This window comes from Microbacterium sp. bgisy189, from assembly GCF_057707225.1.
On the sequence record NZ_JBYIPT010000006.1, the window covers coordinates 1 to 113,279 of the forward strand.

Genomic DNA, 113,279 nt, shown 5'->3' on the forward strand with positions numbered 1-113,279 from the left:
ACCCAAACCCCACGACGCGCCGGACGCGCCCGCTACACGCTGACACTCCCGGACGCCGCCTGATGCCTCGTCTCACGGCTGCGCTCAGTGCTCACGAGTGGGTCGGGACGACCTGACGTTTCGTCACGTCGCTGCGCTCCTCGCTCAACGACCGAGAGACCGTCAGCGCAGAAGCATCGCCCGCCCTGGCTGCTCGAGCACATCGGAAACGTCGCGCAGGAACTTTGCGCCCTGCTCGCCGTCGACCAGGCGGTGGTCGAACGACAGGCTGAGGGTCATCACCTGGCGCAGGGCCAGCTCGCCGCGGTACTCCCAGGGCCTACGGTTCACGCCGCCGAGGCCGAGAATGCCGGCCTCCCCCGGGTTCAGGATCGGCGTGCCCGAGTCGATGCCGAAGACACCGAAGTTCGTGATCGAGAACGTGCCGCCGGTGAGGTCCGCCATCGACGCCTTGCCCGCGCGAGCGGTGGCGGCGAGGGCTCCGAGGGCGTCGGCGAGTTCGACGAGCGTCATCGCGTCGGCATCCTTCACGTTCGGCACGACGAGGCCACGATCGGTGGCCGCAGCGATGCCGAGGTTCACGAAGCGGTGCTGCACGATCTCGCCGGCCGCGTCATCCCAGCGAGAATTGAGCTCGGGATGCCGCAGCAGCGCGCCGCAGACCGCCTTCGCGACGACGGCCATCACGCCGATCCGGTGGCCTTCGAGCCGTCGATCCGCACGCAGCTCCTCGACGAGCTCCATCGTCGCGGTGACGTCGACCGTGTGGAACGTCGTCACGTGCGGCGCGGTGAAGGCACTGCGCACCATCGCGTCCGCGGTGTGCTTGCGGACCCCGCGGATCGGAATGCGGGTCTCGCGCTCCCCGGCGACAGGCACCGTGGTCGGCGCGGCAGGGCGGTCCGTTGCGGGCGCTTCGGGGCGGGGCGCCGCCCCCACCCGCTGCGCGTACGACTCGACGTCGTCGCGCGTGACGAGCCCGGTCGGGCCGGTCGGCTCGACGAGCGAAATGTCGACGCCGAGGTCTTTCGCGAGCTTTCGGACCGGCGGCGTCGAACGCGGACGCTCGAACCTCCCATCGTCTGCGACTGCGGGCGCGACCGCGTCGTGCGGTGCCGCTTCGAGGACGGCCGTGTCGGATACGGGCGCACGCGCACCTTGCCGCGCGCGACGCTGCGGCCGGCCGGCAGCACGGGGCGCCGCCCCGTAGCCGACGAGGTTCGGCTGCGCCTTCTCTTCGTCCTCAGTCTCCTCGGGGGCCACCGCGCCGGCGGCGTCGACTGCCGGCGCATCCTCGGGCCCCGCCTCACCTGCGACGTCGAAAGCGATCAGCACGTCGCCGACCTCGACGACATCACCGGCCGCGTGACGCAGCTTCGACACGGTTCCCGCGTGCGGAGAAGGCAGCTCGACGATGGCCTTGGCGGTCTCGACCTCGGCGATGGTCTGGTTCAGGGTGACGGTGTCGCCCTCGGCGACCATCCATTGCACGATCTCTGCCTCGGGAAGACCCTCACCAAGGTCGGGCAGGCGGAACTCGACGATCACAGGTCCACCCCCGACAGGCTGTGCGGGCGATCCATGACCCGGTCGACGGCATCCAGGATGCGGTCGAGGTCGGGCAGGTGGTGCTTTTCGAGCTTCGCCGGCGGATACGGGATGTCGTGCCCGGTGACGCGCTCGGGAGGCGACTCGAGGTGGTAGAAGCACTTCTCGGTGATGCTCGAGACGAGTTCAGCGCCGACACCGGCCTCGCGGGCGGCCTCGTGGGTCACGACGACGCGCCCGGTCTTGCGGACCGACGCGGTGACGGTGTCGTAGTCGACCGGCGACAGCGAGCGGAGGTCGACGACCTCGATCGAGATGCCGTCGTCCTCGGCTGCCGTCGCGGCATCCAGCGCGACCCCGACCTGTGCGCCGTAGGTCAGCAGCGTCACATCGGTGCCCTCGCGGGCGACGCGGGCAAGGCCCATCGGCGGCGCGTCGGCGATGTCGACGTCGAGGTCCACCTCACCCTTCGAGTGGTACAGCCGCTTGGGTTCGAAGAAGACCACCGGGTCGTCGCACGCGATCGCCTGGCGCAGCATCGTGTAGGCGTCCTGCGGGTTGGAGACCGCCACGACCCGCAGCCCGGCGGTGTGCACGAAGTAGGCCTCGGGCGATTCGGAGTGGTGCTCAGCCGCGCCGACGCCACCTGCCCACGGGATGCGGATCGTGATCGGCATCTTCACGTTGCCGCGGGTGCGGTAATGCAGCTTCGCGACCTGGCAGACGATCTGGTCGAAAGCCGGGTACACGAACCCGTCGAACTGGATCTCGACGACCGGCCGGAACCCGCGGTACGCGAGTCCGACTGCCGTGCCCACGATGCCTGATTCGGCCAGCGGCGTGTCGATGACCCGCTGCGCGCCGTACGTGTCGAGCAGGCCGTCGGTGATGCGGAAGACGCCGCCGAGCTTGCCGATGTCCTCCCCCATGACGAGCACCTTGTCGTCATCGGCCATCGCCCGGTGCAGTCCCGCGCCGAGCGCCTTACCCATCGTCATCGTGCTCATGACGCCGCCTCGAACCCGTCGAGGTACGCCGCGAACCGGGTGCGCTGCTCGTCCAGCCCGCGGTGCGGCTCGGCGTAGACGTTGTCGAGCACGGTGAGCGGCGCGCGTGTCACCGCGCCGAGCGCCGCCTCGCGCATGCCCGCGGTGTAGCGGTCGGCATCGGCCTGCACCTGCGCGACGAAGTCGTCGTCGAGCAGCTCCTGCGCGCGCAGGTAGGCCTCGAGGCGCGTGATGGGGTCGCGGCGCTTCCACGACTCGACCTCGTCCTTGGAGCGGTAGCGGGTGGGGTCATCCGACGTGGTGTGGGGTCCCATGCGGTAGGTGACGGCTTCGATGAAGACCGGTCCGCGCCCACGGCGTGCGTTGTCGAGGGCCCAGCGCATCGCCGCCAGGCACGCCAGCACGTCGTTGCCGTCGACGCGCAGACTCGGGATGCCGAAGCCGGGCGCCCGGCCGGCGATCGGGAACTTGGCCTGCACGGTGACCGGCTCCGAGATCGCCCACTGGTTGTTCGAGCAGACGAACACGACGGGGCTGCGGAACGACGATGAGAACACCATCGCCTCGTTGACATCGCCCTGGCTGGTCGCGCCGTCGCCGAAGTAGGCGACCGCGACCTGGTCGCCGCCGTCACGCTGGATGCCCATGGCGTAGCCGGTCGCGTGCAGCGACTGCGCGCCGATGATGATCTGCATCCCGGCCATGTTGAGGTCGTACGGGTCGTAGGTCGACAGTTCTTCGCCGCGCCACGCCATCACGGTGTCGGCGGGTTTCGCGCCGCGCGTGATGACGACCCCCACCTCTCGGTAGCTGGGGAAGAGGAAGTCGTCGTCGCGGCAGGCGCGGGCGGTGCCGATCTGCACGGCTTCCTGCCCCTGTGCCGGCGCCCAGAGGCCGAGCTGGCCCTGGCGCTGCAGCGCGATGCCCTCCGCGTCGGCACGCCGGGCGATCGCCATGTCGCGGTACAGGCCGCGCAGCGTGTCGGCATCGATCCCCTCGATCCAGCGGTCGAGGTCGGGGTCTGAAATCCGCTCGCCGTCCGGCGTCAGCAGCCGGGCGAGGTCATCGATGTCGGTCGCCTGATCGGCGGCCGGGGTCAGGGTGTGCGTCATCGTCGTCCCTCCAGATCGCGGCCCGTCGTCTTGTGGATGATCGGGGCCGGCTCCGTGCACCCGGCATCGTCGCCGGGATGCCACGAGGCTACGCGCGTGTCGCACCTCGCTCAAGCATTCGAGGTCGTCTTGAGCATGTTGCGCAGATCAGCCCGAATCACCGTGCTAATGTTTCGCACTATGGGCCCCCTTGATCACGTCGATCTCGAACTGCTGAACGCGCTCGCCGATGACCCACGCGCGACCGTCGTCGCACTCGCCGAACGCCTCGGCATGTCGCGCAACACGGTGCAGGCACGCATGGGCAAGCTCGAGCGCTCCGGAGTCTTCCTGTCGTTCGAGCGGGCGATGGCGCCGCAGGCGCTGGGCTACCCGATCGAGGCGATGATCGCCGTCCTCGTGCGCCAGGCCGACCTCCCCCGCATCACCGAAGAGCTCTCCCGGGTTCCCGAAGTCGTCCAGGCGCACGGACTCAGCGGTCAGGTCGACCTGATGGTGCGCGTCGCGGCGCGCGACACGAAGCACCTGTTCGACATCGACGCCCGCATCCTCTCGATCGACGGCGTCGAGCGCACCGAGACGTCGCTCGTGATGGGCGAAGTCATCGGATATCGGGTGCGACCGCTCCTGGAAGAGGCTCGACGGGAGCGGTGATCGGCCGGTCCGCATCACGACGGATCAGCAGCACACCCGCGAGGATGAGCGCACCACCGACCGCCTGAATCGGCGCCGGCGTCTCAGCCAGCAGCAGCCAGCCGAACAGCAGCGCGAACAGCACTTCGCTCAGGCCGATGAACGACGCGAGGCGTGAGCCGATCCGGGGCACCGCCATGACCCCCAGCGCGTAGCCGAGCGTCGTGCCGACGGCGCCGACCCATACCAGCGGCAGCCATGCCGGGACGGTCGCGCCCTGGAACGTGACCGTCGTGTCGAGGACGACGAACGGGATGATGCCGGTAGCGCCGAGCAGTGCCATCGTCGCGGCGCCGACCAGCAGGCCGCCGGCGGCGAGGGCGAGCGGCGGCAGCGTGTCACCTGTCCGCTCCGACATGACGAAGTAGACGCACACGCACAACGCCGCAGCCAGGGCCAGCAGCGTCCCCAACAGGTCGAACCGCGCACCGCCGATGTCGACGACGAGGACGAGACCGGCGACAGCGATGCCCGAGCCACCGAGCACGAGCCGCGACGGCACGCGTCTGGTGCGCATCCACACGAACGCGACGAGGAACACCGGCGCGAGGTACTGGATGAGCAGCGCGACAGCCACCGGCATCCGCTGCATCGCCGAGAAGAAGAAGAGCTGGCAACCGGCCACCGGGATGAGCCCGAACGCGAGGAGGGCGAGCCAGTGACGGCGCAGGAACCCGCGCTGCCGGATCGCGGCTCGCACGAGCGCCGGTGAAAGGATGAGCCCCGACAGGCCCATGCGTACCGTGAGCACGGCCGACAGTGACCACCCGGCTTCCAGCAGCGGCTTCACGAGCGGGCCGCTCGATGCGAACGCGAACGCGGAGACGACCGCCATCACGATTCCCGCCGTCGCGACGCGGGAGACGGGCGCGGCGATGGTCGGGATGGCGGCGGTGTGCGACATCGGCGGTCCTCGTGCTCGAGTGCTGCTCAGGGGATGATCTGTCAGGAGTCAAGTATGCATACACTCGTGACAGCTAAGCTGAGAGTACTGCCCGCCACCGTCAGGAGTCAATATGGTTTTCGGTCGTGACACGGAGCTCTCGCTGCGTGCCGCCGCCTCGCTCGTGAACACCCTCCCCGGCATCGACTTCGACGGGGCCGACGGCATGGCCTCTCCCGCCGATCTCCAGGCCTGGCTGCAGGAGTTCCCGTACACCGGTCGCATGCGCCGGGACGACGCCGAAGTCGCCGCCGTCCGCGAGATTCGGGTGCGCCTGCGGCAGCTGTGGGACGTCGAGCGCGACGATGCGGTCCCGCTCGTCAACACGATGCTGCGCGACGGCGAAGCACTCCCCCAGCTGGTCATCCACGACGACTACGACTGGCACATCCACGCGACCGACAGCGAGGCCGACCTGTCGATGCGCATCCTCGTGGAGGCCGCGATGGCGTTCGTCGACGTCATCCGCGCAGACGCGTGGGACCGCGTGCGTCGCTGTGAGGCAGACGACTGCGGAGCCGTCTACGTCGACTTCTCCAAGAACGGATCGAAGCGCTACTGCGACACCGGCAACTGCGGCAATCGCATGAACGTCATCGCCTATCGGAAGCGGAAGTCCGAAGAAACCGCCTGATCGCGGTCGCCGCCGGCTGTGGCGTCTCGTAGTGGATCAGGTGACCGACGCCTGCGATCTCGACGAGCTCGGCGTCGGGAAAGAGCGTCTGCAGGTGACGCTCGGCCTCGATGGGGGTGATGTCGTCCTTCTCGGCGGCCACGAGCAGCGTCGGCTGCGCGATCTGCGGAGCGAAGGCGCGCACGTCGTTCGACACCGACGCCACGAACGCGTCGTGCAGCACGTCGCGGTCGGCGAAGCGCGAGAAGTAGGTGTCGTGCTGGTCGTGGATGAACGCACGAAGATCGCGGTCACGCGTCTTCGCCATCGACACGCTCATGACGCGCACGATGAGTCGGCTGCGCAGCAGCGCGTCGCCGAGTCGACGCGGCAGCCGCGCACCAGCCCAGTAGTAGAAGACGGCGAGGCGCGTGAGGATGCCGCGCGGTCCCTCGAGCGCCGGCGCGCCGATGGGATTGACGAGCACGACGCGAGGAGCGGGCAGCCCTGCGGCGACCGCGGCCGAAACGACGATCGAGCCGAACGAGTGCCCGAGTATGTCGGCGCCGGGGGCGACCGCTGCGGCGAACGCGGTGAGCCAGTCGGCGTACGCCTGCACAGTGTGGCGCGTGCCAGGCAGCGGCGGGGTCTCACCGAATCCGGGAAGATCGGGCGAGATGATGCGGATGCCGTCGAGGTGCGCGACGACCGGCTCGAGGCCGTGGTGCTCACCGCGGAAGCCGTGCACCGCCAGCACGGTCTGCTCGGCGTCGTCGTCGCCGTAGACCCAGTACGCCGTCGTCGATCCGAACACCTCGACCTCACGACGGACGACGGGGATCGCCTCGAGCAGTCCTGCATACGGGTTCGGCGCGGTCACCCTTCGAGTGTACGAGCACGGCGTGGCCTCGGCCGTGATGTCGGCGGCCCCGCATAACGTCGAAGGCATGGACACGTGGGTCGCCGAGACGCTGCCGCTCTGGCACCCCGAGGCACCGGCGTGGTCGCGCGTCGTCGGCGTCTTCGACCTCGAGACCACCGGCATCGACGTGACGACGGATCGCATCGTGACGGCGCACGTCGGACTGCTCGGCACTGGTGGCGTCATCCACCGCACGGGCGACTGGCTCGCCGACCCCGGCGTCGAGATCCCCGAGGGCGCCACCGCCGTGCACGGCATCACCACCGCGCACGCCCGCGAGCATGGCCGTCCCGCGGCGGACGTCGTCGCCGAAGTCGTCCAGGCGCTCGAGCAGCTGTTCGACGCCGGCATCCCGGTCGTGGCATACAACGCCCCGTACGACTTCTCGTTGCTCAAGTACGAGGCGTTGCGGCACGGTGTGACCCCGATCGCGGATCCGTCGCCGGTGATCGACCCGCTCGTCATGGACAAGGCATTCGATCGCTACCGGCGCGGCAAGCGCACCCTCGAGGTGGTCGCGGCGCATTACGCGGTCGCGCTGGACGGCGCGCACGACGCGTCTGCCGACGCGATCGCCGCCGGTCGGGTGGCGCAGGCGATCGCCGCGCGCTTTCCGGTGCCGCCCACCGCGCACGAGCTGCACACCCGCCAGATCGGCTGGGCACGCGCGCAGGCCGCAAGCCTCACCGAGTACTTCATCAGCGTCGGTCGGCTCGATCCCGATGACACCGTGGACGGCAGCTGGCCGATCCGCTGACACCCGTCATTGCAGAGGTTCGTCGGCGTCCTCGACGGAGATCGACATGACGCCCGTGTATGGATTCGCGAAGACCGAGACCGCGGCCCACGGACCGTCAGCCTCATCGACGATGTACTCCGTCTCAGCCCCCTCCGTCTCCGATTCCACTTCGTCCGACACGACGACGACCGGGGCTATGCTGAACTCCGCGCTCAGCCCGTTCTCCTCGACCTCGTCGGTCGCGCCGCACACGATCATCGGACCAGCCTCACGGACATCGATCGCGAGGCACGTCTGCGCACCACGAGCCTTCGTCCCCGCCCACACGACGGTTTCACCGGTCGCGGCGAGGAGTCGCGGCGCGTCATCCCATCCCGGCTGCGCATCGAGGAGACGGTCCTCGCTGGCCGCCGTCGCGGCGCCCGAACTGCCGGACGTCTGCAGCAGCGCGCCCTCGCTGTTCGACGTCGACGTGTCGTACGTGATCGTCGGCGTAGGTGCGGCATCCGAGGCCTGTGGCTGGACGAACGCGCCGAGGAAGTAGCCGCCGAGGGCCGCGGCCGGCACGAGCGCCGCGAGCGTGATGAGCGCGACGCGTGTCACCGTGCGGTTTCGCGCGGCCGACTCGCCCGCCGGGGTCGGCGCAGTGGGCTCGCGCGACCCATCGTCACGTGAGGTCGCGTCATTCGCCGTCGCCGGCAGCGGACGAGGCCCCTCGCCTCCGCGCGAACGCTCGAGTCGGGCGAGGCGTTCGACGTCGGCATCCGTCAGTGGCGCACCGCCAGGACCGTACGCACGGGCCCGGAGCGCCTGCAGTTCGTTCTCACCCACGCGCCCAGCATCGCACGTCGCACGCGTGGGGACGACGAAGGCCCCGCCGGAGCGGGGCCTTCGAGGACGGCTGCTTACTTGCTGCCGAAGTTCTTGAAGCGCTGGTTGAACTTCTCGACGCGACCGGCCGAGTCCATGATGCGCTGCTTGCCCGTGTAGAACGGGTGCGAAGCCGATGAGATCTCGACGTCGATGACGGGGTAGGTGACGCCGTCGAGCTCGATCGTCTTCTCGCTGGTGACCGTCGACCGGGTCAGGAAGGTCTCGCCGGAGCCGAGGTCGCGGAAGACGACCGCGTTGTACTCGGGGTGGATGTCAGTTCGCATGATGGTCCTTCGCCTGATGCCCTGGTTTTTGCCAGGAGGGATTGAAGTCTGCGGTGCGGAGCGCACCAAAGAGCGATTCTATCAGGCTCGCGGGGCAGTCGGAAACCTCGTCAGGAGGCGGCACGCGCGGCGAAGCGGCCGCCGTCTTCGCTGAGTGCGATCGGCACCCCGAAGGTCTCGGTGAGCGCCTCTGCCGTCAGGGTCTCGGCGATCGGCCCCTGCGCGACGACCTTGCCGTCGCGCAGCAGCAGCACGTGGGTGAAGCCGACGGGGATCTCTTCGACGTGGTGGGTGACCATGATCATCGCCGGCGTCGTCGGCTCCTGTGCGTAGCCGCCGAGGAGCGAGAGCAGCTGCTCGCGGGCACCGAGGTCGAGGCTCGCGGTGGGCTCGTCGAGCAGCAGCACTTCGGGGTCGGTCATGACGGCGCGCGCGATCTGCACACGCTTCTGCTCACCGTCCGACAGGGTCCCGAACGTGCGATCTGCAAGATCGTCGAGGTGCCATTCGGCCAGCACGCGACGCGCGCGGCGCTCGTCGATGGACTCGTAGTCCTCGTTCCAACGGCCGAGCACCGAGTACGCGGCCGTCAGCACGACATCGAGCACGGTCTCGTCCTGCGGCACGCGTTTGGCCATCGCGGACGAGGCGAAGCCGATGCGCGGGCGCAGCTCGAACACGTCGGTGTGCCCCATGACCTCATCGAGGATGCCGACGATCCCCGAGGTCGGGTGCATCAGCGTGGCCGCGAGCTGCAGCACGGTGGTCTTTCCCGCTCCGTTGGGCCCCAGGATGACCCAGCGCTGATCGTCGCTGACGGTCCACGAGACCTCATCGACGATGTTGCGGGCGTTGCGGCGGACGACGACGTCGGCGAACTCGAGGACCTGCGGCATGTCGTCCAGCCTATCTGCAGGGCGAGGTCAGTTGCCGGTCACCTCGCGGTAGAGCTGCACCGTGGCGTCGGCGATCGCCGCCCAACTGAACGCCTGTGCCGCCCGCTCGCGCCCGGCCTCGCCGTAGGCGCGGGCACGGTCCGGATCGGCGACGACCTCGGTGAGCGTCGCGGCGAGATCGGCGACGAATCGGTCAGGGTCGGTGGGGGTGCCGGTGCCGTCCTGCACTTGCTCGATGGGCACGAGGCGCCCCGTGACGCCGTCGACGACGACTTCGGGAATGCCACCCGTGGCGGTGCCCACGACGGCCGCACCGCACGCCATGGCCTCGAGGTTCACGATGCCGAGCGGCTCGTAGATCGAGGGGCACACGAACGTCGTCGCAGCCGTGAGGATCGCGCACAGCTGATCGCGCTGCAAGAACTCCTCGATCCACACGACGCCCTCGCGCTGGCGCTGCAGCCCGCGCACGAGCTCTTGCACCTCGGCCATGATCTGCGGAGTGTCGGGCGCGCCCGCGCACAGCACGATCTGCACCTCAGGCGGCAGCAGTTCGGCAGCACGCAAGAAGTACGGCAGCCCCTTCTGCCGCGTGATGCGACCCACGAACACGACCGAGGGCCGGGTGGGGTCGATGCCGTGGGCGGCGAGCAGGGCAGGGTCGTCGACGGGGCGCCACGAGTCGATGTCGATGCCGTTGTAGATGACCCGCACCTTGTCGGGGTCGAGGGAGGGATAGCTGCGCAGGATGTCCTTCCGCATCCCCTCGCTGACGGCGACGACCGCTGCGGCGCCTTCATACGCGGTCTTCTCGATGTAGCTCGAGACGGCGTAGCCGCCGCCGAGCTGCTCGGCCTTCCACGGCCGCAACGGCTCGAGCGAATGGGCTGTCACGACGTGCGGGATGCCGTGGAGGAGCCCCGCAAGGTGCCCTGCGAAGTTGGCGTACCAGGTGTGCGAATGCACAACGTCGGCGCCGGCGACGTCACCGACGATCTCGAGGTCTGTGCCGAGGGTCTGGATGGCGGCATTCGCCGTCGACAGCTCGGCGGGCACGCCGTACGACGCTGTATCGGCCTCGTCACGCCCAGCGCCGAAAGCGCGGACCTGCACCTCGATGCGCTCCCGGAGCGCCTTCACGAGCTCGGTGGCGTGCACGCCCGCTCCCCCGTAGATCTCCGGCGGATATTCCTTGGTGACGATGTCCACTCGCATGGTTCGAAACCTAGTACAGACGACGGATCGGGGCCTAGTGTGGGGAACATGCCAGCCCCGAAGGTCTTCGGAATCATCCTCGCCGGCGGCGAGGGCAAGCGACTCATGCCCCTCACGGTCGATCGGGCCAAACCTGCAGTGCCGTTCGGCGGGCAGTATCGGCTGATCGACTTCGCGATATCGAACCTGATCAATTCGGGTCTTCGCCAGATCGTCGTGCTCACGCAGTACAAGTCGCACAGCCTCGACCGTCACGTCTCGCAGACCTGGCGTATGTCGGCGCTGCTGAACTCGTACGTCGCGTCGGTACCGGCGCAGCAGCGACTGGGAAAGCGATGGTTCTCGGGTTCGGCCGATGCGATCCTGCAGTCCCTCAACCTGATCCACGACGAGAAGCCCGACATCGTGATGGTGATCGGCGCCGATCACGTCTACCGCATGGACTTCGACCAGATGCTGCAGGCCCACATCGAATCGGGCGCACGTGCGACCGTCGCCGGCATCCGTCAGCCGATCGGACTCGCGAACCAGTTCGGCGTCATCGACGTCGACCCCGAAGACGGCACGTCGATCCGCGAGTTCCTTGAGAAGCCGCAGAACCCGACAGGACTGCCCGACAACCCGAACGAAGTGCTCGCGTCGATGGGCAACTACATCTTCAACACCGATGCCCTCATCGAAGCGGTGGAATCCGACGGCGAACTGCCAGCGAGCAACCACGACATGGGCGGCGACATCATTCCCTATTTCGTGAACCGCGGCGAAGCGGCCGTCTACGACTTCAAGGCGAACGACGTGCCGGGATCGACCGCGCGCGACAAGGACTACTGGCGCGACGTGGGCACGATCGAGTCGTTCTTCGACGCCCACATGGACCTCATCTCGACGCTGCCCATCTTCAACCTGTACAACATGGACTGGCCGATCCACTCGCAGGCCGTCAACTCGCCGCCCGCGAAGTTCGTGCGCGACGGCGTGGGCCGCATGGGCAACGCGATCGACTCGATCGTCTCGCTCGGCTCTGTGCTGTCGGGCACGCACCTGGAACGCAGCGTGGTCGGGCCGTGGACGCTGTCGGGCGGCGGATCGACGATCACCGACTCCGTACTGTTCGACTACGTCAACGTCGGCGCGGGTGCCCGAGTGCATCGGGCCATCCTCGACAAGAACGTCACGCTCGAACCGGGCGCGACGGTCGGTGTCGACCGTGAGCGCGACCTCGCACGGGGGTTCACGGTGACCGACACCGGCATCACGGTGGTGGCGAAGGGCGTGCACGTCACCGCCTGAGCGGCACGCTAGCGTGGTGGGGTGCCTGACGCCCGCTTTCTCGTCGTGTTCGACGCCGATTCCACGCTCATCCGCAACGAGGTCATCGAACTGATCGCCGACGAGGCGGGCCGCGGCGCCGAGGTGGCTGCGGCCACCGAAGCCGCGATGCGCGGCGAGGTCGATTTCGCGACGAGTCTGCGTTCGCGTGTCGAGGCGCTCGCCGGGGTGCCGGTCTCAGCGTTCGAGCGGGTCCGTTCCCGGATCGAACCGACCCCGGGCGTGCGCGAGCTCATCGAGGCGATCCATGCGCGCGGCGGCGTCGCAGCAGTCGTTTCCGGCGGCTTCCACGAGATCCTCGACACCGTCGCCCCCGATCTCGGCATCGACGTGTGGCGCGCGAACCGACTTGCGGTCGCCGGCGGCATCCTGACGGGCGTCGTCGACGGACCGATCGTGGATGCCGAGGGCAAAGCAGCGGCGCTCCGCGAGTGGGCGGGCGCGAACGGTGTGCCGATCGCGCGCACGATCGCGATCGGCGACGGCGCGAACGACCTTCGCATGATGGCTGCGGCCGGCCTCGGCATCGCGTTCAACGCGAAGCCGGCGGTGCGTGCGCAGGCAGACGTGGTGATCGGCCCGATCGACTTGGCAGAAGTGATCCCGCTCCTCCCCTGATCCGACGCCTCTCAACGACGCGGTGGCGCGCACCGGTCGATGACCGAGCGTTCCCCGGTCGTTGAGCGAGCGTAGCGAGACGAAACGCGCGCTCAGTGCCCCATGCCGAGGCCGCCGTCGACCGGGATGACGGCGCCGGAGATGTACGCGGCATCCTCACCCGCGAGCCAGGTCACGACTCCGGCGACCTCGTCTGCCGTCGCGAAACGGCCCGCCGGAATGTTCTTCTTGTAGTCGGCCTGCGTCGCTTCGGGAAGCTCAGCGGTCATGTCGGTCTCGATGAAACCGGGCGCCACCACATTCGCCGTGATGCCGCGGCCGCCGAGTTCACGCGTGAGCGAGCGTGCGAACCCGACGAGCGCCGCCTTCGAGGACGAGTAATTGATCTGCCCCGCAGAGCCGTAGAGGCCGACGACGCTCGAGATGAGGATGACGCGACCCCACTTGGCCTTGAGCATGCCCTTCGAGGCACGCTTGACGACGCGGAACGTGCCGCCGAGGTTCGTCGAGACGACCGAGTCGAAGTCCTCCTCCGTCATGCGCAGCAGCAGGGTGTCTTTCGTGATGCCTGCGTTGGCCACGACGATCGTTGGCGCACCGAGTTGCTGCTCGACTTCGGTGAAGGCCACGTCGAGCGATGCCGCGTCGGTCACGTCGGCTCGAACCGTCAGGGTGCCCTCGGGGCCCTCACCGGAGCGGGCGGTCACGGCGACGCGGTACCCGGCTGCGACGAAGCGCTCCGCGATGGCACGGCCGATGCCGCGGTTGCCGCCGGTGACGAGGACGACGCGATCACTGGACATGGTGGAACTCCTCGAATGACGTGCTGAGAACCCGTTCAGCCTAGTCGGGTCGCCGAGCGCACCGACGATAGGCTGGCGTCATACGAGTTTGGAAAGGGGGACGCTCATGAGCGATCCGAACACCACCCCGTCGGGAACGCCCGACTCTCAGCCCGCCGCGGATTCCGGCGTGATGCCGCCCGCACCGCCGGCAGCACCCGCCGCCCCGGGGTACGCCGCTCCGGCATACCCCGGCTCGGCCGCACCCGCAGCGACCCCGCCGTCGTACCAGGCGCCCGGGTACCCGCAGGCGGCACCCGCCTACGGCGCCGCGCCCGCCTACGGTGCAGCACCCGGCGCGTACGGCGCGTACCAGAGCGGCCCGAAGACGAACGTGCTCGCCATCGTCTCGATGATCGCATCGATCGTCGGGTTCGTCCTGATCCTGCCCGTCATCGGCCCGATCGCCGGCGCCATCATGGGGCACATCTCCCTCGGTCAGATCAAGCGCACGGGTGAGAACGGCCGCGGCATGGCCCTCGCCGGTGTCATCGTCGGCTGGGTCGGCATCGGGCTGCAGGTCATCGGCATCATCGCCTGGTTCTCGCTCATGGCATGGGCCGTGTCGCAGGGCTCGGGCTCGTACAGCTACTGACGCCGACGTGAGCCGCCTGCGAGCGTAGGCTGGAGTGACCGTGAAGCACTCCTCCTCGCCGCAGTCGGCGACCTCGATTCCCCGCGCACCGCGGGACGACGCGCACGCGCGCATGACGAAGTACTTCATCATGATGAGCGTGCGCGTCGGCTGTTTCGTGCTCATGGTCGTCATCACCCCGTATGGCTGGCACACCGGCATCCTCGCGGTCGGCGCCATCCTGCTCCCCTACATCGCCGTCGTCGTCGCCAACGTCGGGTCCGATTCGCGCCCGGTGCGGGCAGTCCCCCCAGGGCGTGAGATCGAGGCATCCGCGCCCCCCGCCGACGCACCCGAGCCAGAATCCGTCATCCGCATCACCGAGACGAAGCCGGAATCGCAGTCGCGTCCCGCGCCCGAAACACCCGACGCACCGCGGCAGGGCGACGCATGACCGGTGTCGTCTGCTCGCGCGCCGGATGCCGTGACATCGCGACGTGGCAGGTGGTGTGGCGCAACCCTCGCATCCACAGCGCCGATCGCCGCAAGATCTGGACGGCCTGCGATGCGCACGTCGACTATCTGCGCGACTACCTGGCCGCACGGGACTTTCCCGTCACGGTCGAACCGTTCGATCCGGCGGCCGCCTCGTGAGCGGCAATCGCATCGCCCGGTGGGCCGGGTACGTCGCATTCGCGATCGTGTTCGCGGTCGCGTGCGGGTTCTTGTCGAATTGGCAGTTCTCACGGTCAGCCGAACGCAATGCCGAACTTGCGCTCATCGCCGCGAACTACGACGCCGATGCCGCCCCGCTCGATGAGCTCGTGACGGCAGACGGGGCGCTCAGCCCCGAAGACGAATGGCGCCAGGTCGAGCTCGTCGGCACCTACCTCCACGCCGACCAACTGCTCGTGCGCAACCGCCCGCACGGTGGCACGAGCGCCTTCGAGGTGCTCGTGCCGTTCCGTCTCGAAGACGGCCGCGTCGTGATCGTCGACCGGGGTTGGGTGGCTCCCGGCAAGGAGCAGCCTGAACCGGATGTGATCCCGGCAGCCCCCGAGGGCACCACGACGGTCGTCGTGCGGCTGCGTGAGACGGAGCCGTTGCCGTCCTCGGGCCGATCGGCGCCCGACGGACAGGTTCCGACGATCCACGTGCCGACCATCGCCGAGACCATCGAGGAGCCGACGACCCTGACGGGGCTGTACGGGTTGATGGTCGCGGAACAGCCGGCACCTGCCGAGCGCCCGCAGGCGCTGGACCGCCCGTCGGATGACCCCGGTTCACACTTGTCGTATGCGATCCAGTGGATCCTGTTCGCCGTCATGGGATTCGGGTTCGTCTGGTACATGATCCGCACCGAACGTCGGCACCGCCGCGAAGAGGCCGAGGGCCGCGCTCCGAGCGAACCCAAGCGCCGCCGAGATCGCGACATGCAGGAAGAGGATGAGCTGCTCGACAGCGTCCGGTGACGGTTCAGGCCAGCGTGCCTGACCGCGTCACGCGAGAGTGATCAGGTCGATGTAGTCGCGCCCCCAGATGTCTTCGACACCGTCGGGCAGGATGAGCACCCGCTCGGGGTTGAGCGCCTCGACGGCGCCCTCGTCGTGCGAGACGAGCACGACGGCGCCTTCGTAGTGCGCGAGGGCACCGAGGATCTCTTCGCGGGATGCCGGGTCGAGGTTGTTGGTCGGCTCGTCGAGCAGCAGCATGTTGGCCGACGACACGACGAGGGTTGCGAGTGACAAGCGCGTCTTCTCGCCGCCCGACAACACGCCCGCGGGCTTGAGGACGTCGTCGCCCGTGAACAGGAACGAGCCGAGCACCTTTCGCGCCTCGGTCGCGTTGATGTCGGGCGCGGCCGACATCATGTTGTCGAGCACGGACCGGCTGACGTCGAGGTTCTCGTGCTCCTGCGCGTAGTACCCGATCTTCAGGCCGTGACCGGGCTCGATGATCCCGGTGTCGGCCTTGTCGACGCCCGCGAGGATGCGCAGGAGCGTCGTCTTTCCGGCGCCGTTGAGGCCGAGGACGACGACCTTCGAGCCGCGGTCGATCGCAAGGTCGACGTCGGTGAAGATCTCCAGCGACCCGTACGACTTCGACAGGCCGGAGGCCATGAGCGGCGTCTTGCCGCACGCCGCGGGCTTGGGGAAGCGGAGTTTGGCGACGCGGTCCTCCTGACGCACGTCCTCCAGCCCGGAGAGCATCTTCTCGGCGCGGGCGACCATCTGGTGCGCGGCGGCGGCCTTCGAGGCCTTCGCACCGAAGCGGGCGGCCTGCAGCTGCAGGGCCGTCGCCTTCTTCTCGATGTTGGCGCGCTCCTTCTTGCGGCGCTCCTCATCGGCCACCCGCTGACGCAGGTAGTTCTTCCAGTTCATGTTGTAGACGTCGATGACCTGGCGGTTCGCGTCGAGGTAGAAGACGCGGTTGACCGTTTCGCCCACGAGCTCGACATCGTGGCTGATGACGATGAGCCCGCCCTTGTAGCCCTTGAGGAACTCGCGCAGCCACACGACGCTGTCGGCGTCGAGGTGGTTGGTGGGCTCGTCGAGGATCATCGTCTGCGCGTCCGAGAACAGGATGCGGGCCAGTTCGATGCGGCGGCGCTGACCGCCGGAGAGGGTTTTCAGCGGCTGGTCGAGGATGCGGTCGGGCAGCGAGAGGTTGTGCGCGATCGAGGCGGCTTCGGCTTCGGCCGCGTACCCGCCGAGTGCTTCGAACCGCTCGGTCAGGTTGCCGTAGCGGCGCATGGCCTTCGCCGCGACATCGGCGTCATCGTCACCCATCTGGTGCGACGCCTCGTGCATCTGTAGGGCGAGCGTGCCCAGGCCCCTGGCATCCAGGATGCGGGTGCGTGCGAGCATCTCGGGGTCGCCCGAACGAGGATCCTGCGGGAGGTAGCCGAGTTCTCCAGAACGGTCGACGCCGCCCTCGCTGGGCAGCAGGTCACCGGCGAGCACCTTGGTGAGGGTGGTCTTGCCGGCGCCGTTGCGTCCGACGAGCCCGATCTTGTCGCCTGGTGAGACGCGGAACGATACCTCCGACATGAGCACGCGTGCGCCCACGCGGATCTCGAGGTCGTGCACGGCGAGCACAGCAGACGTCCGTTCGTTCAGAGTTGGGATGCGGCCGACCGGCCAGCATCCGAGTCTACCGGCCCGCAGCCCGCCCGGCCTGCGTGACCTTCCAGACGCCGGCGAGCGCCTACCCGCGCTTGCGCTCGCGGTGCGGCACCTCGTCGGTCATGTCCTCCAACTCGACGCCCTTCGTCTCGGGCACCTTCCACAGCACGAAGAAGAACGACAGGGCCGCGAAGAACGCGTAGAAGCCGTATGCGAAGGTGAGGCTGATGTCGCTGAAGACCGGGAACGTCGTCGAGATGGCGAAGTTCGCGATCCATTGCGCCGCGGCCGCGACGGCGAGCGCGCTGGCACGGATGCGGTTGGGGAACATCTCCCCCAGCAGCACCCAGACCAGCGGCCCCCAGGTGGCACCGAATCCGACGACGAACAGGTTCGCGGCGATGAGCGCGATGACCGACCACGGGGCCTCGAGCGTTGCGGAGGTCACACCGTCCTCGGTGACGAGTTCGGCGAACGAGAACGCGAGCGCCATCGTGCCGAGGGAGACCGCCATGACGACCGACCCGACCAGCAGCATGATGCGCCGCCCGATCCGATCGACGAGCAGAATCGCAACGATCGTCACGACGATGTTGGTGATCGAGGTGATGACGCTCGTCAGCAGCGCGGCGGACTCGTCGAAGCCCACCGAACGCCACAGCGTCGTCGAGTAGTAGAAGATCACGTTGATGCCGACGAACTGTTGGAACACCGACAGCAGGATGCCGACCCACACGATGGGCTTGAGTCCGAGCACGTGCCCCCGCAGGTCTTTCAGCGACTCGCGGTCCTCGCGCTCCAGCGAGACGCGGATCTGCTCGATCCGCAGATTCACGTCGGGTTCGCCGCTGAAATCGAGCAGCACCTGCGAGGCCTTGTCGACATCGCCGCGCGCGACGAGGAATCGCGGTGACTCCGGCAGCCGCAGCGCCATCAACCCGTACACGAGCGCGGGGATCGCCTCGAGCATGAACATCCACCGCCATGCCGGCAGCCCCCACCACAGGACTTCTGCGGCACCGCCGGAGATCCCTGCCAGGAGCGCGTTCGACAACAGCGCCGCGAAGATGCCCGTCACGATCGCGAGCTGCTGCATCGACCCGAGCATGCCCCGCACCCGGGCCGGCGACACCTCGGCGATATAGGCGGGGACGATGACGGATGCCGCACCGACACCCAAGCCGCCGACCACACGCCACACGATCAGGTCGACGACGCCGATCGCGAGTCCGGAACCGATCGCCGAGATGAGGAAGAGCGCCGCCGCCACGAGCATCACGGGGATGCGCCCCCACCGGTTGGCGAGCTGTCCGGCGAACCACGCGCCGACGGCGCAGCCCAGCAGTGCGGAGGAGACCGAGAAGCCCTTCAGTGCGGCATCCAACGCGAACTCACCGGCGAGCGCGTCGACGGCACCGTTGATGACCGCCGTGTCGAACCCGAACAAGAATCCGCCGAGCGCCGCGGCTGCGGCGATCCCGATCACTCTCGGATTGACCCTCGATGTCGTATCCCGTGCCATGGCGCGCTCCTCTGCGGTGTTCCGGTTCTGCTGTCCGTGCGACGATACTCCCGGCCGGGAGGGCGCGCGCCAGGCAATTTGCGACGCGCTGCGGCACCCCGCCGAAATGTGACGCGAGAATTTGCACGCACGACCCCGAGAGGTAAGGTTAGGCGACCCTTAGCAAATCCCCTTTGGAGAACCCGTGCCCCGCACTCGCCTCGCCGCTGGCCTCGCCGCGGCCTCGCTCCTGCTGCTCCTGGCCGGCTGCGCCACCTCGACGCCCGCCGCCACCGACGACACCACCGACGCGCCCGCCTCGGACGCGACCTTCCCGATCACGATCGAGCACGCCTATGGCGAGACCGAGATCACCAGCCAGCCCGGACGCGTCGCCACCGTCGCATGGGGCAACCACGAAGTCCCGCTCGCGCTCGGCGTGGTCCCGGTCGGCATGAGCAAGGCGACCTGGGGTGACGACGACGGCGACGGCGTCCTGCCCTGGGTCGAGGACAAGCTCGAGGAGCTGGGTGCCGAGACGCCCGTGCTCTTCGACGAGACCGACGGCCTGCCGTTCGACCAGATCGCCGACACGCAGCCCGACGTCATCCTCGCCGCCTACTCGGGGCTCACGCAGGAGGACTACGACACCCTGTCGAAGATCGCGCCGGTCGTCGCGTACCCCGATGTCGCGTGGGGCACGTCCTACCAGGACATGATCCGCATCAACGCCACCGCGATGGGGCTGGCCGATGAAGGCGAAGAGCTCGTCACCCACCTGGAAGAGGTCGTGGACACCGCGCTGGCCGCACAGCCAGAACTCGCAGAATCGACCGCGATGTTCTCGTGGATCGACGAGACCGATCTCAGCAAGATCGATTTCTACACGAGCCACGACACCCGTCCCGGTTTCCTCGCAGACCTCGGCATGCCGCTCCCCGCGATCGTGGAAGAGGAATCCGCCGCCACGGAGGCGTTCTACGTCAGCGTGAGCACTGAGCAGGCCGACCGTTTCGACGATGTCGACATCTTCGTCACCTACGGCGACCCCGAGGGCACACTCATCGCAACGATGCAGGCCGACCCGCTGCTCTCGAAGATCCCCGCGGTCGCCGAGGGACGCATCGCCATCCTCGAGAACAGCACGCCGCTCGCCGCTTCCGCCAACCCGTCGCCGCTGTCCATCGAGTGGGCGATCGACGACTACTTTGCGCTGCTGGCCGGTGCGCTCGACGGCACCGATTGAGCGAGACCACGCTCCGCGCACCGCTGCCGGATGCCGATGCCGCACGTGCGGCATTGAAGCGTCCGGCAGCGGTGCGTCTCGCGTGGCTCGCGGCGGCCCTGGTGGTCGTCGCGGCCGCGTGTCTCGCGTCGTTCGCGTTCGGCGTGCGCGACGTCACCTTCGAGGAGATCCTCCGCGGGCTCTCCGGAGACACGAGCGGCATCTCTGAAGCCGCCGTCGCCGCCCGCATCCCGCGTACAGCGCTCGGACTGCTCGTCGGAGCGGCGCTGGGGCTTGCTGGCACCACCTTCCAGGCGGTCACGCGGAACCCGCTCGCCGACCCCGGCATCTTCGGCATCACCAGTGGCGCCTCCCTGGCTGTGGTCGGCAGCTTGGCCTTCTTCGGGCTGAGCGGCGCGTACCCGACGATGGTCGTCGCAATCGCGGGCGCGGCCGTCACCGCGGTCTTCGTCTACAGTGTCGGTTCGCTCGGCAGCGGCGGGGCCACACCCCTCAAACTCGCATTGGCGGGGGCCGCGACCACCGCCGCGCTGCAATCCCTTATCAGCGCCGTCCTCCTCCCCCGCGTCGACCTGCTCGAGCAGTTCCGCTTCTGGCAGATCGGCGGCGTCGGCGGAGCCACGTGGGATCGCATCAGCCTGCTCACTCCGGTTCTCGTGGTCGGAGCGCTCGTCGTGTTCGCGATGGCCCGCGGGATGAACTCCCTCGCGCTCGGCGACGACCTCGCCGCGAGCCTCGGCGAGCACGTCGGGCGCACCCGTGTCGTCGCCACGATCGGCGCCGTGATCCTGTGCGGCGCGGCGACCGCAATCGCCGGACCCATCGCTTTCATCGGGCTTATCGTGCCGCACGTGTGCCGCCTCACGATCGGCACCGACCACCGCTGGCTGCTGCCGGCATCGGCCATCGCCGGTGCCGGACTGCTCGTGATCGCCGACGTGATCGGCCGCCTCGTGCTGCCCTCTGCCGACGTCGAGGTCGGGATCGTCGCGGCGCTCATCGGCGCGCCGTTCTTCATCTGGATCGTCCGACGCCAGCGGGTGCGTGAACTGTGACCGCCGTCAGCTCCACTGCTCCCGACGTCCAGGCCGTCATCGCCGGTCGCCGTCGCCGCGCGCGCCGCCGGACGGTCGTGGTCATCGTCCTGGCCGCAGTCGTCGCCGCGCTGTTCGCCACGAGCATCATGGTCGGATCGACCTTCTACGGGCCCGATGTCATCATCAGAGTGCTGCTGGGCGAGCAGGTGCCTGGCGCGTCGTTCTCCATCGCGGACCGCCGCCTGCCGCGAGCAGCGATGGCGGTCCTGGTCGGTGTCGCATTCGGAATGGCAGGGGCGACCTTCCAGACGCTGCTGCGCAACCCGCTCGCCTCCCCCGACATCATCGGAGTCAGCTTCGGCGCGAGTGCTGCGGCCGTCATCGGCATCGTGTTCTTCTCCGTCAGCGGGCTCGCACTGTCCGCACTGGCGCTGGGCGGTGCCCTGGCCACAGCGCTTGCGATCTACCTCCTGTCGATCCGAGGGGGATTCGCGGGAACCCGACTCATCCTGATCGGCATCGGCCTGGCCGCGATGCTGCAGTCGATCGTCACCTATGCGCTCTCCCGCGCCGCCGCGTGGGATCTGCAGTCCGCGATGCGCTGGCTCACCGGCAGCCTCAACAGCGCATCCGCGGAATCACTCACGCCGCTCGCCCTCGCCGCCGTCGTGCTGGTGCCGCTGCTCGCACTGCAGTCCCGCAGTCTGCACGCGCTGCGCATCGGCGACGACGTTGCGGCAGCGCTCGGCGTGAAGGTCGACCGCACCCGACTCGCGCTCATTCTCGGCGCAGTGGCGCTCCTCGCCTTCGCCACCGCGGCTGCCGGCCCGATCGCCTTCGTCGCGTTCATGGCCGGCCCCATCGCCGCGCGCCTGGTCGGTGCCGGCAGCTCCCCGCTCGTGCCCGCAGGTCTGGTCGGGGCCGTCCTGGTCCTCGCCGCGGATCTCGTCGGGCAGTACGCCTTGCCCACCGTCTACCCCGTGGGTGTCATCACCGGCATCCTCGGCGCCCCCTACCTGATCGCGCTGTTGATCAGAACGAACCGCACCGGAGGATCGCTATGACCGACTCCCGCTCGCTGCTCGCAGAACAGCTGACCCTTGCGTACGGTGACCGCACCGTCGTCGACACCCTCGATCTCGCTGTCGCTCCCGGTGCCGTCACAGCGATCATCGGCGCCAATGGCTGCGGAAAATCCACACTGCTGCGTGCGCTGGCCCGTCTGATCCCCGCCCAGGGAGGGCGGATCATCCTTGACGGCAAAGACCTGCACAGTCGCCCGTCGAAGGAGGTGGCGCGGATGCTGGGGCTGCTTCCGCAGTCTCCGGTCGCCCCGGAAGGGATTGCGGTGGCAGATCTCGTCGGTCGCGGCCGCCACCCGCATCAGAAGCTGCTGGCCCGGTGGAGCGAACACGACTACGAGGTCGTCACGCAGTCGCTGGCAGCGACCGGCACGACCGAACTCGCAGACCGTCCCGTCGACGAACTGTCCGGCGGCCAGCGCCAGCGGGTCTGGATAGCGATGGCACTCGCGCAGGAGACCGACATCCTGTTATTGGACGAGCCGACGACGTTCCTCGACGTGTCGCACCAAGTGGAGGTGCTCGACCTCATCCGCGACCTCAACCAAGACCGCGGCACGACCGTCGTGATGGTGCTGCACGACATGAATCTCGCCGCCCGCTACGCCGACCACATCGTCGCGCTCCGCCAGGGCCGCATCGTCGCGCAGGGCGCCCCGGCCGACGTCATGGATGCCGCACTGATCCGCGATGTGTTCGCCCTCGAGTGCCATGTGATCACCGACCCCGTCTCGGGCACGCCACTGGTGCTGCCGCGAGGCCGCCACCGGGTGCTCCCGACCCCCGAACCGAGCGACCCGGCCGACTCCACCGACGCCCTCCAGGAGGACCCGCGATGACCGAAACCGCCGTCCGCACGAGCGGATTCTTCCGTGCCCGCGTGAGCGCCATCACCGACCTCACCCCGAGCTTCCGCCGCTTCACATTCACCGGTGATGACCTGCACGAGTTCGGCGACCCCGGATTCGATCAGCGCATCAAGGTCGTCTTCCCGACCTCATCGGTCGGCGTCGACGCGATGCCCACCGACGACGACTGGTACACCGCGTGGCGTGAGCTGCCGGACGCCGCGCGCCCGCCGTTCCGCACCTACACAACCCGCGCCGTGCGCCACGACGTGGGCGAAGTCGACATCGACATGGTCTCGCATGATGTGCTCGGCCCGGCGTCGGCATGGATCGAGCGTGCCGCGATCGGTGACGAGTTGCTGATCTGGGCGCCCACGACGGCGCACACCGGCGTGAGCTACGGCATCGATTTCGTGCCGCCGGCGCGCTCCGAGCAGATCCTGTTGGCCGGTGACGAGACCGCGGCGCCGGCGATCGCGGTCATCCTCGAGCAGCTGCCCGCCGACGCGCGCGGCGTGGTCGTGCTCGAAGTGCCGCACATCGATGACGCCGGCTATCTGCCGCGCCATCCCGGATTCGAGTTCCGTGTCGCCGCGCGCGTCGACGACGCCGACCGCCACCGGCACCTCGTGTCGGCCGTGCAGGATGCCGCGGCATCCCTCGCGCCGGCCGGTCGCGGCGCGGACGTCGAAGAAGTCGACATCGACGAGGGCATCCTGTGGGAGGTGCCGCGCACCGCGAAGGGCGGCGCCGCACTCAAGAGCGCACCGCTGTATTCGTGGCTCGCCGGCGAGGCGGGGGCGATCAAGGCGCTGCGCCGCCACCTGGTGTCCGAGCTCGGCGTCGACCGACGCGCCGTCGCGTTCATGGGCTACTGGCGACTGGGCCGCGCCGAGAACGCCTGAGCGTCAGCCGCTCACCCGGCTGAGGCGGAGCCCCGGCACGAGCGCGAGCAGCGCGAGCGCCGCGGCGAGCAGGAAGACGGCCGGGAACGCCGCCCCAGAACCGGTGAGGGCGACGAAGGCGACACCCATCGCGGCGATCGCGGCGGCGGCGCCCGCCGCGTCGCTGATCGACAGCGCTGCGGAGTTGAACCCCTGATTCTGCGGTGTCGAGTACGCGAGGGTCAGCACCGTCAGCCGCGGGTACATGAGGCCCATTCCCGCGCCGGCGAGCGACCAGCCGCCGATCACGACGGCCGGGGGCAGACCCAGCGCTGCGGTGATGAACGCCAGCACCGTGGCCGCAGTCAACAACGACACGCCTATGACGGCGATCCGAGTGCTGCCGAGATGATCGCCGAACCGCCCCTGCACCTCAGCGCCTGCCGCCCACAGCAGCGCCGCGGCCGTGAGCCCGAAACCGGCGAAGGTCGTACTGAACCCGTATCGGTCCACCAGCAGGTACGGCACGTAGATCTCGGCACCGAACAGGGCGCCGGCGATGAGCGCGCGCATCAGGACGACACTCGGCAGGCCCCGTCGCACCGTCAGCGTTCCCGGTGGCAGCAGCGGCCGGACGGCGATGACCACGATCACCAGCGAGGCTCCGGCGACGAGCGGCGCGAGCGCACCGAACTCGCCTGCGAGGCTCAGCCCGACAGCACCGACCGCGACCACCACCGAGCACAACACCCGCACGGCGTACGGGCCGGTGTCGACCTCGGAGGCCCGCAGCGGGGTGCCGTGCAGCCGCAGATACACGATCGTGAACGCGATGACCGCGAGCGCGGCGACGCCGAAGAACACCCAGCGCCAGTGCAGATACTCGGTGACCGCTCCCGCCACCGCAGGGCCGACGAGCGAGGGCACGACCCAGGCTGCTGAGAACGCCGCCATCACCCTGCCGTGCAGTTCGGACGGGTACACCCGTGCGACGACGACATACAGGGCGACGGTCTGCCCACCGGTTCCGAGCCCCTGGATGAGCCGGCCCACCACGAGCGTGGTCATGTCTGGAGCGGCCCCGGCGACGACGAGCCCCAAGACGAAGAGGGCGACCGAGAGCGTCAGGGCATGTGCCGGCTCTGCGCGGTCGCACCACACGCCGACCACGACCATGCCGACCACGCTCGCCGCGAGCACACCCGAGAAGGCAACGGCGTACAGCCCGGCACCGTCGAGCTCTTCGCTCACGGCCGGCATGACGGTCGTGACCGCGAGGGCTTGCGTCGCTGCGAGGAACACCATGGCGACCGCGCCGGCGGTCACCCAACCGAAGGGCGGGCGCCAGACTCCGGTCGGTGCGATGGTCACGAGCGGGCGAGCGAGCCGATCCGCTGCACGGCCTCCCTCACGAGGTCGCTGTCGCATCCGAAGTTCAGGCGCACGTACCCTCGCCCCTCATCACCGAAGTGCGGGCCGTGGTGCAGCGCGACGTCCGCGCCACGCAGGATCGACTCCGCGGGGTCATCTCCCCATCCGTACGCCGACAGATCGATCCACGCGAGGAAGCCGGCGTCGGGCATGCGGTAGCGCGCGAGCGGCAGGTGCTCGGCGAGCAGGTCCGCGAGCAGTCGGCGGTTGCCGTCGAGGGTCGCGAGCAGCGCGTCGAGCCACGCGTCGGAGGCCTCGTCGAACGCGGCCACACCGGCCAACGCCCCGAACAGCCCGGTTCGCCACTCCACCTCCGGGTCGAGCCCCTCCACGACCGCCGTGGTGCGGTCATCCGCCGTCACCATCAGGGCGCACTTGAGCCCGGCCAGGTTGAACGCCTTCGAAGCGCTCGTCACCGCATACCCGACAGCCGCGGCATCCGGCGACGCCGTGAGGAACGGCGTGAACACCGTGCCGGGGTGCACGAGCGGCGCGTGGATCTCGTCGCTGACGATGACCGCGTCGTGCGCCTTCGCAATCGCCGCGAGTCGAGCGAGCGACTCGCGGGAGTGCGCGGTGCCGGTGGGGTTGTGCGGATTGCACAGCAGCACAGCGCGCGCCCCTGCCGCCAGTGCCGCTTCGATGCCGTCGAGGTCGAGCTGCCACGACTCGCCGGTGTCGACGAGCGGCACCGACTCCACGACGCCGCCGGCCTCGGGAATGCACATCGAGAACGGCGGATACACGGGCGGCGTGATGATGACCCGGTCACCCGGCGCGATCGTCGCCCGCAGTAGTTCGACGACGCCCATCATGACGTCACCCGTGCTGCGCACGCGACGGGGCTCGAGCTCCCAGCCGAAGCGCCGCTTCGCGAACTCGACGAATCCGGCGCGCAGCCCCGGCTCGGGCGGCGTGTACCCCGTATCGCCGATCTCGACGGCCTCACGCAACGCGGCCGTGATCGGCGGTGCGAGCGGAAAGTCCGTCTCAGCGACGAACATCGGGATGACGTGCTCGGGGTAGGTGCGCCACTTCGTGCTCGAACGGCGCCGAAGCGTCTCCAGCGGAAGGGCGTCGAGTGGTGCGATGCTCACCGTTCGAGCCTACCGACGGCAGCGCACGCACGGCGTGAAGCCGACACGCGCCGTCACGGCGGCGGGGTTTCGACTCGCTGCGCTCGCTCAACCTTGACTCGACCCGCATCAACGCCGCCGTGCGGCATTGCTCCGGGTCGCGTCAAATGGCGAAGCCGAGCGCGCGCATCATGTCGCGCCCGTCGTCGGTGATCCGCTCGGGGCCCCACGGCGGCATCCACACCCAGTTGATGCGGAACCGGTCGACGACCTCGTCCAGGGACTGCGCCGTCTGCTCCTCGAGCACGTCGGTCAGCGGGCAGCCGGCCGACGTCAGGGTCATGTGGATGACGAGCGCGTCGTTCTCCTCATCCCAGCTGAGGTCATAGATGAGACCGAGATCGACCACGTTGATCCCGAGCTCGGGATCCATGACGTCCTTGAGGGCCTCGGTGACCTCGTCGTACTTCTCGGGTGTGAGGGTCGCGGTCATGCGTCGATCCTAGACCTCGGCGTCGGCAGCCGGCTCGGCCGCCACGAGGTAGCGGTCGTAGCCCTCGTTCTCGAGGCGATCCGCCAACTCGGGGCCGCCCTCTTCCGCGATGCGCCCCGCGACCATGACGTGCACGAAGTCGGGCTTGATGTAGCGAAGGATGCGCGTGTAGTGCGTGATGAGCAGCACGCCAAGGTCGGTCTCGGCCTTCGCGCGGTTCACGCCCTCCGAGACGATCTTCAGCGCGTCGACGTCAAGACCGGAGTCGGTCTCGTCGAGGACTGCAATGGCCGGCTTGAGCAGCTCGAGTTGCAGGATCTCGTGACGCTTCTTCTCGCCGCCCGAGAAGCCCTCGTTGACGTTGCGCTGGGCGAACTTGCCGTCCATGCGCAGGTTCGCCATCGCGCCCTTGACATCCTTGGTCCAGGTGCGGATGCCGGGGGCCTCGCCGTCGATGGCGGTCTTCGCGGTGCGCAGGAAGTTGGTCACTGTGACGCCCGGGATCTCGACCGGATACTGCATCGCGAGGAACAGGCCCGCGCGGGCACGCTCGTCGACCGACATCTCGAGCACGTCTTCACCATCGAGCGTGATAGAACCGCTCGTGACCGTGTACTTCGGGTGACCGGCGATCGTGTAGGCGAGCGTCGACTTGCCCGAGCCGTTGGGGCCCATGATCGCGTGCGTCTGCCCGGTACTGATGGTGAGGGTCACACCGTTGAGGATGGGGGTCTCCCCCGCCTCGGTCTCGACCGTGACGTGCAGGTCGCGGATCTCCAGAACAGCCATGTGTGCGTCTTTCCTTCGTCAGTTCACTTCTTTGGTCACGGTCGGGTCGATGAGCACATCGTCCCCGTCGATCGTGACGACATAAACGGGCACCGGCTCGTAGGCCGGCAGGTTGAGTGGGCGTCCGGTGCGCAGCGAGAAGGCAGAGCCGTGCGCCCAGCATTCCAACGTCTCACCCTCGACGAACCCGTCGGAGAGTGAGATGTCGCCGTGGGTGCACAGGTCACCGATGGCGTGCACCTCGCCGTTGCCGTCGAGCACGACGGCCATCGGCACACCGTCAACCTCGACACGCACCGCAGTGTCCTGCGTCAGCTCGCTGAGGCTGAGCACCTTTTGCGCGCTCACGCGGAGGCCCCTTCGGCCAGTTCGGCGATGATCGCCGTGGTCAGCTCTTCCTCGAGGTCGGGGATGCCGATCTTCTGCACGATCTCGCTGAGGAAGCCGAGGACGACCATGCGGCGGGCCTCGTCTTCGGCGATGCCGCGGGCCTGCAGATAGAAGAGCTGTTCGTCGTCGAAGCGGCCGGTCGCGCTGGCGTGCCCGGCACCCTGGATGTCACCGGTCTGGATCTCGAGGTTCGGGATCGAGTCCGCGCGAGCGCCGTCGGTCAGCACCAGGTTGCGGTTGGCCTCGTACGAGTCGGTCGCGACGGCATCGGGGCCGATGAGCACGTCGCCGATCCACACGCTGCGAGCGCTCTCCCCCTGCAGCGCCCCCTTGTAGAGCACGTCACCGGTGGTGTGCGGGCCCTTGTGGTGGAGGTACACCTGGCTCTCGAAGTGCTGCCCGGCGTCGGCGAACGACAGACCGAAGAGCTTCCCCTCGGAGCCGGCGCCGGCGAGTTCGACCGACGGGTTCACCCGCACGACGCCGCCGCCGAGGGTGACGACGATGTGGGTGAGCGACGCGTCGCGGTCGACGCGCGCCTGGTGCGACGCGAGGTGCACCGCGTCGTCGTCCCAGCGCTGCAGCGAGATGACGGTGAGGGCCGAGCCGTCGCGGGCGATGATCTCGACGTTCTGCGCCTGCTGGGCGGTGCCCTCGTGGCGGAGGACGACCGTCCCGCGGGCGTGCGCCTGCGCCTCGATGACGACGTGCGCGTGGGCGACGCCGCCGGTTCCGGTCAGGCGGACGACGATCGGCTTATCGAGCTCGACGCCCGCCGGGATGCGGATGAGAGGCGCGTCGGCCTCCTGCGTCCACGCGATCGCGGCCGCGACGTCCTCGGGGCGGAACACCTCGCCGCGGGGCGCCTCGCCGACGGCGAGCCGGCGCTGCTCGACGCCCGCGGGGGCGCTGACCTCGACGGCGACGACGCCGTGGGCGCCGGGCTCGTCGACCAGCAGCGGCCGGACGCGGTCGATCGGCGTGTGCTTCCAGTTCACCTCGCGCCCGGTCGGGACGCCGAAGTCGGCGACGTCGAACGACGTCGGCCGCTCGGAGCGGGTCTGGACCGGCACGAACGCGGCGGCAGGGTCGATGTGGCCCTTCGCGGATGCGGGGGCCTGGGTCGCTGTCGTCATCAGCCGACGGATCCTTCCATGCCCATCTCGATGAGCTTGTTGAGTTCGAGGGCGTACTCCATGGGCAGTTCGCGCGCGATCGGCTCGATGAAGCCGCGGACGATCATCGCCATCGCCTCGTCCTCGGGAAGTCCGCGGCTCATGAGGTAGAACAGCTGCTCTTCGCTGACCTTCGAGACCGTGGCCTCGTGGCCGAGCTGTACGTCGTCGACGCGGATGTCGATCGCGGGATAGGTGTCGGATCGCGAGATCGTGTCGACCAGCAGCGCATCACAGCGCACGGTGTTCGCGGAGTGGTGCGCATTGGCATCCACCCGCACTTCACCGCGGTAGCCGGCACGGCCGCCGCCGCGTGCGATCGACTTGGAGACGATCGAGGACTGCGTGTACGGCGCCATGTGGATCATCTTCGCGCCGGCGTCCTGGTGCTGGCCGGGGCCCGCGAAGGCGACCGAAAGCGTCTCACCCTTGGCGTGCTCGCCCATGAGGAAGATCGACGGGTACTTCATCGTCACCTTGGAGCCGATGTTGCCGTCGACCCATTCCATCGTCGCGCCCTCGTGGGCGACGGCGCGCTTGGTGACGAGGTTGTAGACGTTGTTCGACCAGTTCTGGATCGTCGTGTAGCGAACGCGGGCGTTCTTCTTCACGATGATCTCGACGACGGCCGAGTGCAGCGAGTCGCTCTTGTAGATCGGCGCCGTGCAGCCCTCGATGTAGTGCACGTAGCTGTCTTCGTCGGCGATGATCAGGGTCCGCTCGAACTGGCCCATGTTCTCCGTGTTGATGCGGAAGTAAGCCTGCAGCGGGATCTCGACGTGCACGCCCTTCGGCACGTACACGAACGAGCCACCCGACCAGACGGCGGTGTTCAGCGCCGCGAACTTGTTGTCGCCGGCCGGAATGACGGTGCCGAAGTACTCCTCGAAGAACTCGGGGTGCTCGCGCAGCGCCGTGTCGGTGTCCATGAAGATGACACCCTGCTCCTCCAGGTCCTCGCGGATCTGGTGGTAGACGACCTCCGACTCGTACTGCGCGGCAACGCCGGCGACGAGCCGCTGGCGCTCCGCCTCGGGGATGCCGAGCTTCTCGTACGTGTTGCGGATGTCTTCGGGGAGGTCCTCCCACGACTGCGCCTGCTTCTCGGTCGAGCGCACGAAGTACTTGATGTTGTCGAAGTCGATGTCCGACAGATCGGCGCCCCACGTGGGCATCGGCTTGCGGCCGAACAGCTGGAGTCCCTTGAGACGGGTCTTCAGCATCCACTCGGGCTCGGCCTTCAGTGCGGAGATGTCGCGCACGACGGCTTCACTGAGCCCTCGCTTCGCGCTCGCACCGGCGGCATCGGGGTCGTGCCAACCGAACTCGTACACCCCCAGACCGTCGAGTTCCGGTCGGTCGATGAGCACATCCGACATGGCTTTCCTCCTTCAAGGCCGCAACGGTGTCATCCGTCCCGGCATTCCCTTCCCCTCGGGAGTATGCGGGGGGTGGGATGCCGCTTCCAGGGCCGTTCCTGTGCCGTCGCCTACGGACTGCGGCGACGCTTAGACTTTTGGGGGGACGTTGGACTGACGCCCTGCGTCTCCACCCCGCAAGTCTACAGGCACCGGCCCCACCGGGCGCGCCTGTGACCGACCCACACCCCGCGCTGTCCGCTGGAGGCGACATCCCCATGCCCGAAGACCCGGCCGCCCATCCCGTGCGCGCATTCCTCATGCCGACGACGATCACCCGCTGGGTGCGCGCCATGGCATGGCTGTCGCTCGTGGTCAACATCGGCATCGTGGGCACGGGCGGTCTCGTGCGACTCACCGGCTCCGGGATGGGGTGCGAGACCTGGCCGTACTGCACCGCCGACTCACTCGTCCCCACGAAAGAGCTCGGCATCCACGGCCTGATCGAATTCGGCAACCGCACCCTCACGGGTGTCCTCATCGTCGTCGCACTGCTCATGTACCTCTCCGTGCTGCGCGTGCGTCCGCGTCGGGTCGACCTCGCGCGCATCTCGTTCGCAATCGGTCTGGGCATCATCCTGCAGGCCGTCGTCGGCGGCATCACCGTCTGGGTGCACCTGCACCCGAGCGTGGTCGGCGTGCACTTCCTCATCTCGGCGGGCCTCGTCGCGCTCGCCGCCGTGCTCGTGGCGCGCGTGTATGCGGAGCCGGGTCCCCGGCGACGTGCAGTGGCGAAGCCGTTCGCGATCCTCACCCACATCACGAGCGCGGCGGTCTTCGTGACGGTTGTCGTCGGTATCCTGCTCACCGGCGCCGGCCCCCATGCCGGCGATGAAGCCGCAGCCCGCAACGGACTCGACCCCGTCTTCTGGCAGCACGTGCACAGTTGGCCCGCGTACGTCACCGTCGCGTTGACCATCGCGCTCGTCGTGGGCGCATGGCGCACACCGGCGCACCTCGGGCTTCGCCGCTGGACGCTGCTGCTACTCGGTGTCGAGCTCGTGCAGATCGCCGTCGGCCTGTGGCAGGCCCGCACCGGACTGCCGATCGCGCTCGTCAACATCCACATGGTGCTCGCGGTCACCCTCGTCGCCGCGATGACCGCCGTCGTCATGCATCTCAAGGCGCCCGTCGCGACCTTCGCAACCGCCGAAGCAACCGAACCGCTGGTCGTCGGGTCGCGCACAGGCGACGCATAGGGTCCGCATCGCTCCCGCACGGGTTGCCGCGCGACAGTGGGGCCGTGCCGCCATTGCGGCATGCCACCCCGGAAGGAGCACCATGCGCAAACGACTCACTACGAGCATCCCCTACTGGCTGCTGATCGTCGCCTCGCTCGCGAGCGCAGCCGGCGGCGCGTCGCTGCTGATCGACAAGCTCGGCACGATGACGGTGGGACTCACCGACGGCACGGCGACCACTGTCGACGTGTACGTGGGGCAGATGTGGGCAGTCCTCGGCACCGTGCTGATCGGTGCCGGCGCCATCGGCCTGCTGCTGGCGCTGACCCTCGGCGCCGCACGCGCGCTCGTGCCCGCCGCAGCACCGGCCGTCGTCGAACCGCCCGCGTGGGCCGACGACGTCGACGAGGAGCCGACTGCCGAGGAGGCGACGAGCGACGACAACGGCTACCGTTCGGACCTGGGCTACCAGGCGAACGCCGAAGCTGCCGCCGAGGCGGATGCGAGCGCTGACGCCGACGAGCGCACCGCCGAGCCGGCAGCCGCCCGCTGACCTGCGAACTGCGGAGATCTGCACAACTTCGGAGCCCCTCGCCCGGTTCGTTCCGCAGACGTGCAGATCTCCGCAGTTGTGCCGCATCACGCGGCGAGATGGAGACGCTGCGCAACCGCTCGCATGATGGTGTCCTGCACGGCCGGCCAATCACCGATGATCTGCGCGTACGTGAAGCGCATCACGTGATAGCCCAGCAGCTTCAGCTGCGCGTCGTGCGCGATGTCGCCCGCGCGCTGCGCATCGACATGGTGACCGCCGTCGAGTTGCACCACGAGTCGCTCGCCGATCAAGAAGTCCACGGGACGGCCGGCGATCCAGATCTGCGTGAGGATGCGCACCCGCATCCATCGCAATCGCACGCGGAAGATCGTCTCGAGTCCCGAGTCCGCGAAGGACGAGACGGATGCCAGGACGTCTCGCGCAGCGGGCGGCAACGGCAGACGCGCGAATTGATCGGGGACCGCAATCCCTTTGCGCACCGCCGAGTCCCACGCCGCGAGCGCCGCCTCGAACGGCTGGCACCTGGCCAGGAGGACGAGCGCATTGGGCGCAGCGTCGACGAGGGCATCAGGATGCCGGAGCGCGAGCGGCTTGGACCAGTGGACCTTCGCCGCGGGCGGCTTGCCTCCCGCAGCCCCCGGATCCGCGGCGACGTGGCAGCGATCTTCGGCCAACACTCAGAGCCCCGCCCGTCGCGCCCACGTGATGCAGGACAGCACCACCCCCGCGCGGGCCGCGGCGATCAGTTCGGCATCCGCATCCGGTGCCGCCACCCAGTCGCGGCGAACCCGGACGAGATCCCCTGCCTCGATTGCCTGCGCGATGCGATGCCGGGAGTGGCCGGCGCGAGACAGCGACGACGCCCGCGCGACCCCGTCTCGGGCAGCGACGGCGGCCAGCAGGTCGATGCGGCGAACCTCAGTCATGTGCCCAGCCTGGCCGGGAGGCGTCAGCCCGGAGAAGGGATCGTCGCGATCTGTGGAAGGTGTGGCATCCAGCCTGCCCTGTGGAGGAGGCAACGAGGGCGGGCGCAATTACGGAGATCACGACAACTTCGGACGCGCGGACGTCAAAGTGTCCGAGGAACTGCAGAACTCCGAAGGTGTGCCGGGCGTCGCGGCGGCCGGGCCTGCCGCGCGCTGCGCGCGGGGCCGCGAGATCAGATCGGCAGCAGCGGATCGACCGCGATCGCCACGAACAGCAGCGTCAGGTAGGTGATGGATGCGTGGAACACGCGCATCGGCTTCATCTGCTCACCGCGCACGGCGCGGGTGTAGAGCACGTGCGACTCGTAGATGAACCAGCCCCCGAACACGACCGCCGACACCGTGTAGACGAGCCCCATCGGCGCGACCGGGATGAGCAGCAGCGACGACGCGACGGTCGCCCACGCGTACAAGATGACCTGCAGGCCCACCTGTGAGCCGTTGCGGGTCGCGCCCAGCATCGGCACGTCGGCCTCGTCGTAGTCGGCCTTGTACTTCATCGACAGCGGCCAGTAGTGCGGTGGCGTCCACAGGAACACGAGCAAGAACAGGATGAACGGCGTCCACGAGAGCGACCCCGTGACGGCGGTCCAGCCGATGAGCACCGGGAAGCAGCCCGCGATGCCGCCCCACACGATGTTCTGCTCGGTGCGGCGCTTGAGGATGATCGTGTAGATCACGACGTAGAAGAAGATCGCGGTGACGCTGAGGGCCGCGGCCAACCAGTTCGTGGTGGCAGCCAGCCACACCGTGGAGGCGACGGCGAGGACCCACGCGAACACGAGCGCGCCGCGCGGCGACACCTCACCCGTCACGAGCGGGCGGTTCTCGGTGCGCTGCATGTGCGCGTCGATATCACGGTCGATGTACATGTTGAACGTCGCCGCAGACCCCGCGCTCAACGAACCACCGATGACGGTCGCCAGCACGAGCCACAGCGACGGCATCCCGCCCTCGGCGAGCAGCATGACCGGGACGGTGGTCACCAGCAGCAGCTCGAGCACGCGGGGCTTGGTCAACGTCACATACGCACGAATCGTGCGGCCGATCGAGCCGCGGTTCACGGGTGCCGCGGTACCGCGCGTCATCGTGATGTCCATCGCCCCCACTATCGCCGCCGAGATTCCTCCGCCAGTCTATGCCACCGCCCGCGCCCTTCCGGCGCCTCACACCCGCCGAAAGGCAGCGGTGAGCGAATAGACTCCCACGCGTCACGATGGCGACACATCGGCGACCGGGCATTCAGCAAGACTGCGTCACACAACAGCTTCCGGCCGTCTGGCCCGCACCCCCCTTCGATATGCTGAACCCACACGCGCGCCCAGCGCCGCACACCGTGGGTCTCGGTCCCGATGGCCGCGGTTCGGCTCGACTGTGAGGCGCTCCCCCGACGAAAGGCGACCAGGTGTCAGAGCTGGCATGGGAAGAGATCGATCGGCGCGCGGTGGACACCGCGCGGGTGTTGGCGGCGGATGCCGTCGAGAAGGTCGGCAACGGCCACCCCGGCACTGCAATGAGCCTCGCGCCCGCTGCGTATCTGCTGTACCAGAAGGTCATGCGCCACGACCCGGCCGACACCGACTGGCTCGGCCGTGACCGCTTCATCCTCTCGGCCGGGCACTCGTCGCTCACGCAGTACGTCCAGCTGTACCTCGGCGGATTCGGCCTCGAGCTCGACGACCTCAAGGCGCTTCGCACCTGGGGCTCGCTGACGCCCGGCCACCCCGAGTACGGCCACACCAAGGGCGTCGAGATCACCACGGGCCCGCTCGGGCAGGGCCTGGCGTCCTCGGTGGGCTTCGCGTACGCGGCACGCTACGAGCGCGGCCTGTTCGATCCCGAGGCGGCGCCCGGGCAGAGCCCGTTCGACCACCACGTCTTCGTGATCGCCTCGGACGGCGACCTGCAGGAGGGCGTCACGAGCGAGGCCTCGAGCCTCGCCGGGCACCAGCAGCTCGGCAACCTCATCGCGATCTACGACGCGAACCAGATCTCGATCGAGGACGACACCGACGTCGCGTTCACGGAAGACGTCGCGGCGCGCTACGAGGCCTACGGCTGGCACGTGCAGACCGTCGACTGGAAGCGCACCGGCGAGTACAGCGAAGACGCACTCGAGCTCTTCGCGGCCCTCGAAGCGGCCAAGGCGGAGACCTCGAAGCCGTCGCTCATCGTCTTGAAGACGATCATCGGCTGGCCCGCGCCCAGCAAGCAGAACACCGGCAAGATCCACGGCTCCGCGCTCGGCGCGGAAGAGCTCGCGGCGACGAAGTCGGTGCTGGGCTGGGACCCCGAGCAGACCTTCCAGGTGCCCGACGACGTCCTCGCGCACACCCGCGGACTCGCCGAGCGCGCCGCATCGCAGCGCGCCGCATGGCAGGAGTCGTTCGACGCGTGGGCGGCGGCGAACCCCGAGCGCAAGCAGCTGCTCGACCGCCTCGAGTCCGGCGCGCTGCCGGACGGCATCGAAGACGCGCTGCCGGTGTTCCAGTCCGGCAAGGACGTCTCGACACGCGCCGCATCGGGCCAGGTCATCAACGCCATCGCCGAGGTCATGCCCGAGCTGTGGGGCGGCTCGGCCGACCTCGCCGAATCGAACCTCACGACCATCAAGAGCGCGAAGAGCTTCATCCCCGCCGACTGGTCGACCGAGGAATGGTCGGGTGACCCCTACGGCCGCGTCCTGCACTTCGGCATCCGCGAGCACGCGATGGGTGCGATCGTCAACGGCATCGTGCTGCACGGCAAGACGCGCGCGTTCGGCGGCACCTTCCTGATCTTCAGCGACTACATGCGCCCCGCGGTCCGTCTGGCCGCCCTCATGAACATCCCGAGCATCTACGTCTGGACGCACGACTCGGTGGCCCTCGGCGAGGACGGGCCGACCCACCAGCCGATCGAGCAGCTCGCGTCGCTGCGCCTCATTCCGAACTTCACGGTCGTGCGGCCCGCGGACGCGAACGAGACCGCGCACGCGTGGCTCGAGATCCTCCGCCGCCAGGCGGGCCCCGCCGGCATCGCGCTCACCCGCCAGAACATCCCCGTGTTCGAGCGCGGCGACGGCGCAGCGTCGGGCGACGTGTTCGCCTCGGCCGACGGCACCGCGAAGGGCGCCTACGTGCTCGCCGAAGCCCCCGGCGGCACGCCCGACGTGATCATCGTGGCGACCGGCTCCGAGGTGCAGCTGGCCGTCGCCGCCCGCGAGACGCTCGCCGCCGAGGGCGTCAACGCGCGCGTCGTGTCGGCGCCGTCGCTCGAGTGGTTCGCCGAGCAGGACGCCGACTACCGCGAAGCAGTCCTGCCGTCCGCCGTGAAGGCGCGCGTCTCGGTCGAGGCCGCCGCGACACCGCTGTGGCGCACGATCGTGGGCGACACCGGCCGCAGCGTCGGCATCGACCACTTCGGCGCCTCGGCCGATTACAAGACCCTGTTCGAGAAGTTCGGCGTCACCGCCGACGCGGTCGTGGAAGCGGCTCGCGCAACCGTCAAGGAGAACGCATGACCACCCCGACCCACGCCCTCTCCGAAGCGGGCGTCAGCATCTGGCTCGACGACCTCTCGCGCTCGCGGATCACGACCGGCAACCTCGCCGACCTCATCGCGACCCGCAACGTCACCGGTGTGACAACGAACCCGTCGATCTTCCAGGCCGCCATCGGCGGTGGCAGCGCCGACTACGCGGGCGAGATCGCCAAGCTCGCCGCAACCGGCGCCGACGCGGATGCCGCGATCTTCGCCCTCACCACCGAAGACGTCGCCGCAGCGGCCGACGTGTTCCGCCCGGTGTTCGACGCCACGAACGGTCTCGACGGCCGCGTGTCGATCGAAGTCTCCCCCGACCTCGCGCACGACACCGACGCGACCGTCGAAGAGGCGAAGAAGCTGTGGGCGACCGTCGACCGCCCCAACGCGCTCATCAAGATCCCGGCGACCAAGGCGGGCCTGCCCGCCATCACCGCAGTCATCGGCGCGGGGATCTCGGTCAACGTCACCCTCATCTTCTCGCTTGAGCGCTACGCCGAGGTCATCGAGGCCTACCTCGCCGGACTCGAGCAGGCGAAGGATGCCGGCATCGACCTCTCCGGCATCCACTCGGTCGCATCGTTCTTCGTGTCGCGCGTGGACACCGAGGTCGACAAGCGCCTCGCCGCGATCGGCACCGAGGCGGCCGCGGCGCTGAAGAGCAAGGCCGGCGTCGCCAACGCGCGTCTCGCGTACGAGCTGTTCGAGCAGGCGTTCGGCAGCGACCGCGCCACTGCCCTCACCGGCGCCGGCGCCAACGTCCAGCGCCCGCTGTGGGCCTCGACCGGCGTCAAGGACCCGGCTCTGCCCGACACCCTCTACGTCACCGAACTCGTCGCGCCGGGCACCGTCAACACGATGCCCGAGAAGACCCTCGAGGCCACCTTCGACCACGGCGTCGTCACCGGCGACACCATCACCGGCAACTACGCAGACGCGCACGCCGTCATCGACGGACTCGCCGACGTCGGCGTCGACTTCGCCGACGTCACCCAGGTGCTCGAAGACGAAGGCGTCGAGAAGTTCATCGTCTCGTGGCACGACCTGCAGAACACCGTGACCGAGGCGCTTGCCGCCGCTCCCGAGGCATCCCGGTGAGTTTCGAGATCCACGTCTCGGGGCACATCGCCGACGTCGTCCGTCACACGGTTCCGACGCTCGTCGACAGCCTCGTCGCCAGCAGCCTGACGGCGGGTGACGCGGGCCTGTGGGGCCCCGAGGCCGAGCCGGAGGCGGCAAAGCGCCTCGGCTGGGTCGAGGCCGTCTCGGTGTCGCGACCGCTGGTCGCACAGATCACGGCACTGCGCGCCGAGCTCGCGGCCGCCGGCATCACACGCGTGGTGCTGGCGGGCATGGGCGGCTCCTCGCTCGCACCCGAGGTCATCGCGCAGACGGCCGGCGTGCCGCTCGTGATCCTCGATTCGACCGCGCCCGGGCAGGTGCTCGCCGCGATCGACGGCGACGCCGACGCCGGACTGCGTGAGACGGTTCTCGTCGTCGCCTCCAAGTCCGGATCGACGGTCGAGACCGACTCCGCCAAGCGCGCCTTCGAGGCGGCTTGGCGCGACCTCGGGATCGACCCCGCCGAACGCATCATCGTCGTCACCGATCCCGGATCGCCGCTCGATGTCGCTTCGCAGGAGGCCGGCTATCGCGTCTTCCACGCCGACCCGACGGTCGGCGGACGCTACTCGGCGCTCACCGCGTTCGGCCTCGTGCCGACGGGCCTCGCGGGTGTCGACATCGCCGAACTGCTCGACGAAGCCGAAGCGACGATGCTCGAGGTCGCGATCGACGACCCCCGCAATCCCGCCATCGTCTTGGCCGCGGCGATCGCCGGTGGCGACCCTCGACGCGACAAGCTCGGACTCATCACCGACGGCACCCACATCGAGGGGCTGCCCGACTGGATCGAGCAGCTGGTGGCCGAGTCCACCGGCAAGGGCGGCACCGGCATCCTGCCGGTCGTGCTGCTGCCGGTCTCGCCCGAGGCCGACCGCCCCCAGACCGACGTGCAGATCGTGCGCATCGTCGACGACGCCGTGCACTTCCAGCTCATCGAGCAGCACCCCGACGAAGTGCTGGTGAGCGGTTCGCTCGGTGCGCAGTTCGTCGTGTGGGAGTATGCGACCGCGATCGCGGGTCGGATGCTCGGCATCAACCCGTTCGACCAGCCCGATGTGGAATCGGCAAAGGATGCCGCACGCGGCCTGCTCGAGGCCCGACCCGAACTCGGCGCCCCCGCCTTCGTGCAGGACGGGATCGAGGTCCGCGTGACCGACCCCGCACTGGCGGCCGGCGGCACGATCGAATCGGTCTTCGATGCGCTTTGGGCGCAGCTCACCGACACCGGCTACGTCGCCCTGCAGGCCTACGTCGACCGCAACGAACTGCCGCAGCTGGCGGGACTCCGCGAACTGGTCGCCGCCGATTCCGGTCGCCCGACGACGTTCGGATGGGGCCCGCGCTTCCTGCACTCGACCGGCCAGTACCACAAGGGCGGGCCCGCAGAAGGCGTGTTCGTGCAGATCCTCGAGTCGACCGAGGTCGACCTCGAGATCCCGGGGCGCCCGTTCACCTTCGGTGAGCTCATCCGCGCCCAGGCCGCAGGCGACGCCCAGGTGCTCGCCGCACACGGCCGCCCCGTCGTCACCCTGACGCTGACCGACCGGCAGGCCGACGTGCTCTCGCTGTTCGAAGCAGCACAGTAGTCCCGCCCCACCAGAGGAGCCACTCCCCCGATGACTGCCGAGATCTCGCGCGGCCAGAACCCGCTGCGCGACCCAGAAGACCGGCGCCTGAACAGGATCGCAGGGCCCAGCGCCCTCGTGATCTTCGGCGTCACCGGCGACCTGTCCCGCAAGAAGCTCATGCCGGCCGTGTACGACCTGGCCAACCGTGGCCTGCTGCCACCCGGCTTCGCGCTGGTGGGCTTTGCCCGACGCGACTGGGAGGACCAGGACTTCGCGAAGGTCGTCCACGACGCCGTCCGCCAGCACGCGCGCACCCCGTTCCGCGAAGAGACGTGGAAGCAGCTGCTGCAGGGCATCCGCTTCGTCTCGGGCGAGTTCGGTGACCCCGACGCGTTCGCACGCCTGCGTCAGACCGTCGAACGCCTCGACACGGAGCGCGGCACGATGGGCAACCACGCGTTCTACCTGTCGATCCCGCCCAAGGACTTCCCGATCGTCGCCCGTCAGCTCAAGGACTCCGGGCTCGTCGACGAGAAGGACGACGACAGCTGGCGCCGCGTCGTGATCGAGAAGCCGTTCGGCAGCGACCTGCAGACCGCGCGTGAGCTGAACGCGGCGCTCGAGGTCGCGTTCCCGGCCGACTCGATCTTCCGCATCGACCACTACCTCGGCAAGGAGACGGTGCAGAATATCCTCGCGCTGCGCTTCGCCAACGAGCTGTACGAGCCGATCTGGAACGCGAACTACGTCGACCACGTGCAGATCACGATGGCCGAAGACATCGGCGTCGGCGGCCGGGCCGGATACTACGACGGTATCGGCGCCGCCCGCGACGTCATCCAGAATCACCTGCTGCAGCTACTCGCCCTCACGGCGATGGAGGAGCCGATCTCGCTGGATGCGAAGGACCTCCGCGCCGAGAAGGAGAAGGTGCTGGCCGCCGTCCACGTGCCCGACGACCTCGCGAACGCGACGGCCCGCGGCCAGTACGCCGGCGGCATGCAGGGCGGCGAGAAGGTCACCGGCTTCCTCGACGAAGACGGCATGAACCCCGAGTCGACGACCGAGACGTACGCCGCGGTCAAGCTCGAGATCGCGACGCGCCGCTGGGCGGGCGTCCCGTTCTACCTGCGCACCGGCAAGCGCCTCGGGCGACGCGTCACCGAGATCGCGGTCGTCTTCAAGCGCGCACCGCAGCACCTCTTCCTGCGGAACCAGACCCGCGAACTCGGCCAGAACGCGCTCGTGATCCGCGTGCAGCCCGACGAGGGCGTCACAATCCGGTTCGGGTCGAAGGTGCCGGGCGCGACCACCGAGGTGCGCGACGTCACGATGGACTTCGGGTACGGCCACGCCTTCACCGAGTCGAGCCCCGAGGCATACGAGCGTCTCATCCTCGATGTGCTGCTCGGCGACCCGCCGCTGTTCCCGCGGCACGAAGAGGTCGAGCTCTCGTGGAAGATCCTCGACCCGATCGAGCAGTTCTGGGCCGCAGAGGGCGGTCCGCTCGAGCAGTACTCCCCCGGTTCGTGGGGTCCTTCGTCCGCCGATGAACTTCTGGCCCGTGACGGCCGCGTCTGGAGGCGCCCGTGATCGTCGACCTGCCCGACACCACTGTGTCGAAGATCGCACGCTCCCTCGTGAGCGTGCGCGAAGAGGGCGGCGCGGTGGCCCTCGGCCGCGTGCTGACCCTCGTCATCCGCTCCAAGGGGCGCGTGGACGAAGCCGCGATCGACGCGGCGAACGACGCGTCTCGTGAGCACCCGATGCGCGTCATCGTGCTCGAGACCTATCCCGACGGCGACGCGCCGCTGCTCGACGCGGAGATCCGCGTCGGTGGCGACGCCGGCGCGAGCGAAGTGATCGTGCTGCGTGCCTACGGTGCCGCCGCCGAGAACGAGGAAAGCCTCATCACGGGGCTGCTGCTGCCCGATGCGCCGGTCGTGGCGTGGTGGCCGGAGGATCCGCCGGCAGAGCCGGCTCAGTCCGAGATCGGCCGCATGGCCCAGCGGCGCATCACGGATGCGTCGACGAAGCCGTTCGTGAGCAACCGACTCGCGGCCCTCGGCCCCCGCTACCAGCCGGGAGACACCGACCTCGCCTGGACGCGACTCACGCACTGGCGCGAACAGTTGGCCGCCGTGCTCGACCAGCCTCCGTACGAAGAGGTCACCGGCGTCGAGGTGGTCGGCGCCGGCAGTTCGCCCTCGACGGGACTGCTCGCTGCCTGGTTGCGCCTCAAGCTCGACGTGCCCGTCGTGTGGCGCTACGCACCGAAGCAGGAGTGGGATCACGGCATCCAGAAGGTCATCCTGACGCGCGCATCGGGTGAGGTGCACCTCGAGCGCAGCAACGACATCGACGCGACGCTCACTCAGCCGGGCCAGCCCTCGCACGACATCGTGCTGCCGCGTCGGTCGCTGCGCGAATGCCTCGCGGAGGAGCTGCGCAGACTGGATCCGGACCTCCTGTATGGTCGAGTGATCACGGAGGGTTGGGAACTGCTCGGCCCGCCCACGACCTAGGAGCAACTGTGGCCGAGTTCTGGACGGAGAAGCGGGTCGTCATCAGCCCCGACAAGCAGTCGATGGCGGATGCCGTTGCCGAGCGGTTCCTGGACCGGGTCGCCAAGCGTCTCGCCGACGGCAAGACCGTCCACGTCGCCCTGACCGGCGGTACGAGCGGTACGGCCGTGCTCGAAGCCGCCGGTCGCAGCGAAGCCCGCGCGGGCCTTGACTGGTCGCGCGTGCATGTGTGGTGGGGTGACGAGCGGTTCCTGCCGCGCGGCGACGCCGAACGCAACGAGACCGGCGCCCGGCGCGGACTGCTCGACCACATCGACATCCCCGAGGCCAACGTGCACACGATGGCAGCCTCGGACGACGGTGTCACCCTCGATGAGGCGGCCGAGCAGTACGCCGCCGAGCTGGCGCGATTCGGCTCGGGTGAGCAGTCGTGGCCGGCGTTCGACGTGTGCTTTCTCGGTGTCGGACCCGACGGCCACATCGCGTCGCTGTTCCCCGATCGCGGCGAGATCCAGATCACCGATCGCGCGGCCGTCGCCGTGCGCGACTCCCCCAAGCCGCCGCCGGAGCGCGTGAGCCTCACCCGCCCGGTGATCAACGCGTCCAAGCGCGTCTGGATGGTGCTCAGCGGCACCGACAAGGCCTCGGCTCTCGGCCTCGTGCTCGCCGGTGCGAGCTACGACCAGGTGCCCGCAGCGGGCGCCAAGGGCCGCAAACGCACGATCCTGTTCGTCGACGAGGCTGCCGCCAGCGAAGTGCCAGACGAACTCATCGACCAGGACTACTGACTCCGCGCGGGCCGCGGCCGCAACGCCGCAGTCTGTCGCGAACTCCGCGTGCGGCGGGGCTCAGCCCTGGCCGCGGCGCTCGCGCAGTTGACGCAACGCGTCGTCGAGGAGCTCGGCGGCTTCCTCGTCGGTGCGACGCTCCTTCACGTAGGCGAGGTGCGTCTTGTAGGGCTCCGTCTTCGCGACGGCGGGAGGGTTGGCCTTGTCGCGACCCGCGGGGAGACCGGAGTGCGGCGAGTCGATCGTCTCGGGGATCTCTTCGTCGGGGATGCCGGCGGCGAAGTACCGCACGGTCTCGTTGCCGAGCGCATCCCAGTACGACACGGCGACGCGGTCGGCGTGGTGCCCGTGGTCCTGTTCGCCCATCGGGCCGGCACCGACACGGGTGCCTCGGATCGCGTTTCCTCCGGCAGCCATCAGATCCCCTGGAACTTCGTGATGAGGCCCAGCGCGACGATCGCGACGAACCAGACGAGTGCGAGCACGACGGTGAACCGGTTGAGGTTGCGTTCCGCGAGACCCGACGAGCCCATGGCGGAGCTCATGCCACCGCCGAACATGTCGGACAGACCGCCACCGCGGCCCTTGTGCAGGAGGATCAGGAGGGTCAGCAGGAGGCTGGTGATGCCCAGCAGCACCTGGAGCACGAACTCGAGAATGTCCACAGTCGTTGAAAGCCTTTCGGGTGCCCCGTCGGGGCGCACAAGGGTCGAGTATACCGGGCATCCTCGCTCGGCGACCGTCGACCGGCCGCCGAGCGAGGAACGAGGTCAGACCCCGACGTGCTTCTGGTAGCGGATGATCGCCGCGAACTCGTCGACGAGCAGGCTCGCACCACCCACGAGCGCACCGTCCACGTCGGGCTCGCGCATGAAGGCGGCGATGTTGGCGGCCTTGACCGAGCCGCCGTAGAGGATGCGGGTGCGCTCGGCCGCATCGGCGCCGAGCACCTCGCCGATCACGGCGCGCAGCGCGCCGCAGACCTCTTCAGCCTGCTCGGGCGAGGCGACCTGGCCGGTGCCGATCGCCCAGACCGGCTCGTACGCGATGACGACATCGGCGTCGGCGGGCAGACCCGCGAGTGCGACCCGCAGCTGCTCGACGGATACGGCGGTGGGACCGGACTCCTCACGCTGCTCCAGCGTCTCACCCACGCAGATCACCGGCACGATGCCGTGCCGCAGCGCGGCCTGCACCTTCGCCGCGACGACCTCGTCGGTCTCACCGTGGTACTGACGACGCTCGGAGTGACCGATGATGACGTAGCCGCAGTCGAGCTTGCTGAGGAACGCGCCCGAGACCTCACCCGTGTAGGCACCGCTGTCCTGTGCCGACAGATCCTGCGCGCCCAGCGCGAACGGGATCTTGTCGGCATCGAGCAGCGTCTGCACCGTACGGATGTCGGTGAACGGCGGGAAGACGGCGACCTCGACGGATCCGTCCTCGTGCTTGGCATCCTTCAGCGTCCAGTGCAGCTTCTGCACGAACGCGACCGCCTGCAGGTGGTCGAGGTTCATCTTCCAGTTGCCGGCGATGAGCGGTGTGCGCGCCATCAGCCCTCCCATCCCAAGATCTCCAGCCCGGGGAGCTTCTTGCCCTCCAGGAATTCCAGGCTCGCGCCACCACCGGTCGAGATGTGCCCGAACCGGTCGTCTGCGAAGCCCAGCTGTCGAACGGCCGCAGCCGAGTCGCCACCGCCGACGACAGACAGTCCGTCGACCTCGGTGAGTGCCTGCGCGACGGCCTTCGTGCCGGCGGCGAACGCCGGCATCTCGAAGACGCCCATCGGGCCGTTCCAGAACACCGTCTTCGACGAGGCGATCGCGTCGGCGAAGATCTTCGACGTCTCGGGCCCGATGTCCAGGCCCATGCCGCCGGCACCGAAGGGGGTGTCCTCCAGTGCGTCCGAAGCCGCGACGACGTGGTCGGCGTCGGCCGCGAACCCGGATGCCATGACGGCGTCCACGGGGAGGATCAGCTCGACCCCGCGCTCGGCGGCCGTCGCGATATACCCCTTGACGGTGTCGATCTGGTCGGCCTCGAGCAGCGACGTGCCGACCTTCTGGCCCTGCGCGGCGAGGAACGTGAACAGCATGCCGCCGCCGACGAGGATCTTGTCGGCGCGCGGCAGGAGGTGCTCGATGACACCCAGCTTGTCGCTCACCTTCGATCCGCCGAGCACGACGGCGTAGGGACGCTCGGGCTTCTCGGTCAGGCGGTCGAGCACGTCGACCTCCTTCTCGATGAGCAGCCCCGCGGCCGACGACAGCAGCTCAGCGAGGTCGTAGACCGACGCCTGCTTGCGGTGCACGACGCCGAAGCCGTCCGAGACGAGCACGTCTCCGAGCTGCGCGAGCTCCTCGGCGAACGCACGACGAGCGGCGTCGTCCTTCGCGGTTTCGCCCGCGTTGAAACGGAGGTTCTCGATGACTGCGACGTCGCCGTCTTCGAGCGCTGCGACCGCGTCGGTCGCCGAGGCGCCCACGGTGTCACGCGCGAACGCGACGGGCTTGCCCAGCAGCTCCGACAGACGCTGCGCCACAGGGGCGAGGCTGTACTTGTCGTCGGGAGCGCCGTCGGGACGGCCCAGGTGCGAGCAGGCGATGACCCGCGCACCCTGATTGATGAGGTGATTCAGCGTGGGAAGCGCCGCCCGGACGCGGCCATCGTCCGTGATGACTCCATCCCGCAGGGGGACGTTGAAGTCGACACGGACGATGACACGCTTTCCGGCCAGCGAACCCAACGATTCGAGGGTGCGCAGAGCCATGATCGTCAGAGCTTTTCGGCGACCAGCTCGGTGAGGTCGACCAGACGGTTCGAGTAGCCCCACTCGTTGTCGTACCAGCTCGACACCTTGACGAGGTTGCCGCTGACGTTGGTCAGCGTCGAGTCGAAGATCGACGAGTGCGGGTTGTGCACGATGTCGCTCGAGACGATCTGGTCGGCGTTGTACTGCAGGTAGCCGGCAAGACGACCGTCCGCGGCTGCCGCCTCGTAGGCCGCGTTGACCTCGTCGACGGTCAGGTCGTCACGCTCGGTGATGAGCGTCAGGTCCACGATCGAGCCGGTCGGGACCGGAACGCGGTAGGAGGAGCCCGACAGCTTGCCGTTGAGCTCGGGCAGCACTTCGCCGATCGCCTTCGCAGCACCGGTCGAGGCGGGCACGATGTTGATCGCGGCCGCACGTGCACGGCGCAGGTCGCCGTGCGGCCCGTCCTGCAGGTTCTGGTCCGCGGTGTACGCGTGCGCGGTCATCATGAAGCCTCGGTCGATGCCGAAGGCATCGTTGAACACCTTCGCGAGGGGCGCGAGGCAGTTCGTCGTGCACGACGCGTTCGAGATGATGTGCTGCGTGGCCGAGTCGTAGGTGTCTTCGTTCACACCCATGACGAACGTGCCGTCGACGCCCGTGCCGGGTGCCGAGATGACGACCTTCTTGGCGCCCGCCTCGATGTGCTTCTTCGCGAGGTCGGCCTTGGTGAAGAAGCCGGTCGACTCGATCACGATGTCCACGCCCAGCTCACCCCAGGGCAGGTTGGCGGGGTCGCGCTCGGCGAACGCCTTGATCTCCTTGCCGTTGACCGTGATGCTGTCGTCGTCGTAGCTGACGTCGGCGGCGAGCACGCCACCGACGGAGTCGTACTTGAGCAGGTGGGCGAGGGTCTTGTTGTCGGTGAGGTCGTTCACCGCGACGATGTCGAGGTCCGCGCCCTGCTCAAGCGCCGCGCGGAGGAAGTTACGTCCGATGCGGCCGAAGCCGTTGATTCCGATCTTGACAGACACGTTGTCTCCCGTATTTCTGGTTTGCGTGGGTGCGATCGCTGCGATGCGCACCCGCACGCGGTGTGCGTGAAAAGAGGAGGATGCCGACTCCCGCCCCGTCGCCGAGGAGGAACCCGGCATCCTCACCTGTGTGTCACCCTACAGCAGACCCGCCGTCTTCTCGCGGGCTGTTTCGAAGCGCTGAGCGACGTTCTGCCAGTTGGCGATGTTCCACGCCGCCTTGACGTAGTCGGCCTTCACGTTGAGGTAGTCGAGGTAGAAGGCGTGCTCCCACATGTCGAGCTGGAACAGCGGGACGGTGCCCTGCGCGGCGTTGGCCTGCTGGTCGAACAGCTGCTGGATGATCAGACGCTGTCCGATCGAGTCCCAGCTGAGGACCGACCAACCGGAACCCTGAATGCCCATGGCCGTGGCGGTGAAGTGCGCCTGGAACTTGTCGAACCCGCCGAAGAACTCGTCGATGGCTGCACGCAGCTCGCCCTCGGGCTCACCGCCGCCACCGTCGTTCGCCGGGGCCAGGTTGGTCCAGAAGATCGAGTGGTTGACGTGGCCGCCGAGGTTGAACGCGAGGTCCTTCTCGAGCTTGTTGACGTTCGCGAGGTTGCCGCTCTCGCGCGCCTCGGCGAGCTGGTCGAGGGCGGTGTTCGCACCCGTCACGTACGCCTGGTGGTGCTTGTCGTGGTGCAGCTCCATGATCTTGCCCGAGATGTGGGGCTCGAGGGCCGCGAAATCGTAGGGGAGGTCGGGCAGCGTATAGGTCGCCATGTTCTCACTTCCTGTCAAGGCCGCACACGGTGCGTGCGGGGACGGACAGATCCCATCCTATTGACTGGCAACGCGAGCCGCACGGGGAAGCTTCCCGCAGGTAACGCGGTGTGACGAGTCAGTCCTCGAGTCCGGCGGGCACTGCCGATTCGGTATCTGGCAGGCCCTCGGCGGCAGCCTTCTTGTCGGCCATGGCCAGCAGGCGACGGATGCGCCCCGCGACGGCATCCTTCGTCAGTGGCGGGTCGGCGTGGTGCCCGAGCTCATCGAGGCTTGCATCACGGTGTGCCAGACGGAGGTCGCCGGCCTGCTTGAGGTGGTCGGGCACCTCGTCGCCGAGGATCTCGAGTGCGCGCTCCACGCGTGCGCACGCGGCGACGGCCGCCTGCGCCGAACGGCGCAGGTTCGCGTCGTCGAAGTTCACCAGACGGTTCACCCCGGCGCGCACTTCGCGGCGCTGGCGCATCTCCTCCCACGCCGACGCGGTCTTCGCAGCTCCCATCTCGGCGAGCGTCTGGCGGATGGCTTCGCCGTCGCGCACGACGACGCGGGGCACGCCACGCACCTCACGAGCCTTCGCGGAGATCCCGAGGCGGTGCGCCGCGCCGACGAGCGCCATGCCCGCTTCGGCGGACGGGCAGGAGATCTCGAGCGCGGCAGATCGACCCGGCTCGCTCAGCGAACCCGCGGCGAGGAATGCACCACGCCAGATCGCAGCCAGGTCGCCCCGGTTTCCGGTCGTCAGCCGGTTCGGCAGGCCGCGCACGGGACGTCGACGCTGGTCGAGCAGCCCCGTCTGACGGGCGAGCGTCTCACCGCCGTCGATCACGCGGACGGCGAAGTGGCCGCCTGCGCGTCCACCCGACGCCTGCACGCGCGCCAGCTCGGGACGCACGCCGTAGATCTCCATGAGGTCCCGGGCCACCCGGCGGGCCAGCACGTCGCTGTCGACCTCGGCCTCGACCGCGACACGTCCGGCGATCGAGTGCAGTCCGCCGGCGAAGCGGAGGACCGCGGTGAGCTCAGCCACGCGAGCGGTGGGACGAGGGTCGCGGACGGCCGCCAATTCGGTCTTCACGTCAGCGGTCAGCGGCACGGCGATCCTTCTGCGATTCAGGGGGGGTCGAGATCGGGCCCTCGGTGGAGGGACGATGTTCCAGCCTACTCGCGACCGAGGTCGCGATGTTTCACCTTCACCTCTACTCCGGACGTCCCCGACAGTCGATCCGCCAGTTCACGGACTGTCACGACCGACCGATGCTTGCCGCCCGTGCACCCGACAGCGACGACGGAATGCCGCTTGTTCTCGCGCTGGTACCCCGCGAGCACCGGCTCGAGCGCCTTCGCATACGCGTCGATGAACTCCACCGCCCCGGGCCGCGTGAGCACGTACTCCCGCACCTCCGGGTCCTCCCCCGTCAGCGCCTTCAGTTCGGGAATCCAAAACGGATTCGGCAGGAAGCGCATGTCTGCGACGAGATCGACGTCGGTGGGCAGGCCGTACTTGAAGCCGAAGCTCATGACGGTGAGGGTGTGGCGCGCCGCGCCGCTCTCGCTGAACTCATCGACGATGCGGTTGGCGAGTTGGTGGATGTTGAGCGTGCTCGTGTCGATCACGACATCGGCGCTCTCGCGAACGGCTGACACGCGTTCGCGTTCCCGCTCGATGCCGTCGATGATCGTGCCGTCCCCTTGCAAGGGGTGCGGCCTGCGCACCGACTCGAATCGTCGCACCAGCACATCGTCCGACGCATCGAGGAACAAGGTGCGCAGCGTGCGGGCGTCGCGCAGCGATCGGGTCACGGCCGGGAGCTGCCCGAACAGGTCGCGCCCACGCACATCGACGACCGCGGCGATCTTCGGGAGCGCGCCGGCCGCGAGCTCCGTCAGCTCGAGCAGGGGACCGAGCATCTGCGGCGGCAGATTGTCGACGACGTACCATCCGAGGTCCTCGAGCGCGTTCGCTGCCGTGGTGCGGCCGGCACCCGACATGCCGGTCACGATGAGTACCTCACCGGTCGGCTTCTGGTCGTTCACAGATCCTCCCCGTCCTCGCCGCTCCAGCCTATCGACTGGCGACGGCGTCCCGTGCGGCGAGTCGCTCCCGCACCGTCGCCGCGAGGGCCGGTCCGATACCGGGCACTTCGGCGATCTGCGACTCGTCGGCGTTCTTGAGCTTCGCGACCGATCCGAAATGCCGTAGCAGCGCCTTGATGCGCGATGGTCCGAGACCCGGGATCTCGGCGAGCACCGACGAGATATCGCGCTTGCGTTTCTTGCGCTGGTGCGTGATGGCGAACCGATGCGCCTCGTCGCGCAGGCGCTGCAGCAGGTACAGCGCTTCTGACGTGCGCGGCAGGATCACCGGATACTCGTCGCCCGGAAGCCACACCTCTTCGAGCCGCTTCGCGATGCCGCACAAGGCGATCTCGGTGTGCCCGGCATCGGCCAGGGCACGCGCCGCGGCCTCCACCTGCGGGCGACCGCCGTCGACGACGAGCAACTGTGGCCGGTACGCGAACCGCGGCTTGCGGCGATCGGTGACCACGGGCGCTTCACCGCCGTCTGCGAGCGGGTCGGCGATGCCCGCACCGTCGGTCTCCTCGTCGGGCCGATCGAGGTAGGCGAGCCGACGGGTGAGCACCTGGTACATCGAATCGGTGTCATCGGTCGTCTCGGCGACGCCGAACGAGCGGTACTGGTCCTTGCGGGGCAGTCCGTCTTCGAAGACGACCATCGACGCGACGACATTCGTGCCGGACAGGTGCGACACGTCGAAGCACTCGATGCGAAGTGGCGCCTCGTCGAGTCCGAGGGCCTCCTGCAGGTCGTTCAGGGCCTGGGTCCGCGCCGTGTAGTCGCTGGTGCGGCGCGTCTTGTGGAGCATGAGCGCTTGTTGGGCGTTCAGGTGCGCCGTCTTCATGAGTTCAGCCTTCTTGCCCCGCTGAGCGACCTGGATCTCGACGGGTCGACCTCTGCGGTCTCGCAGCCACTGGGCGAGCTCGTCGGCGTCGTCGGGCAGCGCGGGCACGAGCACCCGGCGCGGGATATCGGCCGCGTCTGCGTCGCCGTAGGTGCGCTGCAGCACCTGATCGACAAGTTCGGCGCCGGAGATGTCGAGCTCCTTGTCGATCGTCGTCGCCCGCACGCCTCGCACGCGGCCGCCCCGCACGACGAAGTGCTGCACTGCCGCCGACAGTTCGTCTTCGGCGATGCCGAACAGGTCGGCATCCGTGTCTTCGGCGAGCACGAGTGCACTGCGGCTGAGCACGGCATCGATGGCCTGGAGCTTGTCGCGGTACATCGCGGCCGACTCGTAGTCCATGGCCGCCGACGACTCGTTCATTCGCTTCGTCAGGTCGCGCGCGAAGCGCTGGTCGCCACCGGCCATGAACGCGACGAAGTCGTCGACGATCGCCCGGTGCTCCTCGACCGTCACCTTCATCGAACACGGCCCGCCGCAACGTCCGATCTGCCCCGGGAAGCACGGGCGTCCGGTGGCCATCGCCTTCTTGTACGACGAGTCACTGCAGGTGCGGATCGGGAACACCTTGATCATGAGGTCGATCGTGTCGTGCACCGCCCACACCTTCGGGTACGGGCCGAAGTACTTCGCTCCGCGGATGCGCTTGTTACGCGTCACGATGACGCGCGGGGCTTCATCGCCGAGCGTGATCGCCATGTACGGGTAGGACTTGTCGTCTTTGTAGCGCACGTTGAACGGCGGCGAGAACTCCTGGATCCACATGTACTCGAGCTGCAGCGAGTCCACGTCGGTGGCGACCACGGTCCATTCGACGGATGCCGCCGTCGTGACCATGCGCCGCGTGCGCTCATGCAGGGTGTGCAGCGGCGCGAAGTAGTTCGACAGTCGCGACCGGAGGTTCTTCGCCTTGCCGACGTAGAGCACCCGGCCATCGACATCCCGGAAGCGGTAGACCCCTGGGTTGGTCGGGATCTCCCCCGGCTTCGGCTTGTACGGCAGTTGCGAGGCCACGTCAGCCCGCCTTGCGCGCCGGGGTCGCTCCTTCGAGGATCTCAGCGAGGAAGGTCGCAGTGTGGCTGCCCTCGACGCGGGCGACCTGTTCTGGCGTGCCGGTCGCGACGATCTCGCCACCGCCGGAGCCGCCCTCCGGTCCGAGGTCGATGATCCAGTCCGATGACTTGATGACGTCGAGGTTGTGCTCGATGACGATGACCGTGTTGCCCTTGTCGACCAGGCCGTTCAGGACTTCGAGCAGTCGCTGCACGTCTTCGAAGTGCAACCCGGTCGTCGGCTCGTCGAGCACGTAGATGCTGCGGCCGTTCGAACGCCGCTGCAGCTCGGTCGCGAGCTTCACGCGCTGCGCCTCGCCACCTGAGAGCGTCGTCGCCGACTGCCCGAGCCGCACGTAGCCGAGACCGACGTCGACGAGGGTGCGCAGGTACCGGTGGATGGCCTGGATCGGCTCGAAGAAGTCGGCCGCCTCGGCGATCGGCATCTCGAGGACCTCAGCGATGTTCTTGCCCTTGTAGTGCACGGAGAGGGTGTCGCGGTTGTACCGCTTGCCGTGGCACACCTCGCAGTCGACGTAGACGTCGGGCAAGAAGTTCATCTCGATCTTGATCGTGCCGTCACCCGAGCACGCTTCACAGCGACCGCCCTTGACGTTGAAGCTGAACCGCCCCGGCTGGTAGCCGCGCGCTTTCGCCTCGGGCGTCTCGCTGAAGAGGGTGCGGATGCGGTCGAACACGCCCGTGTAGGTGGCGGGGTTCGATCGCGGTGTGCGGCCGATCGGCGCCTGGTCGACGTGCACGACCTTGTCGAGGTTGTCGAGGCCGGTCACCCGCGTGTGCTTGCCGGCGACCCGTCGGGCACCGTTGAGGCGCGTGGCGAGCACTTCGTAGAGGATGCCGTTGACCAGCGACGACTTACCCGACCCGCTCACGCCGGTGACGGCGGTGAGCACCCCGAGGGGGAAGTCGGCGGTCACGTTCTTGAGGTTGTTCTCGCGCGCGCCGACGACGCTGACCATGCGCTTCTTGTCGATCTTGCGGCGCTTCTTCGGCGTCGCGATCGCCCTGCGCCCCGAGAGATAGTCGCCGGTCAGCGAGTTCTCGTCGCTCAGCAGCGCGTCGAACGGGCCGGAGTGCACGACACCACCGCCGTCGACACCGGCGCGCGGCCCGATGTCGACGATCCAGTCGGCAGCCTGGATCGTCTCTTCGTCGTGTTCGACGACGATGAGCGTGTTGCCGAGGCTCTTGAGCTTGAGCAGCGTCTCGATGAGGCGCCGGTTGTCGCGCTGGTGCAGCCCGATCGACGGTTCGTCGAGCACATAGAGCACCCCGGTCAATCCCGACCCGATCTGGGTCGCGAGGCGGATGCGCTGCGCCTCGCCGCCCGACAGTGTGGCGGCCGCACGGCCGAGGCTCAGGTAGTTGAGACCGACTTGGATGAGGAAGTCCAGTCGCGCGCGGATCTCGCGGAGCACTGCCGCGGCGATCCTCGCCTCGCGTTCGGTGAGTTCGAGCTTCGCGAAGTACTGCTGCGCCTCACCGAGGCTCAGTCTCGAGGCGTCGGCGATCGACTTGCCGTGGACGAGCACGGCGAGCACTTCTGGCTTGAGTCGTGCGCCGTCGCAGACGGGACACGGCACCTCGCGCAGATATTCGGCCCAGCGCTGGCGCTGCGTGTCGGTCTCGGCCTGCAGGTACTGACGCTCGATGTAGGGCACGACGCCTTCGAACCCGGACGAATACCGCATCTCACGGCCGTACTTGTTCTTCCAGCGGACGGTGACCTTGTAGTTCTCGCCGCGCAGGACGGCGTTCTGGATGTCGTCGGGCAGGTCGCGCCAGGGGGTGTCGAGCGAGAAGCCGAGGTCGTCGGCCAACCCCTGCAGCAGTCGTTCGTAGTACTGATAGAGTCCCTTGCCCTGCGTCGTCCACGGCAGCAGCACACCGTCGTTGATGGACAGTTCGTCGTCGCCGATCATCAACTCGGTGTCGACCGACATGCGTGTGCCGAGGCCGGAACAGGCCGGGCATGCACCGAAGGGGGCGTTGAACGAGAACGTGCGCGGTTCGATCTCGGTCAGCTGCAGCGGGTGGTTGTTGGGGCAGGCGAGCTTCTCGGAGAAGCTCTGCCACGCGGCATCGCCCTCTTCGTCGACGAAATTGACCTGCAGGATGCCGCCCGCGAGGCCCAGCGCCGTCTCGACGGAGTCGGTGATGCGCGAGAGCATGCCGGGTGCCGCGACGAGCCGGTCGACGACGACCGCGATGTCGTGCTTGTAGCTCTTCTTCAGGGTCGGGGGCTCGGCGAGCTGGATCAGGTCACCGTCGACGACGGCACGTGCGTACCCCTTCGCCGAGAGCTCCTTGAAGAGGTCGACGAACTCCCCCTTCTTCTGTGTCACGACGGGCGCGACGATCTGGTAGCGGGTGCGCTCGGGCAGGTCGGCGAGCTGGTCGGCGATCTGCTGCACGGTCTGCCGCTGGATCTGCTCACCGCACTCGGGGCAGTGGGGCACGCCGATCCGCGCCCACAGCAGACGCATGTAGTCGTGGATCTCAGTGATCGTGCCGACGGTGGACCGGGGGTTGCGGTTGGTCGACTTCTGGTCGATCGAGACGGCGGGGCTCAGTCCCTCGATGAAGTCGACGTCGGGACGGTCGACCTGACCGAGGAACTGGCGGGCGTAGGCGCTCAGCGACTCGACGTACCTGCGCTGCCCTTCGGCGAAGATCGTGTCGAACGCGAGGCTCGACTTTCCGGACCCCGACAGGCCCGTGAACACGACGAGCGAGTCGCGCGGAATGTCGAGATCCACGTTCTTGAGGTTGTGGACGCGGGCACCGCGGACGCTGAGTTTCGAAGGCGTGGCGACAGGGACGATGGGCACCCGACAAGTCTAGGTCGCCCCTCCGACATCGGCTCCGCGCGGGTGGTGCGCACCCCTCGAGCGGCGCAGTCACGCTCCCGAGCGGCGACCCGCGAACGGTGCGAGCCCGTCGCGTACGGCCTCGATCTGACCGAGGTCCATTCCGACGCGCGCCATGATCTGCGCCGGCACCGCGACCGCCTGTGCACGCAGCGCGCGGCCGGTGTCGGTCAAGCCGATGTCGAGCACGCGCTCGTCGTCGGCCCGGCGGGCGCGCACGACTCGCCCCTGCGCTTCGAGTCGTTTGACGAGCGGCGAGAGTGTGGCCGGCTCCATCGCCAGTTCGTCGGCGAGTTCTGACAGCGAACGCGGCGCCTGCTCCCAGAGTGCGAGCATGACGAGGTACTGCGGATGTGTGAGCCCGAGGGGCTCGAGCACGGGTCGGTAGATCGAGACCACGTTGCGCGCGGCCGTCACGATCGCGAAGCACAGTTGGCTCTCGAGCTTGAGCAGGTCTTCGTCGCTCGACATCCGTCCTCCCCCATTCCTTAGTACACTAATGATCATGGCACACAATGACCGCGCACCGCTCCGACAGCGCGTGCGCGAAGCCGGCGGCTGGTACGCCTACCTCAACACCCGGCTCATCCGCGTGGCAGGGCCGGCCTCGGTCGGCCCCTACGACACCGAACCCGAACCCGAACGAGCTGGACGGGCGTGCCCGCTGTGCGGTGCGCCGATGTCGGCGCACACCGTCGACCGCAGCGGCCCGAAGCCGCTCCTGCACTGCCCCTGATGCCTGGCCGCGTCAACCCGCGTCGAGCCTGAGCGCCGACTGCTCCATCGCGGGCTGTGCGCCCTCCTCGTCCGACTCAGGCATGTCCGGCACGCTCCATCGCTCGCAGCTCCTTCTTCAGGTCCTGCACCTCGTCTCGCAGTCGTGCTGCAAGCTCGAACTTCAACTCCGCCGCGGCCGAGAGCATCTGCTTCGAGAGGTCTTCGATCGTCGCTTCCAGCTGATTGGCGCCTTCGGCCGCGATGCCTTCGCGTCGCAGCTGCGGCGTGGGGCTCTTACCCTTTCCGCTCTTGTTCTTCTTCGACAGCAGGTCGGCGGTGTCGCTCGCTTCGCGCGCCAACGCATCCGTGATGTCGGCGATCTTCTTGCGCAGCGGCTGCGGATCGATCCCATGCTCGAGGTTGTAGGCGATCTGCTTTTCACGCCGCCGCTCGGTCTCGTCGATCGCGGCACGCATGGAGTCGGTCATGGTGTCGGCATACATGTGGACTTCGCCGGAGACGTTTCGGGCGGCACGGCCGATCGTCTGGATGAGCGAGGTGCCCGAGCGCAGGAATCCTTCTTTGTCGGCATCGAGGATCGCGACGAGCGACACCTCGGGCAGGTCGAGTCCCTCGCGGAGCAGGTTGATGCCGACCAGCACGTCGTAGACGCCCTGGCGAAGCTCGGTGAGCAGTTCGACGCGACGAAGGGTATCGACATCGGAATGCAGGTAGCGCACCCGGACGCCGTGCTCACCGAGGAAGTCGGTGAGCTCTTCCGCCATCTTCTTGGTGAGGGTCGTCACGAGGACGCGCTCGTCGCGCTCGACGCGCACGCGGATCTCTTCCAACAGGTCGTCGATCTGTCCCTTCGACGGCTTGACGATGATGTGCGGGTCGACCAGTCCGGTGGGACGGATGATCTGCTCGACGACGCCGTCTGCGATGCCCATCTCGTAGCGACCAGGCGTCGCCGACAGGTAGACGGTCTGCCCGATGCGCTGCTTGAACTCGTCGAAGCGGAGCGGACGGTTGTCCATCGCGCTCGGCAGCCGGAACCCATGGTCGACGAGTGTGCGCTTGCGGGATGCATCCCCCTCATACATGGCACCGATCTGCGGAACGGTGACGTGCGATTCGTCGATGACGAGCAGGAAGTCGTCGGGGAAGAAGTCGAGCAGTGTGTGCGGGGGCTCGCCCGCCTGGCGGCCGTCGAGGTGCCGTGAGTAGTTCTCGATACCCGAGCAGAACCCGAGCTGCTGCAGCATCTCGAGGTCGAACGTGGTGCGCATACGCAGTCGCTGCGCCTCGAGCAGCTTCCCCTGCCCCTCGAGTTCTTTGAGCCGCTCGGCGAGTTCGGTCTCGATCGTGCCGATCGCCCGCTGCACCGTGTCCGTCCCCGCGACATAGTGGGATGCGGGGAAGATCGGCACGCTGTCGAGCTTCTGCACGACATCGCCCGTGAGGGGATGCAGCATGTACAGCGCTTCGATCTCGTCGCCGAACAACTCGATGCGGACCGCATACTCCTCATAGACGGGGATGATCTCGATCGTGTCGCCGCGGACCCGGAAGTTGCCGCGCGAGAAGTCGACGTCGTTGCGGTTGTACTGCATCGCGATGAACTTGCGGATCAGCGCGTCGCGGTCGTACCGCTCCCCCACCTGCAGTGCCACCATCGCCCGCAGGTACTCTTCGGGCGCGCCGAGCCCGTAGATGCATGAGACGGTCGAGACCACGACCACGTCGCGGCGGCTGAGGAGCGAGTTCGTCGTGGAGTGCCGGAGCCGCTCGACCTCGGCGTTGACCGACGAATCCTTCTCGATGAAGGTGTCCGTCTGCGGCACATATGCCTCGGGCTGGTAGTAGTCGTAGTAGCTGACGAAGTACTCGACCGCGTTGTTGGGCATCAGGTCGCGGAACTCGTTCGCCAACTGCGCCGCGAGCGTCTTGTTGTGGGCGAGCACGAGGGTCGGCCGCTGCACCTGCTCGACGAGCCATGCCGTCGTCGCCGACTTTCCGGTTCCCGTCGCACCCAGCAGCACGACATCGGTCTCGCCGGCGTTGATGCGTGCCGCGAGGTCTGCGATCGCCTGCGGTTGGTCGCCGCTGGGCGCATATTCGCTGATGACCTCGAATGGTCGCACGGATCGCGTGGTCTGCATGCATCCAGCGTAGGCGGGGCATACGACATCAGGGCGGTCGAGCGCCGCCAAGGGCGCAGCGGTCGGGTGCACCGTAGTCTGGGCGCCATGGAATTCCTCGTCGGATCGGGACTCGCCGCCGCGGCAGGCCTCAACGCCTGGATGCCACTGTTCCTGCTCGGCCTCGCGGATCGCTTCCTGGGCGTGGTCGACCTGCCCGCGGGATGGACGTGGCTCTCGAGCGACATCGCACTGTGGATCACCGGCATCCTTCTCGTGCTCGAGATCGTCGCCGACAAGATCCCGGCCGTCGACTCCGTCAACGACGTGATCCAGACGGTCATCCGCCCCGCGGCGGGCGGCATCGTCTTCGGCGCGGGCGCGAGCTCGGAGACCGTCCGAGTCGAAGACCCGTCGACCCTGTTCGCCGACGGCGGCTGGGTGCCGATCGTCGTCGGCGTCGTGATCGCGCTCGCCGTCCACGCCGTCAAAGCGACCGTGCGCCCGGTGGCGAACGTCGCGACCGCGGGCCTCGCGGCGCCGGCGATCAGCGCGGCCGAGGACGTCTCGGCGTTCGCACTGGTGGCAACCGCGATCCTGGTGCCGGTCGTCGCCGGCATCCTGCTGGTCGGACTCGTCGTGGCCGCGGTGCTGTTGCTGCGACGACGCCGACGCATCGTGGCCGAACGTCGCGCCGCGAAGGCGGCGGCCCGCGCGACGACCTGAGTCAGTCGGCGACGACGCCCGGGGCGACCAGGCGACGCCACAGCGCGTCGGTCTGCGCCAACGTCTCGTCGAGATCACCGGAAGTGTCGATCACCACGTCGGCCACCGCGAGCCGCTGCGCGTCGTGGGTCTGCGAGGCCAGACGCGCCGCCGCCGCTGCTTCGGTCAGCCCGCGCAACTCGACCAGCCTGCGCGCGCGCAGCTCGGCCGGTGCGTGTGCGACGACGATGAGATCCCATGGGTCGTCGACGCGGGCTTCGACGAGCAGGGGCACGTCGTAGACGACGACGGCGTCGGCGTCCGCTTCCAAGGCTGCGGTGAAGCGCCGCTGCGACTCGGCCCGAACCGCCGGGTGCACGATCGCATTCAGCTGCGCCAGGCGATCCCCGTCGCCGAAGACGAGCGCTCCGAGCGCGGCACGGTCAAGACTGCCGTCTTCGCGGAGAACCGCGTCACCGAATCGCTCGGCGATCTCGGCGAGCACCGGCCCGCCAGGCGACTGCACGTCGCGCACGATCTGATCGGCGTCGATGACGACGGCACCGTACTCTGCGAGGCGGTGGGCGATCGTGGACTTTCCCGACGCGATCCCCCCGGTCAGTGCGACAAGCGGCATGCGCCCAGCCTGTCACACGGCGACGCTCGCCGGGAACGCCACAGGGGCCGGAACCCGAAGGTCCCGACCCCTGTGAGCGGTCAGCTGTGAATCAGTGACGCGGCGATTGCTCGCGAGCTCAGCGGCCCGACAGCTTCTCGCGCAGCGCGGCGAGAGCCTCGTCGTCGGCCAGCGTGCCGGCGCCACCCTGGGCGTCGGACGTGAACGACGAACCACCCAGGTCGGCGGGAGCGGCTGCCTCGGCCTCGATCGCCTTGGCGACCTGAGCCTTGTGGGCCTCCCAGCGAGCCTGCGCGGCCGCGTACTCGGCTTCCCAGGCCAGACGCTGCTCGTCGAAGCCGTCCTTCCAAGCACCCGACTCGGGGTCGAAGCCCTCGGGGTACTTGTACTCGCCGTTCTCGTCGTACTCGGTCGCCATGCCGTAGAGGGCCGGGTCGAACTCGGTGCCGTAGGGGTCGACCGACTCGTTGGCCTGCTTCAGCGACAGCGAGATGCGGCGACGCTCGAGGTCGATGTCGATGATCTTGACGAAGACCTCTTCGCCGACCGACACGACCTGCTCAGCGAGCTCGACGTGCTTGCCCGACAGCTCGGAGATGTGCACGAGGCCCTCGATGCCGTCTGCGACGCGCACGAACGCACCGAACGGAACGAGCTTGGTGACCTTGCCCGGTGCGACCTGACCGATCGCGTGCGTACGGGCGAAGACCTGCCACGGGTCCTCCTGGGTCGCCTTCAGCGACAGCGAGACGCGCTCGCGGTCCAGGTCGACCTCGAGGATCTCGACGGTGACCTCCTGCCCGACCTCGACGACCTCGGATGCGTGCTCGATGTGCTTCCACGAGAGCTCCGACACGTGGACGAGACCATCGACGCCACCGAGGTCGACGAACGCACCGAAGTTGACGATCGACGAGACGGTGCCCTTGCGGACCTGACCCTTGTGCAGGTTGTTGAGGAAGTTCGAGCGCGACTCCGACTGGGTCTGCTCGAGCAGCGCGCGGCGCGAGAGCACCACGTTGTTGCGGTTCTTGTCGAGTTCGAGGATCTTCGCTTCGAGCTCCTGGCCGAGGTACGGCGTGAGGTCGCGGACGCGGCGCAGCTCGATGAGCGATGCGGGCAGGAAGCCGCGCAGGCCGATGTCGACGATGAGTCCACCCTTGACGACCTCGATGACCGAACCGGTCACGACACCGTCGTTCTCCTTGATCTTCTCGACGTCGCCCCAGGCGCGCTCGTACTGGGCGCGCTTCTTGGACAGGATGAGACGGCCTTCCTTGTCCTCCTTCTGGAGAACGAGGGCTTCGACCTCGTCGCCGACCTTGACGACCTCGTTCGGGTCGACGTCGTGCTTGATGGAGAGCTCACGCGAGGGGATGACACCCTCGGTCTTGTAGCCGACGTCGAGGAGGACCTCGTCGCGGTCGATCTTCACGACGGTGCCTTCGATGAGGTCTCCGTCGTTGAAGAACTTCAGGGTCTTCTCGACCGCGGCCAGGAAGTCCTCAGCAGATCCGATGTCGTTGATGGCGACCTGCTTGGTGGCCGGGGCGGTCGTTGCGGTAGTCATGTAGTGGGTTGTCCTTGTTGGGTTGGATACTCGGGCCTCGTCCGAACCGCTCGAAGACGAACGGATGCCTCGGATGAAGCGAAGTGGATGGATTGCTCGTCACGGACGCACGGCGATTGAGCCACGCGAGTGACACTCCAGGTTATCAGAACGCGGGATCGCGCGGCGGTACGGTGAGTCCATGACCGATGAACCCGCCCCGGGCATCTACCGCCACTTCAAGGGCGGACGCTACGAGGTGGTCGGCATCGCCAGGCACAGCGAGTCGGAAGACGCGATGGTCGTGTACCGGGCGCTGTACGGCGAGGGCGGCCTCTGGGTGCGCCCGCTGACCCTGTGGAACGAGACGGTCGAGCGCGACGGCCACCTGGGCCCGCGATTCGTCCCTGACGAATGACCTCACTCGGCGGCGGGCGCGACGTACCACCAGCGACCGGCGCGATGCAGGAACAAGCTCCGTTCATCCAGCACGCCGCGCTCCCCGGTCGCGAGGTCGTGCCAGCGCGCACGGAAGGTCACGGTGCCCGTCGCATCCCCCGGTCCGCCACCGCTGACGGATGAGATCTCCAGTCCGTCCCAGTGGTGCGCGCCGTCGAGGACGAGGTCTTTCGGCCGGTTCGCAGGGAACCAGGTGGCCTCGAGGTGCGCAGCATCGCCGAGCGAGAACGCCGTGTACCGCGAACGCATCAGCGCCTCGGCGGTCGCCGCGACACGCCCGTCGAGGACGGGACCGCAGCAGACGTCGAACGCAGCGTCCGATCCACACGGACAGGCAGCTCCCGGTGCGGGACGGCGCCCTCGGCGGGATGCGGCGGCTCCGAACGACATGCGTCCATTGTGCCGCGCGACACGGGGCCCCACGCGACCCGGGGCACTGGGCTGACGCGCACCGCCGTGCGCGAGGATCGCTTCGAGAAGGCCCAGCCGCTCGGCTGCCGTGTAGCCGGGCCGAAGGAGCGCGCGTGCGTGCCAGGATGAGTGCCGTGGCCGACCGACTCATGCTCCTCGACACCGCCAGCCTCTACTTTCGCGCGTTCTACGGTGTGCCCGATACCGTCAAAGCACCCGACGGGCGACCCGTCAACGCGGTGCGCGGCCTGCTCGACATGATCGCGAAGCTCGTCGCCACCTTCGAGCCGACGCACGTCGTCGCGTGTTGGGACGACGATTGGCGGCCACAGTGGCGTGTCGACCTCATCCCCAGCTACAAGGCGCACCGGGTCGCCGAGGTCGTCGAGACGGGACCCGACGTGGAAGAAGTGCCCGATCCGCTCGAGGTGCAGATCCCGGTGATCCGCGAGGCGCTCGAAGTGCTCGGCATCCCCATCGTCGGACGCGCCGCACACGAAGCCGACGACATCATCGGCAGCCTCGCCACGCAGGCGGCCATTCCGGTTGACGTGGTCACCGGCGACCGCGACCTCTTCCAGCTCGTCGACGACGCGACCGGGGTGCGGGTCATCTACACCGGGCGCGGCATGAGCAATCTCGAACTGCTCACCGACGCCGTTGTCGTCGAGAAGTACAAGATCCTTCCCACGCAGTACGCCGACTTCGCGGCGTTGCGCGGCGACCCGTCCGACGGGCTGCCTGGCGTGCCCGGCGTGGGCGAGAAGACCGCAGCGACCCTGCTCGCCGCTCACGGCGACCTCGCGGGCATCGTGGCGGCCGCAGAGCGTGGCGAGGGCATGTCCGCCGGTGTGCGCGCGAAGGTGCTCGGCGCCGCCGACTACATCGCGGTCGCACCCAAGGTCGTCGAAGTCGTGCGCGACCTCGATCTCGGCACCCCCGACACCCGCCTGACCGCGCCGGATCCGGCTGCGGTCGAGGCCCTTGCGGCCGCGTGGTCGCTGGGCTCATCGGCGACCCGCGCGGCGGAGGCGATCAGCGCGCGCGTGTGACCGCCGTCAGCCGCGGGTCCAGGCCAGCAGGCGGTCGAGCGGCCACGTCGTGACGATCCGCTCCGGCGGGATGCCGGCGGCTTCAGCGCGCGCCGCGCCGTGATCGAGCAGTGCGAGCTGCCCCGGCGCGTGCGCATCGGAGTCGATCGCGAACAGGCATCCCTCTGCGAGGGCGATCGCGATGAGCTCGTCGGGCGGGTCCTGTCGCTCGGGACGCGAATTGATCTCGACCGCCACGCCGTGCTCGGCGCATGCGGCGAACACGGCCTGCGGATCGAATTCGGACTGCGGTCGCGTGCCGCGCTCACCCTGGACGAGCCGGCCGGTGACGTGACCGAGCACATCCACGCTCGGGTTCGAGACGGCTGCGACGAGGCGGCGGGTCATCGGCGCCCGCTCCATCCTCAGCTTCGAATGCGCCGAAGCGACGACGACGTCGAGCTCGCCGAGCAGGGCGTCCTCCTGATCGAGCGAGCCGTCTTCGAGGATGTCGACCTCGATGCCGGTCAGCAGCGTGAAGTGGTCGTCGCGGAAGCCACGGACGACGTCCAGCTGCGCACGCAGACGCTCCGCAGACAGCCCGCGCGCGACCGTCAGCCGCGGCGAATGGTCGGTGAGGGCCTGATACTCGTGCCCCAGCGCCTTGGCTGCGTCGACCATCAGGTCGATCGAGGTGAGTCCGTCCGACCACTCCGAGTGCGCGTGGAGGTCGCCGCGCAGCAGTCCGCGCAGCGCCGAGGGTGCAACCGACTCGCCGGATCCACGCAGCTCCGCGAGGTAGGAGGGCACCCCGCCGGCGAGGGCTTGCTGGATGACCGCAAGCGTCGAGTCGCCGACGCCTTTCAGTCGACGCAGCGCCGGCGTGTCGCGCAGATGGGTTTCGTCGAGTCCCGCGATCGCGTCAGCTGCGGCCCGGAAGGCCTTGGAGCGGTAGCGCGACGCGCGCTCCCGTTCGAGCAGGGTCGCGATCTCGACGAGGGCGGCGTGGGGATCCATGGGTCGACCCTACGGCGGCGCCCCGACTCAGGCGAGGTGCGCGCGACCGGATCAGCGGGCGGTGGCGCCCACCCACGCGTCGAGCTTCGCCGCAGCCGCGCCCGAGTCGATCGCGCTCGCAGCGGCGTCGCGCGCCTCAGCGAGCCGGTCGAGCATCGGACGGGTCATCTCCGCGCCGTCCTGGAAGAGCCGGTACGCGACGATGCCGGCTGCGGCGTTGAGCAGCACGATGTCGCGCACGGGACCCGCCTCGCCGTCGAGCACGCGACGAACGACCGCGGCGTTGTGGTCGGCGTCGCCGCCGAGCAGGTCACCGATCTCAGCCAACGGGATGCCGAGATCCCGGGGGTCGATGTCGTGCTCGTGCACGTCGCCCCGACTCACTTCCCACAGCCTGCTGTGCCCCGTCGTGGTCAATTCGTCGAGGCCGTCGTCGCCGCGGAACACGAGCGCCGTTGCGCCTCGCGTCCGGAAGACGCCCGTGATGAGCGGCACACGGTCCAGGCTTGCGACACCGACGGCGTTCGCTTCGGCGCGCGCCGGGTTGCACAGCGGTCCGAGGAAGTTGAACACCGTCGGAATGCCGAGTTCGCCGCGGGTCGCTCCGGCGTGGCGGAACCCGGGGTGGAAGGCCGACGCGAACGCGAAGGTGATCCCTGCTTCGGCCAGCACCTCGGCCACGCGCTCGCCGGACAGCGTGAGGTCGACGCCGAGCGCCGCCAGCACATCCGACGATCCCGACTTCGAACTGGCCGCCTTGTTGCCGTGCTTCACGACGGGGATGCCGGTGGCCGACGCGACGATGGATGCCATCGACGAGATGTTCACGGTGCCGAAGCGGTCGCCACCGGTGCCGACGATGTCGAGCACCGCGGCGGGGACAGGGAGCGGAACGGCGGCTTCGAGGATCGCATCACGGAACCCCACGATCTCGTCGACTGTCTCCCCCTTGGCCCGCAGTGCGACGAGGAATCCCGCCAATTGCGAGGGGGTCGCATCGCCCGACATGATGCGCCGCATCGCCCAGGTCGCCTCGGAGACGCTGAGGTCGCGCCGGTCGAGGAGATTCTGAAGGATTCCGGGCCAGGAGAACAGCTCAGCCATGCTGGCGATCCTATCGGCACTCTCCGACGGGATTCTCGGCTGCCTCTTAGGTTGCCCTAACCTCCCTTCGGAGGGGAATCACCTTCAGGGATGCGAAAACCGAGCGACGAAATCAGCCATAATGGGGTGCGTGACGACCTCTCCTGCGACCTATCCCCAGGCTTTGCGTTCCGTCAAGCGGCCCGACCCGGTCGCCGTCGGCACGATCGTGTGGCTGGGCAGCGAAGTCATGTTCTTCGCCGGCCTGTTCGCCATCTACTTCACGCTGCGCAACGCGTCGCCTGAATTGTGGGCCGACCGCACCGAACTCCTGAACATCCCGTTCGCGGCGATCAACACCGGCATCCTGGTGCTCTCGTCGTTCACCGCGCAGGCCGGCGTCTTCGCCGCCGAGCGCCTGCAGCCGTACCGCAAGGGCTCGATCTGGCAGTTCCGCCAGTGGGGCATGGTCGAGTGGTTCCTGCTCACCTTCGTCATGGGCGCGGTGTTCGTCTCGGGTCAGGTGTGGGAGTACGCGACGCTCGTCGCCGAAGGCATGCCGATCAGCGCGGACTCGTACGCGTCGGCGTTCTACATCACCACCGGCTTCCACGCCCTGCACGTGACGGGCGGGCTCATCGCCTTCCTGCTCGTGATCGGGCGCGCATACGCCGTCAAGAACTTCGGACGCAAGGAGATGACGTCCTCGATCGTCGTGTCGTATTACTGGCACTTCGTCGACGTGGTCTGGATCGTCCTGTTCGTCGTCATCTACTTCGTCAAGTAATCAGAGCGGAGCTGAGCACTTCCATGGCATCGAAGACCGCACGCCGACAGGCCGGCCGTCGCAGCAAGTGGGCCGCCGCCGCCCTGATCGGTATCGGACTGCTGGTCACCGGCGGCGTCTACGCCGGAGCGTCGGCCGCAATGGCGGCATCCGACACGTCGACCACGGCCACCTCGAGCCTCACCGTCGAAGACGGCAAGAAGCTCTTTCAGGCCAACTGCGCCACCTGTCACGGGCTGAACCTCGAGGGCACGAACGACGGCCCGTCGCTGTACGGCGTCGGCGAGTTGTCGGTCGAGTTCCAGATGGCGACCGGCCGCATGCCGCTGCAGATGCAGGGTCCGCAGGCGCCGATCAAGCCCGTCCAGTTCACCCAGGAGCAGATCGAAGCGATCGCCGCCTGGGTGCAGGAGACCTCCCCCGGCCCCAGCTACCCCTCCGACGAGATCCTCGACGGTGGTGGTGACGTCGCCGAGGGCGCCGAACTGTTCCGCATCAACTGCGCCATGTGCCACAACGTGGCCGCCGCAGGTGGTGCGCTCACCGAGGGCAAGTACGCCCCCGCACTGACCGAGACCAGCCCGCTGCACATCTACGCGGCGATGGTCACCGGCCCGCAGAACATGCCGGTCTTCAACGACATGACCCTCACCACCGAGGAGAAGCGCAACATCATCTCCTCGCTGATGTGGATCCAGGAGAACGAGTCTGCCGGCGGCTTCTCGCTCGGCTCGCTGGGCCCCGTCTCGGAGGGTCTGTTCATCTGGATCTTCGGCATCGGATCGCTCATCGGCCTCACCGTGTGGATCACGGCGAAGTCCAACTGATCGCACACTGACGTAAGACGCAAGGCAAGGAGCACCATGGCACACGAGGAGAACGCGCTCGAGCACGAGAGGGCTTCGTGGAAGCCCTCCCCCGGGCTCGCGGTCGCCGTGCCGGACCCCGTGCAGAACCCGGGCCTCCCGCCCCACCGGGAGCGCATCGTCGACAAGGACCCGGCCGCCATGGCGCGCGCTGTGCGCACCGTCTACACGCTGTTCTACCTGTCGCTGGCCGGCAGCATCTGGGCGATCGCCGCCTACATGCTGTTCCCCATCGAGAGCGGCCAGATCGTCGACATCCGGCACAACAACCTCTTCATCGGTCTGGGGATCGCCCTCGCCCTGTTCGCCCTCGGCGTCGGCGCGATCCACTGGTCGAAGGCCGTGATGAGCGACAAGGAGTTCATCGAGCCGCGTCACGCGACGCGCGGGCGCGACACCACGCGTGAGGGAGCCGTCCAGGCGTTCCGCGACGCGAACGAGGAGTCCGGCTTCGGCCGCCGCACCGCCATCCGCGGTTCGCTCATCGCCGCGCTGGTCGCCTCGATCCTGCCCGGCATCACCCTCTTCCGCGGCCTGGCGCCGCAGAGCAGCCCCGACCACCCGCACGCGGGCGACCCGGTCTACCTGCTCAGCCACACCATGTGGGAGAAGGGGATGCGCCTGGCGCACGATCCGAGCGGCGAGCCGATCCGCGCCGCCGACCTGACCCTCGGTTCCGCGGTGCACGTCATCCCCGAGCCCCTCGCCGAGCTGAGCCACCACGACGGCTACCTCGAGGAGAAGGCCAAGGCCATCGTCCTGCTCATGCGTCTGCTCCCCGAGCAGCTGCAGGAGGAAGAGGACCGCAAGAGCTGGTCGTACGACGGCATCGTGGCCTACTCGAAGGTCTGCACGCACGTCGGGTGCCCCGTCGCGCTGTACGAGCAGCAGACCCACCACCTGCTCTGCCCCTGCCACCAGTCGCAGTTCGACGTCGAGCGCGGCGCCGCGGTGATCTTCGGCCCGGCCGCGCGTCCGCTGCCGCAGCTGCCGATCACCGTCGACGACGAGGGCTACCTCATCGCGCAGAGCGACTTCACCGAACCTGTCGGCCCGAGCTTCTGGGAGCGTCATTGAGCACCGCGACTGTCACCGATAAGGGTGCGGACACCACCCGCGACGCGAAGCCCGGCAACGACAAGCCCCTGGGCGGGCGCTTCGTCGCCGGCGCCGCGAACTACATCGACGAGCGCACCAGCATCTCGGGCCTGGTCAAGGAGCTCGGGCGTAAGATCTTCCCCGACCACTGGTCGTTCATGCTCGGCGAGATCGCGCTGTGGAGCTTCGTGGTGGTGCTGCTGTCGGGCACCTTCCTGACCTTCTTCTTCCAGGCGTCGATGGTCGAGACCCACTACGAGGGCGCGTACACGCCGTTGGTCGGCGTCGAGATGTCGGCTGCCCTCGAGTCGACGCTGCGGATCTCGTTCGACATCCGCGGCGGCCTGCTGGTGCGCCAGATCCACCACTGGGCGGCGCTCGTGTTCGTCGCCGGCATCGGCGTGCACATGCTGCGCGTGTTCTTCACCGGCGCCTTCCGCAAGCCCCGCGAGCTGAACTGGGTGATCGGCTTCATCCTGTTCATCCTGGCGATGGCCGAGGGCTTCACCGGCTACTCGCTGCCCGACGACCTGCTCTCGGGCAACGGCCTGCGCATCATCGACGGCATGGTCAAGGGCATCCCGCTGGTCGGCACGTGGATCTCGTTCCTGCTGTTCGGCGGCGAGTTCCCCGGCACGGAGATCGTCGGACGTCTGTACACGCTGCACATCCTGCTGCTGCCGGCGATCCTCGTCGCGCTGCTAGCCGTGCACCTCATGCTCATGATCGTCAACAAGCACACCCAGTTCGCCGGCCCCGGCCGCTCGAACGACAACGTGGTGGGCTACCCGATGATGCCGGTCTACATGTCGAAGATGGGTGGCTTCTTCTTCATCACCTTCGGCGTGATCGTGCTGATCGCCTCGCTGTTCACGATCAACCCGATCTGGAACTACGGCCCCTACGACCCGTCGCCGGTCTCGGCGGGCACGCAGCCCGACTGGTACATCGGCTTCGCCGACGGCGCGCTGCGCCTCGTGCCGCCGCACTGGGAGTTCGTGCTGTTCGACCACACCTGGTCGTTCAACATCCTCGTGCCGCTGGGAGGCCTCGGCCTGTTCATCGTGCTCGTCATGCTCTACCCCTTCATCGAGGCGTGGATCACCGGCGACAAGCGCGAGCACCACCTGGCGCAGCGTCCCCGCAACGCCCCGACCCGCACCGCCATCGGCGCGGCCGGCGTCACCTTCTACGCCGTGCTCTGGGCGGCAGCCTCGTCGGACATCATCGCGACCCACTTCCAGGTCACGATGGAGGGCGTCATCCACAGCCTGCAGGCGATGCTGATCGTCGGCCCGATCATCGCGTACTTCGTCACCAAGCGCATCGCGATCGCGCTGCAGAAGAAGGACCGCGAGATCGCGCTGCACGGCTACGAGTCCGGCCGCATCGTGCGTCTGCCCGGTGGCGAGTACATCGAGGTGCACCAGCCGGTCGACGAGTATGAACTCGTCAAGCTGGTCGACTACGAGACCAACGCCCCGCTCGTGGTGCGCCCCAACGACAAGGGCCGCATCCCGTGGCACGAGAACCTGCGTGCGTCCCTGTCGCGCTGGTTCTTCGAGGACCGTCTCTCTCCCCTTACCCAGACCGAACTCGAGGCCGCGCGTGCGCACCAGCACCACACGCTCGAGCACATCGCGGCTGAAGAAGATGCCGAGATCCAGGGCATGCACGAGCGCGCCGGAGTTCCGGACGCCCCGCACCACCCCATCGACGACGGCCACAACACCGAGACGGCGAACCGCCCCTCGAACGTGATCGTCCCCGACGAGGACGACAAGGGCGGCAAGAAGAAGTAGCGAGCCGTCGCTGGCAGAGAAGCGGCGAGGAGTGACCGTTCAGGTCTCCCTCGCCGCTTCTGCGTTCGCGTAGCGTCGATGTCATGACCGATGCACTCGCGTACTACTCCGCCAAACTCCGCTTCGAGACCGACGCCTCAGACGTCTACGCCGCCCAGAAGGCCGGCGAGGTGTTCGTCCTCGTCGACGTGCGAAGCGTCGAGGCGTGGGAGCAGGGGCACGTCGCTGGGGCCGTCCACATGCCGTACCGCGACATCGCCACGCGCGCACCGCAGGAGATCCCCACGGACACGCCGGTGGTCGTGTACTGCTGGAGCCCTGGCTGCAATGCGGGCGCGAAGGGCGCGGTGGAGTTCGCGAAGCTCGGCTACGACGTCCGCGAGATGATCGGCGGGTACGAATACTGGGTGCGTGAAGGGCAGCCGACCGAGAACGTCGACGGCCCGGTCCCCCGCACGTTCGATCCACTCGTCATGCACGTGCGGGCCTGATCGCCCAGTGCCCGCGAACCGGCTCGGGATCCCAATACCGCGATGCGGCTCAGGATGCCGAGGTCAACCCCTCGAGATCCTCGTGGAACCGGGCCAGCGCCGCGCCGGCGAATCGCAGGTCGTCCGCGCGGAACGGCGCCGGTGACGCGACCTCCACGACGTCGCAGACGACCGCGGTGGCGTTGTCTCGGGTCGCTGCCTCCAGCGCCGTGCCGACGATGAGCTCAGCAGCCTCCTGCGCGGTGCCTGCAGACGCCAGCACTGCGGTCAGCAAGTCGTGGGGCACGTAGTCGCTGATGCCGTCTGAGCACAGCAACCACCGGTCCCCGACCACCGGGACGCGCCGCGATACGCTGACACGGTCGAGCGCATCGCCGCGCAACGACGCCGTGATGATGTTGCGCCGTGGGTGCACGGCAGCATCCGCTTCGGTCATGAGACCCTGATCGACCAGTGCCTGCACGAACGAGTCGTCTCGCGTCTGTCGTGAGAGTTGGCCGTCACGAAGCAGGTAGGCGCGGGAGTCGCCGGTGTGTGCGAGCAGCAACGCTCCCGAGCGGTCGAACCACACCCCGGTGAACGTCGTCGCCATGCCGCGCAGTGCGGGATCCCTGCGGACGTGCTGTGCCAGATCCCAGTTCGCGATCCGGATGCGGGAGGCGAGCTCGTCCGGGTCGGCGCATTCCGCGCCACCTGCCACGAGGCGGTGCACAAGCGCAGCCGACGCCAGGTCGCCGGCCGGGCCGCCCCCGACACCGTCGGCGACACCCCCGCCCCACGGCGCCGCGAACGCGGCGTCCTGGTTGACGTCTCGGAACGCGCCGACGTCAGAGCAGACGCCGGCCAGCAGGCGCAGGGCCATCGATCAGCGCGCGAAGTACCCGCGGTAGTACTCGTAGACCCAGCCGACGATCGCGACGATGAACACCGCGAATCCGATCGGCAGCAGGAACTGTCCAACGGCGAGGCCGAGAATTGCCAGTGCCGCCGAGAACGCGAGCACGAGGGGCCACCACGACCAGGGGCTGAACTCGCCCATCTCGGGGTCGCCGTCGTCGATGTCGGCGGTGAGGACGTCTTCGGGGAGCTCGCCGCCCTGCGCCTTGTGCACGCGGTCGACGTAGAACGCGATCATGACAGACATCGCGGTGGTGAACAGCAACGCGGTCGAGCCGACCCATTCGATGGCGTTGTACCACGGGAGCGCGGAGTGCTCGATCACGTTCCAGACCGTGTACACCAGGGTCATGAGCAGGAAGAACCCTGCCAGCAGCCACCAGAGGTTGATGTTGGTCTTCACTTACTTGACCTCTCCGCCGGCAAGATCGACGACCGGGGCGTCGGGAGCGTCCTTCGCCGGTCCGACCCCGACCGGGATGCCGGCCTCGGGGTGATTCAAGTCAAACGCGGGACGCTCGCTGCGGATGCGCGGGATGGACGTGAAGTTGTGGCGCGGCGGCGGGCACGACGTGGCCCACTCGAGCGATGCACCGTACCCCCACGGGTCATTGACGGTCACCTTCGGTGCGTTGCGAGCCGTGATCCACACGTTCAGGAAGAACGGGATCATCGAGGCACCGAGGATGATCGCGCCGATCGTCGAGACCTGGTTCTGCCACGTCCAGCCGTCAGCGGCGGAGTAGTCCGCGTAGCGGCGGACCATGCCGTCCACACCCAGCCAGTGCTGGATGAGGAAGGTCATGTGGAAGCCGATGAACAGCAGCCAGAAGTGCACCATGCCGAGGCGCTCGTTGAGCATCTTGCCGGTCCACTTGGGCCACCAGAAGTAGAAGCCCGCGAACATGGCGAACACGACGGTACCGAACACGACGTAGTGGAAGTGCGCGACGACGAAGTACGAGTCCGAGACCGCGAAGTCCAGCGGCGGCGACGCCAGGATGACACCCGTCAGACCACCGAAGACGAACGAGACGAGGAATCCGAGCGAGAACACCATCGGCGTCTCGAACGTCACAGAGCCCCGCCACATCGTGCCGATCCAGTTGAAGATCTTCACGCCCGTCGGCACGGCGATCAACATCGTCATGAGTGAGAAGAACGGCAGCAAGACGGCACCGGTGACGTACATGTGGTGAGCCCACACCGACACCGACAGCGCGGCGATCGCGATCGTCGCGTAGACGAGCGTCTTGTACCCGAAGATCGGTTTGCGGCTGAAGACGGGGAAGATCTCCGAGACGATGCCGAAGAACGGCAGCGCGATGATGTACACCTCGGGGTGACCGAAGAACCAGAACAGGTGCTGCCACAGGAGCACGCCACCGTTGGCGGGATCGTAGATGTGCGCGCCCAGGACACGGTCGGCGGCGGCGGCGAGGATCGCCGCGGCGAGGATCGGGAAGGCCATCAGGATCAGGATGCTGGTGACCAGCGTGTTCCAGGAGAAGATCGGCAGACGCCACATGGTCATGCCGGGGGCACGCATCGTGATGATCGTCGTGATGAAGTTCACGGCACCGAGGATCGTGCCGAAACCGCTCATACCGAGGCCCAGCATCCACAGGTTGCCACCGGCACCGGGCGAGAAGCTCGCGTTGGCGAGCGGCTGATACGCGAACCAGCCGAAGGCCGCCGCGCCCTGCGGGGTCAGGAAGCCGCCGACGGCGATGAGCGAGCCGAAGATGAACAGCCACAGCGCGAAGGCGTTCAGGCGCGGGAACGCGACGTCAGGCGCACCGATCTGCAGCGGCAGGATCGCGTTCGCGAATCCTGCGAACAACGGTGTCGCGAACATCAGCAGCATGATCGTGCCGTGCATCGTGAACAGCTGGTTGTACTGCTCCTTGGTCGGGACGACCTGCATGCCCGGCTCGAACAGCTCGGCGCGGATGATGAGCGCCATGACGCCGCCGAGCAGGAAGAAGAGCACCGACGCGATGAGGTACATGTACCCGATCGTCTTGTGGTCGGTGGAGGTCAGCCACTTGACGACGATGTTGCCCTTCTGCTCGACACGCGATGCGCTGAGCAGAGCGGCCTGACGCGGCGGCAGGGTCGTCGGACGCGCGTGCGAGTCCTCCTGCAGCGGAACCGTCGTGGCCATCATTGATCTCCCTCGGATTCGGTGGACGCTCCGGTGCCGGGCAGGTTCTGCAGCCGGTCATACGCGTCGTTGATGTCGCCGATCTGTCCGGCAGCGCGCAGCGACTCGAGATAGTCCTGGTACTCGGCGTCCGAGACGACCTCGACGTTGAACAGCATCATCGAGTGGTACTGGCCACACAGCTCGGCGCACTTGCCGGCATACGTGCCCTCGCGGGTCGGCGTGAAGGACCAGTAGTTGTCCTTGCCGATGTACATGTCCTTCTTGTACAGGAAGTCGATGATCCAGAAGGAATGGATCACGTCTCGCGAGACGAGCTTGATCTTCACTTCCTTGTCGACCGGCAGCACGAGCGTGGGCAGCTCGCTGGTGATGTCACCGCGTTCGTCGGTCTGCGCCTGCACACCCATCGTCCAGACGGCGTCGTCTGCCTGCTCACAGTCACTGTCGGTGTACTGGAAGTCCCACGCCCACTGCTTGCCGATCGCGGTGATGCACACGTCGGGGTCTTCGTACTGCGTCTCCAGGATCGCCTGGTCGCGCGCCGTGAAGGCGAAGAAGCCGACGATGAGGATGAGGGGCACGATCGTGTAGAAGATCTCGATCGGCATGTTGTAGCGCATCTGCACCGGCAGACCCGTCTGCCCCTTGCGGCGACGGTAGGCGATGGCAGCGAAGCCCATGAGGCCCCATGTGATGAGGCCCACGATGAGCAGCACGATCCACGAGTTGACCCACAGCCCCGACACCATTTCGGTCTTGTCGGTGGCCTGCGTCCCATCCTCCGTGAAGCCGGGGAGGTAGCCGTTCAGCTCGGTCGGGGTGCACGCCGCCAGTGTGACGGCGGTGGCGATCCCGATCGGGATAACGGCCCAGCGGAGACGGCGTTTGACGCGCACAGTGCACCTTTCGGGGTCATGAAGGTCGAACTCAAGCCAGTCTAGGGCAACCTCTCACCCGATTCAGGCCATCCCTCCAGGATGTCCCCGACTCTCGGAGGGGTGCCGGCCCGATCAGTGGAAGCTGTCGCCGCAGGCGCAGCTGCCCGCCGCGTTGGGGTTGTCGATCGTGAACCCCTGCTCCGAGATGGTGTCCTTGAAGTCGATCGTGGCGCCGTCCAGATAGGGCACCGACATGTCGTCGACGATCACCTCGACGCCGTCGAAGTCGACGGCCTTGTCGCCGTCGAGGAAGCGCTCGTCGAAGTAGAGCTGATAGATGAGGCCGGAGCAGCCGCCGGGCTGCACGGCGACGCGCAGACGCAGGTCGTCGCGGTTCTCCTGGGCGAGCAGGCTCTTGACCTTGGCGGCCGCGTCGTCGGTGAGCGCGACGCCGTGGGCGGGCGCGGTGGTCTCGGCGTTGGCGATATCGGTCATGGACCCTCCCCGTGTTTCGGGCCGCCGGTGCTCTGCAGGAGCCGGGGCGGCAGGATGCCTCGATTCTACGCCGCCCCCGACCTGGTCAGGCCGCGCTCAGCGCGTCCGCGCGTCGAGTCGCTCCAGCAGCAGCGCCTCCGACACGAGTGCATTGCGGAAGGTGTCGAGGTGCAGCGACTCGTTCGGGCTGTGCGCGCGCGCGTGCGGGTCCTCGACGCCGGTGACGAGGATCTGCGCCTCGGGGAACTCGCGAACCAGGTCGGCGATGAAGGGAATCGATCCGCCGACACCGATGTCCACCGGCTCGACGCCGTACCCGGATGCGAGCGCGCCGCGGGCCTCGGACACCGCCCAGCCGCTCGTGTCGACGAGGAACGCGTCGCCGGTCTCGATGTCATGGAAATCGAGCTGTGCGCCGAAGGGAGTGTGCGCGCGCAAGTGGGCCTCGATCGCCTCGTAGGCCTCCTGTGCCGACTGGCCAGGGGCGACACGGGCGCTGATGACCACGGAGACGGACGGGCTGAGCGTGTTCGACGCGTTCTTGACGCTGGGCGCGTCGATGCCGGTGACCGTGATCGAGGGCTTGTTCCAGATGCGGCTGAGGATCGTGCCGCGACCGACGGGGCTGACACCGTCGGGCAGACCCGCTTCGCTGCGAAGCGTCTCCTCGGAGTACTCGGGAGTCTGCGCATCGCGCTCGGTCAGCCCCTTCACCGCGGGTGCACCGTCGTCGTCCCACAGCGTCGCGAGCAGTTTCGTGGTCGCGAGCATGGCATCGGGGACGGCACCGCCGAACATGCCGGAATGCGAGGCGTGCTCGAGGGTCGTGACGCTCATGGTGAACCTGGCGTTCCCGCGCAGCGACACCGTCAACGCAGGGGTCACGGCATCCCAATTGCCCGAGTCGGCCACGACGATGACATCGGCACGCAATGCGTCCGCGTTGTCGGAGAGGAACCGTGCGAAGGACGCCGAGCCTGCCTCCTCCTCGCCTTCGATGAAGAGGTTGACGCCGAGGTCGAAGTCGGTGCCGACGGCATCGACGACCGCCCGCAGCGAGCCGATATGCGCCATGATGCCGGCCTTGTCGTCGGCGGCACCGCGCCCGTAGAGGCGCCCGCCGCGCACGGTCGGCTCGAAGGGCGCCGACTCCCACAGCGACTCGTCACCGACCGGCTGCACGTCGTGGTGGGCGTACAGGAGGATGGTGGGCTTGCCGTTCCGGGCCGCGCGGGTGGCGAGGACGGCGGGCATGCCCTGCTCCCCCGTCGACGTCGCGGCCGTGCGGATCTCGACGCGGTCGAAGATGCCGAGCCCCTCTGCGAGGGCCTTCACGGCCTCCGCGCTTCGCTCGACCTCGGCCCGTTCGAAGCCAGGGAACGCGATCGAAGGGATGCGCACCAACGTGCCGAGGTCGGCCAGCGCGGCAGGGACCGCGGCATGGGCGGCTTCACGGACGGCATCAGGGCGGGACAGGTCGGAGCTCATGCGGGTAATCTTATGTGGCACCTCCATCCCCGAACCGAGGACCTCGCTGTGGCCAAGACCCCCGCCGCCTCCACACCCGACGCTGCTGCCGAGCAGCCGTCGGGGCCCGGAAAGAACCGCCCGACGCCGACCCGCGCCGAGCAGGAGGCAGCTCGCAAGCGTCCGCTCGTGGGCGACTCGAAGGAAGCGCGCAAGCGCGCGCGCAGCGAACTCGCGGCGCAGCGCGAGAAGGCCCGCATCGGCATGGCGGCAGGCGAGGAGCGCTATCTGCCCCTGCGCGACAAGGGTCCGCAGCGTCGGTTCGTGCGCGACTTCGTCGACGGCGGATGGCACCTGGGCGAGCTCGTCATGCCGCTCATGGTGGTCGTCATTCTGCTGAGCCTCGTGCCGAACACCGCCGTCACCTTCTATGCGTTCGTCGGCCTGTGGGTGTACATCCTGTTCGTCATCGGCGACATGATCATCACGAGCGTTCGCGTCAAGAAGGCCGCCCGCGAGCAGTTCGGCGAGACGCGGGTCGAGAAGGGTCTCGGCTGGTACGCCGCGATGCGCAGCATCCAGATGCGCTTCATGCGCCTGCCGAAGCCGCAGGTCCGCCGCGGCGGTCGCCCGATCTGACCGGGGATCACGCTCCGCGGGCGAGCCCGCGGTTGATCTGGCGCGCCCAGAGCGGACCGCGATAGATGAACGCGGAGTAGCCCTGCACGAGGTCGGCGCCGGCCTCCAGGCGCTCGCGCACGTCGGCGGCGGTCTCCACACCGCCCGCCGCGATGACGCAGAACCCGTCGGGCACCGAGGCACGAACGATGCGGAGCACCTCGAGCGCCCGCGACTTCAACGGTGCGCCGGACAGTCCACCGGCCCCGGCAGCCTCGACGACGGCCGCGTCGGTTCGAAGCCCCTCGCGCGAGATCGTCGTGTTCGTGGCGATGAGTCCGGCCAGGCCGGCGTCGACCGCGAGCGCCGCAATGGCCGACACCTCGTCGTCGGGCAGGTCGGGGGCGATCTTCACGAGCAGCGGCGTGGCGCCCGCGGCCTCACGCACAGCCTCGAGCAGGGGGCGCAACGTCTCGACGGCCTGCAGTCCGCGCAGGCCCGGCGTGTTGGGCGAGGAGACGTTGACGACGAGGTAGTCGGCGACGGGGGCCACGAGCTTCGCGCTCGTCACGTAGTCCGCGGTGGCCTCGGCGACGTCCACGATTCGGCTCTTGCCGATGTTCGCACCCAGCACGGGGCGCGACCGACGGCGGCGAAGCCGCGCGAGGCGGGATGCCGCGGCATACGCTCCCTTGTTGTTGAAGCCCATCCGGTTGATGATCGCCCGGTCGGGGACGAGGCGGAACAGCCGCGGTCGGGGGTTGCCGTCCTGCGGGATGGCGGTGACGGTGCCGACCTCGACGTGCCCGAACCCGAGCGCGTGCAGTCCGGCGGCGCCGACGGCATCCTTGTCGAACCCGGCCGCCACACCGAACGGCGAGTCGAACTCGATGCCCAGCGCGCGGGTGCGCAGCCGAGGATCCGGTCGCGTGACGGCGCGGACGATCGGCGCGATCGGGCGCACACCGAGCACACGGATGACGCGCATCACGAGGTGGTGGGCCGTCTCGGGGTCCATGCGGGTGAAGAGGGTGCGGAAGACGAAGTCGTACATCGCTTCCAGCGTAGAGCGCCCCGACACCCGTACCGAGCCGCGAGCGTCACACGGCGGTCACTCGGATGCCGCGGTGCGCGCTTCCTGGTCGGCACGCAGCTGCGCGATCGACGCCTCGAAATCGTCGAGCGTCTCGAACGCCTGGTAGACGCTCGCGAACCGCAGGTAGGCGATCTCGTCGAGCTGGCGCAGCGGACGGAGGATGGCCAGGCCGATCTCGTTCGTGTCGATCTGCGACGATCCGGTCTGCCGCACGGCCTCTTCGACCGCCTGGGCGAGCACGGCGAGGTCTCCCTCGGTGACCGGCCGCCCCTGACACGCCTTGCGGACGCCCGACATGACCTTCTCGCGACTGAACGGCTCGATCACGCCGGAACGCTTGATGACGTTGAGGCTGGCCGTCTCGATCGTCGAGAAGCGTCCGCCGCACTCCGGACACTGCCTGCGGCGGCGAATGCTCAGTCCGTCGTCACTCGTGCGCGAATCGATGACGCGCGAGTCGGAATGGCGGCAGAAGGGGCAGTGCATGACGCTCCAGCCTACGCCTCGAACCGCGCGGTGACCGCTTCGCCGTGGGCGGGCAGCACCTCCGCGGTCGCGAGCGCGACGATGTCGTCCTTGACGGCCTCGAGCGCGGCGCGGTCGTAGCGGATGACCTGCTGCGGACGCAGGAACGTCGATGCCGACAGCCCCGATGCGTAGCGCGCCTGTCCCCCGGTGGGCAGCACGTGGTTGCTGCCGGCGAGGTAGTCGCCGAGGCTGACGGGCGCGTGGTCACCCACGAAGACGGCGCCCGCGTTGACGAAGTCGTCGACGCGCGGGTCGGTGAGGTGCAGTTCGAGGTGCTCGGGTGCGTACACATTGCTGAAAGCCGTCGCTGCCGCGAGGTCGTCGACGAGGACGATCGCCGACTGCGGACCCGCGAGCGCCTGCGCGATGCGGTCGGCGTGCAGCGTGCCGCCCGCGCGCGCGTCGATCTCGGCGAGCACTCGGTCGGCAAGGGCCACCGAAGGTGTGACGAGCACGGCGGATGCCTGCTCGTCGTGCTCGGCCTGGCTGATCAGATCGGCGGCGACGAGCGCCGGTTGCGCCGAGTCGTCGGCGACGATGAGGATCTCGGTGGCGCCGGCCTCGGAATCGGTGCCGACCATACCGGCGACCACGCGCTTGGCGAGGGCGACGAAGTTGTTGCCCGGCCCCGAGATCACGTCGACCCGGTCAAGGCCCAGCCCCGGAACGCCGTAGGCGTAGGCGCCGATGGCCCCCGCACCGCCCATCGCGTAGACCTCGGTGACGCCGAGCAGCCCGGCCGCCGCCAGGATGACCGGGTGCACCCGGCCGTCGTGATCGCGTTGCGGCGGTGAGGCCAGCGCAACCTGCTCGACGCCCGCGACCTGTGCGGGCACGACGTTCATGACGACGCTCGACGGATAGGCGGCCTTGCCGCCGGGCACGTAGACACCGACGCGCTGCACCGGACGCCACACCTGCTCGACGACGGCGCCGGGCGCGAGTTCGGTGCGCACCGGCGGCGGCACCTGCGCGGCCGACGCGATGCGAACCCGGCGGATCGCTTCGTCGAGCGCGGCGCGGACGTCTGCGTCGAGGCCAGCAATGGCCTCGTCGATGTGGTGCTGCGGCACTCGGATGTCGTGCCCGTCGACGCCGTCGAACTGCGACGCCTGCTCGCGCAGTGACGCCTCGCCCCGCTCGGCGACGTCATGCACGATGCGCGCCGCCGTGTGCAGCGCCTCGTCGCGCGCGGCGGTGGCGCGCGGGACGGCGTCGAGCAGGTCGGATGCGCTGAGGGTACGACCCCTCAGGTCGATCGTGCGGAGCATGCTTCCAGGGTATCGGCAGCGCCGACCGCGTCAGCCGCGGGTGACGTCGCTCGTGTCGTGCAGGTAGCCGATCCGGCCGTCCTCGTGGCGCACGACGAATACGTCGCCGCGCTCCTCGATCACGAGCGCCCAGGCGAGCGGCCCGATGGTGAACAGGGGTGCGCCCTGCTCGTCGACGACGGTCCGCTCCTCCGGTGCCAGCGCCCAGAACGCCTGGCTCGCGGCGACCCTCGCCGGCTCCTGCGCGGCCTGTTCGACGACGGGTTCTGCGATGGTGGTCGCAGCGGCCGGAGCGGCGGGCTCGGGTGTCGGGCGCGCGACGACCGGGCGCGCGGGGCGAGCGCTTCGGTGCGCAACCGTCTCGGTGCGGTGCTGGAAGTCTTCTCGGATGGTCGGGAACAGCGATGCGAAGACGGTCAGCATGACGCCGGCGAGCATCAGGATGAACTCGACCCACACGACCCAGGTCGCGAGGATCACGGAGCGCCCGCCGACCGTCACGAACGAGCCGACGAGCAACCCGAGCCACAGGATCGACGCGATGCTGAAGGCGACGGATGCGAACTGGTCGATGCCGAGCGACCCGACACGTCGGATGCCCTGCGGAGAGAGGCGGCGCAGCGCGAGCAGGAAGACCGCGACCGTCGGCGCGCCGATGGTGAGCATCCAGTCGATGCCGCGCGCCCAGACAGAGGTGCCGCCCTCGCCGAACAGGCCGTAGATCGGGAAGAACGAGACGACGAACGCCACCACCCAGACGGCGCCGATCGCGACCTCGCGGACGCTGAACGGACCGATGCCGTACTGCGCGGCGGCATCCTCAACGACGGCATCCGGTTCGTCCACAGCGACGGGCTCGTCCGCCGCGACCGATGCGCGCGGGTCTTCAGCGGCAACGTCGGCCACCTCGTCCGGAGCCGACGGCTCCGAGGCGGTCACGGCGGCCGGCTGGCCCTCGATCGTGGACTGCTCGGGCGTGACGATCGCCCTCGTCTCATCGCCGAGTGCGTGCGCATCTTCGGGGGTGTCGGGGGTCGTCTTGTCGTCGGTCACGATGGGTCCTTCCAGCGGTGGCTGATGTGCGATCCTACCCGCCGCACCTTTGTCGCTCGTTGCGGGCGTCAACCCAGACACTGCGGGCCGAGCAGCCCCTTCAGTTCGCCGTACAGGTCGGCGGTGACCGTGACCGGTCGCGGCACCTCGAACACCTTCGCGGTGCCGCCGCGATGCAGTTTCAGGGTCACCTCGGTGCTGCCGCTGTGCCGGTTCAGCACCGCCGCGAGCTGTTCGATCGTCGACTCGGTCGCGCGATGCTCGGGCAGCAGCAGCACGAGCGGGCCGGACGCGTCGACGGCTCCGAGGTCCGGCGCGAAGGCCGTCTGCCCGTGCAGATTGAGCCCGTCATCGCGACGCGAGACGCGGCCTCGTACCACGAGGATCGAGTCGGCCACGAGCATCGACTGGAACTCGGTGTACGTCTTGCCCATGAACATGATCGTCACCTCGCCGTCGAAGTCCTCGACGGTGATCATGCCGTACGGGTTGCCGCTCTGCTTGGCGACGCGGTGCTGCACGCTCGTGACGAGCCCCGCCACGGTGACCTGATCGCCGTCCTGCACGTCTTCGGAGGCCAGGAGGTCGTGAATCGACGTCGACGCGTGCTTGGCGAGCGGGATCTCGAGCCCCGCCAGCGGGTGGTCCGACACGTACAGGCCGAGCATCTCGCGTTCGAAGGCGAGCTTGTCCTTCTTGGTCCACTCCGGGCGCGCCGGCACCTTGGCGGGCACGACCTCTTCGGCCTCGTCGTACAGGCTGTCGAAGTCGAAGCCGATCGCCCCCTGCGCCTCGTTGCGCTTGCGGTCGACGGCGGCCTCGGTCGCCGACTCGTGCACTTCGAGCAGCGCCCGTCGGGTGTCGCCCATCGAGTCGAACGCGCCCGCTTTGATGAGCGATTCGACGGTGCGCTTGTTGGCGACGTGCAGCGGCACCTTGCCCAGGAAGTCGTGGAACGACGCGAAGGTCGTGCCTTCACGGGCGGCGACGATCCCGTCGACGACGTTCGTGCCGACGTTGCGAACCGCGCCGAGGCCGAAGCGGATGTCTTCGCCGACGGCGGCGAAGTACCGGATCGACTCCCTCACATCCGGCGGCAGCACCTTGATGCCCATGCGGCGGCACTCGTTGAGATAGACCGCCATCTTGTCTTTCGAGTCGCCGACACTCGTCAGCAGCGCCGCCATGTACTCGGCCGGATAGTGCGCCTTCAGATACGCCGTCCAGTACGACACGAGGCCGTATGCGGCGGAGTGCGCTTTGTTGAACGCGTAGTCGGAGAACGGCAGCAGGATGTCCCACAGCGCCTTGATCGCGGCCTCGCCGTAGCCCCGCTCCTTCATACCGCCCGCGAAGCCCTCGTACTGCTTGTCGAGCTCCGACTTCTTCTTCTTGCCCATCGCGCGGCGCAGGATGTCTGCTTGACCGAGCGAGAACCCCGCCACCTTCTGCGCGATCGCCATGACCTGCTCTTGATAGATGATCAGGCCGTAGCTGATGTCGAGGATCTCGCGCAACGGCTCCTCGAGCTCGGGGTGGATCGGCGTGACGTCCTGCTGGCCGTTCTTGCGCAGCGCGTAGTTGATGTGCGAGTTCGCACCCATCGGGCCGGGGCGGTACAGCGCGATGACGGCCGAGACGTCTTCGAAGTTGTCGGGCTTCATGAGGCGCAGCAGCGATCGCATCGGACCGCCGTCGAGCTGGAACACGCCGAGCGTGTCACCGCGGGCGAGCAGGTCGTACGCGGCACGGTCGTCGAGTTCGAGGTGCTCGAGGTCGAGTTCCTCGCCGCGGTTCATGCGGATGTTGTCGAGCGCGTCGGAGATGATCGTGAGGTTTCGCAGCCCCAGGAAGTCCATCTTGATGAGCCCGAGCGCCTCGCACGACGGGTAGTCGAACTGCGTGACGATCTGGCCGTCCTGCTCGCGGCGCATGATCGGGATGATGTCGAGCAGGGGCTCGGACGACATGATGACGCCGGCGGCGTGCACACCCCACTGGCGCTTGAGGCCCTCCAGTCCCAACGCCCGGTCGAAGACGGTCTTGCACTCGGGGTCGGTGTCGATGAGGGCACGGAACTCGCTCGCCTCTTTGAAGCGCGCGTGCTCCTTGTCGTACATGCCCGACAGCGGCATGTCCTTGCCCATGACGGCCGGCGGCATCGCCTTGGTGAGCTTCTCCCCCATGCTGAACGGGAAGCCGAGGACGCGCCCGGCATCTTTCAGCGCCTGCTTCGACTTGATCGTGCCGTACGTGACGATCTGCGCGACGCGCTCCGAGCCGTACTTCTCGGTGACGTAGTCGATCACCTCACCGCGGCGACGGTCGTCGAAGTCGACGTCGAAGTCGGGCATGGAGACACGGTCGGGGTTGAGGAAGCGCTCGAAGATGAGGCCGTGCTCGAGCGGGTCGAGGTCGGTGATCCGCATCGCGTAGGCGACCATGGAACCGGCACCCGAACCACGGCCGGGGCCTACGCGGATGCCGTTGTCCTTGGCCCAGTTGATGAAGTCGGCGACGACGAGGAAGTAGCCCGGGAACCCCATCTGCAGGATGATGCCGGTCTCGTACTCCGCCTGCTTGCGCACCTTGTCGGGGATGCCGCCGGGGTACCGGTAGTGCAGTCCTGCCTCGACCTCCTTCACGAGCCAGCTGTCTTCGGTCTCGCCGTCGGGCACCGGGAAGCGCGGCATGTAGTTGGCGGCCGTGTTGAACTCGACCTGGCAGCGTTCGGCGATCAGCAGCGTGTTGTCGCACGCCTCGGGGTGGTCCTTGAAGATCTGGCGCATCTCCTGCGCCGTCTTGACGTAGTACCCGTCGCCGTCGAATTTGAAGCGGTTCGGGTCGTCGAGCGTCGACCCGGACTGCACGCACAGCAGCGCGGCGTGCGCGTCGGCCTCGTGCTGGTGCGTGTAGTGCGAGTCGTTGGTCGCGACCAGCGGAATCTGCAGATCTTTCGACAGCCGCAGCAGGTCGGTCATCACCCGGCGCTCGATCGACAGACCGTGGTCCATGATCTCGGCGAAGTAGTTCTCCTTGCCGAAGATGTCCTGGAACTCCGCAGCCGCTGCGCGCGCCGCATCGTACTGGCCGAGCCGGAGCCTGGTCTGCACCTCGCCCGACGGACACCCGGTCGTGGCGATGAGCCCCTTGCCGTAGGTCTGCAGCAGCTCACGGTCCATGCGCGGCTTGAAGTAGTAGCCCTCCATCGACGACAGCGAGCTGAGCCGGAAGAGGTTGTGCATGCCTTCGGTGGTCTGGCTCCACATCGTCATGTGGGTATAGGCGCCCGACCCCGACACGTCGTCGCTCTTCTGCTCGGGCGTGCCCCATGCGACCCGGGACTTGTCGCTGCGATGCGTGCCGGGTGTGACGTACGCCTCGAGTCCGATGATCGGCTTGACACCCGCGTTGTTGGCGGCGTTGTAGAACTCGAACGCCGCGAACGTGTTGCCGTGGTCGGTCACCGCGATCGCCGGCATGCCGTACTCGGCGGCCGCCTGGGTCATCGCGCCGATCTTGGCGGCACCGTCGAGCATCGAGTACTCGCTGTGCACGTGCAGGTGTACGAAGGAGTCGGATGCCACGGGTTCGAGTCTACGAAGGGCTCCGACATCGACAGGCGTCCGAGGCGGGCTTCGACGGCATCCACTTCACCTTCGAGTCGAACGTGAAGGTTCGCGGATCTAGGCTGAGTGCATGGCCACACCCGAGTTCGTCCTGGCGCTGCGCGAGAAGATCGGCACCGCACCGCTCCCCCTCGTGGGCGTCACCGCGATCGTGTTCAAGGACGAGAAGCTGCTGCTCGGGCGCCGCGCCGACAACGGGGCGTGGGCGCCGGTGTCGGGCATCGTCGACCCCGGCGAAGAGCCGGCGGATGCCGCCGTGCGGGAGTGCGCCGAAGAGGCCGGCGTCGTCGTGAAGGCGACCCGATTGGCGCTCGTGCAGCAAGTGCCGCGCGTGACCTACGCGAACGGCGACCAGGTCGACTATCTCGACCTCGTGTTCCGCTGCGACTGGGTCTCGGGCGACCCGCACCCCGTCGACGGCGAACTCACCGAGGTCGGCTGGTACGGCCTCGGCGAGCTCACCGATGTCGCGCAGGAGACGGTGCGCAAGATCGCCCTCGCCATCGCCGAGGACGATCCCGCGACCTTCGCCGGCGGGCGCTGAGCGCGCTCACGTGTCGAGCGCGTAGGCGTCGATCCAGGACTGCGGCATCGGCAGCGGCACACCGTAGAGGTACCGGATGAGCTGACCGTGGTGCTGCGTCTCGTGCTCGAGCAGGTGGACGGCGATGCCCCATCCCGCCTCGTCGTCGGGCGCGAGGCCACGGAGCCAGGCGGTCGCCTCGTCCATCGAGCGCGCGAGGGCGCTTCGGATCTCGCCCGGCTCCTCGATGCGCTCCAGCGAGCACGCAAATCCCTGCCACGCACCGGCCCGCGACCACCGCACGTAGCTCTCACGGGCGCCGACGACGCACCAGAACTGGTTCCAGATCGGAGCCGACCGCACGCCGGGCAGCCGCGCGGTGAGCAGGTCGGGTGTGAGGACGTCGATGAGGTCGAGGTACAGTCCGTTCGCGGCGCGCAATCGCGCCGTCAGCAGGGCGCTGAAGTCGGTCATGCGAGCTCCAATCGCATCAGCACACGCGAAAACCCGTTCAGCACGGACGTGGTGTCGGCCGCCTGCTTGAAGCCGGCCTTCTCGAACAGTCCGCGGGTACCGACGTACGCCATCGTGAGGTCGACCTTCTCGCCCGCGTTGTCGACGGGATACCCCTCGATCGCGCGTGCACCGGACTTCTTCGCGAAGGCGACCGCCCCCTCGAGGAGCGCATGCGAGATGCCCTCGCCGCGGTGCCCCGGTCGCACCCGGATGCACCACACGCTCCAGACGCCGGTGTCATCGTCACCGATGTGCGGGATCTTGCGGTTCGTCGCGAAGGTCGTGTCCTCGCGCGGGTGCACGGCTGCCCAGCCGACCACCTCGTCGCCGTCGTACGCGAGCACGCCCGGCGGCCCTGCCGTCTCGAGCAGCTCACGCACCTTCTCCCCTCGCGCCTCACGCTGCAGCGCGAGGTTCTCCTTGCCGGGGATGCGGTAGCTCAGACACCAGCAGACGTTCGAGGTGGGCTGCTTCGGGCCGACCATCGTGGCGATGTCATCGAAGGATGTCGCGGGACGGACGTCGATGGCCATGTCGCGAGTGTGCCACGGGCCTGCGACACCCGGAGCGTTTCGTCGCGCTCGCTCGCTCGGCGACCGGTGTCCTACGAAGCGCGCAGCACCTCGAGCGCGTGCGCGAGATCGGTCGGGTACTCGGAGCGGAACGTGACCCAGTCGGTCGTGACGGGGTGCGCGAAGGAGAGCTCATGCGCGTGCAGCCACTGCCGGATGAGGCCGAGACGTGCCGAGAGCGTCGGATCGGCGCCGTACAGCGGATCACCGACGCAGGGATGCCGATGCGCCGCCATGTGCACCCGGATCTGGTGGGTGCGTCCGGTCTCGAGATGGATCTCCAGCAGCGACGCGCCCGGGAACGCTTCGAGCGTCTCGTAGTGGGTCACGGAGTCCTTGCCGTCGGGTGTGACGGCGAACTTCCACGAGTGGGAGGGATGCCGCCCGATCGGCGCATCGATCGTGCCGGCGAGCGGATCCGGATGCCCCTGCACGACCGCGTGGTAGATCTTGTCGACCTCACGCTCCTTGAACGCGCGCTTGAGCGCCGTGTAGGCGCGCTCGCTCTTCGCGACGACCATGAGTCCGCTCGTGCCGACATCGAGCCGGTGCACGACCCCCTGCCGCTCCGGGGCGCCGGTCGTCGCAATGCGGAATCCCGCCGCAGCGAGCGCACCGAGAACGGTCGGGCCCTCCCAACCGAGCGACGGATGCGCGGCGACCCCCGACGGCTTGTCAACGACGACGATGTCGTCGTCTTCGTGCACGATGCCGAGGTCGGGCACCGCGACGGGAATCACTTCAGGCTCCCGCTTGGCCTCCCACTCGACCTCGAGCCACGCGCCACCGCGCAGTTTGTCGGACTTGGCGAGCACTCGACCGTCGACCCGCACGCCGCCTGCCTCGGCGACGTCGGCCGCGAAGGTTCGCGAGAACCCCAGCATCTTGGCGAGCGCAGCGTCGACGCGGATGCCGTCGAGGCCGTCGGGGACGGGAAGGCTTCGCGAGTCCACGTCAGCGGTCCTCGGGCTCGGCGGTTGCGGTGGCCTCGGCATCCGAGCCGCTCCGCCCGTCATCGCGTCGCTCGCGCGTGCCGTCCAGTCGCAGCCCCACCAGCACGAGCAGCGCGACCGAGATCATCATCGACACGATGAAGATGTCGGCGATGTTGTAGATCGCCGGGTTGAACCACAGCCACATCCAGGGCGTGTTGATGAAGTCGACCACGTGCCCCTGCAACGCACCCGGGTCGCGGAGCAGTCGGTCGGTGAGGTTGCCGAGGATGCCGCCCAGCAGCAGCCCGAGCGCGACCGCCCACAGCCGCGACCGCACGCCGCGGAAGGCGATCACCACGATCGTGGTCGCAGCGGCTGCCAGGACGATCGTGAAGACCCAGGTGACACCCTCACCGAAGGAGAAGGCGGCGCCGGGGTTGAACGTCAGATACCACTCGAGCACGCCGTCGATGACGGGAACCGACTGTCGCAGCGGCAGGTGTTCGAGGGCGAGGAACTTCGTGAACTGATCGGCGGCCAGCACCAGCACCGCGAGGATCGCGATGATGGCGCCGGCCGCCGCAGAACGCAGGGGGCGCGTCAACGTCCCGGTGTCAGGAAGCCGAGACCGGCGTCGCGCCCGACGAGGTGCCCGCGACGTCGAGGTCCTTCAGCTTGTCCTCGATGAACGTGCGCAGCTGCGCGCGGTAGTCACGCTCGAAGGTGCGCAGCTCGCTGATGCGGGTCTCGAGGGTGGAACGGTCGCTCTCCAGCCGCGAAAGCTCGTCGCGGGCGCGGCCTTCGGCCTCGGCAACGATCGCCGCCGCCTTCGACTCCGCCTCGGAGATGAGCTTGTCCTTGATCGCCTTGCCCTCTGCGACGTGCTCGTCGTGGAGGCGCTGGGCCAGCTCGATGATTCCGGCCGATGCGGCAGCGGGCGGTGCGTCGGCGGTGGGAGCCTCGACGGCCGGAGCCTCGACGGCGGCGACGGGCGCCGGAACCTCTTCGACGACCTCGACGGCCTCGACGGTCTCGGTCGCGGGCGTCTCGACGGGTTCGGCGGCCGCGACCGGGGTCTCGCCCGACTCGTAGGCTGCGAGCTTCGCCTTCAGCTCCTCGTTCTCAGCGATGGTCTTGCGCCACTCGACGACGATCTCGTCCAGGAAGTCGTCGACCTCGTCCGGGTCGAACCCCTCCTTGAAGCGAACGTGCTGGAACTGCTTGGTGACGACGTCTTCGGGGGTCAAAGCCATGGTGTTGTCCTCTTTCGGGGCTTACGACGCGGGCCATTGTGGCGACCCGCTGTTGCCGGGCCGTAGGCACTCAGCATAGTCGGCGGATGTCAGGGTCGCGAGGCGAGCGTCACAGCAGCATGATCGTGCGCGCGACCGACAGCAGCACGAAGCACAGCAGCATCGTGAGGGGAAACCCCAGGTCGAGGGCGACCGGCCCGATGCGCAACGGAGGGATGAGGCGACGGAAGAATTTGATCGGAGGATCCGTCACCGTGTACACGATCTCGGCTGCGACCAGGCCGAACCCGCGCGGCCGCCACTCGCGGTTGAACATGGGGATGTACTCCAGGATCAACCGGGCGAGCAGCAGCAGCACATAGATCAGCAGCAGGGCGTTCGCGATCGCCGCGACGGTCTGCAGGATGGCCACGGGTTACTGCGGGAACGGCGTCGCCTCGGGGTCAGCCTGCGCGACGGCTCCATCGCCGGAGACGGCGACGTTCTCGGGCGACAGCAGGAAGACCTTGCTGGTGACCCGCTCGATGCGGCCGTACAGGCCGAGGGACAGACCGCTCGCGAAATCGATGAGGCGGCGCGCGTCGGCGTCGCTCATCTGCGAGAGGTTGATGATCACGGGGATGCCGTCGCGGAAGTTCTCGGCGATGATCTGCGCGTCGCGGTACTGCTTCGGGTGCACCGTGACGATCTCGCTGACGGTGCCGGCGCTGGGCTGGCGGACGACGGCGGGACGATGGATGGGGGTCACGGGTGCGGCCTTCTCTACGGGGCGCTCGCGGCGCGCGGGCGTCTGCTCGGCGGGCGTCTCGTACGCCTCTTCCTCATCAGCGAGGCCGAGGTAGACCATGGTCTTCTTGAGCGGGTTCGACATCGCATCCTCCGTTTGCTCGTGTCGTTTCGAGGTTAACCGCGCATCGGGCGCGGACCCGTGATTGCCGAGCCGATCCGCAGGTGTGTCGCACCTGCCGCGATCGCCTCGGCGAAGTCGCCGGTCATTCCGGCGGAGATCCAGGTGGCGCCGGGGACGATCCCCCGCACCGTGGCGGCGCAATCCGCCAGACGCGCGAAGGCCGAGGCCGGCGATTCGTCGAGCGGCGCGACGGCCATCACACCGCGCAGACGCAACGTCGGGCACTCCCCCGCGACGTGCGTCGCGAGTTGCTCGACATCGGCGGGACTGACGCCGCCACGCTGCTCGTCGTCCGTGAGATTGACCTGCAGCAGGACGTCGAGCACGGGCGCACCGTCACCGGCACGCTCGAGGGCGTCGGCGATGCGGACGCGGTCCACCGAATGGACAGCATCGGCATCCTGCCTGATGTGGCGGGCCTTGTTCGTCTGCGCCTGCCCGATGTAGTGCCAGCGGAGCCCCTCCAAGGGTGCCAGCGACTCGCGCTTGGCCCGCAGCTCCTGCTGCCGGTTCTCACCGACGTCGCGCACACCGAGTGCGTGCAGGTCGGTGACGATGCTCGCGGGATGGAACTTCGTCACCACGATCCGGGTGACCTCTTCGGGCGCGCGACGCGACGCCCGCACCGCGTCGGCGATGCGGGCGTCGACGTCGGAGAGACGCTCGGCGAGGCCCAACTGAGCGCTCCTGACCGGACTACTTGAGGAAGTCGGGGATGTCGAGGTCGTCGTCGCCGAACGCCGAGTCGTAGGACTCGGTCGCCGCGGTGACCGACACCGACTCCTTGACCTCGACGGGCTCACGCTCGCGAGCAGCCTCGTCGGCGGGCAGCGAGGGCAGCACGGGCGTGGCAGGACGGCTCGCGAGCATGGGCTCGACCTTGACCTGCGGCTCGCCGCCGTCGAACCCGGCGGCGATGACCGTCACGCGCACCTCGTCGCCGAGCGTGTCGTCGATGACGGTACCGAAGATGATGTTCGCCTCGGGGTGCGCCGCCTCCTTCACCAGCTGCGCGGCGTCGTTGATCTCGAAGATGCCGAGGTTCGATCCACCCTGGATCGACAGCAGCACGCCGTGCGCGCCTTCGATCGAGGCTTCGAGCAGGGGCGATTCGACCGCCAGCTCGGCGGCCTTGATCGCGCGGTCGGCACCGCGAGCGGAACCGATGCCCATAAGCGCGGAGCCCGCACCCTGCATGACCGACTTGACGTCGGCGAAGTCGAGGTTGATGAGACCCGGCGTCGTGATGAGGTCGGTGATGCCCTGGACACCTGCCAGCAGCACCTGGTCTGCCGTGGCGAAGGCCTCGACCATCGAGATGCCGCGGTCGCTGATCTCGAGGAGGCGGTCGTTGGGCACCACGATGAGGGTGTCGACCTCTTCCTTGAGCTTGGCGACGCCGGCCTCCGCCTGGCTCTGGCGGCGACGCCCCTCGAACGAGAAGGGCTTCGTGACGACACCGATGGTCAGGGCACCGATCGACTTCGCGATCCGCGCGACCACGGGGGCACCGCCGGTGCCCGTGCCGCCGCCCTCACCGGCCGTGACGAAGACCATGTCGGCGCCCGCGAGCGCCTCCTCGATCTCTTCGGCGTGGTCTTCGGCGGCACGACGGCCGACCTCCGGGTCGGCGCCTGCGCCGAGCCCGCGCGTGAGCTCACGGCCCACGTCGAGCTTGACGTCCGCGTCGCTCATCAGGAGCGCCTGGGCGTCGGTGTTCACCGCGATGAACTCGACACCCCGCAGCCCCAGTTCGATCATGCGGTTGACGGCGTTGACGCCGCCTCCGCCCACGCCGACCACCTTGATCACTGCGAGGTAGTTCTGGTTCTGGCTCATGCCGGCCTCCGTATCGTCCCGAACCACGATGTTTAAACCTTGAACCTCAAGTAGAGGTTTAAAGAATTGCCCGGTATGCAATTCCCACTCCCGAAGGTAAGCGGCAGCATCCGCCATGCCCGCCATGCCGTGGGCGTGTCGCGAATCGTGTCGCCGGAATCGTCGCGCGGACCGGCGTCAGGAGACGACGACGGCGTTCGGCGACGAGACGTCGTAGACGGAGACCTCGGCAGGCGGGATCGCCTGCATGATCTTCTCGAGCGCCAGGGCCTTGTCCGCCGAATCGTCGGCATTGCCCCACACGATGTCGGTATCGGTCTCACCCAGGGTCAGGGTCACGTCGTTGGGTGTCGTCGCGGTGATCGCGGTGACCTGTTCGCGGATGTCGACCGGCAGCGACCGGAACACGCGCCCGACTGCGCGGAAGGCATTCGAGCCGACGCCGCCGGTGATGTCGAGCGTCGGGTATCCTTCCGGCGCCTCCGCGGCCGTCGAGAGCGCGACGCCCGCAGCGTCGACGAGCGTAGAGCCCGACGACGATTCGATCACGCCGATCGGCGTCCGCTCCACGATGCGCACCACGAGTTCGTGCGGCGGTCGCGCTTCGAGCGTGTACGACTCGACGAGTGGAAACCCGACCAGCACATCTTTGACGGCGCCCGAGTCGACCAGCGGCAGCGGCGTGCCCAACTGCCCTGCGAGCGCCTGCTCGACGGCAGCGGCATCCAGGCCGTCGGCCCCGACCACACGCACCCGCTCGACGGCGAACAGCGGACTGTAGGCAGCGCCGATCGTGCCGAGCACGAGCGCGACGATCGCAACGCCCGCGCCGATCCACAGATTGCGGCGTCGTCGCTGGCGCGCCGTGAAACGACGAACCTCGGCCCGCAGTGCACGGCGGCGGGCCCGAGCGGCAGCCCAGACCTCGCGGATGCCGAAGCCGTCCCCTGGCAGCTCGCCCGCGGCCCCATCAGGCGACGTCGACGGCTCCGCAGTCGACGCGCGCGGCGACGATTCGAGCGGGAGCACATCGGCCAGGTCGTCGTCATGCGCGGCCTCGTCGGCCGGCCGCTCATCTGGCGCCGGCGCCTGGTACTTCAGCCACGGGGGCGCGACGCGCGAGGCGACGTCGTCGACCTCGGTGTCTTCGCCGCCCCGACCCGAAGACTCGGCCGGAGGCGGCAGCGGGCTCGGCCGGCGCACGGGACTCAGTCCTGCTCGCCTGCGAGCGCCTGCAGCACCTGCGGGATGATCTGGTAGACGTTGCCGCAGCCGAGGGTGATGATGTAGTCGCCGTCACGGGCGACCGAGGCGGTGTAGTCGGCTGCAGCCTGCCAATCCGCGACGAAGTGCACGTGATCGGGGTCCGCGAACGCGCCGCTCACGAGCTCGCCCGTCACACCCGGAATCGGGTCTTCACGTGCCCCGTACACATCGAGCACGACGGTGTGGTCGGCGTGCGACTCGAGGACCTCGGCGAACTCGCGGAACATCTCCTGCGTGCGCGAGTAGGTGTGGGGCTGGTGCAGCGCGATGATGCGCCCGTCGCCCACGACGGTGCGCGCCGCAGCGAGGGCCGCTGCGACCTCGGTCGGGTGGTGCGCGTAGTCGTCGAACACGCTCACACCGCGCTCGACGCCGTGCAGCTCGAACCGGCGGACTGTGCCGCCGAAGCCCTCGACGGCGCGGACAGCGCCCTCGAGGTCGTACCCGAGCGTGAGCAGCACGCCGACCGCTCCCGCCGCGTTGATCGCGTTGTGCGCGCCGGGGACGGCAAGGCGTCCCGCAACGGTCTCGCCGCGGTGCGTGAGCGAGAACGACACCGGCCCCTCGGTGACGATGTCGGTGACGCGGAGGTCGGCGTCGGCTGCTTCGCCGAAGCTGAGCACGTGCTCGTGGGCGAGCCCCTCGGCGACGACGCGCGCGCCGGGGTCGTCGGACGAGATCACGACGGCTTCACGAGCGCCCCCTGCGAAGGTGCGGAAGCCGTCGTAGAACGCCTCGCGCGACTTCCAGTGGTCGAGGTGATCGGGGTCGACATTCGTGATCAGGGCGATCGACGTGTCGTACAGCAAGAAGGTGCCGTCGGACTCGTCGGCCTCGATGACGAAGACCTCGTTCGATCCGGTGCCGCTCGAGACACCGAGGTCGGCGATCACGCCGCCATTGACGAACGTGGGCTCGGTGCCGAGCGCGCGCAGCGCCGTGACGATCATTCCCGTCGACGTCGTCTTGCCGTGGGCACCGGCGACCGAGACGAGACGGCGTCCGCCGATCAGCCAGGACAATGCCTGCGACCGATGGATGACCGGGATGCCGCGCTCGATCGCCAGCAGATACTCCGGGTTCTCGGGCCAGATCGCGCCCGTGAAGACCACGGCATCCACCTCTGCGGGCAGATTCGCGGCGTCATGCCCGACGTGCACCGTCGCGCCCCGCTCCTCGACCCGGCGCATCGCGGCACTGTCGGCGCGGTCCGAACCCGACACGCGGATGCCGCGATCGAGGAACATGCCGGCGAGACCGGACATGCCCGAACCGCCGATCCCGATGAAGTGGGCGGCGCCGATGTGCTCGGGAACGGGAGTGCTGAGGTCGGGTCTGATCATGGCCCGACAAGTCTAGGTCGCGCGCACGCACATGGGCTGAGCGACCCGCGCGCGGGACGTGTCAGTCGCGCGCGAGCGCGGTGTCGATGAGCGCGATGACGTTCTCGGTGCCGGTGCGCGTGCCGACGGATGCCGCCGCCTCGCGCATCCTGCCGAGCGCTGCGGCATCGGCCAGCAGCGGCACGACCTCCGATCGCACCCGTTCGGTGGTGAACTCCGCGTCGGGGATGATCCGGGCCGCGCCCGCCGCAACCGCCGAGCGGGCGTTCAACGCCTGCTCGCCGTTGCCGACCGCATACGGCACGTACACGGCCGGAATGCCGAGGGCGCTGATCTCACTCACGGTCGCGGCACCCGAGCGCGAGACGATGACATCGGCCAGGGCGAAGGCCAACTCCATGCGGTCGAGGTACGGCACGGCGACGTAGCCGTCGGCGGACGCCGGCAGGTCGTTGTTGCCGCCGACGGCATGCAGGACCTGCCACCCCGCCGCCACGACGTCGCGCCACGAGCCCGCGAGCGCTTCGTTGAGGCGTCGCGCGCCGAGCGACCCGCCGAACACCAGGAGGACGGGGCGCGCGGGGTCGAGACCGAACGCGGCCGCCGCCTCGGCCCGCAGCGCCGCAGCGTCGAGGTCGACGACTTCGCGGCGAAGCGGCATCCCCACGACGGCCGCACCCTTGAGCGGCGTGCCCTCGAATGCGACACCGGATGCCGCGGCCCAGCGCGCCCCGAGGATGTTCGCGAGGCCGGGCTTCGCGTTGGCCTCGTGCACGACGAACGGCACCTTTTCGCGCCGGGCCGCGACATACGCGGGCGCGGAGGCGTAGCCGCCGAATCCGACGACGACGTCGACGCCGTGTTCGCGGATGTGTGCGCGCACCTGAGAGATCGCGCGGGCAAAGCGCAGCGGAAAGCGCGCGGCGTCGCCGTTCGGACGGCGCGGGAACGGCACCTTGTCGACGAACAGCAACTCGTACCCGCGGGCGGGCACCAGTCGCGCCTCGAGGCCCTCGCGCGTGCCGAGGACGAGCACGTCGGCATCCGGATCGCGGTCGCGCAGTCCATCGGCGACGGCCAGCAACGGGTTCACATGCCCGGCGGTGCCACCGCCAGCGAGGAGGTACGTCGTCACCGGATCGAGACTACCGGGCGCGCGCCGGCCGCTCGGGGCGGACCGGCGCGGGCGCGGTGCGCGGCGGCAGTGAGCGTGCGAGCGACAGCAGCACGCCGGTGGCCAGCAGCACCGAGAGCAGCGAGGTGCCTCCCTGCGACATGAACGGCAGCGGCACACCGAGCACGGGGAACACCCGCAGCACGACGCCGATGTTGATGAGTGCCTGCCCGACGATCCAGACCGTGATGCCACCGGCCACGATGCGCACGAAGGGGTCTGGCGTCTTGCGGATGACGTGGAAGGCACCCACGGCGTACAGCGTGAACAGCCCCAGCACGACAACGCAGCCGATCAGTCCGAGCTCTTCACCGACGATCGCGAAGATGTAGTCGTGTGCGGCCGCGGGCAGCCACGAGTACTTCTCACGCGAGTTGCCGAGCCCGAGCCCGAAGATGCCGCCGCCGGCGAGGCCCCAGATGCCGTGCAGCGGCTGGTAGCACTTATCGGCGTAGTCGGCGAGGCAGTCGGCGTCGAGGAAGCTCATGATGCGCGCCATGCGGTTCGGGCTCGTGACGGCCAGCACCGCGACCGCGACGACTGCCGCGATGAGCGGAATCACGAAGATGCGCAGCTTGACGCCGGAGAAGAACAGCGCGCCGAGCATGATCAGCACGAGGATCATCGCTGTGCCGAGGTCCTGTCCGGCGAGCACCGAGCCGATGACGAGGAGGCCGACGGGGACGACGGGAATGAACACGTGCCGCCAGTCGCCCAGCAGTGTCTGCTTGCGGTAGAGCACGTAGCCGAGCCACAGCGCGAACGCGAGCTTCAGGAACTCTGACGGCTGGGCCTGCATGCCGGCGATCGAGATCCAGTTGCGGTTGCCGTCGTTCGCCTCCTGCCCGAGGCCGGGAACGAACACCAGCAGCTGCAGCGCGACGCCGCCGATGAGCGCGAGCCAGGAGACGCGCTTCCAGAACCTGATCGGCATGCGGCTGAGGATGAACATCAGCGGGACGCCGAGGAGCGCGAAGACGCCCTGCTTGAAGACGACCTCGAACGGGCTCTCTCCCGCGGCGAGCGACGTCGCCATCGTGGCGGAGAGCACCATGACGAGTCCGAAGATGGTGAGGATGAGCGCGGTCGACGCGATCAGCAGGAACTCGCTCGGCACCGGCGCCAGGACGCGGCCGAGCGACACGCGCGCCGTGAACCCGCGCGAGGCGTCGGAGATGGCGGTGGGCGCAACCGTCGGGCGCGAGCGGTCGTGTGTCGTCGTCACCGGCGCCTCCCGCCCTCTCCGTCGGCTACTGCGTGCGGCCGATCCATTCCTTCACGGCCGCTGCGAACCTGTCTCCGCGATCCGTGTAGGACGCGAACTGGTCGAACGATGCAGCCGCCGGTGCCAGGAGCACGGTGTCCCCATCGCCGGCGACCTGTGCCGCCAGTTCGACGACCCGTGTCATGACGTCTTCAGTTTCAGCCGCGTCGACCTCGAACAGCGGCACCGCCGGCGCGTGTCGCGCGAACGCCGCCGTGATCTCGGTGCGGTCGACGCCGATCACGATCACCGCCTTGGCACTGCCGCCGCGTGCGGCGACGAGGTCGGTCACGTCGACGCCTTTCAGCAGTCCGCCGACGACCCAGACGGCGCCGGGGTTCGCGACCAGCGACGACGACGCGGCGTGCGGGTTCGTCGCCTTGGAATCGTTGATCCAGGTGACGCCGCCCGCGACGGCGACGACCTCGATGCGGTGCGGGTCGAGTCGGAAGGTGCGCAGGGCGTCGCGGATCGCAATGGGCTCGACGCCCAGCGACCGGGCGAGGGCCGAGGCTGCCAGGATGTTCGCCACGATGTGCGGTGCGCCCAGTCCCCGCTGGGCGAGGTCGGCAGCGGTGCACAGCTCGAGCGCGCTCGTGTGGCGGTCGGGGTGGAATGCGCGGTCGACGAGGATGCCGTCGACGACACCCAGGTCGCTCGGGCCTGGCGTGCCGAGGTCGAAGCCGATCGCCCGGCACCCCTCGACGACGTCGGCGTCTTCGACCATCTCGCGCGTGGCGGCGTCGGCCTTGTTGTAGACGCACGCGACGCGGGTCTGGTTGTAGACGAACGCCTTGGCATCCCGATAGGCCTGGAACGACCCGTGCCACTGCAGGTGGTCGTCGGCGAGGTTGAGGCACACACTCGCGTGGGGCGAGAGCGGTTCGGGGCCGGTCTGCAGGCTCAGGTACCAGAGCTGGTGGCTCGACAGTTCGACGACGAGCACGTCGAACCCGGCGGGGTCGCGCACGGCGTCGAGCACGGGAACGCCGATGTTGCCGCAGGGGGCTGCACGCAGGCCGCCCGCGACCAGCATGGACGCTGTCAGGTTCGTGGTGGTCGTCTTGCCGTTCGTCCCGGTGATGAGCACCCAGTCGGCAGGCGTGCCGTCAGCGCGCACGACCTTGTCGCGCACACGCCAGGCGAGTTCGATGTCGCCCCACAGCGGGATGCCGCGCTCCCTCGCCCAGGCGATCACTGGATGATGCGGCGCGAACCCGGGCGACGCGATGATCACCTCGGGGTCGTGGGCCGAGACGGCATCCGGTACCGCGTCGAGCGGTCCCGCGTGCAGTCGCGCGCCGATGACCGGGATGAGCGTCGCGTACTCCTCGTCGGCACGCTCGGTCGCCACCAACACGTCGGCGCCGAGTTCGGCGAGCGTGTCGGCGACCGAGAATCCGGTCATGGACAGGCCGAGCACGACGACGCGCAGGCCCTTCCAGTCGCTGTGCCAACTCGTCAGGGCGTCCAGGCGCGACGCACCCGCGTCGCCGGTCACAGCGCCGCCAGCCAGGCCACGTAGAACAGCCCGACGCCGGTGACGGCGAGCATGCCCGCGATGATCCACATGCGCACGACGATCGAGACCTCGGGCCAGCCGCGCATCTCGAGGTGGTGGTGGAACGGCGTCATGAGGAACAGCCGCTTTCCGCCGGTCGCCTTGAAGTAGTAGCGCTGCAGCAGCACCGACCCGGGCCCGATGATGAAGATGCCGGCGATGATGACGGCGAGCACCTCGGTGCGCGAGAGGATCGACATCGCGGCGATGACGCCGCCGATGGCCATGGATCCGGTGTCGCCCATGAAGATCTTCGCCTTCGGCGCATTCCACCACAGGAACCCGACGAGTGCGCCCACGAACGAAGCGGCGATGATCGTGAGGTCCATCGGGTCGCGCGTGTCGTAGCAGGCGGCCTGGTAGGCCGTCACGAGCGCGCCGCTCGTGCACCGCTGTTGGAACTGCCAGAACGTGACGAGGCTGTACGCGGAGATCGTGAAGATGCCGGCGCCGGTCGCGAGGCCGTCCAGGCCGTCGGTCACGTTGGTCGAGTTCGACCAGGCGACGGTGAGGAAGGACGTCCACACGAGGTAGAGGATCCATCCGACGACGGCGCCCAGCGCCATGAAGCTCAGAGCGGAGATGTCGCGGAACAGCGAGATGTACGGCGAACCGGGGGTTTCTCCGACCGCGTTGGGAAAGTTGAGCGCGACGATGCCGAAGGGCACCGCGACGATGATCTGGCCGACGATCTTGCGCCACCCCGACAGCCCGAGGCTGCGCTGCTGGCGCACCTTCATGAAGTCGTCGATGAAGCCGATCGCGCCAAGGCCGACCATCATCCAGATGACGAGGATGCCGGAGATCGTGGGGGGCGACCCGCCCGTGAACGTGCCGACGAGATAGCCGGTGATCGCTCCTGCGATGAAGACGAGCCCGCCCATCGTGGGCGTGCCGCGCTTCGCGCCGTGCGACGGGTTGGCGGGGTCTTCGGGCGTGCGGATGACCTGCCCCCAGCCGAGCTTCTCGAACAGCCGGATGAACAGCGGTGTGAGGAACAGGGTGAAGGCGAGCGAGATCGTCGCGGCGGCAAGGAGTGATCTCACGAGAACGATTCTCCCAGACGATCGCCCAGATGCCGGAGGCCGGCACTGTTGGAGGACTTCACGAGCACACGGTCACCGTCGCGGAGTTCGCCCACAAGGTAGTCGTAGGCCTCGTCGGCCGTCGTGAAGAAGACGGCCTCACCGTCCCACGATCCTTCGCCGACGGCAGCGAGGAACAACCGGCGCGCCTCGGTGCCGACGACGACGATCCGCTCGATCCTCAGACGCACGGCGAGCAGCCCGACACGATCGTGCTCCTCCCCCGCATACTCACCCAGTTCGCTCATCGCGCCGAGGACGGCGACCTTGCGCTGGCCGGGGCCGGTGATCTGAGCGAGGGTGCGAAGGGCCGCAGCCATCGAGTCGGGGCTCGCGTTGTACGCGTCGTTGATGATGCGGATGCGGTCGGACCCGAGCGGCTGCATGCGCCACCGCTCGGCGATCTCGACGGTCTCCAATCGGGCGATGCCGTCGGCGAGCGGCACGCCGAGCACCTGCGCCGCCGTCAGCGCCGCGAGGGCGTTCATGACGTGATGCTCGCCCAGCACGCGCAGTCGCAGCGGCAGGGTCTCCTCGGTCGTGACGACGGTCGCGGTCGTGCCGGCATCCGTGACCGCGACATCGTCTCCGCGCACCTCGGCAGCGGTGCCGCGGCCGAACCAGCGGACCGAGACGCCGCGCGCTTCGGCGACGGCGGCCATCGTCGCGACCCGCGGGTCATCGGCGTTGAGTACGGCGACACCGCCCGGGCGGACCGCCTCGACGAGTTCGGTCTTGGCCTTGAGGGTCGCCTCGACGCCGCCGAACCCGCCCGCGTGGGCGAGCCCGACCATCAGCACGACCCCCACGTCGGGTGTGACGAGGCCCGCGAGGCGTGCGATCTGTCCGGGGCCCGCGGCACCGAACTCACTCACCAGGTAGCGGGTGTCGTCGGTCACGCGCAGCATCGTCAGTGGCGCGCCGACCTCGTTGTTGTACGACGCCCGCGGCGCGACGGTCTCGCCTTCGTCCTGCAGGATGCGCGCGAGCAGGTTCTTGGTGGTCGTCTTGCCGTTGGATCCGGTGATGCCGACGATTTTGAGGCGGCCGTGGGCACGAACCCTCCCCACGACCTCGCGCGCGAGGTCGGCGAGAGCGGCGACGACGTCGGCGACGACGATCTGGCTGATCGGCGCATCGACCGCGCGTTCGACGAGCGCCAACGTCGCGCCGGCCGCGGCGACGTCGGGGACGAAGCGGTGTCCGTCGGTGACTTCTCCGGGCTTGGCGGCGAAGATGTCGCCGGGTCCGATCTCGCGGGAGTCGGTGTCGACGGTGCCGTCGACGACCGTTTCGGCGGTGTCTTCGCCTGCGGTGTGGAGCGTGCCGCCGACGGCGTGCGCCACCTCGGCCAGCGTCATGCGGATCATGCTGCGGATACCTCTCGCGCGTGCCCGCGCGTCATCTCGTTCTCGCTCACCGGGTCACCGGGAGCAGCGGGGTCTCGGAGTCGGACGGCATGATGCGGTAGTGCTTGAGCACCTGCGTCATGGCCTTCTTGAACGCCGAGCGGTTCGCCGACGACATCCGCACCTTTCGGGGCTCGTCGAAGACCGTCAGAACAACATACTGCGGATCATCTGCGGGGGCGTAGCCGACCAGCGACGTGAAGTAGAGACCGTTCTTGTATCCGCCGTTGCCGTCGGAGACCTGCGCCGTTCCGGTCTTGCCCGCCATCCGGTAGCCGTCGATCGCGATGTCTTCGGCGAGCGTGCCCTGCGTGAACACGTTCTCGAGCATGAGGCTCACCGTCTCGGCCGTGTCCTCCTCGATGACGCGCTCGGGTTCGCCGGCATCCATCTCGACGACCGTCCCGTCGGGCTTGGTGCACGACTCGACGAGTGACAGCGGCATGCGCACGCCGCCGTTCGCGATCGTCTGGTAGACGCTCGCGACTTGGGGCACCGTGACCGTGAAGGCCTGGCCGAACGTGGTCGTGTAGTACGTCTGGTTGTCCCACTGGTCGGTCGGGATGTACGTGCCGTCGGGCTCGCCCGACCAGTCGAGCTCGGTGCCCTCACCGACGCCGAACTTCTGCAGGTACTCGAGGCGCGTCTCGGGGTCGACGAGCGCGCCGAACTGCGACATCGCCGTGTTGGACGAGTTCACGAGGCCCCCGGTGAGGGTCATGTTCTGCGTCGCGTGCTTCTCGGAGTCGTTGATCACGGCGCCGTTGGGGAACTCGATGCGGTCGGGGGCGACGACGGTCGAGTTCGGTGTGAGCCCAGCCTGTTCGATCGCGGTGGCGGCCGTGACGGGCTTGAACGTCGAGCCCGGTTCGTACGAGTAGCGCAGCAGACGCGACGCGCGGTCTTCGGGGTCGGAGGCGCCGACGTCGTTGGGGTCGACGGTGGGTGCTTCGGCGAGGGCGCGGATCTTTCCGGTCGCGACTTCGAGCACGACGATCCCGCCCCACTCCGCGTTGAGCCGTTGCGTCTCTTCGGCGATGAGCTGCTGCATGTACCACTGCAGGTCTGCGTCGATGGTGAGCTGTAGCGTGCCGCCGTCGACGGCCGCCGTGGTCTGCTCGGTTCCGGGGATGATGACACCGTCGGCACCGCGCTGGTAGGTGACTTGACCGTCGGTCGCGGCGAGACAGTCGTTCTGAAGCGCCTCGAGGCCCTCCAGTGCGTCCCCGTCGGATCCGGTGAAGCCGATGATGTTCCCCGCGACCGCGCCCGACGGATACGTGCGGGACGGGTGTTCCGGGAACGTGAGGAACGGCAGGTCGAGCTCAGCCAGTGCCCGGTACTGCTCCGTGGAGACGTACCGCTTGATGTACGCGAAGCGCGAGGCGGCGTCTTCTGCCAGGGCATCGGTGACGATCGCCTCGACGTCGTGAGGGCTCTGCTCGGTGACCTCCGCGATCTGCGTCGCCACCTCGCTCCAGGTCGTGCGCAGCGGCTGCCCGTCGTCACCGGTGACGGCGACCCCGTCCTCGTCGGTGACCGCGACGCCGTCAGCGGCCAGCAGCGGGTCGACCTGCACGTCGTAGAGCATCGTGCTCGTCGCGAGCACCGATCCGGTCGTGTCGACGATCTCGCCTCGGGTGCCGTTGAGCTCGGCGACCTTCTCGGTCGCGATCGCGCGCGCGTCGGAGATGTGGTCGTTCGCGTTGACGACCTGGATGTCGACGAGGCGGATGACGAATGCGGCAAGCACCACGAGGACGACGGCCAGGGCGACGACCGTTCGACGACGCTGGCTTCGGGTTGCTCGTGTCGTCATGCTTCTCAGTGTGTGTCGGGAGTCGGAAGACCCTCGCTGATCGGCGGGGGTGTCGCCGTATTGGTCAGGAGACTCTCATCAACGGTCGCGGCACCGTCGAGGCTGGCGCTCGGGTCGGTGACCAACGGCACACCGGCGATGAGCGCGTTGCCGACGGCCGCCTTGTTGAGCGCGTTGACGGCCGACGAGCCGGATGCCGCTTCTCCGGCACCGATGATCTCGCCGTCGCTCAGGCGCAGGTAGTTCGGTGTCTGACCCGTCACCATGCCGAGGGCCGACGCGTTGGCGGCGAGGTACTGCGGCGAACTGAGACCGGCGACCTCATCGGCGAGCATCTGCTTCTGCCAGTCGAGGTCGCGCTGCTGCGAGGACAGCGCGGCGAGCTCGTACGAGCTCTGCGTCGTGAGGATCGACAGGCCCATCTGGGCTGCGCCGATCGCGACCGCACCGCAGACCGCGATCACGCCGTACAGCAGTCGCGGTCGTCGAGCGCGCGCGGGCTGGTCGACGGCGCGCAGACCGCGCCGGGGGTCGACGTCGGTCGTGCGACCGGGACGTGCCGGGATGGTGTTCCACGCGGTGGCGCTCATGCCGTCTCCCTCAGCCGCTCGGCGGCACGCAGCCGCACGGGTGTGGCGCGCGGGTTGCGCGCGCGTTCTTCTTCGGAGGCCAGTTCGGCCCCCTTGGTCAGCAGCCGGAAGCGCGGTGCGTGTTCCGGCAGCTCCACCGGGAGTCCGGCGGGTGCGGTCGATGCGGACGCGTCGGCGAACAGCCGCTTGACGAGCCGGTCTTCGAGCGACTGGTAGCTCATGACGACGATGCGGCCGCCGACGGGCAGCAACCCCATCGCCGCGGGCATCGCGTCTTCGAGGGCGGCCAGTTCGGCATTGACCTCGATGCGCAGCGCTTGGAAGACGCGCTTGGCGGGGTGTCCGCTGCGCTCGCGCTGCACGGCGGCCGGCGTTGCGGCGACGAGCACCTCGACGAGGCGCGCCGACCGTGTGATCGGCTCGCTGCGTCGGGCCTCGAGGATCGCGCGGGCGTATCGCCCCGCGAGCTTCTCTTCGCCGTATCGCTCGAAGATGCGCCGCAGGTCGCCCTCGCCGTAGGTGGCGAGGATGTCGGCCGCCGTGACGCCGGCGGTCTGATCCATCCGCATGTCCAGCGGCGCGTCCTGCGAATAGGCGAATCCGCGTTCGGCCTCGTCGAGCTGCAGTGATGAGACGCCGAGGTCGAAGAGGATGCCGTCGACCTTGTCGCGACCGGTGCTGCGAACGGCTGCGTCGATGCCGTCGTAGACGGTGTGCACGAGTGTGACGCGGTCACTGAACCGGGCGAGCCGCTCCCCCGCGATGCGCAGTGCGTCGGTGTCGCGGTCGAGCCCGATCAGGTGGATGTCGGCGAAACGCTCCAGGAGCGCCTCGGAGTGCCCGCCCATGCCTTCGGTGGCGTCGACGAGCACGGCGCCGGGGCGGGTGAGCGCAGGCGCCAGCAGCTCGACGCAGCGGTCGAGCAGCACGGGGGTGTGGATGTCGCGGAGGTTCATGATGAGCGGGGCTTGGGATCCGGGACCCTGATCCCCATCCGCTCCGACCTGGCACCGGGGAAGTGTGTCAGGGCGTGCGGCTGGGAGTCACGGCCGAGGATCAGAACAGGCCGGGGATCACCTCCTCCTCCATGTCGGAGTAGACGTCTTCGTGTCCGGCGGCGTAGGCGTTCCACGCGTCGGCGTTCCAGATCTCGGCGTGGTCGCCGACTCCGGTGACGATGAGTTCGCGCTCGAGGCTCGCGTACGTGCGCAGGTGGGGCGGAATGGTGATGCGGTTCTGGCTGTCGGTCTTCTCCGCGCTCGCCCCGGCCAGGAACATGCGCTGAAAGCCGCGGGCGTTCTTGTTGGTCAGCGGCGCTTCGCGGATCTTCTCGTACTGGCGCTCGAACTCCTTCTCGCTGAAGAGGAACAGGCAGCGGTCCTGACCGCGCGTGACGACGACGCTCGAGCCGAGGTCGTCGCGGAACTTCGACGGGAGGATGACGCGGCCCTTGTCGTCGAGCTTGGGAGTGTGCGTGCCCAACAGCATCGGACCCACCACCCCATTTCCCGTCCGGCCGATTCAGGATGTCGCCACTTTACTCCACTTTCCTCCACTTCACTATCGATTTCTGGGCCGGTCTCCCCCAGGGCACGAAAAAAAGGCACCGACCCGGAGGTCGGTGCCCTGGAAGGCTGCGGAGCGCTGGTGCGTCAGCGCCCGTCTTGGCGCTTGTCCCAGCGATCGTTCATGCGATCCATGAACGAGGTGGAGGAAGGTGGAGCGGTCTTGCGGGTGGGCGTCGACGCCGCTCGCGCCCTGCCCGAGACGCCCTTGGTCGGCGTGACGGCGAGCACGACACCCGCGACCATCACGACGAACGCGAGCACGCCGACGATGATCAGACTCGTCGAGACGCCGACGATCAGCCCGGCGATGCCGGCGAGGACGAGGATCGTGCCGTAGACGATGTTGCGGTAGCTGAGCGACTGCCCTTCGCGGGGCGCACTCACGACATCGGCGTCATTGCGCATGAGATGGCGTTCCATCTCGTCGAGCAGACGCTGTTCCTGTTCTGACAGCGGCATGCTTGCCCCCTCGTCGGCGGTGGTTCGGTCCTTCATTGTACGCGTGCGTACGAGAACTAGGCTAGGCCCGTGACCCCCTCTGCAGACCCGATCGAGGCCGTTTCTCAGCGACTGGAGAGGTTCACCTCAGCCCAGGCGGATGCCGTCGCCGGCATGGGCGCCGAAGCGGCCGGACTCGTCGCCGACGCAGTCGCCTGCCTGCAGGGCGGCAAGCGGCTGCGCGCACGCTTCTGCATCACCGGGTGGCAGAGCGTCGCCGAGCATTCCGCGCGCGGCACGACTCCCGACGACAGCGTCGTGACGGCGGCATCCGCGCTCGAGATCTTCCAGGCCGCCGCGCTCGTCCACGACGATCTCATCGACAACTCCGACACCCGCCGCGGGCGCCCCTCCGCGCACCGCCGACTCGAGGCGGCTCACCGTGCCGCCGGATGGGCGGGCGATGCCGAGGCGTTCGGACGGGCGGCATCCGTTCTGCTCGGCGACCTGCTCGTCGCGTGGAGCGACGACCTGCTCGAAGAGGGTCTGCGCGACGCGACGTATGCCGCCGATGCCCGCACCGCGTACGGCGTCATGCGCCGCGACGTGACGGTGGGGCAGTTCTTGGACATCGCCGAGGAGGCCGCCTACCTCACCGCCGACGACGCCGAGCAGGCTGCGCGCGCGCTGCGCATCGCCTCACTGAAGTCCGCGCGGTACAGCGTGCAGCAGCCGCTGCTGATCGGTGCGGCACTGGCCGGTGCCACGCCGGCACAGCACGACGCACTGTCGGCGTTCGGCCACCCCATCGGCCTCGCCTTCCAGCTACGCGACGACGTGCTCGGGGTGTTCGGCGACGAAGCGGTCACCGGCAAGCCCAGCGGCGACGACCTTCGCGAAGGAAAGCGCACCCTGCTCATCGCGTACGCGCGCGAGGCACTGCCCTCCGGCCCGCGGCGCGTACTCGACGAACTGCTCGGCGACCCCGCGCTCGATGCCGGCCAGATCGCGTCACTGCAGCAGACGATCATCGACACCGGCGCCCTCGCACGGGTCGAGTCGCACATCGCCGAGTACTCCCTCGAAGCCGACCGCGCGCTGCGCGGCGCACCGCTGGGCTCCTCGGCTGTCGGTCGCCTGCGAGACCTGGCGCTGGCGGCGACGAAGCGCGCGGCCTAGTCGCGAGCCGTCGCTGGTGCGCAGACGCGTCAGGCGAGCGCCTGCGCGACGCGTCGGACTTCGCTCTTGCGTCCAGCCAGCAGCGCCTCGATCGGCGCGAGCCCGATGGACTCCTCGGGCGTGAGCAGCCAGTCGATGGCTTCGTCATCGCTGAATCCTGCGTCTTGCAGCACGATGACGGTGCCGCGCAGCGATCCGAGGGGGTGGTCCTCGACGAGGAAGACCGCCGGAATCTGGAACGGGCCGTTGCGTCGTGATCCGATGAGCTGGCGCTCGTCAAGGAGACGCCGCACACGCCCGAGGGACTCCCCCGTGCGCTCCACGACATCGGCGAGGGTGAGCCAGTCCGTTGCAGTCTTCGTCACGCTCCCATGATGTCACCCGTGCACGGCCGCTCAGAACCCGACGACGCAGGGCGGCCACATGACACAAGTCTCATTCGTCACTCCTTTATCATCAGTTGACACCTGTTTACTTCCGTGACACGGTGGCGGAGGTCGAAACGAGGGGGACGCTCTTGAGCCGTCAGCACACCGCTGCCACATCCGCCACCCGGATCCGCGCCTATGCGCCTGCCGCCGTGGTCGGGTCCATCGCCCTGTCACTCACGGTCGCACCGGCCGCAGAGGCGGCACCGCGGGAGTCGGTGCGCCCCGGCATCCAGCCGCTCGCGGCGACCCGCACCCCGGTCGTCACCACCGTTCGCGCCGCGGCGACCGCGCCCGCCGCCCGCTCCCACACGGTCGCCGCCGGTGACACGGTCAGCAGCATCGCGGCGCGCTACGGCCTGCGCACGGCAGACGTCCTCGCGTGGAACGACCTCGGTTGGAGCTCGACGATCTTCCCCGGCCAGAAGCTGCGGCTGTCGGCGACCGGCTCGACGACGAGCGCTTCGACGACCTCGAAGACGGCGCCTGCGGCATCCACCTCGACGTACACGGTGCGCTCGGGTGACACGCTGTGGGCGATCGCGCAGAAGAAGAAGGTGTCCCTCTCCGCACTGCGGTCGGCGAACAAGCTGACATCCTCGTCGCTCATCCACCCGGGCCAGAAGCTCAGCATCCCCGGCTCCGTGTCGGGCGCGTCGACCTCCACGCCGGCGTCGTCGACGGCACCGTCCGCACCCGCGGCGTCGTCGAGCGCCAAGCGCACGCACACCGTGCAGGCCGGCGACACCATGTGGGCCATCGCGAACGCCAACGGCATCGCCGTCTCGACCCTGCTCGCGGCCAACGACCTGCAGCCGTCGTCGATCATCTATCCCGGCCAGAAGCTCACGATCCCCGCGAAGAACGCGACCGGCCTCGACGCCGAGCAGACCCGCAACGCGCAGATCATCATCCAGGCGGGCCGCGACCGCGGCGTCTCGGACCGTGGCATCGCGATCGCCCTGGCCACCGCGATGGTCGAGTCATGGATGCGCAACCTCGACTGGGGCGACCGTGACTCGCTCGGACTCTTCCAGCAGCGCCCGAGCGCGGGCTGGGGAACCGACGCACAGGTGCAGGATCCGCACCGCGCGGCCGCAGCGTTCTACGGCGGCCCGTACGATCCCAACGGCGACCGCACGCGCGGGCTGCTCGACATCCCCGGCTGGCAGTCGATGGACTTCACCGACGCCGCCCAGGCGGTGCAGGTGTCTGCCTACCCCGACCGCTACGGCCAGTGGGAGAAGAAGGCGTACTCCTGGCTCGCAGCCCTGGGCTGATCCGCGAGCAGGGGTGAGCCGCTGCCCGGGGTCGGGGCCCTCGCTCCGTAGAATCTCCACGTGAGCACGAGCCAGCAGACCGACCCGCTGATCGGCCGTCTGGTCGACGGTCGGTACCGCGTGCGTGCTCGCATTGCCCGCGGCGGCATGGCCACCGTATACGTGGCCACCGACCTTCGCCTCGAGCGTCGCGTGGCCCTCAAGGTGATGCACGGCCACCTCTCCGACGACACCGTCTTTCAGGGGCGCTTCATCCAAGAGGCGCGCGCTGCGGCACGCCTGGCCGACCCGCACGTTGTGAACGTGTTCGACCAGGGCCAGGACGGCGAGATGGCGTATCTCGTCATGGAGTACCTGCCCGGCATCACCATGCGAGAACTGCTGCGCGAACAGCGTCGCCTGTCGATCCCGCAGACGATCACGATCATGGATGCCGTCCTCTCCGGTCTCGCCGCCGCACACCGCGCCGGGATCGTTCACCGCGACGTCAAACCCGAGAACGTGCTGCTCGCCGAAGACGGCCGCATCAAGATCGGCGACTTCGGTCTGGCGCGCGCAACGAGCGCGAACACGGCGACCGGGCAGATGCTGCTCGGCACCATCGCGTATCTGGCCCCCGAACTCGTCACCCGGGGCACCGCGGATGCGCGCAGCGACATCTACGCGCTCGGCATCATGCTGTACGAGATGCTCGTCGGCGAGCAGCCCTACAAGGGCGAGCAGCCGATGCAGATCGCCTACCAGCACGCGACGGACTCGGTCCCCCGCCCGTCGGCGAAGAACCCCGGCGTCCCCGAGCCGCTCGACGAGCTCGTGCTCTGGGCCACCGAGCGCGAACCCGATGAGCGCCCCGTGGACGCGAAGGCCATGCTCGACCGCCTGCGCGAGATCGAGAAGCAGCTCGGCGTGTTCCCGCAGGTCGTGCGCACGGCCGCCGTCGGCACGGGCGTGATCGCAGTCGACGACGGCGTCGATTCTGGCGAGCTCACCAAGGTGCTGCCCGGCACGTTCACCGCCCCGACCGTCACCCCGGCCGCCGACAACGCGACGCGCCTGCGCGCTCGCACCCGCCGCAGCGCGATCAAGGGCGGCTGGCTGCTGCTGCTCGTGCTGTTGCTGGCGACCGCTTCCGGCGGCGCCGGCTGGTGGTTCGGCTCGGGTCCCGGCTCACTCATCGCGGTGCCGAGCATCTCGGGTGGGACCTACGACGAGGCGGCCGCTGAGCTTTCAGCCCTGTCGCTCCGAGCCGCGCCCGGCGAGGATTACAGCCTCGAGGTGCCGCAGGGCGAGGTCATCGGCACCGACCCCGGAGCGGGTACCCGCGTCGAGAAGGACAGCTCGGTCGAGGTGATCGTCTCGCTGGGCCCGGCATCGGCCGACCTGCCCAAGATGCAGGGCATGACTGAGGACGAGGCCACGCAGGCCCTCGCCGACGTCAATATCGAAGTCGTCGATCGGCCCACCTACTTCACCGACTTCGACGACGGCATCGTCGTGCGCGTGTATGTGACGCAGGCCGAAGGGGAAGAGCCGGTTCAGTGCACCGAGGGCTGCACCGTGCTGCAGGGCTCGACCGCGCAGTTGCGCCTGTCACTCGGCCCCGTCCCCGACGTCGTCGGTGAGTCCGTCGACAGTGCGACGAGCACGCTCGAGGGTGTCGACCTGGTGGTCGCCACCACCGAGGAGTACAGCAGCGAGGTCGAGCAGGGCCGCGTCATCCGCATGCTCGAACGCGACGGCGGCGGCAACTTCCGCCCGGGCGACACCGTCACCCTCGTGATCTCCAAAGGGCCGCAGCTCTTCGAGATCCCGAACGTCGTCGGCATGACCCGCGACGAAGCGAAGGCAACGCTCGATGGTGCTGGCTTCGCATTCTCTTACGCGCCGTTCTGGGACGCACTCCTCGATGAGTTCACCGAGGTGACGGGCCAGAACCCAGGCGGCGGCGACTGGCAGCCCCACGGCACGACGGTGAATATCGAGATCACCGGATCGCTCTGACCGGTCTCGATACACCGCGGCGTTGCCGCGGCACTCGACCACCGGGATCCGCCGCGGGACGTCTCCGGCGGTTGCGTGTCCGCGCGCAGCGCGGGTGTATCGAAACCCCCGGCGCGGGGCGTCAGAGCTTTTCGAGCTCTTCGGCGACGAGGAATGCGAGCTCGAGGCTCTGCATGTGGTTCAGCCGCGGGTCGCAGAGGCTCTCGTAGCGGGTCGCGAGGGTGTTCTCGTCGATCTGCTCCGAGCCGCCCAGACACTCCGTGACGTCGTCTCCGGTCAGCTCGACGTGGATGCCGCCGGGGAACGTGCCGACGGCGCGGTGGGCCTCGAAGAAGCCGCGCACCTCGTCGACGACGTCGTCGAAACGACGGGTCTTGTAGCCGTTGGGCGTCGTGATGCCGTTGCCGTGCATGGGGTCGGTGACCCACAGCGGCGTCGCGCCGGCATCCTTCACGGCCTGCAGCAGCGGCGGCAGTGCGTCGCGGATCTTGCCGGCACCCATGCGCGTGATGAACGTCAGGCGGCCGGGCTCGCGCTCGGGGTCGAGCTTGTCGATCAGCGCCAGCGCCGTCTCGGGCGTCGTGGACGGACCGAGCTTCACCCCGATGGGGTTGCGGATCTTCGAGAAGTAGTCGACGTGCGCACCGTCGAGCTCGCGGGTGCGCTCCCCGATCCACAGGAAGTGCGCCGACGTGTTGTACGGCGTGGCCGTGCGCGAGTCGATGCGCGTCATCGGGCGCTCATAGTCCATGAGCAGACCCTCGTGGCCGGTGTAGAACTCGACGCCGCGCAGCTCGTCGAAGTTGGCGCCGGCGGCCTCCATGAACTTGATGGCCCGGTCGATCTCGGTCGCGAGGCGCTCGTAGCGGGCGTTGGCGGGGTTGCCCGCGAAGCCCTTGTTCCACGAGTGCACCTCGCGCAGGTCGGCGAACCCACCCTGCGTGAACGCACGGATGAGGTTCAGCGTCGACGCCGCGGTGTGGTACCCCTTCAGCAGGCGCTGCGGGTCGGCCGCGCGCGACGCTTCGGTGAAGTCGTAGCCGTTGACGATGTCGCCGCGGTACGCCGGCAGCGTCACGTCGCCACGCGTCTCCGTGTCGGACGAACGGGGCTTGGCGAACTGGCCCGCCATGCGGCCCATCTTCACGACCGGCATCGACGCGCCATAGGTCAGGACGACCGCCATCTGCAGCACCGTCTTGATGCGGTTGCGGATCTGCTCGGCGGTGGCGCCGGCGAACGTCTCGGCGCAGTCGCCGCCCTGCAGCAGGAACGCGTTGCCGCTCGCGGCACGGGCCAGGCGGTCGCGCAGCATGTCGACCTCGCCGGCGAAGACCAGCGGCGGCAGCGAGGCGATCTCAGAGGAGACAGCCGCTACGGCGTCGAGGTCGGTCCAGGAGGGCTGCTGCTTGATGGGAAGCGCACGCCACGAATCGAGGTCGAGAGGGGTCGGCACCCGGCAAGTCTAGTCGCGCGAACCGATGCCCCGGACCGGATGACGGCGACTCAAGCGGGCTTGCGGTCCTTGACGGTCGACGCGTACACGTCGTCGTACTCCTGCTCCCCCAGACGCTGCAGGGCGACCATGATCTCGTCGGTGACCGAGCGCAGGATGTAGCGGTCGCCTTCCATGCCCTGAAAGCGCGAGAAGTCGAGCGGTTCGCCGATGACCATGCCGACCCTGCCGACCCGCGGGATGCTGCGGCCGATGGGCATGATCTTGCCGGTGTCGACCATCACGACGGGGATGACGGGCACGTGCGCCTCGAGCGCCATGCGCGCGAGCCCCGTGCGTCCGCGGTACAGCTTGCCGTCGGGGCTGCGGGTGCCCTCGGGGTAGATGCCGAGCAGGTCACCGCGGCCGAGCACCTGCAGACCGGTGTTCAGCGACGCCTCCGATGCCCTGCCCCCGGTGCGGTCGATCGGAATCTGGCCCGTCGCCTTCATGAAGACTCGCGTCGCCCAGCCCTTGATGCCCGTGCCCGTGAAGTAGTCGCTCTTGGCGAGGAACGACATCGGGCGGTCGATCATCAGCGGCAGGAAGATGGAGTCGCTCACCGACAGATGGTTGGATGCCAGGATCGCGGCCCCGGTCGCGGGCACGTTGTTTCGCCCCACGATCCAGGGCCGGAAGATCGCCTTCAGGACGGGCCCGATGACGATGTACTTCATGATCCAGTAGAACATCGTCAGACGCGTCCTCCGGCGAGGTCGGCGACGCCGATGAGCCCGGCATCGTTGACGAGCTCGGCGATGGCGAAGGTCGCCACAGGACGCTCGCCATAGCCGGGGACCGACGTCGAGTAGGCCGCCTTGACGGGATCGAGCAGGCGATCGCCGAGGGCAGCGACACCGCCGCCGATGACGAACAGTTCGGGGTCGAGGATCGCCTGGAACTCACCGCACGATTCACCGAGCGCGGTGGCGACCTTGCCGAGCGCTTCGAGCGCGCCCGGGTCATCGGCCAGCACGAGCTGAGAGATGGCGGGGCCGTGGATGCGACCGTCTTCGCTTCGGGCGGCATCCAGTGCGGCACCGATGCCGCCGGTCGCGGCGATCTGCTCGGCTTCGACCTGCAGGGCCCGGCCCGACGCGTACTGCTCGAGGCAGCCGTACTGTCCGCAGCCGCAGCGACGGCCGCCGCGCACGAACCGGATGTGCCCGAGTTCAGCGCCGATGCCGTTGCCGCCGACGAGCAGTTCACCGTCGGTGACGACGGCTCCCCCGACACCCGTGCCGAGGGTCAGCATGACCATGTTGCGCGAACCGCGTCCTGCGCCGAAGCGGTACTCGGCCCATCCCGCCGCGTTCGCGTCGTTCTCGAGCGTCACGGGGCGACCGATGCGACGTTCGAGTTCGTCGCGCAGCGGTTCGTTGGTCCAGTCGATGTTCGGCGCGTGCAGGATGACGGCGCGGGCGGCGTCGATGAAGCCGGCCGCGGCGACACCGACGGCGTGCACCTCGTGGCGCGACGCCAGGTCGGCGACCATGGCTGCGACGGTGTCGGCGAGCTCGCTCGCATCGGTGGGCGTCGCCACCCGTGTCTGTTCGACGATGGTTCCGTCTTCGGCGACGACGCCGCCTGCGATCTTGGTTCCACCGATGTCGATTCCGACGTTGAGCACGCCACTCCCCTCAGCTGCGCACGGCACGCAGGCATCGGTGAAGTCTATTGCGCGGGACGGGTGCGTCGCAGAACTGTGGACTCGGTTCCGCATCGGTCTACACTCGATCCCAACCCGTCAATCCCGACGCCGCACCGGTACCGAAGGAGTTGCCGCCCATGAGCGCCGCCCAGTTCGAAGTCCCCGCGATCGTTCCCGCCGACCCGGAGGCGAACGTGACCGACCTCCTCGTCGAGCGCGTGAAAGCGACGCCCTCCCTCGCCCTGTTCGGTGTGCCCGACGGCGACGGCTGGCGCGACATCACCGCCGCCGACTTCCAGACCGAAGTGATCGCCCTCGCGAAGGGCTTCGCGGCCGCCGGCATCGAGCCCGGCGACAAGGTCGCCTTCATCGCCCGCACGACCTACGACTGGACCCTCGTCGACTTCGCCCTCTTCTTCGCGGGCGCTGTCATGGTGCCGGTGTACGAGACGAGCTCCGCGTCGCAGATCCACTGGATCCTGTCGGACTCGGGCGCGATCGCCGTCATCTCCGAATCGGCGGAGCATGCCGCCCGCGTCGACGAAGTGCGTGGCGAACTGCCGCTCATCCGCGAGGCCTGGACGATGCAGTCGGGCGACCTCGACGCACTGCGTGCCAAGGGCGCCGACGTCACCGACGAAGAGATCGAGCGTCGCCGCAACATCGCGGTGGGCTCGGACATCGCCACCCTCATCTACACGTCCGGCTCGACCGGACGCCCGAAGGGATGCGTGCTCACGCACAGCAACTTCGTCGAGCTCTCCCGCAACTCCGCGAAGGCGCTCGACGAGGTCGTGAGCATGCCGGGTGCCTCGACTCTGCTGTTCATCACGACGGCGCACGTGTTCGCCCGCTTCATCTCGATCCTCGCCATCCACGCGGGTGTGCGCACCGGCCACCAGCCCGACACGAAGCAGCTGCTGCCCGCACTCGGCTCGTTCAAGCCCACGTTCCTGCTCGCCGTCCCGCGCGTGTTCGAAAAGGTCTACAACTCCGCCGAGCAGAAGGCTGAAGCGGGCGGCAAGGGCAAGATCTTCCGCGCCGCCGCCGCAACGGCGATCGAGCACTCGAAGGCGCTCGAAGAGGGCACGAAGCCTGGATTCCTCACGAACCTGAAGTTCAAGGTGTTCGACAAGCTCGTCTACAGCAAGCTGCGCGAGGCCATGGGCGGCAACGTCCGCTACGCGGTCTCGGGCTCGGCACCGCTCGGCGCACGCCTCGGCCACTTCTTCCACAGCCTCGGCGTCGTCATCCTCGAGGGCTACGGCCTGACCGAGACGACCGCTCCCGCAACGGTGAACCTCGCCAACAAGTCGAAGATCGGCACCGTCGGCCCCGCGCTCCCGGGTGTCGGTCTGCGCCTGGCCGATGACGGCGAGATCGAGGTCAAGGGCATCAACGTCTTCAAGGAGTACTGGAAGAACCCCGAGGCCACCGCCGAGGCCTTCCACGACGGCTGGTTCAAGACCGGCGACATCGGCTCGTTCGACGCCGAGGGCTTCTTGACCATCACGGGTCGCAAGAAGGAGATCATCGTCACGGCGGGCGGCAAGAACGTCGCACCCGCGGCGCTCGAAGACCCCATCCGCGCCAACCCGATCGTCGGTCAGGTCGTCGTCGTCGGCGACCAGAAGCCGTTCATCTCCGCACTCGTCACCCTCGACCCCGAGATGCTCCCGACGTGGCTGGCCAACAACGGCCTGCCCGAGAACATGTCGCTGACCGACGCGGCGAACAACGACAAGGTGCGCGCCGAGGTGCAGACCGCCGTCGACCGCGCCAACAAGGGCGTCTCGCGCGCCGAGTCGATCCGCAAGTTCACGATCCTCGACACGGAGTGGACCGAGGCC

Annotated in this window: 112 protein-coding genes (1 of these 112 running past the window's edge); 37 read left to right on the forward strand and 75 right to left on the reverse strand. The window is 68.6% G+C overall.

What is annotated here, in order from left to right; genetic code table 11:
- Positions 1-162 precede the first annotated feature (162 nt).
- Genes AC3ENX_RS09000 through pdhA form a run of 3 tightly spaced genes read right to left on the reverse strand, consistent with a single transcriptional unit; the run spans position 163 to position 3,667 of the window.
- Positions 163-1,548 (reverse strand): dihydrolipoamide acetyltransferase family protein, encoded by a 1,386-nt coding sequence (locus AC3ENX_RS09000; protein ID WP_434811534.1) that lies wholly within the window; start codon positions 1,546-1,548, stop codon positions 163-165.
- Positions 1,545-2,555 (reverse strand): alpha-ketoacid dehydrogenase subunit beta, encoded by a 1,011-nt coding sequence (locus tag AC3ENX_RS09005; RefSeq protein ID WP_434811535.1) that lies wholly within the window; start codon positions 2,553-2,555, stop codon positions 1,545-1,547. The genes AC3ENX_RS09000 and AC3ENX_RS09005 overlap by 4 nt, the downstream gene beginning before the upstream one ends.
- Positions 2,552-3,667: a pyruvate dehydrogenase (acetyl-transferring) E1 component subunit alpha gene (gene pdhA / locus AC3ENX_RS09010; protein ID WP_434811536.1), complete on the reverse strand. Its 1,116-nt coding sequence runs from the start codon at positions 3,665-3,667 to the stop codon at positions 2,552-2,554. Before pdhA ends, AC3ENX_RS09005 begins: the two co-directional genes overlap by 4 nt.
- 180 nt (positions 3,668-3,847) lie before the next feature.
- Here pdhA and AC3ENX_RS09015 point away from each other — a divergent pair, with 180 nt between their 5' ends.
- Positions 3,848-4,321 (forward strand): Lrp/AsnC family transcriptional regulator, encoded by a 474-nt coding sequence (locus tag AC3ENX_RS09015; protein ID WP_434811537.1) that lies wholly within the window; start codon positions 3,848-3,850, stop codon positions 4,319-4,321.
- On the opposite strand, the gene AC3ENX_RS09020 is transcribed toward AC3ENX_RS09015, so the two are convergent.
- Positions 4,269-5,264, reverse strand: coding sequence for an EamA family transporter (locus tag AC3ENX_RS09020; protein ID WP_434811538.1), 996 nt, complete (start codon positions 5,262-5,264; stop codon positions 4,269-4,271). The genes AC3ENX_RS09015 and AC3ENX_RS09020 overlap by 53 nt on opposite strands.
- A 112-nt stretch (positions 5,265-5,376) precedes the next feature.
- On the opposite strand from AC3ENX_RS09020, the gene AC3ENX_RS09025 reads away from it, so the two are divergent.
- Complete coding sequence (locus AC3ENX_RS09025) at positions 5,377-5,937, forward strand: CGNR zinc finger domain-containing protein (RefSeq protein ID WP_434811539.1); 561 nt, start codon at positions 5,377-5,379, stop codon at positions 5,935-5,937.
- Here the strand turns inward: AC3ENX_RS09025 and AC3ENX_RS09030 are convergent.
- On the reverse strand, positions 5,897-6,796 hold the full coding sequence (locus AC3ENX_RS09030; protein ID WP_434811540.1) for an alpha/beta fold hydrolase: 900 nt from the start codon (positions 6,794-6,796) through the stop codon (positions 5,897-5,899). The genes AC3ENX_RS09025 and AC3ENX_RS09030 overlap by 41 nt on opposite strands.
- A gap of 67 nt (positions 6,797-6,863) precedes the next feature.
- On the opposite strand from AC3ENX_RS09030, the gene AC3ENX_RS09035 reads away from it, so the two are divergent.
- A complete protein-coding gene (locus AC3ENX_RS09035; protein ID WP_434811541.1) occupies positions 6,864-7,595 on the forward strand; it encodes a 3'-5' exonuclease in 732 nt (243 codons plus the stop codon).
- A 6-nt stretch (positions 7,596-7,601) separates the two neighbouring features.
- On the opposite strand, the gene AC3ENX_RS09040 is transcribed toward AC3ENX_RS09035, so the two are convergent.
- From AC3ENX_RS09040 to glgA, 4 genes are all read right to left on the reverse strand, one after another.
- Positions 7,602-8,408: a hypothetical protein gene (locus tag AC3ENX_RS09040; RefSeq protein ID WP_434811542.1), complete on the reverse strand. Its 807-nt coding sequence runs from the start codon at positions 8,406-8,408 to the stop codon at positions 7,602-7,604.
- A 74-nt stretch (positions 8,409-8,482) separates the two neighbouring features.
- Positions 8,483-8,734 (reverse strand): type B 50S ribosomal protein L31, encoded by a 252-nt coding sequence (locus AC3ENX_RS09045; protein ID WP_434811543.1) that lies wholly within the window; start codon positions 8,732-8,734, stop codon positions 8,483-8,485.
- Positions 8,735-8,844: 110 nt separating this feature from the next.
- Entirely contained in the window at positions 8,845-9,630 is a 786-nt protein-coding gene (locus tag AC3ENX_RS09050; protein ID WP_434811544.1) for an ABC transporter ATP-binding protein, read from the reverse strand.
- A 27-nt stretch (positions 9,631-9,657) separates the two neighbouring features.
- Positions 9,658-10,845: a glycogen synthase gene (glgA, locus tag AC3ENX_RS09055; RefSeq protein WP_434811545.1), complete on the reverse strand. Its 1,188-nt coding sequence runs from the start codon at positions 10,843-10,845 to the stop codon at positions 9,658-9,660.
- Between the two features lie 48 nt (positions 10,846-10,893).
- On the opposite strand from glgA, the gene glgC reads away from it, so the two are divergent.
- Positions 10,894-12,135 (forward strand): glucose-1-phosphate adenylyltransferase, encoded by a 1,242-nt coding sequence (glgC, locus tag AC3ENX_RS09060; RefSeq protein WP_434811546.1) that lies wholly within the window; start codon positions 10,894-10,896, stop codon positions 12,133-12,135.
- Positions 12,136-12,156: 21 nt separating this feature from the next.
- Positions 12,157-12,792, forward strand: a complete 636-nt coding sequence (serB, locus tag AC3ENX_RS09065) for a phosphoserine phosphatase SerB (RefSeq protein ID WP_434811547.1) — start codon at positions 12,157-12,159, stop codon at positions 12,790-12,792.
- Between the two features lie 92 nt (positions 12,793-12,884).
- On the opposite strand, the gene fabG is transcribed toward serB, so the two are convergent.
- Positions 12,885-13,595 (reverse strand): 3-oxoacyl-ACP reductase FabG, encoded by a 711-nt coding sequence (fabG, locus tag AC3ENX_RS09070; RefSeq protein WP_434811548.1) that lies wholly within the window; start codon positions 13,593-13,595, stop codon positions 12,885-12,887.
- A gap of 106 nt (positions 13,596-13,701) precedes the next feature.
- Here fabG and AC3ENX_RS09075 point away from each other — a divergent pair, with 106 nt between their 5' ends.
- Genes AC3ENX_RS09075 through AC3ENX_RS09090 form a run of 4 tightly spaced genes read left to right on the forward strand, consistent with a single transcriptional unit; the run spans position 13,702 to position 15,680 of the window.
- Entirely contained in the window at positions 13,702-14,229 is a 528-nt protein-coding gene (locus tag AC3ENX_RS09075) for a DUF4190 domain-containing protein (RefSeq protein ID WP_434811549.1), read from the forward strand.
- Positions 14,230-14,269: 40 nt separating this feature from the next.
- On the forward strand, positions 14,270-14,662 hold the full coding sequence (locus AC3ENX_RS09080) for a DUF3099 domain-containing protein (protein ID WP_434811550.1): 393 nt from the start codon (positions 14,270-14,272) through the stop codon (positions 14,660-14,662).
- Complete coding sequence (locus AC3ENX_RS09085; RefSeq protein WP_434811551.1) at positions 14,659-14,862, forward strand: hypothetical protein; 204 nt, start codon at positions 14,659-14,661, stop codon at positions 14,860-14,862. The genes AC3ENX_RS09080 and AC3ENX_RS09085 overlap by 4 nt, the downstream gene beginning before the upstream one ends.
- Entirely contained in the window at positions 14,859-15,680 is an 822-nt protein-coding gene (locus AC3ENX_RS09090; RefSeq protein WP_434811552.1) for an SURF1 family cytochrome oxidase biogenesis protein, read from the forward strand. The genes AC3ENX_RS09085 and AC3ENX_RS09090 overlap by 4 nt, the downstream gene beginning before the upstream one ends.
- A 27-nt stretch (positions 15,681-15,707) precedes the next feature.
- Here AC3ENX_RS09090 and AC3ENX_RS09095 read toward each other — a convergent pair whose 3' ends face one another.
- Positions 15,708-17,306, reverse strand: a complete 1,599-nt coding sequence (locus AC3ENX_RS09095; RefSeq protein ID WP_434811553.1) for an ABC-F family ATP-binding cassette domain-containing protein — start codon at positions 17,304-17,306, stop codon at positions 15,708-15,710.
- 109 nt (positions 17,307-17,415) lie between these two features.
- Positions 17,416-18,855, reverse strand: coding sequence for a sugar porter family MFS transporter (locus tag AC3ENX_RS09100; protein WP_434811554.1), 1,440 nt, complete (start codon positions 18,853-18,855; stop codon positions 17,416-17,418).
- A 184-nt stretch (positions 18,856-19,039) separates the two neighbouring features.
- On the opposite strand from AC3ENX_RS09100, the gene AC3ENX_RS09105 reads away from it, so the two are divergent.
- The 5 genes from AC3ENX_RS09105 to AC3ENX_RS09125 are packed head-to-tail and all read left to right on the forward strand — an operon-like array spanning position 19,040 to position 23,952.
- Entirely contained in the window at positions 19,040-20,080 is a 1,041-nt protein-coding gene (locus AC3ENX_RS09105; RefSeq protein WP_434811555.1) for an ABC transporter substrate-binding protein, read from the forward strand.
- The gene (locus AC3ENX_RS09110; RefSeq protein ID WP_434811556.1) at positions 20,077-21,135 is read left to right on the forward strand and encodes a FecCD family ABC transporter permease; all 1,059 of its coding nucleotides are present in this window, start codon (positions 20,077-20,079) and stop codon (positions 21,133-21,135) included. Before AC3ENX_RS09105 ends, AC3ENX_RS09110 begins: the two co-directional genes overlap by 4 nt.
- The gene (locus AC3ENX_RS09115) at positions 21,132-22,181 is read left to right on the forward strand and encodes a FecCD family ABC transporter permease (RefSeq protein WP_434811557.1); all 1,050 of its coding nucleotides are present in this window, start codon (positions 21,132-21,134) and stop codon (positions 22,179-22,181) included. Before AC3ENX_RS09110 ends, AC3ENX_RS09115 begins: the two co-directional genes overlap by 4 nt.
- Positions 22,178-23,038: an ABC transporter ATP-binding protein gene (locus tag AC3ENX_RS09120; protein ID WP_434811558.1), complete on the forward strand. Its 861-nt coding sequence runs from the start codon at positions 22,178-22,180 to the stop codon at positions 23,036-23,038. Before AC3ENX_RS09115 ends, AC3ENX_RS09120 begins: the two co-directional genes overlap by 4 nt.
- The gene (locus AC3ENX_RS09125) at positions 23,035-23,952 is read left to right on the forward strand and encodes a siderophore-interacting protein (protein WP_434811559.1); all 918 of its coding nucleotides are present in this window, start codon (positions 23,035-23,037) and stop codon (positions 23,950-23,952) included. Before AC3ENX_RS09120 ends, AC3ENX_RS09125 begins: the two co-directional genes overlap by 4 nt.
- 3 nt (positions 23,953-23,955) lie before the next feature.
- Here AC3ENX_RS09125 and AC3ENX_RS09130 read toward each other — a convergent pair whose 3' ends face one another.
- The 7 genes from AC3ENX_RS09130 to sufB all read right to left on the reverse strand — a co-directional run bounded on the left by AC3ENX_RS09130 (position 23,956) and on the right by sufB (position 30,664).
- Positions 23,956-25,302: an MFS transporter gene (locus AC3ENX_RS09130; protein ID WP_434811560.1), complete on the reverse strand. Its 1,347-nt coding sequence runs from the start codon at positions 25,300-25,302 to the stop codon at positions 23,956-23,958.
- Positions 25,299-26,459 (reverse strand): MalY/PatB family protein, encoded by a 1,161-nt coding sequence (locus AC3ENX_RS09135; protein ID WP_434811561.1) that lies wholly within the window; start codon positions 26,457-26,459, stop codon positions 25,299-25,301. Before AC3ENX_RS09135 ends, AC3ENX_RS09130 begins: the two co-directional genes overlap by 4 nt.
- Positions 26,460-26,601: 142 nt before the next feature.
- Positions 26,602-26,931 (reverse strand): metal-sulfur cluster assembly factor, encoded by a 330-nt coding sequence (locus tag AC3ENX_RS09140; protein ID WP_434811562.1) that lies wholly within the window; start codon positions 26,929-26,931, stop codon positions 26,602-26,604.
- Between the two features lie 9 nt (positions 26,932-26,940).
- On the reverse strand, positions 26,941-27,720 hold the full coding sequence (sufC, locus tag AC3ENX_RS09145; protein ID WP_434811563.1) for a Fe-S cluster assembly ATPase SufC: 780 nt from the start codon (positions 27,718-27,720) through the stop codon (positions 26,941-26,943).
- Between the two features lie 18 nt (positions 27,721-27,738).
- The gene (locus AC3ENX_RS09150; RefSeq protein WP_434811565.1) at positions 27,739-28,068 is read right to left on the reverse strand and encodes a non-heme iron oxygenase ferredoxin subunit; all 330 of its coding nucleotides are present in this window, start codon (positions 28,066-28,068) and stop codon (positions 27,739-27,741) included.
- Positions 28,065-29,246 (reverse strand): Fe-S cluster assembly protein SufD, encoded by a 1,182-nt coding sequence (gene sufD, locus AC3ENX_RS09155; protein WP_434811566.1) that lies wholly within the window; start codon positions 29,244-29,246, stop codon positions 28,065-28,067. The genes AC3ENX_RS09150 and sufD overlap by 4 nt, the downstream gene beginning before the upstream one ends.
- Positions 29,246-30,664 carry a Fe-S cluster assembly protein SufB gene (gene sufB, locus AC3ENX_RS09160; protein ID WP_434811568.1) on the reverse strand — a complete coding sequence of 473 codons (1,419 nt, stop codon included), beginning with the start codon at positions 30,662-30,664 and terminating at the stop codon, positions 29,246-29,248. Before sufB ends, sufD begins: the two co-directional genes overlap by 1 nt.
- Positions 30,665-30,921: 257 nt before the next feature.
- On the opposite strand from sufB, the gene AC3ENX_RS09165 reads away from it, so the two are divergent.
- Together AC3ENX_RS09165 and AC3ENX_RS09170 are read left to right on the forward strand one after the other, a co-directional pair.
- Complete coding sequence (locus AC3ENX_RS09165; protein WP_434811569.1) at positions 30,922-31,902, forward strand: COX15/CtaA family protein; 981 nt, start codon at positions 30,922-30,924, stop codon at positions 31,900-31,902.
- An 82-nt stretch (positions 31,903-31,984) separates the two neighbouring features.
- Positions 31,985-32,437: a dinucleotide-utilizing enzyme gene (locus AC3ENX_RS09170; RefSeq protein ID WP_434811570.1), complete on the forward strand. Its 453-nt coding sequence runs from the start codon at positions 31,985-31,987 to the stop codon at positions 32,435-32,437.
- 86 nt (positions 32,438-32,523) lie between these two features.
- On the opposite strand, the gene AC3ENX_RS09175 is transcribed toward AC3ENX_RS09170, so the two are convergent.
- From AC3ENX_RS09175 to AC3ENX_RS09185, 3 genes are all read right to left on the reverse strand, one after another.
- Complete coding sequence (locus AC3ENX_RS09175) at positions 32,524-33,114, reverse strand: endonuclease domain-containing protein (RefSeq protein WP_434811571.1); 591 nt, start codon at positions 33,112-33,114, stop codon at positions 32,524-32,526.
- A 3-nt stretch (positions 33,115-33,117) separates the two neighbouring features.
- A complete protein-coding gene (locus AC3ENX_RS09180) occupies positions 33,118-33,366 on the reverse strand; it encodes a hypothetical protein (protein ID WP_434811572.1) in 249 nt (82 codons plus the stop codon).
- 233 nt (positions 33,367-33,599) lie between these two features.
- Positions 33,600-34,514, reverse strand: coding sequence for a heme o synthase (locus AC3ENX_RS09185; RefSeq protein ID WP_434811574.1), 915 nt, complete (start codon positions 34,512-34,514; stop codon positions 33,600-33,602).
- Positions 34,515-34,831: 317 nt separating this feature from the next.
- Between AC3ENX_RS09185 and tkt the strand changes: the two genes are divergently transcribed.
- Genes tkt through pgl form a run of 6 tightly spaced genes read left to right on the forward strand, consistent with a single transcriptional unit; the run spans position 34,832 to position 42,954 of the window.
- On the forward strand, positions 34,832-36,928 hold the full coding sequence (gene tkt / locus AC3ENX_RS09190) for a transketolase (RefSeq protein ID WP_434811575.1): 2,097 nt from the start codon (positions 34,832-34,834) through the stop codon (positions 36,926-36,928).
- The gene (tal, locus tag AC3ENX_RS09195; RefSeq protein WP_434811576.1) at positions 36,925-38,046 is read left to right on the forward strand and encodes a transaldolase; all 1,122 of its coding nucleotides are present in this window, start codon (positions 36,925-36,927) and stop codon (positions 38,044-38,046) included. Before tkt ends, tal begins: the two co-directional genes overlap by 4 nt.
- Positions 38,043-39,659: a glucose-6-phosphate isomerase gene (locus AC3ENX_RS09200; protein WP_434811577.1), complete on the forward strand. Its 1,617-nt coding sequence runs from the start codon at positions 38,043-38,045 to the stop codon at positions 39,657-39,659. Before tal ends, AC3ENX_RS09200 begins: the two co-directional genes overlap by 4 nt.
- A gap of 30 nt (positions 39,660-39,689) precedes the next feature.
- A complete protein-coding gene (zwf, locus tag AC3ENX_RS09205; RefSeq protein WP_434811578.1) occupies positions 39,690-41,234 on the forward strand; it encodes a glucose-6-phosphate dehydrogenase in 1,545 nt (514 codons plus the stop codon).
- The gene (locus AC3ENX_RS09210) at positions 41,231-42,166 is read left to right on the forward strand and encodes a glucose-6-phosphate dehydrogenase assembly protein OpcA (RefSeq protein WP_434811579.1); all 936 of its coding nucleotides are present in this window, start codon (positions 41,231-41,233) and stop codon (positions 42,164-42,166) included. Before zwf ends, AC3ENX_RS09210 begins: the two co-directional genes overlap by 4 nt.
- Positions 42,167-42,174: 8 nt before the next feature.
- Positions 42,175-42,954, forward strand: a complete 780-nt coding sequence (pgl, locus tag AC3ENX_RS09215; RefSeq protein WP_434811580.1) for a 6-phosphogluconolactonase — start codon at positions 42,175-42,177, stop codon at positions 42,952-42,954.
- A gap of 60 nt (positions 42,955-43,014) precedes the next feature.
- Here pgl and AC3ENX_RS09220 read toward each other — a convergent pair whose 3' ends face one another.
- The 11 genes from AC3ENX_RS09220 to AC3ENX_RS09270 all read right to left on the reverse strand — a co-directional run bounded on the left by AC3ENX_RS09220 (position 43,015) and on the right by AC3ENX_RS09270 (position 54,902).
- Positions 43,015-43,371: an RNA polymerase-binding protein RbpA gene (locus tag AC3ENX_RS09220; protein ID WP_434811581.1), complete on the reverse strand. Its 357-nt coding sequence runs from the start codon at positions 43,369-43,371 to the stop codon at positions 43,015-43,017.
- Positions 43,371-43,619 carry a preprotein translocase subunit SecG gene (secG, locus tag AC3ENX_RS09225; protein WP_215486355.1) on the reverse strand — a complete coding sequence of 83 codons (249 nt, stop codon included), beginning with the start codon at positions 43,617-43,619 and terminating at the stop codon, positions 43,371-43,373. Before secG ends, AC3ENX_RS09220 begins: the two co-directional genes overlap by 1 nt.
- A gap of 105 nt (positions 43,620-43,724) precedes the next feature.
- A complete protein-coding gene (gene tpiA, locus AC3ENX_RS09230; protein ID WP_434811582.1) occupies positions 43,725-44,507 on the reverse strand; it encodes a triose-phosphate isomerase in 783 nt (260 codons plus the stop codon).
- Entirely contained in the window at positions 44,507-45,724 is a 1,218-nt protein-coding gene (locus tag AC3ENX_RS09235; protein WP_434811583.1) for a phosphoglycerate kinase, read from the reverse strand. The genes tpiA and AC3ENX_RS09235 overlap by 1 nt, the downstream gene beginning before the upstream one ends.
- A gap of 5 nt (positions 45,725-45,729) precedes the next feature.
- Positions 45,730-46,740, reverse strand: a complete 1,011-nt coding sequence (gene gap / locus AC3ENX_RS09240) for a type I glyceraldehyde-3-phosphate dehydrogenase (RefSeq protein WP_434811584.1) — start codon at positions 46,738-46,740, stop codon at positions 45,730-45,732.
- A gap of 138 nt (positions 46,741-46,878) precedes the next feature.
- The gene (locus AC3ENX_RS09245) at positions 46,879-47,505 is read right to left on the reverse strand and encodes a superoxide dismutase (RefSeq protein ID WP_434811585.1); all 627 of its coding nucleotides are present in this window, start codon (positions 47,503-47,505) and stop codon (positions 46,879-46,881) included.
- A 118-nt stretch (positions 47,506-47,623) separates the two neighbouring features.
- Entirely contained in the window at positions 47,624-48,601 is a 978-nt protein-coding gene (whiA, locus tag AC3ENX_RS09250) for a DNA-binding protein WhiA (protein ID WP_434811587.1), read from the reverse strand.
- Positions 48,602-48,666: 65 nt separating this feature from the next.
- Positions 48,667-49,542: an RNase adapter RapZ gene (gene rapZ, locus AC3ENX_RS09255; RefSeq protein WP_434811589.1), complete on the reverse strand. Its 876-nt coding sequence runs from the start codon at positions 49,540-49,542 to the stop codon at positions 48,667-48,669.
- Positions 49,543-49,570: 28 nt separating this feature from the next.
- Positions 49,571-51,502 carry an excinuclease ABC subunit UvrC gene (uvrC, locus tag AC3ENX_RS09260; RefSeq protein WP_434811590.1) on the reverse strand — a complete coding sequence of 644 codons (1,932 nt, stop codon included), beginning with the start codon at positions 51,500-51,502 and terminating at the stop codon, positions 49,571-49,573.
- A 1-nt stretch (position 51,503) separates the two neighbouring features.
- Positions 51,504-54,392: an excinuclease ABC subunit UvrA gene (gene uvrA / locus AC3ENX_RS09265; protein ID WP_434811591.1), complete on the reverse strand. Its 2,889-nt coding sequence runs from the start codon at positions 54,390-54,392 to the stop codon at positions 51,504-51,506.
- 69 nt (positions 54,393-54,461) lie between these two features.
- A complete protein-coding gene (locus AC3ENX_RS09270) occupies positions 54,462-54,902 on the reverse strand; it encodes a MarR family winged helix-turn-helix transcriptional regulator (protein ID WP_434811592.1) in 441 nt (146 codons plus the stop codon).
- Between the two features lie 34 nt (positions 54,903-54,936).
- On the opposite strand from AC3ENX_RS09270, the gene AC3ENX_RS09275 reads away from it, so the two are divergent.
- A complete protein-coding gene (locus AC3ENX_RS09275; protein ID WP_434811593.1) occupies positions 54,937-55,167 on the forward strand; it encodes a hypothetical protein in 231 nt (76 codons plus the stop codon).
- Between the two features lie 76 nt (positions 55,168-55,243).
- Here the strand turns inward: AC3ENX_RS09275 and uvrB are convergent, their stop codons facing one another.
- A complete protein-coding gene (uvrB, locus tag AC3ENX_RS09280) occupies positions 55,244-57,313 on the reverse strand; it encodes an excinuclease ABC subunit UvrB (protein WP_434811594.1) in 2,070 nt (689 codons plus the stop codon).
- A gap of 87 nt (positions 57,314-57,400) precedes the next feature.
- Here uvrB and AC3ENX_RS09285 point away from each other — a divergent pair, with 87 nt between their 5' ends.
- Positions 57,401-58,018 carry a DUF4126 domain-containing protein gene (locus tag AC3ENX_RS09285; protein WP_434811596.1) on the forward strand — a complete coding sequence of 206 codons (618 nt, stop codon included), beginning with the start codon at positions 57,401-57,403 and terminating at the stop codon, positions 58,016-58,018.
- A 1-nt stretch (position 58,019) separates the two neighbouring features.
- On the opposite strand, the gene coaE is transcribed toward AC3ENX_RS09285, so the two are convergent.
- Together coaE and rpsA are read right to left on the reverse strand one after the other, a co-directional pair.
- Positions 58,020-58,634 carry a dephospho-CoA kinase gene (gene coaE / locus AC3ENX_RS09290; protein WP_434811597.1) on the reverse strand — a complete coding sequence of 205 codons (615 nt, stop codon included), beginning with the start codon at positions 58,632-58,634 and terminating at the stop codon, positions 58,020-58,022.
- Between the two features lie 118 nt (positions 58,635-58,752).
- On the reverse strand, positions 58,753-60,204 hold the full coding sequence (gene rpsA / locus AC3ENX_RS09295; protein WP_434811598.1) for a 30S ribosomal protein S1: 1,452 nt from the start codon (positions 60,202-60,204) through the stop codon (positions 58,753-58,755).
- Positions 60,205-60,385: 181 nt separating this feature from the next.
- On the opposite strand from rpsA, the gene AC3ENX_RS09300 reads away from it, so the two are divergent.
- Positions 60,386-60,601, forward strand: coding sequence for a DUF1653 domain-containing protein (locus AC3ENX_RS09300; RefSeq protein ID WP_434811600.1), 216 nt, complete (start codon positions 60,386-60,388; stop codon positions 60,599-60,601).
- Between the two features lie 2 nt (positions 60,602-60,603).
- Here AC3ENX_RS09300 and AC3ENX_RS09305 read toward each other — a convergent pair whose 3' ends face one another.
- Positions 60,604-61,032 (reverse strand): YchJ family protein, encoded by a 429-nt coding sequence (locus AC3ENX_RS09305; protein ID WP_434811602.1) that lies wholly within the window; start codon positions 61,030-61,032, stop codon positions 60,604-60,606.
- Between the two features lie 155 nt (positions 61,033-61,187).
- Between AC3ENX_RS09305 and AC3ENX_RS09310 the strand changes: the two genes are divergently transcribed.
- Positions 61,188-62,105 carry a 5'-3' exonuclease gene (locus AC3ENX_RS09310; protein WP_434811603.1) on the forward strand — a complete coding sequence of 306 codons (918 nt, stop codon included), beginning with the start codon at positions 61,188-61,190 and terminating at the stop codon, positions 62,103-62,105.
- 6 nt (positions 62,106-62,111) lie between these two features.
- On the opposite strand, the gene AC3ENX_RS09315 is transcribed toward AC3ENX_RS09310, so the two are convergent.
- Both AC3ENX_RS09315 and trpD read right to left on the reverse strand, forming a co-directional pair.
- Positions 62,112-63,101 carry a PHP domain-containing protein gene (locus AC3ENX_RS09315; RefSeq protein WP_434811605.1) on the reverse strand — a complete coding sequence of 330 codons (990 nt, stop codon included), beginning with the start codon at positions 63,099-63,101 and terminating at the stop codon, positions 62,112-62,114.
- A gap of 51 nt (positions 63,102-63,152) precedes the next feature.
- A complete protein-coding gene (gene trpD / locus AC3ENX_RS09320; RefSeq protein ID WP_434811607.1) occupies positions 63,153-64,205 on the reverse strand; it encodes an anthranilate phosphoribosyltransferase in 1,053 nt (350 codons plus the stop codon).
- 121 nt (positions 64,206-64,326) lie between these two features.
- On the opposite strand from trpD, the gene ctaE reads away from it, so the two are divergent.
- From ctaE to AC3ENX_RS09345, 5 genes are all read left to right on the forward strand, one after another.
- The gene (ctaE, locus tag AC3ENX_RS09325) at positions 64,327-64,971 is read left to right on the forward strand and encodes an aa3-type cytochrome oxidase subunit III (RefSeq protein ID WP_434811608.1); all 645 of its coding nucleotides are present in this window, start codon (positions 64,327-64,329) and stop codon (positions 64,969-64,971) included.
- Positions 64,972-64,994: 23 nt separating this feature from the next.
- On the forward strand, positions 64,995-65,798 hold the full coding sequence (qcrC, locus tag AC3ENX_RS09330) for a cytochrome bc1 complex diheme cytochrome c subunit (protein ID WP_434811609.1): 804 nt from the start codon (positions 64,995-64,997) through the stop codon (positions 65,796-65,798).
- Between the two features lie 36 nt (positions 65,799-65,834).
- Entirely contained in the window at positions 65,835-66,914 is a 1,080-nt protein-coding gene (gene qcrA, locus AC3ENX_RS09335) for a cytochrome bc1 complex Rieske iron-sulfur subunit (RefSeq protein ID WP_434811610.1), read from the forward strand.
- Positions 66,911-68,737, forward strand: a complete 1,827-nt coding sequence (gene qcrB, locus AC3ENX_RS09340; protein WP_434811611.1) for a cytochrome bc1 complex cytochrome b subunit — start codon at positions 66,911-66,913, stop codon at positions 68,735-68,737. The genes qcrA and qcrB overlap by 4 nt, the downstream gene beginning before the upstream one ends.
- A gap of 83 nt (positions 68,738-68,820) precedes the next feature.
- Entirely contained in the window at positions 68,821-69,228 is a 408-nt protein-coding gene (locus AC3ENX_RS09345) for a rhodanese-like domain-containing protein (protein WP_434811612.1), read from the forward strand.
- A 49-nt stretch (positions 69,229-69,277) separates the two neighbouring features.
- Here the strand turns inward: AC3ENX_RS09345 and AC3ENX_RS09350 are convergent, their stop codons facing one another.
- The 6 genes from AC3ENX_RS09350 to AC3ENX_RS09375 form a co-directional block, all read right to left on the reverse strand.
- Positions 69,278-70,090: a PP2C family protein-serine/threonine phosphatase gene (locus AC3ENX_RS09350; RefSeq protein ID WP_434811613.1), complete on the reverse strand. Its 813-nt coding sequence runs from the start codon at positions 70,088-70,090 to the stop codon at positions 69,278-69,280.
- A gap of 3 nt (positions 70,091-70,093) precedes the next feature.
- Positions 70,094-70,528: a cytochrome c oxidase subunit 4 gene (locus AC3ENX_RS09355; protein WP_434811614.1), complete on the reverse strand. Its 435-nt coding sequence runs from the start codon at positions 70,526-70,528 to the stop codon at positions 70,094-70,096.
- Positions 70,529-72,292, reverse strand: coding sequence for an aa3-type cytochrome oxidase subunit I (gene ctaD / locus AC3ENX_RS09360; protein WP_434811615.1), 1,764 nt, complete (start codon positions 72,290-72,292; stop codon positions 70,529-70,531). It lies immediately after the preceding gene.
- Entirely contained in the window at positions 72,292-73,191 is a 900-nt protein-coding gene (gene ctaC, locus AC3ENX_RS09365) for an aa3-type cytochrome oxidase subunit II (RefSeq protein WP_434811616.1), read from the reverse strand. The genes ctaD and ctaC overlap by 1 nt, the downstream gene beginning before the upstream one ends.
- Positions 73,192-73,305: 114 nt before the next feature.
- The gene (gene erpA / locus AC3ENX_RS09370; RefSeq protein ID WP_434811617.1) at positions 73,306-73,668 is read right to left on the reverse strand and encodes an iron-sulfur cluster insertion protein ErpA; all 363 of its coding nucleotides are present in this window, start codon (positions 73,666-73,668) and stop codon (positions 73,306-73,308) included.
- 96 nt (positions 73,669-73,764) lie between these two features.
- Positions 73,765-75,156, reverse strand: coding sequence for a dipeptidase (locus AC3ENX_RS09375; protein ID WP_434811618.1), 1,392 nt, complete (start codon positions 75,154-75,156; stop codon positions 73,765-73,767).
- Positions 75,157-75,204: 48 nt separating this feature from the next.
- On the opposite strand from AC3ENX_RS09375, the gene AC3ENX_RS09380 reads away from it, so the two are divergent.
- On the forward strand, positions 75,205-75,774 hold the full coding sequence (locus tag AC3ENX_RS09380) for a DUF3043 domain-containing protein (RefSeq protein ID WP_434811619.1): 570 nt from the start codon (positions 75,205-75,207) through the stop codon (positions 75,772-75,774).
- Between the two features lie 7 nt (positions 75,775-75,781).
- On the opposite strand, the gene AC3ENX_RS09385 is transcribed toward AC3ENX_RS09380, so the two are convergent.
- The 5 genes from AC3ENX_RS09385 to dnaE form a co-directional block, all read right to left on the reverse strand.
- A complete protein-coding gene (locus tag AC3ENX_RS09385) occupies positions 75,782-76,807 on the reverse strand; it encodes a quinone-dependent dihydroorotate dehydrogenase (RefSeq protein WP_434811620.1) in 1,026 nt (341 codons plus the stop codon).
- Between the two features lie 57 nt (positions 76,808-76,864).
- The gene (gene nrdR, locus AC3ENX_RS09390; RefSeq protein ID WP_434811621.1) at positions 76,865-77,335 is read right to left on the reverse strand and encodes a transcriptional regulator NrdR; all 471 of its coding nucleotides are present in this window, start codon (positions 77,333-77,335) and stop codon (positions 76,865-76,867) included.
- Positions 77,336-77,346: 11 nt separating this feature from the next.
- Entirely contained in the window at positions 77,347-78,648 is a 1,302-nt protein-coding gene (gene hisD, locus AC3ENX_RS09395) for a histidinol dehydrogenase (RefSeq protein WP_434811622.1), read from the reverse strand.
- A gap of 30 nt (positions 78,649-78,678) precedes the next feature.
- Positions 78,679-79,701, reverse strand: a complete 1,023-nt coding sequence (locus AC3ENX_RS09400; RefSeq protein ID WP_434811623.1) for a hypothetical protein — start codon at positions 79,699-79,701, stop codon at positions 78,679-78,681.
- A gap of 68 nt (positions 79,702-79,769) precedes the next feature.
- Positions 79,770-83,288, reverse strand: a complete 3,519-nt coding sequence (dnaE, locus tag AC3ENX_RS09405; RefSeq protein ID WP_434811624.1) for a DNA polymerase III subunit alpha — start codon at positions 83,286-83,288, stop codon at positions 79,770-79,772.
- A 112-nt stretch (positions 83,289-83,400) separates the two neighbouring features.
- On the opposite strand from dnaE, the gene AC3ENX_RS09410 reads away from it, so the two are divergent.
- A complete protein-coding gene (locus AC3ENX_RS09410; protein WP_434811625.1) occupies positions 83,401-83,874 on the forward strand; it encodes an NUDIX hydrolase in 474 nt (157 codons plus the stop codon).
- Between the two features lie 6 nt (positions 83,875-83,880).
- Here AC3ENX_RS09410 and AC3ENX_RS09415 read toward each other — a convergent pair whose 3' ends face one another.
- The 21 genes from AC3ENX_RS09415 to AC3ENX_RS09515 all read right to left on the reverse strand — a co-directional run bounded on the left by AC3ENX_RS09415 (position 83,881) and on the right by AC3ENX_RS09515 (position 103,416).
- Complete coding sequence (locus tag AC3ENX_RS09415; RefSeq protein WP_434811626.1) at positions 83,881-84,327, reverse strand: DinB family protein; 447 nt, start codon at positions 84,325-84,327, stop codon at positions 83,881-83,883.
- Complete coding sequence (locus tag AC3ENX_RS09420; RefSeq protein ID WP_434811627.1) at positions 84,324-84,902, reverse strand: GNAT family N-acetyltransferase; 579 nt, start codon at positions 84,900-84,902, stop codon at positions 84,324-84,326. The genes AC3ENX_RS09415 and AC3ENX_RS09420 overlap by 4 nt, the downstream gene beginning before the upstream one ends.
- A gap of 71 nt (positions 84,903-84,973) precedes the next feature.
- Positions 84,974-85,894, reverse strand: a complete 921-nt coding sequence (locus AC3ENX_RS09425; protein ID WP_434811628.1) for an RluA family pseudouridine synthase — start codon at positions 85,892-85,894, stop codon at positions 84,974-84,976.
- Position 85,895: 1 nt separating this feature from the next.
- Complete coding sequence (lspA, locus tag AC3ENX_RS09430; protein ID WP_434811629.1) at positions 85,896-86,480, reverse strand: signal peptidase II; 585 nt, start codon at positions 86,478-86,480, stop codon at positions 85,896-85,898.
- A gap of 10 nt (positions 86,481-86,490) precedes the next feature.
- Positions 86,491-87,129 carry a DivIVA domain-containing protein gene (locus tag AC3ENX_RS09435; RefSeq protein WP_434811630.1) on the reverse strand — a complete coding sequence of 213 codons (639 nt, stop codon included), beginning with the start codon at positions 87,127-87,129 and terminating at the stop codon, positions 86,491-86,493.
- Between the two features lie 109 nt (positions 87,130-87,238).
- Positions 87,239-87,541, reverse strand: a complete 303-nt coding sequence (locus tag AC3ENX_RS09440) for a YggT family protein (RefSeq protein ID WP_434811631.1) — start codon at positions 87,539-87,541, stop codon at positions 87,239-87,241.
- Positions 87,542-87,544: 3 nt separating this feature from the next.
- Complete coding sequence (locus AC3ENX_RS09445; RefSeq protein ID WP_434811632.1) at positions 87,545-88,000, reverse strand: cell division protein SepF; 456 nt, start codon at positions 87,998-88,000, stop codon at positions 87,545-87,547.
- Positions 88,001-88,032: 32 nt separating this feature from the next.
- On the reverse strand, positions 88,033-88,716 hold the full coding sequence (locus tag AC3ENX_RS09450; protein ID WP_434811633.1) for a YggS family pyridoxal phosphate-dependent enzyme: 684 nt from the start codon (positions 88,714-88,716) through the stop codon (positions 88,033-88,035).
- Positions 88,717-88,735: 19 nt separating this feature from the next.
- Positions 88,736-89,878: a cell division protein FtsZ gene (ftsZ, locus tag AC3ENX_RS09455; protein WP_434811634.1), complete on the reverse strand. Its 1,143-nt coding sequence runs from the start codon at positions 89,876-89,878 to the stop codon at positions 88,736-88,738.
- Between the two features lie 177 nt (positions 89,879-90,055).
- Positions 90,056-91,081, reverse strand: a complete 1,026-nt coding sequence (locus tag AC3ENX_RS09460) for an FtsQ-type POTRA domain-containing protein (protein WP_434811635.1) — start codon at positions 91,079-91,081, stop codon at positions 90,056-90,058.
- A gap of 5 nt (positions 91,082-91,086) precedes the next feature.
- On the reverse strand, positions 91,087-92,487 hold the full coding sequence (murC, locus tag AC3ENX_RS09465) for a UDP-N-acetylmuramate--L-alanine ligase (RefSeq protein ID WP_434811636.1): 1,401 nt from the start codon (positions 92,485-92,487) through the stop codon (positions 91,087-91,089).
- Between the two features lie 61 nt (positions 92,488-92,548).
- Positions 92,549-93,622, reverse strand: coding sequence for a UDP-N-acetylglucosamine--N-acetylmuramyl-(pentapeptide) pyrophosphoryl-undecaprenol N-acetylglucosamine transferase (locus AC3ENX_RS09470; RefSeq protein WP_434811637.1), 1,074 nt, complete (start codon positions 93,620-93,622; stop codon positions 92,549-92,551).
- 10 nt (positions 93,623-93,632) lie between these two features.
- A complete protein-coding gene (ftsW, locus tag AC3ENX_RS09475; RefSeq protein WP_434811638.1) occupies positions 93,633-94,886 on the reverse strand; it encodes a putative lipid II flippase FtsW in 1,254 nt (417 codons plus the stop codon).
- 25 nt (positions 94,887-94,911) lie between these two features.
- The gene (gene murD, locus AC3ENX_RS09480; RefSeq protein ID WP_434811708.1) at positions 94,912-96,441 is read right to left on the reverse strand and encodes a UDP-N-acetylmuramoyl-L-alanine--D-glutamate ligase; all 1,530 of its coding nucleotides are present in this window, start codon (positions 96,439-96,441) and stop codon (positions 94,912-94,914) included.
- Positions 96,423-97,532, reverse strand: a complete 1,110-nt coding sequence (mraY, locus tag AC3ENX_RS09485; RefSeq protein ID WP_434811639.1) for a phospho-N-acetylmuramoyl-pentapeptide-transferase — start codon at positions 97,530-97,532, stop codon at positions 96,423-96,425. Before mraY ends, murD begins: the two co-directional genes overlap by 19 nt.
- Positions 97,529-98,941 (reverse strand): UDP-N-acetylmuramoyl-tripeptide--D-alanyl-D-alanine ligase, encoded by a 1,413-nt coding sequence (locus AC3ENX_RS09490; RefSeq protein WP_434811640.1) that lies wholly within the window; start codon positions 98,939-98,941, stop codon positions 97,529-97,531. The genes mraY and AC3ENX_RS09490 overlap by 4 nt, the downstream gene beginning before the upstream one ends.
- A 46-nt stretch (positions 98,942-98,987) precedes the next feature.
- On the reverse strand, positions 98,988-100,799 hold the full coding sequence (locus tag AC3ENX_RS09495; RefSeq protein WP_434811641.1) for a peptidoglycan D,D-transpeptidase FtsI family protein: 1,812 nt from the start codon (positions 100,797-100,799) through the stop codon (positions 98,988-98,990).
- 5 nt (positions 100,800-100,804) lie between these two features.
- Positions 100,805-101,389 (reverse strand): cell division protein FtsL, encoded by a 585-nt coding sequence (gene ftsL, locus AC3ENX_RS09500; RefSeq protein WP_434811642.1) that lies wholly within the window; start codon positions 101,387-101,389, stop codon positions 100,805-100,807.
- On the reverse strand, positions 101,386-102,345 hold the full coding sequence (rsmH, locus tag AC3ENX_RS09505; protein ID WP_434811643.1) for a 16S rRNA (cytosine(1402)-N(4))-methyltransferase RsmH: 960 nt from the start codon (positions 102,343-102,345) through the stop codon (positions 101,386-101,388). Before rsmH ends, ftsL begins: the two co-directional genes overlap by 4 nt.
- A gap of 100 nt (positions 102,346-102,445) precedes the next feature.
- A complete protein-coding gene (gene mraZ, locus AC3ENX_RS09510; RefSeq protein ID WP_434811644.1) occupies positions 102,446-102,877 on the reverse strand; it encodes a division/cell wall cluster transcriptional repressor MraZ in 432 nt (143 codons plus the stop codon).
- 164 nt (positions 102,878-103,041) lie between these two features.
- Positions 103,042-103,416: a DUF3040 domain-containing protein gene (locus AC3ENX_RS09515; RefSeq protein WP_434811645.1), complete on the reverse strand. Its 375-nt coding sequence runs from the start codon at positions 103,414-103,416 to the stop codon at positions 103,042-103,044.
- Positions 103,417-103,485: 69 nt separating this feature from the next.
- Here AC3ENX_RS09515 and AC3ENX_RS09520 point away from each other — a divergent pair, with 69 nt between their 5' ends.
- The gene (locus AC3ENX_RS09520) at positions 103,486-104,574 is read left to right on the forward strand and encodes a polyprenyl synthetase family protein (RefSeq protein ID WP_434811646.1); all 1,089 of its coding nucleotides are present in this window, start codon (positions 103,486-103,488) and stop codon (positions 104,572-104,574) included.
- A gap of 29 nt (positions 104,575-104,603) precedes the next feature.
- On the opposite strand, the gene AC3ENX_RS09525 is transcribed toward AC3ENX_RS09520, so the two are convergent.
- Positions 104,604-104,939 (reverse strand): Rv2175c family DNA-binding protein, encoded by a 336-nt coding sequence (locus tag AC3ENX_RS09525; RefSeq protein ID WP_434811647.1) that lies wholly within the window; start codon positions 104,937-104,939, stop codon positions 104,604-104,606.
- 152 nt (positions 104,940-105,091) lie between these two features.
- On the opposite strand from AC3ENX_RS09525, the gene AC3ENX_RS09530 reads away from it, so the two are divergent.
- Both AC3ENX_RS09530 and pknB read left to right on the forward strand, forming a co-directional pair.
- Positions 105,092-106,282: a LysM peptidoglycan-binding domain-containing protein gene (locus AC3ENX_RS09530; protein WP_434811648.1), complete on the forward strand. Its 1,191-nt coding sequence runs from the start codon at positions 105,092-105,094 to the stop codon at positions 106,280-106,282.
- A gap of 60 nt (positions 106,283-106,342) precedes the next feature.
- Positions 106,343-108,283 (forward strand): Stk1 family PASTA domain-containing Ser/Thr kinase, encoded by a 1,941-nt coding sequence (gene pknB, locus AC3ENX_RS09535; RefSeq protein WP_434811649.1) that lies wholly within the window; start codon positions 106,343-106,345, stop codon positions 108,281-108,283.
- Positions 108,284-108,404: 121 nt separating this feature from the next.
- Here the strand turns inward: pknB and AC3ENX_RS09540 are convergent, their stop codons facing one another.
- From AC3ENX_RS09540 to AC3ENX_RS09550, 3 genes are read right to left on the reverse strand one after another with little or no spacing between them, the layout of a single operon-like run.
- The gene (locus AC3ENX_RS09540) at positions 108,405-109,739 is read right to left on the reverse strand and encodes a class II 3-deoxy-7-phosphoheptulonate synthase (RefSeq protein ID WP_434811650.1); all 1,335 of its coding nucleotides are present in this window, start codon (positions 109,737-109,739) and stop codon (positions 108,405-108,407) included.
- 50 nt (positions 109,740-109,789) lie between these two features.
- Positions 109,790-110,470, reverse strand: a complete 681-nt coding sequence (locus AC3ENX_RS09545) for a lysophospholipid acyltransferase family protein (protein ID WP_434811651.1) — start codon at positions 110,468-110,470, stop codon at positions 109,790-109,792.
- 2 nt (positions 110,471-110,472) lie between these two features.
- The gene (locus tag AC3ENX_RS09550) at positions 110,473-111,408 is read right to left on the reverse strand and encodes an ROK family protein (protein WP_434811652.1); all 936 of its coding nucleotides are present in this window, start codon (positions 111,406-111,408) and stop codon (positions 110,473-110,475) included.
- A 158-nt stretch (positions 111,409-111,566) separates the two neighbouring features.
- On the opposite strand from AC3ENX_RS09550, the gene AC3ENX_RS09555 reads away from it, so the two are divergent.
- Positions 111,567-113,279: the 5' portion of an AMP-dependent synthetase/ligase gene (locus AC3ENX_RS09555; RefSeq protein WP_434811653.1), read on the forward strand. It continues 123 nt past the right edge of the window; 1,713 of the gene's 1,836 nt are visible here — the first part of the coding sequence; it begins with the start codon at positions 111,567-111,569; the stop codon falls past the right edge of the window.

What these genes read in the sequence shown, in the direction of transcription:
- AC3ENX_RS09085 (WP_434811551.1), top strand. Translation starts at nt 14,659, where the DNA reads ATGACCGGTGTCGTCTGCTCGCGCGCCGGATGCCGTGACATCGCGACG.
- trpD (WP_434811607.1), bottom strand. Translation starts at nt 64,205, where the DNA reads ATGGCTGAGCTGTTCTCCTGGCCCGGAATCCTTCAGAATCTCCTCGAC.
- AC3ENX_RS09125 (WP_434811559.1), top strand. Translation starts at nt 23,035, where the DNA reads ATGACCGAAACCGCCGTCCGCACGAGCGGATTCTTCCGTGCCCGCGTG.
- hisD (WP_434811622.1), bottom strand. Translation starts at nt 78,648, where the DNA reads ATGCTCCGCACGATCGACCTGAGGGGTCGTACCCTCAGCGCATCCGAC.
- AC3ENX_RS09020 (WP_434811538.1), bottom strand. Translation starts at nt 5,264, where the DNA reads ATGTCGCACACCGCCGCCATCCCGACCATCGCCGCGCCCGTCTCCCGC.
- AC3ENX_RS09045 (WP_434811543.1), bottom strand. Translation starts at nt 8,734, where the DNA reads ATGCGAACTGACATCCACCCCGAGTACAACGCGGTCGTCTTCCGCGAC.
- AC3ENX_RS09025 (WP_434811539.1), top strand. Translation starts at nt 5,377, where the DNA reads ATGGTTTTCGGTCGTGACACGGAGCTCTCGCTGCGTGCCGCCGCCTCG.
- AC3ENX_RS09410 (WP_434811625.1), top strand. Translation starts at nt 83,401, where the DNA reads ATGGCCACACCCGAGTTCGTCCTGGCGCTGCGCGAGAAGATCGGCACC.
- AC3ENX_RS09235 (WP_434811583.1), bottom strand. Translation starts at nt 45,724, where the DNA reads ATGGCTCTGCGCACCCTCGAATCGTTGGGTTCGCTGGCCGGAAAGCGT.
- AC3ENX_RS09435 (WP_434811630.1), bottom strand. Translation starts at nt 87,129, where the DNA reads ATGGCTTTGACCCCCGAAGACGTCGTCACCAAGCAGTTCCAGCACGTT.
- AC3ENX_RS09275 (WP_434811593.1), top strand. Translation starts at nt 54,937, where the DNA reads ATGGCACACAATGACCGCGCACCGCTCCGACAGCGCGTGCGCGAAGCC.
- AC3ENX_RS09495 (WP_434811641.1), bottom strand. Translation starts at nt 100,799, where the DNA reads ATGACGACACGAGCAACCCGAAGCCAGCGTCGTCGAACGGTCGTCGCC.
- tpiA (WP_434811582.1), bottom strand. Translation starts at nt 44,507, where the DNA reads ATGGCGCGCACACCGCTCATCGCCGGCAACTGGAAGATGAACCTCGAC.
- zwf (WP_434811578.1), top strand. Translation starts at nt 39,690, where the DNA reads ATGACTGCCGAGATCTCGCGCGGCCAGAACCCGCTGCGCGACCCAGAA.
- AC3ENX_RS09285 (WP_434811596.1), top strand. Translation starts at nt 57,401, where the DNA reads ATGGAATTCCTCGTCGGATCGGGACTCGCCGCCGCGGCAGGCCTCAAC.
- sufD (WP_434811566.1), bottom strand. Translation starts at nt 29,246, where the DNA reads ATGACGACAGCGACCCAGGCCCCCGCATCCGCGAAGGGCCACATCGAC.
- AC3ENX_RS09015 (WP_434811537.1), top strand. Translation starts at nt 3,848, where the DNA reads ATGGGCCCCCTTGATCACGTCGATCTCGAACTGCTGAACGCGCTCGCC.
- AC3ENX_RS09165 (WP_434811569.1), top strand. Translation starts at nt 30,922, where the DNA reads ATGCCCGAAGACCCGGCCGCCCATCCCGTGCGCGCATTCCTCATGCCG.
- AC3ENX_RS09300 (WP_434811600.1), top strand. Translation starts at nt 60,386, where the DNA reads ATGACCGATGAACCCGCCCCGGGCATCTACCGCCACTTCAAGGGCGGA.
- rpsA (WP_434811598.1), bottom strand. Translation starts at nt 60,204, where the DNA reads ATGACTACCGCAACGACCGCCCCGGCCACCAAGCAGGTCGCCATCAAC.
- AC3ENX_RS09245 (WP_434811585.1), bottom strand. Translation starts at nt 47,505, where the DNA reads ATGGCGACCTATACGCTGCCCGACCTCCCCTACGATTTCGCGGCCCTC.
- AC3ENX_RS09005 (WP_434811535.1), bottom strand. Translation starts at nt 2,555, where the DNA reads ATGAGCACGATGACGATGGGTAAGGCGCTCGGCGCGGGACTGCACCGG.
- qcrC (WP_434811609.1), top strand. Translation starts at nt 64,995, where the DNA reads ATGGCATCGAAGACCGCACGCCGACAGGCCGGCCGTCGCAGCAAGTGG.
- nrdR (WP_434811621.1), bottom strand. Translation starts at nt 77,335, where the DNA reads ATGCACTGCCCCTTCTGCCGCCATTCCGACTCGCGCGTCATCGATTCG.
- coaE (WP_434811597.1), bottom strand. Translation starts at nt 58,634, where the DNA reads ATGCCGCTTGTCGCACTGACCGGGGGGATCGCGTCGGGAAAGTCCACG.
- rsmH (WP_434811643.1), bottom strand. Translation starts at nt 102,345, where the DNA reads ATGAACCTCCGCGACATCCACACCCCCGTGCTGCTCGACCGCTGCGTC.
- AC3ENX_RS09315 (WP_434811605.1), bottom strand. Translation starts at nt 63,101, where the DNA reads ATGGATCCCCACGCCGCCCTCGTCGAGATCGCGACCCTGCTCGAACGG.
- AC3ENX_RS09420 (WP_434811627.1), bottom strand. Translation starts at nt 84,902, where the DNA reads ATGGCCATCGACGTCCGTCCCGCGACATCCTTCGATGACATCGCCACG.
- AC3ENX_RS09490 (WP_434811640.1), bottom strand. Translation starts at nt 98,941, where the DNA reads ATGATCCGCATGACGCTGGCCGAGGTGGCGCACGCCGTCGGCGGCACG.
- ctaE (WP_434811608.1), top strand. Translation starts at nt 64,327, where the DNA reads ATGGGGTGCGTGACGACCTCTCCTGCGACCTATCCCCAGGCTTTGCGT.
- AC3ENX_RS09345 (WP_434811612.1), top strand. Translation starts at nt 68,821, where the DNA reads ATGACCGATGCACTCGCGTACTACTCCGCCAAACTCCGCTTCGAGACC.
- AC3ENX_RS09050 (WP_434811544.1), bottom strand. Translation starts at nt 9,630, where the DNA reads ATGCCGCAGGTCCTCGAGTTCGCCGACGTCGTCGTCCGCCGCAACGCC.
- qcrA (WP_434811610.1), top strand. Translation starts at nt 65,835, where the DNA reads ATGGCACACGAGGAGAACGCGCTCGAGCACGAGAGGGCTTCGTGGAAG.
- ftsZ (WP_434811634.1), bottom strand. Translation starts at nt 89,878, where the DNA reads ATGAGCCAGAACCAGAACTACCTCGCAGTGATCAAGGTGGTCGGCGTG.
- erpA (WP_434811617.1), bottom strand. Translation starts at nt 73,668, where the DNA reads ATGACCGATATCGCCAACGCCGAGACCACCGCGCCCGCCCACGGCGTC.
- AC3ENX_RS09305 (WP_434811602.1), bottom strand. Translation starts at nt 61,032, where the DNA reads ATGTCGTTCGGAGCCGCCGCATCCCGCCGAGGGCGCCGTCCCGCACCG.
- AC3ENX_RS09385 (WP_434811620.1), bottom strand. Translation starts at nt 76,807, where the DNA reads ATGTACGACTTCGTCTTCCGCACCCTCTTCACCCGCATGGACCCCGAG.
- AC3ENX_RS09180 (WP_434811572.1), bottom strand. Translation starts at nt 33,366, where the DNA reads ATGACTGAGGTTCGCCGCATCGACCTGCTGGCCGCCGTCGCTGCCCGA.
- AC3ENX_RS09515 (WP_434811645.1), bottom strand. Translation starts at nt 103,416, where the DNA reads ATGCCGCTGTCAGAACAGGAACAGCGTCTGCTCGACGAGATGGAACGC.
- uvrB (WP_434811594.1), bottom strand. Translation starts at nt 57,313, where the DNA reads ATGCAGACCACGCGATCCGTGCGACCATTCGAGGTCATCAGCGAATAT.
- sufC (WP_434811563.1), bottom strand. Translation starts at nt 27,720, where the DNA reads ATGGCTGTTCTGGAGATCCGCGACCTGCACGTCACGGTCGAGACCGAG.
- AC3ENX_RS09415 (WP_434811626.1), bottom strand. Translation starts at nt 84,327, where the DNA reads ATGACCGACTTCAGCGCCCTGCTGACGGCGCGATTGCGCGCCGCGAAC.
- tal (WP_434811576.1), top strand. Translation starts at nt 36,925, where the DNA reads ATGACCACCCCGACCCACGCCCTCTCCGAAGCGGGCGTCAGCATCTGG.
- pdhA (WP_434811536.1), bottom strand. Translation starts at nt 3,667, where the DNA reads ATGACGCACACCCTGACCCCGGCCGCCGATCAGGCGACCGACATCGAT.
- glgA (WP_434811545.1), bottom strand. Translation starts at nt 10,845, where the DNA reads ATGCGAGTGGACATCGTCACCAAGGAATATCCGCCGGAGATCTACGGG.
- AC3ENX_RS09140 (WP_434811562.1), bottom strand. Translation starts at nt 26,931, where the DNA reads ATGACCGCGACCCTCACACCCGAGAAGTACGACGAGGTCACCGAGGCC.
- ftsL (WP_434811642.1), bottom strand. Translation starts at nt 101,389, where the DNA reads ATGAGCGCCACCGCGTGGAACACCATCCCGGCACGTCCCGGTCGCACG.
- AC3ENX_RS09270 (WP_434811592.1), bottom strand. Translation starts at nt 54,902, where the DNA reads ATGTCGAGCGACGAAGACCTGCTCAAGCTCGAGAGCCAACTGTGCTTC.
- AC3ENX_RS09170 (WP_434811570.1), top strand. Translation starts at nt 31,985, where the DNA reads ATGCGCAAACGACTCACTACGAGCATCCCCTACTGGCTGCTGATCGTC.
- AC3ENX_RS09120 (WP_434811558.1), top strand. Translation starts at nt 22,178, where the DNA reads ATGACCGACTCCCGCTCGCTGCTCGCAGAACAGCTGACCCTTGCGTAC.
- fabG (WP_434811548.1), bottom strand. Translation starts at nt 13,595, where the DNA reads ATGTCCAGTGATCGCGTCGTCCTCGTCACCGGCGGCAACCGCGGCATC.
- AC3ENX_RS09220 (WP_434811581.1), bottom strand. Translation starts at nt 43,371, where the DNA reads ATGGCTGCCGGAGGAAACGCGATCCGAGGCACCCGTGTCGGTGCCGGC.
- AC3ENX_RS09100 (WP_434811554.1), bottom strand. Translation starts at nt 18,855, where the DNA reads ATGGCACGGGATACGACATCGAGGGTCAATCCGAGAGTGATCGGGATC.
- mraZ (WP_434811644.1), bottom strand. Translation starts at nt 102,877, where the DNA reads ATGCTGTTGGGCACGCACACTCCCAAGCTCGACGACAAGGGCCGCGTC.
- AC3ENX_RS09445 (WP_434811632.1), bottom strand. Translation starts at nt 88,000, where the DNA reads ATGTCGAACCCGCTCAAGAAGACCATGGTCTACCTCGGCCTCGCTGAT.
- AC3ENX_RS09375 (WP_434811618.1), bottom strand. Translation starts at nt 75,156, where the DNA reads ATGAGCTCCGACCTGTCCCGCCCTGATGCCGTCCGTGAAGCCGCCCAT.
- sufB (WP_434811568.1), bottom strand. Translation starts at nt 30,664, where the DNA reads ATGTCGGATGTGCTCATCGACCGACCGGAACTCGACGGTCTGGGGGTG.
- AC3ENX_RS09075 (WP_434811549.1), top strand. Translation starts at nt 13,702, where the DNA reads ATGAGCGATCCGAACACCACCCCGTCGGGAACGCCCGACTCTCAGCCC.
- AC3ENX_RS09545 (WP_434811651.1), bottom strand. Translation starts at nt 110,470, where the DNA reads ATGTTCTACTGGATCATGAAGTACATCGTCATCGGGCCCGTCCTGAAG.
- AC3ENX_RS09185 (WP_434811574.1), bottom strand. Translation starts at nt 34,514, where the DNA reads ATGACGCGCGGTACCGCGGCACCCGTGAACCGCGGCTCGATCGGCCGC.
- ctaD (WP_434811615.1), bottom strand. Translation starts at nt 72,292, where the DNA reads ATGGCCACGACGGTTCCGCTGCAGGAGGACTCGCACGCGCGTCCGACG.
- AC3ENX_RS09035 (WP_434811541.1), top strand. Translation starts at nt 6,864, where the DNA reads ATGGACACGTGGGTCGCCGAGACGCTGCCGCTCTGGCACCCCGAGGCA.
- glgC (WP_434811546.1), top strand. Translation starts at nt 10,894, where the DNA reads ATGCCAGCCCCGAAGGTCTTCGGAATCATCCTCGCCGGCGGCGAGGGC.
- AC3ENX_RS09350 (WP_434811613.1), bottom strand. Translation starts at nt 70,090, where the DNA reads ATGGCCCTGCGCCTGCTGGCCGGCGTCTGCTCTGACGTCGGCGCGTTC.
- murC (WP_434811636.1), bottom strand. Translation starts at nt 92,487, where the DNA reads ATGATCAGACCCGACCTCAGCACTCCCGTTCCCGAGCACATCGGCGCC.